We start from the raw sequence: 95,603 nt of genomic DNA, 5'->3' as shown, positions 1-95,603 counted from the left end.
GGGGGGGGGGGGGCGCGCCGCCTGGGCCCCCCCCCGCCCCCCCCCCCGCGCCGGCGCGGCGCGGGGGGGGGGGGGGGTGGCCCCCCCCCCCCCCCCCCCCCCCCCCCCAACACACCCCGTGCGCGTATCGACTAGCGGCCCGCCACGCGCCGCGGCTCCGAGGTGTACGACGCCGACGTGTACCCGTCCGCGGAGACCGTCACCTCGACCGCGAGCTCCGCGCCCCGGTCCCGTCCGGTCACCAGGTAGCGTGGGCCGGTCGCCCAGCGCACCGGCTCGCCGTCACGCAGCCAGCGGTAGGCCACGTCGACGTCGCCCGGCAGGTACGTCCCGGGCGCCGCGGTCAGGTACCGGCCCACCCTGGCCCTGCCCTCGATCGAGGGCCCCGCCACGTCCGCGACCACCGGGTCGTGGAGCTCGACGTCGGCCGCGTCGACGTACACGTGCCGGTGCGCCAGCCACACCTGGTAGTAGACGTCGTCGCCGCGCACGACCGTGCGGTCGCCCGGCCCCGAGCCGTCGAAGGTGGTTGCCCGGTAGTAGTCGGCGGCCACGTGGTCGTCGGACACGGCGTACGTCTGCCCGACGCCGACCGTGTACTCGATCGGGGTGACGTCCTGCACCGGCACGTCCGGGTGCGCCTCGTAGGCCGCCGCCTCCGGGTACGCCCGGCCGAAGACCGGGGCCGGGGCGTCACCCGCGACGGTGATCGTCTGCGCCGTCGCCGGCACGACCACCGGCCGGTCGGCGGGGTTGTGCAGCCAGACCAGCGCGCCGGCCCACCACACGCCGAGCCAGTCGCCCTCGACCCGGTCGACGACGAGCTTGTGCCCCGACTGCACGCGCGCGCTCACGTCGCTCGCGTAGGTGGTGCCGTCGGCGCCGTCCGGCTTCCAGCCCGGGTCCTTCGCCAGCGCGGCGTCCTGGGAGGGTTCCTGGTAGAGGTACCGGAAGTTGGTGCCCGCACCCTCGACGCAGTCGCCCGAGGTCGGCGAGGCCTCCTCGCAGCCGGTCACCGTGTTCGGGTTGTCGGCGTAGCCCGTGCGCACCTCGACGACGTCGCCGGGCACGACGTCCGTCGTCGCCTCCAGGTCGCCACCGATGGGCGCGCCCAGCAGCTCGAAGTAGTGGTCCCAGTCCCAGTAGGGGCCCGGGTCCCAGTGCACGTTCTTGGTGTAGCCCGGCAGGATGCCCGGCACCTGGTCGTGCCCGATGACGTGGGCGCGGTCGAGCGGGATGTCGTGCTCCTCCGCGAGATACCGCACCAGCGCGGCCGAGGACTGATACATCGCCTCCGTGTACCAGGAGCCCGTGCCGGCCCAGCCCTCGTGCTCCAGGCCGATCGAGTGCATGTTCATGAACCAGTTGCCCGCGTGCCAGCCGACGTCGGCCGGGTCGAGGTGGTTGGCCACGTGCCCGTCGGAGGACCGCAGGGTGTAGTTCCAGGCCAGGTAGGTCGGGTCCTGCACCAGGTTGACCGACGGCTGGTAGGCGGTCTCGGTGTCGTGGATGAGGATGTAGTCGATCGACGGTCCGCCCGCACCCGTGCGGTCGGCCTGGTCGTGGTTGCCGTAGTCCCCGGTGCCGTCCGGGTCGTCGGCGGAGGCTTTCTCGTACGGGGCCGGGAGCCACTCGCAGCCCAGGTCGGCAGGACAGTCCGCCCCGGGGTCGCTCGTCGCTCCGGCCTTCGGCACGACGACGTCCGGGTTGCCGGTGAGGATCACCGCACCGTCCGCGGGGGTGGTGGCGCCCGCGCCGCGGCGCAGCGTCGTGAAGACCCCGGCCGCGAAGCCCTCGATGTCGCTCATGCGGGACACCGCGTCCTCCCAGGCGGTCAGGTCGGCCGTGCCGGCGGCGGGCCCCTTGGCGGCGGGCTCGGCCGCGGCGCCGTCGCGCTCCGCCTGGGCCTGGTACGACGCCAGCAGGGCCGCGCCGCCGCAGACGTTCGCCTGCGCGTCGGACTTCAGGGTGGCCTCGTCGAGGCCGGTCAGCGCGGCGGCCCGGGCGAGCTCGGCGGTGCCCTCGCGGGCGGGGCCCGCCTTGTCGGTCACGGCGGCGAGCGGCAGGCCCTCGCCGTGCGCATGGCCGAGCGCCGGGCCGGCCTCCAGGTTGAACACGCCGTAGCCGCCGTCGGCGCTGGCCTGGCCCGCGTGCTGGTCCCAGCGGGACTCCAGGTACGACACCGCCTTGAGCAGGTCCTCGGGTACCCCCGTGGCCTCGGCGGCCGCACCGAACGCCTCGTCGAGCGAGCCGGCGGCAAGCACCGGGGCGCACGCGACGACGTCGTCGGCGCGCGGTGCCGCTACGGGCGAGGCGGGCGCCGCACCGGCGGCGGCCGCGGAGAGCGGGATGAGCGGAAAGAGCACCCCGGCCGCGGTGGCCAGGGCTGTGACACGTCGTCGAGACGTCACGCGGAGTTCCTCTCGTCGGGTCCGTACAACTCCGGACGAGAGCATCACACCTGATGCGGGTACGCATGAGGAAGGGGTCGCGGGTTAAAAATCCGTTACCCCGACGAACCGTTCCCGGCGCGGCCCACCGAGCGGGGCGTGCTGAGGGGAGGCGCCGGACGCGTCAGAGGCGGACGAGCACCTGGGTGCGGCCCAGGACCTTGGCGCCGTCGACCGTGACGACCAGGTCCACCCGGACCGTGCCGGCGTCGGCGTCGACCACGCCGACCGTGCCCACGACGTCGACCTGGGCGGTGCCCGGGTTGGGCACCTCGACGGGCTTGGTGAACCGCGTCTGGTAGTCGACGACGGCGCCCGGGTCGCCCGCCCAGTCCACGACCAGGCCGACGACGCTGCCCATGGTGAGCATCCCGTGCGCGATGACGCCGGGCAGGCCCGCACCCACGGCGAACTTGTCGTTCCAGTGGATCGGGTTGAGGTCACCGCTGGCGCCCGCGTACCGGACGAGGGCCGCGCGGTCGAAGGTGACGGTGCGGCTGCCGATCACGTCGCCGACGGCGAGCGTCGCGATGTCGGGGCGGCTCATGCGTCCTCACCTCGGATGGCCAGCGTGGAGACGACGGTGGCGACGTGCTCGCCGGGGCCCTCGGCCTCGGGCGACGGCACCTCGACGTGCTGGGGCATCGCGTAGATCTCGCAGCGCGTGGTCACCATGCTGATGGCCCCGCGGACGACGACGCGGTCCACGTGCAGCACCGTCGTGAGCTCGTCACCGGCGACGATCGGGCGGTGGTGCGTGAACCGCTCGTCCGCGTGGACCACGCGCGTGAAGTCGATCTGCGCCTCGGGGTCGCTGATGTACTGCGACTCCGCGCGCTGCGCCACGACCACGGCGAACGTGGGCGGGGCGACGAGGTCCGGATAGCCAGAACCCCGCGCCGCCACGAGATCGTGGTGCGCGGGGTGCGTGGCACCGACGGCAACAGCGAACTCGCGGATCTTTTCGCGGCCTACGGAGTAGGGAGCGTTGGCCGGGTAGGACTGGCCCTCGAAATCAGCGTTCGCCACGTCGGTGTGAAGCTACGGAGAGACTCAGCGAGTCTCGCGGTGCGACGTGTGCTTGCCGCAGCGCGGGCAGAACTTCGCCAGCTCCAGGCGGTCCGGGTCGTTCCGCCGGTTCTTCTTCGTGATGTAGTTCCGCTCCTTGCAGTCCACGCACGCCAGCGTGATCTTCGGGCGGACATCCGCGCTCTTGCTTGCCATGGCTCTCACCTCCGCGCCTCGAGAGGGAGGCGCCATGTGTCTTCTCGTCGCCCGGCAAAAGGAAGCCGGGCGGATGTACTTGCTTGGTAGCGAGGGCGGGGCTCGAACCCGCGACCTCACGATTATGAGTCGTGCGCTCTGACCAGCTGAGCTACCCCGCCGCGCGTGACTGAACGCGAGGCCGTCCGCCGTTGCTCCCCACCGGCTAGCCGGTGGGGTGGGCGTACGACCCCGCGTCGATCACAGAGCCCCGAAAGGGAATCGAACCCTTGACCTTCTCCTTACCATGGAGACGCTCTGCCGACTGAGCTATCGGGGCGGCGAGGAAGACTCTACATGCCCTCCGGCCTGGCGTGAAATCGAATCGGGTGTGAGGTGCGCCGCGCGGGTCGCGAGCCCGGTCTTCCGCTCCAGAACCTGTCGGGCAGACGGAGGGCGACGGCGACAGTACGGCCTCAGCCGGCGCGCAGTTCCGGCACGACCCACGCCCCGTCGAGCACCTCGGAGCGCGGGCGGTAGAGGCGGACGAGGAAGTTCCAGCCCTCTGGAACGGGGATCGTGTTGGGCTCGTCGCCGAGGTCGTCCGCCGGGGCGAACCGGACGGTCACCGCGCCGTCGCCGTCCCGGACAGCGGTGACACTGTTGACGCTGTAGCGTCCTTGCGCGTTGGGCACGAAGAACCCCTTGGCGTCGTACACCGAGACGGACCAGAACGCGTCGACCGGGACGTCCCGCAGCGTCAGCGTGTAGCGACCCGGTGCGACCGACGGACTGACCCCGACGTACGCCGCCTCAGTCGTCGGGAGCCCGCCCCATCCGGCCGCGGTCCCGATGAGGTGCCTGACCGGGTCCACCTGTTCCCGTGATCCGAACATGCGGTCGAAGCCGCGGAGGCCGGCGGCGAGCGCGAGGAGCGCGTCACGCGTCGCATCAAGGCTCGCCGTGTCCCACTCCGGGGGGACGAACGGCTCGGCCGACGCGGCCGTCAGCGTCACGGCGTCCTGCACCGCCGCCACGGCGGCGGCATCCGCGGCGTCGTCCGGGTCGACGAGCGTGCGCACGGCCACGAGCGCGTACCGGCTCCCGACACGATCGGCGTCGAGCTGGTGTTCCCCGGCGTCGTGCAGGACGTCGCTCACGAAGTGGTCGTTGTCGAGGATCATCGCGGAGAGGTAGCGCTCGCCTGCGTCCGGGAGCGTGAGCGTGGCGCCCGCCGCGAGGTCGACCACGGCGAAGCTGTAGAGCGTGTCGCGGTTCATGCGGACGACGGTCTGCTCGTCCACCGACGCCGGCTCCCGGTTGTGCCGGAACCGGTTGATCCCGCCGGCGTCACGCTGCAGGTCGGCGAACATCCTGTCGGACTCGGCGCGGGCGAACGTGTCCACATCGACATGCTGGGCCATCTCGACCTCTTCCCCACCGCCTGGGGCCAGGCGGGACGATTCAGCGAAGCACGACGCCTACGATCCGGCGACCCGAGATCGACAACGAAGAAGGGCGTGACCAACGAGATCGTTGGTCACGCCCTGCTTGCTTCACGTGGCTGGTGAGGGATTCGAACCCCCGAAGGCTGAGCCGTCTGATTTACAGTCAGATCCCTTTGGCCGCTCGGGCAACCAGCCGTGAACGGTGCCAACCATAGCCCCCACGAGCCCCCGGCGAGAAATCGAAAACGGGTCCCGCCTGGTGACGAGCCCCACAGCCGATCCGCGCCGCGCTCGGACGCGCGAGTTCTATGGTGACGCGGTGACACAACAACAGGATCGCTGGGGCCTTCCCCTCGGCATCGGCGCCTACCTGCTCTGGGGCGGGATGCCGCTGTTCTTCCCGCTCCTGGAGCCCGCCGGCCCCCTGGAGATCGTGGCGCACCGCATCGTGTGGAGCCTGCTCTTCTGCCTGGTCGCCCTCACAGCCATGCGCCAGCTCGGCGACTTCCGCACGGCCCTGCGGTCGCCGCGCCTCCTGGGCACGTTCGCCGTGGCGGCGGCCCTGATCGTCGTCAACTGGGTGGTGTACGTGTACGCCGTGCTCAGCGACCGCGTGCTCGACGCCGCCCTGGGCTACTTCATCAACCCCATCGTCACCGTGCTGCTCGGCGTGCTGGTGCTGCGGGAGCGCCTGCGACCCGTGCAGTGGATCGCGATCGGCTTCGGCGCGGCGTCCGTCGTCGTGCTGTCCACAGGGCTGGGCGGGCTGCCCTGGATCTCGCTGACCCTCGCGCTCTCCTTCGGCCTCTACGGGCTCGTGAAGAACCGCGTGGGCCGTACCGTCGCCGCGCTGCCCGGCCTGGCCGTGGAGACGGCCGTCGCCACCCCGTTCGCGCTCGCCTACCTGCTCTGGCTCGGCAGCGCGGGCACGTTCACCGGCGAGGGCACCGGGCACGCGCTGCTGCTGATGTCGGCCGGCATCGTGACCGCCCTGCCGCTGCTCCTGTTCGGGGCCGCCGCCCGGCGCCTGCCGCTGTCCGTGGTCGGCATGCTTCAGTACCTGGCGCCGGTGCTGCAGTTCCTGGTGGGGCTGCTGGTCTTCGGGGAGCACATGCCGCCGGCCCGCTGGGCCGGGTTCGCCCTGGTGTGGGTCGCGCTGATCCTGCTCACGATCGACGGCGTCCGCCAGTCCCGGAAGGCCCCGCGCCTCGGTCTGGGCTGAGCCCGAGGAAGGCGCAGCGCCGGGGGGGGGGGGGGGGGGGCCGGGGGGGGGGGGGGGGGGGCCCCCCGGGGGGGGGGGGGGGCGGGGGGCGGCCCCCCCCCCGGGGGGGGGGCGCCCGCCCCCCCCGGCGGTGTCAGGGTCGACCGGCGGCGGGAGTCACCAGGTGCCCGGGACCTGGCGGGTGGTGACGTTGAGGCGGTTGAACAGGTTGGTGACGCCGACGTGCAGCACGAGCGCCGCGAGCGCCTGCTCGTCCCAGTGCTCCGCGGCACGGTTCCAGACGGCGTCGGGCACCCCGTCCGCGCTGTCGGCGAGGCGGGTCATCGCCTCTGCGAGCTCGATGGCCGCGCACTCGGCCTCGCTGAGGTAGGGCGACTCGCGCCAGGCCGCGACGGACGCGAGGCGGTCCTCCGACTCGCCGGCCTTCCGGGCCTGCCGCATCCCGTACTCGATGCACCAGCCGCAGCCGTTGATCTGGCTGACGCGCAGGTGCACCAGCTCGAGGGTCGTGGCGGGGACACCCTGGCCGTGGGCGAGCTTCCCCAGCTCGGGGAGGGCCTTCATGGCGCCCGGCACCAGCAGCGCCGGGCTCTTCGCCCGGGGTGTGACGGTCCGCAGGTGGGGAGTTCCGGATGCCTGGAGGTCGAGGTGCTGGGCCAGTTCCTGAGCGGTGGTCTCGGTGGTCATCGCGGTCCTCTCGTCGTGGCCGGGTGCCGGCCAGTCACATCGGCGCCCTGCGCGCCGTCACACCGATGACGAACCCCCGAACGAGGATGTGACAGATGACCCCCGACGAGCTCGCCCGCACCTTCGAGCAGCACCGCCCCCGCCTGCGGGCGGTGGCCTACCGGATGCTCGGCAACCCCGACGACGCCGACGACGCGCTGCAGGAGGCCTGGCTGCGCCTGAGCCGCACCGGCGACGAGGGCATCGACAACCTCGCCGGCTGGCTGACCACGGTGACGGGCCGGATCTGCCTCGACATGCTCCGCTCCCGCGGCACGCGCCGCGAGGACCCGCTGCCGTCGGGGGCGCCCGACGACGTCGCGCCCGAGATCCTGGACGACGCCTCCCCCGACCCGGTGCGCGAGGCCGAGCTGGCCGACGTCGTGGGGGTGGCGATGCAGGTGGTCCTGGAGAGCCTCGACCCTGCCGAGCGGCTCGCGTTCGTGCTGCACGACCTGTTCGCCGTGCCGTACGAGCAGATCGCGCCCGTGCTGGGCCGGTCGGTCGTGGCGGCACGCCAGCTCGCGAGCCGCGGACGACGCCGGGTGCAGTCCGGCCCCGGGGCGCAGGGCACCGCCGGGGAGGACGCGGTGGACGACGCCGGCTCTCGCGCCGCCGCGCCGGGAAGGACGGACCGGCAGGTGGTGGAGGCGTTCCTCCTGGCCTCCCGCACGGGTGACCTCGCGGGGCTGCTGGCCGTGCTCGCGCCGGACGTGGTGCTGCGCGCCGACCAGGCCGCCCTCGCGGCCGCGGCCGAGGCCGCGGACCGGGGCGCTCCCCTGCTGGCCCGCGAGGTGCGCGGGGCGGCGGCCGTGGCCCAGGCGTTCCGCGGCCGGGCGGGCGGGGCGGTGCCCGCGCTCATCGACGGCTCCGTCGGGTTCGCGTACGCACCGGGCGGCACGCCGCGTGGCCTGTTCGCCGTGGTGGTGCACGACGGGCAGATCGCGGCCGTCGACATGATGGGCGACCCGGCCACGGTCGCCGGGGCGCACGTGCTGCTCCTCGGCCGAGCTGGAGGCGCAGCCGGCACAGGCAGTGCCTGACGCCCGTCCTTCAGCAGATGGGAGGGTGTGCGCATGAACTCTCCTCGCACCGTCGTGGCCGGGCCCGCGACCTGGAACACCATGGTCCGGCTCGACCGCCTGCCCGACCCGCGCCCGCACACCCTGTTCGCGCGCGGGTCGGTACGCACGCTGGGCGGGACGAGCGCCGGCAAGATCCTGAACCTGGCCGACCTGGGCGTGGCGAGCACGCTCGTGGCCGACGTCGGGACGGATCCCGAGGCGGACCTGATCCTGGCCGCGCTGGGGCGCGCGGGGGGCGCGGAGGTGCTCGCGCGGCGGGTGGCCGGGCCGTCGGAGCAGCACCTGAACCTGATGACCGATGCCGGCGAGCGCCTCTCGATCTACCTGGCGGTGCCCGAGGCGTCGCCGGAGCCGGACGCCACGGCGGTCGCGCGCGTGTCTGCCGCGGAGCACGTGGTGCTGGACCTGAGCGCGGTCGGGCAGGCGCTGCTGCCGGCTGCCGTGGCGGGCGGTGCCACGCTCTGGACCGACCTGCACGACTACGACGGCGTGGCCGAGTTCCACCGGCCGTTCGCCGACGCGTGCTCGTTCGTCTTCCTCAACGACGACGGCACGGACGACCACCGCGCGCTCATGACTGCGCTGCTGGAGCAGGGCGCGAGCACGGTGGTGTGCACGCTCGGCGCGCGGGGCGCCGTGGCGCGCACGGCCGACGGCTGGTTCGAGACGGCGGCGGAGCCCACCGAGGTGGTGGACACCAACGGCGCCGGCGACGCGTTCTTCGCCGGGTTCTTCGCGGCCCACCTGGGCGGGGCGGGCACAGCGGAGTGCCTCGGAGCGGGCGCGAAGCAGGCGACGCGCGCCCTGGGCACGCGCCACCTCAGCCCTCTCCTGGACGAGCCGGCCTAGGCGCGGGCGAGGAGGGTCGCGAGCTCCTCGGCGACGCCGTCGGCGTCGTGGTGCCCGACGACGGCGTCCGCGCAGGCCAGCACGTCCGCGTGTGCGTTGGCCACCGCGATGCCGCGGCCCGCCCAGGTGAGCATCGGCAGGTCGTTCGGCATGTCGCCGAACGCCCAGACGTCGGCGGCGTCGACGCCGAGGCGCGCGCACCAGCGGGCCAGCGCGGCGGCCTTGTCGACGCCGGGCGGCATGAGCTCGGCGAGGCCGACGGCGCCGGAGTACGCCAGGTGCGCGTACTCCCCCACGGCGGCGCGGATGGCGGTGAAGAACTCCTCCTGCGCCAGCCGGATGTCCTCCGGCGGGTCCAGGAGGATGCCCGGCGGCGGTATGCGCGCGGGGTCGAGCGCCAGGATCTTGGACACCGGGCCGCGAGCGCCGAGCGCGCCCAGCGTGTCCTCGACCGGTACCGACCACAGACCGGGGTCCAGCGCGGGCTCCCGCTTCGGGTAGGCCGGGTCGAACGCGACGCCGTCGGGGCGCTCGAAGGCGAGGGCTGCGTGGGGCAGCGCGGTGCGGATGCCGGTCACGACGGCGCGCACGGCGTCGTCGTCGAACCCGCAGGTCTCCAGGGTCTCGCCGGAGGCGAGGTCGAGCACGCACGCCCCGCCGATGCAGATGACGCGGCCGTGGCCGCCCACGGTGTCGGCGAGGTGGTCGAGCCAGCGCGGGGGCCGGGCGGTGACGAAGACGACCTCGACGCCCGCGGCGTCCAGGTCGGCGAGGACCTGGCGGGTGCGGTCGGAGACCTTGCCGTCGCTGCGCAGGAGCGTGCCGTCGAGGTCGGTCGCGACGACCCGGGGCAGGCCGGTCACGGCTCGGCCCGGATGCCGGCGGCGGGGAGGATGACCTGGTCGATGTTCGAGATCAGGAAGTCGCGGTCGACGGGCCGGCCCAGCATGAGCACGCTGTAGGCGACGAGTGCGGGGCCGATGATACAGAGCTTCTCGACGTCGATGTCAGCCGGGATCTCGCCGCGTTCGACGGCGCGGCGGAAGAAGATGCGGTTGGCCCGGGCGCGCGGCTCGACGAGCGCCTCCTGCGCGGCGGCGGCCAGCTCGGGACTGCGCGCGATCATCGACACGATCCCGGCCATCACCTTGAGCTTGCGCTCGCCGTCGCGGATGCTCGGCGTCCGGATCATCGCGACGAGGTCGCCACGCAGGGTCCCGGTGTCCGGCAGGTCGTCGAGGTCGATCTCGCCCTGCTTCATGCACGCGACGGCGTCGAGCACGAGCTCGGCCTTGGACGACCACCGGCGGTAGACGGTCGCCTTTCCCGCCTTGGCGCGGGTGGCCACCATGTCGATGGTCATGCCGTCGTAGCCGGACTCGGAGAGCACGTCGAGCGCGGCGTCCAGGATCTCGGGGTCGCGGGTGTGGTCCCTCTTGCGTCCGAGCCGGGGCTTGGCCTCGGCCTGCTGGACATCCGTCATCGCTGTCGCCCTCCTCGCTGCACTGTCCGACCTTACCTTCGGGTTAATACTGAACCAACGGTATCCGGAACTGGTTAGTTCCGTATATGCTGCGAGACATGTCCCAGACTTCAGCCCCCGCGACGGACCGTCGTCGCTGGATCACGCTCGTCGTGGTCGGGCTCGCCCAGCTGATGGTCGTGCTCGACGCGACCGTCGTGAACATCGCCCTCCCCTCCGCCCAGGCCGACCTCGGCTTCTCGGACGGTCAGCGCCAGTGGGTCATCACCGCCTACTCCCTCACGTTCGCGAGCCTGCTCCTGCTCGGCGGGCGCCTCTCCGACCTCATCGGCCGCAAGCGCACCTTCGTCGTCGGGCTCATCGGGTTCGCCCTCGCCTCGGCCCTCGGTGGCGCCGCCGGCTCCTTCGAGCTGCTCGTGGCCGCACGCGCGCTCCAGGGCGCCTTCGGCGCGCTGCTGGCGCCCACGGCCCTCGCCGTGCTGACCACCACCTTCACCGTCCCCCGGGAACGCGCCCGCGCGTTCGGCGTCTTCGGCGCCATCGCCGGGGCCGGCGGCGCCGTCGGGCTGCTGCTGGGCGGCGTGCTGACCGAGTCGCTCGACTGGCGCTGGAACCTCTACATCAACGTGCTCATCGCCGCGGTCGCCCTGGTGGGCGCGTCGATGTTCATCCCGCGCGTCGCCCGCAGCGGCCCGCGTCCCAAGCTGGACGTGCCGGGCACGCTGCTGGTCTCCGGCGCGCTGTTCGGCCTCGTCTACGGCTTCTCCAACGCCGAGACCGGCGGCTGGGACGCGCCCCTGACCTGGGGCCTGCTCACCGCGGCCGGCCTGCTGCTCGTGGCCTTCGCCTTCTGGCAGACGCGCGCGGCGCACCCCCTGCTGCCGCTGAAGATCGTGCTCGACCGGAACCGAGGCGCCGCATACCTCTCGGTGCTGATCGCCGGCGCGGGCATGTTCGGCATCTTCCTGTTCGTCACGTACTACCTACAGCTCACGCTCGGCTACACGCCGATCCGCACGGGCCTGGCGTTCCTGCCCATGATCGGCATGCTGATCCTCGCCGCGCAGCTCGGCACCAACCTGCTCGTGCCGCGGTTCGGACCCAAGCTGCTCGTGCCGATCGGCATGACGCTGGGCGCGATCGGCATGATCGACCTCACGTTCCTGGACGCCTCGAGCACGTACGCCGGGCACGTCATGCCCGGCCTGATGGTCATCGGGTTCGCGATGGGCACGATCATGCCGGCCTCCATGCAGACCGCCACGCTGGGCGTGGACCGGGAGTTCGCCGGCGTCGCGTCGGCCATGGTGAACACGAGCCAGCAGGTCGGTGGCTCCATCGGCACCGCGCTGCTCAACACGCTGGCCGCCACCGCGGCTGCCGACTACCTCGCGGCCCACGCTCCCGTCACCGAGGTGGTCGCGGGCCAGGCCGCGATCGCCAGCTACTCGACCGCGTACTGGTGGGGCGCCGGCTTCTTCGCCGTCGGCGCGGTGCTGTCGGCCCTGCTGTTCCGACGGCGCGGCCAGGGGCTGTCGCTCGCGCACCCGACGCCCGCCGCGTCGTCGGACGCCGAGCGGATCGCGGAGCCGGTGAGCGTCGGCTGACCGACCCGGGTCGCCGTCACGGAGGGACACACCGTGACGGCGGCCCGGAGCACGCTCGACCTCACCCGATTCGGATGACGCGCCCGGTCGGCCGGCGACGCATGCTGGCCCCGAGAGTGAGGTCGAGATGTGTCGTTGGCTCGCGTACTCAGGGTCGCCCGTGCTCCTGGAGGATCTGCTCTACAAGCCGGAGAACTCTCTGGTGGTGCAGAGCAGGCACTCCCGGCTGGGCGCGGAGACCATCAACGGTGACGGCTTCGGCGTCGGCTGGTACGGCGCCCTGGAGGAACCGGGCATCTACCACAGCACCGAGCCGGCCTGGAACGACCGCAACCTGCGGGAGATCTCGGCCCACTCGGCCGCCGGGCGGGTCTTCGCCCACATCCGGGCCTCGACCGGCACGGACGTGCAGCAGGCCAACTGCCACCCGTTCCGGCACGGCCGCTGGCTCTGGATGCACAACGGGTCCATCGCCGAGTTCCGGGCGGTGAAGCGGGACCTGATGCTGGCCGTCGCTCCCGCCCTCTACCCGGAGATCGAGGGATCGACGGACTCCGAGGTGTTCTTCTTCCTGGCCCTCACGTTCGGGCTCGAGGACGATCCACCCGGAGCGGTGGCCCGAGCGGTCGGCCTCATCGAGGAGACAGGGCGGCGCCACGGCGTCGAGCACCCGATCCAGATGACGGTGGCCACCACCGACGGCGCGACCACGTGGGCGTTCCGCTACTCCAGCGTGGGCGAGTCCCGGTCGCTGTTCCACAGCACCGACATCTCGACGCTCCGCCACCAGTACCCCGACAACCCCGTGCTGCACGGGCTGTCCGACGACGCCCGGCTCGTGGTGTCCGAGCCGCTCGGGGACCTGCGTGGAGCCTGGCGCGAGGTGCCGGAGTCCACGTGCCTCGTCGTCCGCGGCGGCCGCGAGGAGCTGCGCGAGTTCGCGCCCACGCCAGCTCTCGGGTGACCGGAGTTGCACCTCTCGTAGCGGCATGTGGTCCGGTGGACCTACGTCCCGCTCCGAGGAAGGCTCCACTCATGCACCTGTCCTTCGTCCCGCCCCGCCAGGTCAAGATCGGTGACGCGGCGGCCTTCGCCGGCACCACGCCGCGCGCGATCCGGCACTACCACGAGATGGGCCTGCTCCCCGAGCCGGAGCGGGGCGGCGACGACCGGCGCCGCTACGGCTACGAGGACATGATCCGGCTGCTGTGGATCCGCAGGATGGCCGACGCCGGGATCTCGCTCGACGACATCCGTGACGCCTTCGGCTCCACTCCTGCCGGTCCCGACGACGACGGCATCGCGGCCGTCCTGGAACGGCTGGACGAGACCCTGGTCGCCCAGGAGGCAGAGCTGCGCCGGCAGCGGGCGGCCGTGCAGCGCATGCGCACCCAGGGCAGCCGGGCGGGCCTGCTCTCCGACGTCGTCACCAGCCGCCTCTCGGACCTGCCGGAAGGGGCGCTGCGCCAGGCGGACCTGGACACCCTGTTGGTCACCGAGCGGATCTTCGGCCCGCTCGGGGCGGCGGTGCAGGCCGGCCGGTTCCTCGTCCTGGCCGCCGATCCGGAGCTGCGGGCGGAGTCCGACCGGGTCGATGCCGCCGAGGAGGCACTGGACGACACGGTCGCCGTCGACGACCCCCGGGTGCCCCGGGTAGCCGCCGAACGGCACGCGTTCGAACGGGTACTGGCGGCCGCCATGGAGGAGGCCGGGCTGGACGAGAGCGACGACGCGCTCTTCGAGTCCTGGGATGCCGGCGAGATCCCTGACGGCGGGCAGAGGTCGATGAGTGCGTTCGAGGCCGTCGGGAAGATGCCCTACGACTTCTCCCCGGCCCGCCTGCGCTGCATGGAGCTGGCGGTGGAGCTCGGGGCGCGCGACTGAGTCCGCGGAGGCCTGGGCACAGGTGGGACGGGCGGTCAGCCGAGAGAACCGGTGACCGCCCGTCCCGGGAGGTGTCAGCGGTAGTTCGTGAACTGCAGCGCGAAGTCCAGGTCCGAGCCCTTGAGCAGGCCCATGACCTCCTGGAGCTGGTCGCGCGACTTGCTGGTCACCCGGACCTCGTCACCGGTGATCTGCGTCTTGACGCCCTTGGGGCCCTCCTCGCGGATGATCTTGGTGACCTTCTTGGCGGACTCCCCCGCCAGACCCTCCTTGAGGGTCGCCGCGAGGCGGTACTCCTTGCCGGACGGCTTCGGCTCGCGCTCGCCCACGTCGATCGACTTGAGCGAGATACCGCGCTTGACCAGCTTGGTCTCGAAGACGTCGAGGGCCGCGAGCACGCGCTCCGACGAGTTGGCGACGAGGACGATGCTCTCGCCGCTCCAGGTGATCGAGGCGCCGACGTTCTTGAAGTCGTACCGCTGCGAGATCTCCTTGGCGGCCTGGTTCAGCGCGTTGTCGACCTCCTGGCGGTCGACCTTGCTGACGATGTCGAACGACGAGTCGGCCATGTGTGGTGCTCCTTCTGCGTAACAACCCGGGCGCCCCTGCACGCCCGGTCGGAATCTGCTCACCGTATCCGCACCCGCCGACCGCGACGAACGCTTTGCGCGGGTGAGGCGAGAACATTCGCGCGGACAGGCGGGCGGGTGGTCTCAGAGCATCCCGGGCGGGGTGCCCCAGTCCGGGCCGGACGTCGGGCCGCCCGGGTTGTAGCCGCCGCCAGGGCCGCCCGCCATGGCCTCGAGCCGGCGGATGCGGTCCGGCATCGGCGGGTGCGTGGCGAAGAGGCGGCCGATGCCGGCGCCGCGGAACGGGTTGGCGATCATCAGGTGCGACACGTTGGTCAGGTCGCGGTCCTGCGGCAGCGGGGCGCGCTGCGTGCCCTGCTCCAGCTTGCGCAGCGCGGACGCGAGCGCCAGCGGGTCGCCCGTCAGCCGGGCGCCGTCCTCGTCGGCGTCGTACTCACGGGTGCGGGAGATCGCCATCTGGATGAGCATGGCCGCGATCGGGGCGAGGAGGGCCATGGCGAGCGCCGCCAGCGGGTTGCCGCCCTCGCGGCGGTCGCCGCCGCCGAAGAAGAGCAGGAACTGCGCCAGGGCCGTGATGACGCCGGCGAGCGCGGAGGCCACCGACGACGTCAGGATGTCGCGGTTGTAGACGTGCATCAGCTCGTGGCCCAGCACTCCGCGCAGCTCGCGCTCGTTGAGCAGCCCGAGGATGCCCTCGGTGCAGCACACGGCGGCATTCTGCGGGTTGCGGCCGGTGGCGAACGCGTTGGGCGCCTTGGTCGGCGAGATGTAGAGCCTCGGCATCGGCTGGCGTGCCGCCGTGGAGAGCTCACGCACGATGCGGTGCATCTCCGGCGCCTGCAGCTCCGTCACCGGGTACGCGTGCATCGCACGGATGGCGAGCTTGTCGGAGTTCCAGTACCCGTAGGCCGTGGTCACCAGCCCGATGGCCACGAAGATCCACAGAAAGCTCGACCTGGCCCCGAAGAGCGCCCAGAGCCCGAGGATCACGGCCCACATGCCACCGAACAGCGCGGCAGTCTTCAGCCCGTTGTAGTGCCTGTGCATCGCACTCCTTTCCTCCCACCCGAACGCGCCAGCCCGGTCCGGGGTTCCCCGGCGGTCCGGCGCCCACCCGCAACTGTGCCCGGAAGACCTGGGTCTTCCGGGCACGGTTGCTGGATGTCCGCGGTGAGCAGCCTACGAGCGGCGGCTGATGCTGACCATCTCGTCGCGGGGGACGACCTTGATCCGCTCGCGGCCCGCGGCCTCGCCGAGCGCCCGCTCGTGGGCGTCCAGGAGCTCCCAGCCGGACCACTCGATGTAGTCGACGCCCTTGCCGGCGAGGAACTCGGTGACGGCCTCCGGCGTGCCCTGCGGGGCGGTGCGCCCGCCCGTCAGGTCGCCGGGCGCCTCGCCGTCCGCCACACCGGTGACGTCCTCGACGAGGTGCCGGATGGTCTCCGACGCGTCGGACTTGGTGTGGCCGATGAGGCCCACCGGGCCGCGCTTGATCCAGCCGGTCGCGTACACGCCCGGGACCTGGTTGCCGTCGATGTCGACGACGCGGCCCTCGCGGTTGGTGATGACGCCCTTGACGTCGTCGTACGGGATCTCCGGCAGGGAGGAGCCGAAGTAGCCGACGGCGCGGTAGACGGCCTGCACGGGCCAGTCGGTGAACTCGCCGGTGCCCTTGACGGTGCCGTCGCCCTGGAGGGCGGTGCGCTCGGTGCGGAACCCGACGACCTTGCCGTCCTCGCCGAGCACCTCGGCCGGGGCGTGCAGGAAGTGCAGGTGCAGCCGGCGCGACGCCGAGTTCTGCGCGGGGTCCTTGAGGGTCCAGTCCACGAGGGTCTTGACGACCTGCTTGGTCTGGTTGGACGAGTTGATCGCCGCCTCGGAGCCCTCGTCGAAGTCGAAGTCCTCCGGGTACACGACGATGTCGACGTCCGGCACGTGGCCCAGCTCGCGCAGCTCCAGCGGCGAGAACTTGACCTGCGCCGGGCCGCGGCGCGCAAACACGTGCACGTCCGTGACCGGGGACTTCTCCAGGAGCTCGTGCACGTTGGCCGGGATCTCGGTGGGCAGCAGGTCCTTCGCGTGCTTGGCGAGGATGCGGGCCACGTCGAGCGCCACGTTGCCGGCGCCGATCACGGCCACCTGCTGCGCCTCCAGCGGCCAGGTGCGCGGCACGTCGGGGTGGCCGTCGTACCAGGACACGAAGTCGGCGGCGCCGTACGAGCCGTCCAGGTCGATACCCGGGATGTTCAGCTCGGCGTCCTTGATCGACCCGGTGGAGAAGATCACCGCGTCGTAGAACTGGCGCAGGTCCTCGAGCTTCAGGTCCACGCCGTAGTCCACGTTGGCCAGCAGGCGGATGTCTCCGCGGCTGAGCACCTTGTGGAGCGCGACGATGATCTGCTTGATGCGCGGGTGGTCCGGGGCCACGCCGTAGCGTACGAGGCCGAACGGCGCCGGCAGGCGCTCGAACAGGTCGATGCTCACGTCGAGGTCGGTCTTGGACAGGATGTCGCTCGCGTAGATGCCGGCGGGGCCGGCGCCGACGACGGCGACGCGCAAGGGTCGGGTGGTGCTCACGAAAGGGGCGCCTTCCGGTCGAGGACAAGGGAAGCGAAGGCCACTTCCGAGTCTACCGACCGGGTAAGGCCCACCTCACCCCAGGTTCAGGGGGTGGACGTGGGGTTCCTGTGAGAATCCTCGCGTCGCGGGCTCAACGACCCTGTTCGCGCTCCCGCTGGACCTTGGCGGCACGACGGCGGAGCTCGGCCCGGCCGAGCGCGTTGTAGACCGCGTCGTAGCCGGCCATGACCAGGGCGATGCCGCCCAGGATGCCCGCGATCACGGCCACCGGAACGAGCGCCAGCACGCTGCCGAGCACCGCGACGACGACGAGCCCCAGGCCGATCCAGAGGCTCCACCGGCCGAGGCCGCTCATGCCGGGACCAGCTCGGAGGGCAGGGCGCGCAGCCCGCGCGAACCGGTCTCCTGGAGCGTGTACGTCACCGGCGCCCCCTGGGCGTCGTGCTCGGTGCCGCGCAGCACGTGCACGCCGTGCGGGCCCGCGTAGACCGAGGCGTTGAGCAGCTTGTCGCTCCCCCGGGCCACGCCGGAGACGATGCTCACGGCCACGGCCTCGTTGAGCTGCGGCAGGGTCGCGGCAGCGGCCGCGAACGCCTCGGCGGAGTACGTCTTGGGGGCGGTACCCAGCAGCGCGGTCTCGGTGGGGTCGAAGAACTTCTCGAAGCGCTCGCCCAGCAGTGCCTGGGGGTACACCGAGAAGACGTGGTGGCCCTCGCCGGAGATCTCCTCCTCCAGCACCGTGGACCGGCCGTCCTCGTGGTGCACGTAGGCGAACAGCCAGTCCTTGCCGTTGGAGCTGGTGCGCTCGACCGACAGGATCTCCTGGGCCGTGCGGCGCAGCACGAGCGGGCCGGTGATGCCGGGGTGCGCCTTGATCGCGGTCACCCGGCCCTCGGCGTCCGTGCCCGCGGGCAGGACCATCTCACGGGACACCAGGGACCGAAGCGCGACCCGGCCCATGAGGGTCCGGTCCGCCGTGCCCTGTGCGTCGATCCACGGGGTGGGCACGAGTTGCTCGTGCTCCAGACCGTCCAGGATCGTGACCTCCTCGTCCGTGAGGATCACGACACCGACGACCTCGCCGTCGCGGGCCTGCGCGAGCGTTGCCCGCGCGGCCGTCACGTCCTCCGGACCGAACTCCATCGCCTTGTTCTCGCTCATCAGAACAAGCCTCCCACAAAGTCGCCCACGGCCCCGGCAGCGTCGCCGATGGCGCCGCCGACATCGCTGGCCACGTCACCGACGGCGTCGGCGGCGTCGCCGACGAACTCGCCGACCTCCTTGACGCCGTCCGCGAGGTACGGCAGGGGGTCGGAGGCGAAGGCGGAGATGGTGTCCCAGTTGTCGATCACGAGGTTGGTCAGCTCGTAGGCACCGACCACCAGGCCCGCGCCCACGGCGATACCGATGCCGACCGGGCCCGTGAACGCGGCTGCGCCCATGAACATGCCGATCGTCGCCACGCCGCCGACCGCACCGACGCCGCCCATGACACGGTCGAGCCCGCCGCGCCAGCCGTCGTACCGCGGGTTGAACATCTGGTCGACGCCGCCGATCACGCCGAGCGCGCCACCGGCCACGCCGGCGAACTTGCCGAAGGTACCCAGGCGCCCGACGATCCCCATGCCGTCGGCGAGCATGCCCTGCCGGACGAACGCCGTCGCCGAGGCGGCGGCGTCGCCGGCCGTGCCCAGGGCGCGGTTGAGGTTGAGGAGGTTGCGACCGTACTTGAAGGCGGCCCACCCCGCGGTGCCCAGGCCGACGACGCCGGCCCCGGTCTCGATGACGTCCCAGACACTGCCGGGCCGGTTGGACGCCCCGGCGACCTCGGTGCCGCCCGGACCGCCACCACCGGGCACGCCGGTGTAGTCGTTCGACGTCTGCTCCTGCGCGTCGGCGTTCGAACGCACCTTGCCGGCCACGTCGCTCAGCGCGACGGCGGTCTCCCGGAGCCGCACCAGGTGGCTGCCGCTCCACTCCTGACGGAAGCCCTCGGCGTCCGGCCCGCTCCAGCCGTTCTCCTGCGGGACCGCCGACTCCACGGTGGTGACGATGGTCTCGAGCGTCTCGCTACCCTCGTCAAACTTGTCCGCAAGCAGACGCAGCGCCTCGATGTCGGCGCCGACCATTCCCCCGCTCACTTGGTTCTCCTCACGTCCCGCCGGTGACGGCGTCGGGCTTCACCTGGGTACTGCTGGCAGTGCTTTAGTTCTTTACGAGTCAAGGGGTGCGGGCCGTAGTCGGTCCCGCACCCCTTGGTACCGGCCCCGTGCCGGGGCCAGGCCTCTGGAAGAGGCTCGAGCTCGATCAGTACGCGCTCGAGGTCTCGTCCTGCATCTGAGCGTTGTTGTCGGCCGTCGTGCCGTACTGCTCGAGCGCCGCGGCGATCTCGTTGAGCTTGGCGGCGTGGGTGCCGTCCCACTCCTCCTGGAACTGCACGGCGTCCTGACCGTTCCACTGGGTCTGGGCCATCTGGCTCGTGATCGTCGTCACGACCTGACGGACGCCCTCGGCCTGGGTACGGAGCGTGTTGGCGAGGCTCCGGACTGCCTCGACATCAAGACCGAAAACGTTGCCACCCTCTGCGACCATGTCAAGCTCCTTTGTCTGTGGCTGCCCCCTCGGACAACCTCCGTCTCTGCGACGTCACGAACTATTCCATGGCCCGTGACGCGGTGGAATGGGGAGGACTCCCCATGCCCCGTCACCCCGGGAGGGCGACGTGGATCTTGGTTGCCCGGCCCGCCGTGACGAGGAACCCGCGCCCCGGCGGGAAGTCCTTGCGGCGGATGCGGCCGAGCGGGGTGTTCATGAGCGTCTCGCCGTCCGAGTCCCCCGGGGTCAGGAGCAGGCCGTTGCGGCCGGACTTGAACGGACCCGCGAGCGTGAACGCCTTGCTCCAGGTGGACGACTCCGACTCACCGATGACGAGCTGGTCCTTGCGGGACGCGAGCTTGACGAAGGCCTCCATCGGCTTCTCCGCGGGCGTGCCCGTGAGCTCGGTGTAGTTCTCGATCATCACGGTGAGCGTACCGGGGGTCGCCCGATCGCTCTCGAGGACCGTGGTGAGCTCCTTGAGCATCTCCACGATCTCCTCGGGGCTCGGTGCCGTCATGTCCCAGAGGTCCAGCGCGGACAGGCTGGACCGGCGCGAGGACAGGTACACCAGGCGGGTGCCGCCGGCCCTGCGCAGGGCGGTCGCCAGCGTCACGAACGCCGTCGTGCGGCCCGATCCGGGCGGGCCCGCCAGCATGAGCGGGCCACGCATCGGCAGGCCGATCGGGGCGATGTCCAGGTCCCGCAGACCGATCGTGGCCAGCTCCGCCGAGCGCTGGGGCAGCTGCTCCAGCGTGAACGACTCGGGCAGCCGCTCGACGCCGGGCGCCTGCGGCACCCCGCCGACCGAGCGCATGGTCTGCTCCAGTCGCGCGAGCTCGCGCGACTGCACCGCGCCGTTGGAGTCGCCACCGAGCACGGCGATCTGCGCCTCCTGGCCGTACATGATGGCCCGCCCCGGCGCGGACGCCGGGGTCAGGACGTCCTTCGGGACGTTCAGCATCACGTAGTCGTCCTCCTTCGCCATGCGGTGCACGATCCGCTTCTGGACCGTGGAGGCCAGCGACGGCGGCACGGAGACGGCGCGGTCGCCGCTCATGACGAGGTGGATGCCGACGGGGCGGCCGTCGGTCGCGAGCTGCGTGAACGTACCGAAGATCGAGAAGCCGCGGGCCGTGATGTTCTCGTAGGCGTCGCGGAACGCGCCGATGCCGTCGACGAGCACGATGATGCGTGGCTCGTCGGGCTTGTTCGCCAGGCGGCGGTACTCCTCGATGGTCGAGGCGCGCACGGCGGCGTAGCGGTCGGCCCGCTGGTCCAGCGTGTCGCGCAGGCGGCGCAGGAGGCGGCCCACGCGCTCCTCGTCGTCGCCCGCGATGATCGCGCCCACGTGCGGCAGGTTCTCCAGCATCGACAGACCGCCGGAGCCGCAGTCGATGCCGTAGACCTGTACGGGGCCACCGCGGTGCGTCAGGCCCGCGGAGACCGCGATGGTGCGCATCGTGGTGCTCTTGCCGGTGCCGCCGGTGCCGTAGATGGCGAGGTTGCCGTCGCTGTCCGGCTCGTAGTGCACGGTCGGCTGGGCCTGGGCCGGCGGATTGTCCAGCACGCCGAGCACGAGCTGGGAGTCGGTGCGCCGGTTGGGCAGCAGCGCCAGGTCGTACGTGGGCGCCAGCTCCGGCAGCCACGGCTTGCGCGGGGTCGGGACGCCCGCGTCGTTCGCCGCGCGGCGGATCGTGCTGACCACGCGCGCGATGTCGTTGGGGCCGGGGTCGCGGTCCTCGATCACCTCGGGCGCGGGCAGCTCCCAGCGGCGGCCGGTGCCGAAGTCCATCTCCTCGATGTCCAGCGAGGAGCGTTCCGGCTCGTCCGTGGTCCAGCCACCGGCGTAGCCGGTCTGGAACGTGGTGAGCCGGCCGGGGCCGGTCTTCGCGGCGCCGCGGCCCGGGATCGACGGCGAGAAGTGCGCCGCCATCTCGTCGCCGAGCACGTCCTTGGAGTCGTGCTCGTCAGCCATGCGCAGCGCGATGCGCAGGTTCGTGTTGGCGCGCAGGTTGTCCTTGATGACACCGGCGGGACGCTGCGTCGCGAGGATCAGGTGCAGGCCGAGCGAGCGGCCACGCTGGGCGACGTCGACGACGCCGTCCACGAACTCCGGGACCTCGCCGACCAGGGCCGCGAACTCGTCGACCACGATGATCAGGCTCGGCGGCGCCTCGGGGTCGCCCGTGCGCTCCAGGGACGCCAGGTCCTTGGCCTTCTTCCGGTTCAGCAGGTGCTCGCGGTAGTGCAGCTCCGCGCGCAGCGAGGACAGCGCCCGCCGCACGAGGTGCGGCGACAGGTCCGTCACCAGGCCGACGGTGTGCGGCAGGTTGACGCAGTCGGCGAACGCGGCGCCACCCTTGTAGTCCACGAACAGGAACGTCACGCGGTCGGGGCTGTGCGCGGCCGCCATGCCGAGCACCCAGGACTGCAGGAACTCCGACTTGCCGGCACCGGTCGTACCGCCCACGAGGGCGTGCGGGCCCTGGGTGCGCAGGTCCAGGTGGAACGGCTCCACGCCGTCGTGCCCGACGAGCGCGCGCAGGTTGGTCGGCGTCTTGCGCCGGACCGGCGGCGAGCCGTCACGCGGGGTGAGGGACAGGTTCTCCCGCCACCGCTCGATCACGCCGTTCGAGTCCTTGCCGAGCTCGGTGCCGGCCAGCGACAGGTAGGAGACCGCCCGCGGCAGGTCCGACTCGTCGTCGGTGGGCGCACCGATGTCGATCACCGGCGACAGGATGCGGGCCACCTCGCGCGCGGTGCCGAGGTCGGCGACGTCGCAGCGCACCGGGTAGGCGAGCTGGCCGTAGTGCACCTCGCCCGTCATGGCGCCGTTGTCGGTGGAGTTCGGGTCCAGGAGCACGAAGGTGCGGCAGGCCGCGGGGAGCTGCTCGACCGTGGGCGCGATCCAGACCACGTGGACGCCGGCGGCGGCGCCGTGCTCGACCAGCCGGACGAGCCGGGCCCGCTCGACCGGGGCGTCGTCCTCGACGAGGACGACGACGGACGGCAGCACGGGCGGGGGCGGCGGGTCCTTGCGGGTCTTCTCGGCGTCGAGCTCGCCCACGAGGGCCGCGTTGCCGTCGAGGCTGACGCCCCGGGCCTCGACGAGCTCCTCGAGCCGGGTGAGCAGGGAGATGCCGGCCGCCGGGTCGTCGGCCAGGTGGTCCGACGCGCCGAGCGGGCTGTGCGGCGAGCCCGTGTGGGGCAGCCACTCGAGCCACTCCCAGTCGGCCCGCGAGCGCGCGGAGGTGAGCGCGGTGACGACGAGCTCGGCCGGCGAGTGGAGGGCGACGAGCTGCAGGAGCACGGAACGGCCCACCGGCTCGACCACACCGCTCGGGCCGGCGATGCCGACGTTGCCGCCGTGCCGGAACCCGGCGCCCATGGGCACGTCGTGGATGGTGAGGCACTGCTCCTGCAGGTCCAGCACCCGCTGCCAGTGCTCGGGGATCGCGTCGTTCTCGCGCGGCTCGTCGAACAGGGTGCGGGCGGGGCCCGAGCCCAGACCGAACCGCACTGAGAGGAAGCCCCGGTGCTCGGGGCGGTGGGTCCACATGAGCCCGCCGAGCCGGCGTACGGCGTCGAGGGACTCCGCGAGGGAGGGCAGCTCCGCGAGCCGGACGGCCCGCTCGACGGCGTGCGTGCGGTCGATCCGCTCCGACGTCGCGACGACGGCCTGCTCGAACTGCTCGGACGCCTCCTTGAACTGCTTCTTGCCGAAGATCTTCCGGTCCATCCACATCCCGAACATCATCACCGGGCTCATGAACATGAAGATCAGCGAGATCGGGTTGCGGGTGACCGAGTACATGACGGCGCCCATCGCCATCGGCGCGAGCATCATCAGCCATGGCAGACGCTGCGGCTGCGGGGGCTTGGGCGGCTTGGGTGCCTTGATCTTGATCTCGCCGAACCGGGTGACCACGCGCGGCGACCGGTTGAACTCGACGACCGGGCTGGTCGGCGCGATGTTCGTCGACCGGTGCAGCGCCACCACCGACAACGTGGTCTCGCCGAGCGTCACGGTGTCGGACGACGTCAGCACGGCGCGCGTCATCCGCTTGCCGCCCATGACGAGGCCGTTGGCCGAGGCGAGGTCGTGCAGCTCGATGGACTCGCCCACGACGACGCGGGCGTGCCGCTTGGAGACCTGGCCGTCCTGGAGGCGGATGTCCATGCCCCGGTCACGGCCGATGTAGGAGGTGCCGACCGGCAGCGGGAAGTCGCGCCCGGCGTCGGGCCCGTCCAGGACGCGCAGCTGCGCGACGGCGGTGCCGCGGTCCTGCCCCGGGTTCACGAACTGGTCGGAGACCCGCACGATCGAGACCACGGACCCGGAGCGCAGGCCCGCCTGGACCAGGTCGCTGGTGGGGGTCAGCACGCGGCCGCTGGTGAAGCTCGTCGACCCGTCGCCGACCACCTGCAGGGACAGGTTCTCGGGCGCCGGGGCGCCGTTGCGGGTGGGGTCGCCCGAGAAGAGGGCCTCGGCCACGTCGCGCACCGTCGCGGTGGCGTCGGCGGTGACCGCGACGTTCACGCCGGACTCGTCGGGTCTGTTCAGCGTCAGCTTGATACGCACGTCAGGCGTCGTCCTTCAGGTCGAGAAGTGGAAGGTCTGCGGGGGTCACCAGGCGGGAGGCGACCGCGTACTCGACGAGCCGGGCACGCCGGTTCGTGGCGAGCACCCCGGGGCCGCCGCGCAGCCCCTTGACGCCGATGCGGTCGAGCTTCTCGCAGACGTTGTCGAGCTTGCGGTTGAACCGGGTGGTGGCCCAGCCCAGCCGGCGAGCCGCGTCCGCGCTGGACGGGATCTCGCTCAGGCCGGTGCCCTCGCGGCGCAGCATGGGCTCGGCGAGCACCACGATGAGCTGCTTCTGGCTGGTGGTGAAGCTGATGGCGCCGATGGTGGTGGCGCCGGTGTCAGGGTCCTCGGACCGGACCTCGTGGTACGGGGCGTCCGTGAGCTGAGCCGTCAGCTCGTAGGTGGTGGGCCCGGCGGTGAAGACGATCGAGGTGGTGGGGAAGACGATGGGCAGGCGGTGGCCGGGCGGGAGCCACGACTGCACCCCGCCGCCGGCGTCGCACACCGTCGCGGAGATCAGGGAGCCCACGTTCGAGAGCCACCAGATCCCGTCCTCCTGCGTCAGGCGCAGGAAGCGACGGTGCAGGTAGGGGTTGTCATCGATCGCGAGGTCGCCCTCGCGGCCCACGTCGAACCCGTCCGCTGCCTGCGCAGGATCGAACCACTCGCCACAGAACTCCAGCGCGAGATCGCCCACGTCGTCCTCTCCCCTGTCCCTGTCAGCCGGCCGCTCGGCCGGAGCACGTCAGTCCAGCTCGACGCACGCCTGCTCCGGCTGCGCCGACGGCTTGCCCGCACGCACCACGACGACCTCGAGGCACGTCCGCTCGCCCTCGAGCCGGGTCACGGTCACGGTGGTGCCGACGGCGGGCTCGTAGCGGCTCTCCTCGGTGGCCGAGAGCACACGGTACCCGTACTCGTCGCCCTCCTCACTGGATTTCGGCGGCTCCCAGGTGAAGACGGCGTTCTTGCCCTCCGCCTTGCCCACCAGGTCACGGACCGGGGGCACGTACCCGACGCCGGGCGCGGGCGGCGGGTCGCCGGCCACGGTCGTGGTCTGCTCCGCCTCGGGCTCCCCGGCGCCCGGCTTCAGCGCGATCCAGCCGACGACGAGGACGGCCACCAGCACGACGGCGCCGGCGATCAGCGCGACGGTGCTCCACGGGGACGACTTCTCGGGCTCGACCGCCAGCGGCTCCTCCGCGGGGGCCTCGGGCCCGCGCGTCCGGTGCACGGTCTCCTCGACGGCCGGGGCGTTCCACCCGACGGCGGCCACCGGCAGGTCGACCGCGGGCACGGTCGTCGACCGGCCCGGCGCGGTGCCGCCCTGGGGCGCCCAGCCGGACGTGCCCTGGGTGCCCTGCGTGGCGGGCGCGAAGCCGACCGACGACGTCCCGCCCACGGCCGACGACTGCGCCGGAGCAGGCCGCTGCCCCGGGTCGATCGCCGTCACGTTCTTCAGCCGCGTACCGTCGTCGTCCTCTTCCTCCTCCGCGACCGCACCGGTCTCGTCGAGGAGGTCGATGGGGGTCATGTCGCGAGCCAGGCCCACCTGGACCTGCTGGAGGGCTCGGGCGAACGCCAGTACCGACGGGTACCGCGAGGAGGGGTGCTTGGCCATCGCGATGCGGAGCACCTGCTCCAGCGACGGCGGCACGTCGTTGCGCCCGATGGGCGGCAGCGGCGCCTGCTCGATCCGCGCGACCAGGTCGGCGGACGTGTTGGAGCCGCCCGGCACCTCGAACGGGGTGCGGCCGGCCAGCAGCGTGTAGCAGGTGGCGGCCAGCGCCCAGACGTCCGTCGTCTTGCCCGCCACGGGCGGGTCGCCGAACGACTCCGGCGGGGACCACGGGATGGACATGCCCTCCGCGGCGGAGGCCTGGTCGACCGTCGACGAGATGCCGAAGTCGGTGAGCGCCGGGTGCCCGAACTGCGTCACCAGGATGTTGGCGGGCTTGAGGTCACGGTGCAGGATGCCGAGCCGGTGGGCGGTCTCGACCGCGCCGGCGATCTGGATCGTGGTGCGCAGCGCCTCGGCCAGCGAGAAGCGCTCGGACCGGTACCGCGCGCCCAGGTTGGGGCGCGAGCAGTACTCCATGGCCAGGTACGGGCGGCCGTCGTCGGCGACGCTCGCCTCGTACATGGTCACGATCGAGGGGTGGTTGCCGAGAACCGCCATCAGGTCGGCCTCGGAGTCGAACGCGACCCGCTGGGCGTCGCTCGCGTGCTCCTTGAGCAGCACCTTGACGGCGACGAGCCGCTTGGGTCGCTGCTGCTCGTAGAGGAACACGTCCGAGAAGCCGCCGGAACCGATCAGCTTCTTGTACTCGAACCCGGCGATCTGGGGCGGCGCGGAAGGCGCACGCTTGCTGCTCACAACACTCCTTCTTCTTCGATGGTGGGGTACTCGTCGGTCGAGGCCCTCACCAGATGCCCTCGAAGGTCAGGGTCGCCCCGTCGCCCAGGTCCACGACGTCGCCCTCGACCACGATCACCTTCTCGTTCGGGTGCAGCCGCCGGGGCTGCTGCCCCGGGCGCAGGAGGGTGGTCCCGTTGGTGGTCGCGAGGTCCGCGACCAGCACGTGCCACTCCTCGAGGGTGATCTCGACGTGCGACCGCGAGATGTCCTGGTCCGGGCTGGCCACGGTGACCAGGCGCGGGGTGCGGTCCGCCGACGCGTTGCTGGTGCGCGGACGCCGGCCCACGATGACCGGGCGGTCCAGCTCGACCACCTGCGGGCCCCCGATTCCGGGCTGCACACCGCCGGTGACGAGCATCTGCCCGAGCGACGGGCGCGGCACCTGCTCGGCGTCGCCGCCGAGCTCGGCGCCGCAGGTGCGGCAGCGGTCGTGCGTGGGCGGGTTGGGGTGCCCGTCGGGGCACAGCAGGCCCAGGATCTGCGGCCCGCCCGGCAGGATCCCCGCCGAGAACTTGGGCACGACGGCGCCCGCGGCCTTGCGGAGCGCGGCGATGTCGGACGACATCATGGTCTGGCCGTCGTGGTCGTCCAGGGGCACGTCGTCGGCCGGGGAGTCCCCGACGGAGGCGGCCCGCTGCGCGGCGCCCGGGGTCACGCCCGGGGGCGGCTCCGCCGGGCTCAGCGTGCTCGGCGGGGTCCAGCCACCCGGGATCCCGGAGATCAGGGAGTCGCCGGCCTGCTCCGGCTGCAGCGGCGGCTCCGGCACGGGCGGCGGCGACGGCACGGGCAGCGGGGCGGGCGCCGGCTCCGCAGCCGCTTCCTCCTCCGCCTCGTCGTCGTCCTCGCCCTGCCGCACCGCGGCGTCCTCGACCCGGCGCATCACGGTGTCGCCGAAGAGGTGGCCGTAGTCGTCGTCGGCGCCGAACTGCGTGGCCTCGTCGACCTCGGTGCGCGGCGCCTCGGGGGCGCTCACGGTGCCCAGGCCCAGCAGCGGGGCGGGCTCGGGGACGGCGTCGGCTTCCGGCTTCGCGTCCGGCCCGGGCGTGGCGGCCGGCTCCGGCTTCGCGTCGGGCTCACCGCCGAGCAGGGGCACGTCGAGCGCGCCGGGCACGATGGTCTCGCCGGACGGCTGGCCACCGAAGCCGAAGATCGGCACGCCGCGCACGGGCGCGGGGGCCGGCTCGGACTTCGCGGCCGGGACCTCGACCGGGGACGCCAGGACCTCGGCCGCCGGGGCGACCTCGACCAGCGTGCGGCGCAGGGCGCTCGCCCGGACCACCGCGGCCTGCACCGGGTACTCCTCGTCGTCGGGCGCCTCGTCGGTGGTGACGGCGAACGACGTCGGGCCGTCGACGACGCGCTCCGACCACGTGACGACGCCGGCGCCGGTCACCTCGACCGGACCGCCGGCGCCCTCGGCGCTCACCACGACCTTGACACCGGTGCCGCGCACGGCGACGTGCGCCGCCGTCGCCGGCTCGCCTCCGGAGAGCGAGACCACCGCGAACGGGGGCGTCTCCGCCAGACCGCCGGCGGCCAGCACACCGAGGGTCGCGGCGACCCCGCCGTCCGGCCGGTCGAGCGCCGTCCAGAGCGCGTCGACGACGCCGGCGGGTGCGGGCCCGGGCAGCACGACCACCGTGTTGTTGCGGACCACCACCCGCGCGGAACCCTCGCTGTAGTGCACCGTCATGTCAGACCCCCTGGGTTCTTGCTTCGTGCTCTTCTCGCGGCAGGGTGTCCTCGTCCATCTCCGCCCCCGCCCGTGGCGCTGTCGACGAGCCTAAGGTCTCGTGGTCCACGCCGGTCACGTCGACCACGACCACCGTGATGTTGTCCCGGCCACCGGCCTGGATCGCGGCGTTGACCAGGTGCCCGGCGGCTCGCTCCGGGTCCGGCTGCTCCAGCAGGATCGTCGTGATCTGCTCGTCGGTCAGCTCGCCGGTGAGGCCGTCGGAGCAGACCAGCACGCGGTCGTGCAGCGTGACCGGGATGTACCGGAAGTCGGCGCGGACGTCGTCCTGGGCGCCGAGGGCGCGCGTGATGACGTTCCGCCGCGGGTGGATGCGGGCCTGTTCCATCGTGATGGTGCCCGCGTCCACGAGCTCCTGCACCTCGGAGTGGTCCACGCTCACCTGTGTGAGCAGACCGCCCGACAGGATGTAGGTGCGCGAGTCGCCGACGTTCACGAACAGCCAGTACGGCACGTCCTCGCGCTCGTCGACCAGCACGCCCGTCAGGGTGGTGCCGGGCGCGTTGCCCGAGTCCGTCTCGATGGCACGGACCCGCTGCTGGGCGATCTCGAGGAACGCCTCCACCAGGGCCGGCTCGACCTTCTCGATGTCGGCGAGACCGCTGAGCGCGGCCAGCGCCTCCGCGCTGGCCACCTCACCCGCCTCGTGGCCACCCATGCCGTCGGCCACGAAGAACACCCGGCCGGTGGCCAGGTATCCGTCCTCGTTGAGGGACCGACGACGACCCTGGTGCGAGGCCGCACCCCAGATCGTCGTCAGCCCCTGCTCCTGCTGGGTCATGCCCTGGACTCGTCGGCGTGCACGACCAGACGGCGGTCCCCGACGTGGATGGTCGAGCCGACCGGCACCCGGACGCGCGCGCCCGGCTCCGCGACCTGCGGCGAGCGGCCCGGCGCCGAGACGACCGTGCCGTTCGTGGACCCACGGTCCGTCAACCACAGCCCCGCGGAGTCCACGCCGAGCTCGGCGTGGTTCTTGGACACCGACCGGGTCGGGTCGTCCACGCGCACGAGGATGTACCCCGTGCCCCCGGACGCCTGCGGGTTGCGGCCCACCAGCGCGGGGCCGTCGATGACACGGCGCTCGCCCGACTCGAGCTCGATCGCCACCGTCACGGTGGCGGCGGGCTCGAGGATCGGCGCCTGCATCCGCGTGGCGTCCGAGAACTCGTCGGACTGCGGCGGCAGGGTCGGCTGGGCCGGCGTCGGCTGGACGGGTGCGGGCTGGACGGGTGCGGGCTGGACCGGCGCCAGCTGGGCCGGGGCCGGCTGCGCGGGCGCACCGGGCTCCTGGCCCGCGGGCCAGGTCTTGGTCGGCCAGGCCGAGCCGGGCTGCTGCGTCGGCTGCTGCTGAACCGGCTGGACCGGCTGCTGCTGCGCGGGCTGCTGGTACGGCTGCTGCTGAGAGGGCTGCTGCTGGACCGGCTGCGCGGGCGGCGCGCTGGGCGCGCTGCCCGGGATGCCGGTGATCAGGCTGTCACCGCCCGCGACCGGGGCGCCCTGGGCGGGCGCCTGCGGGAACGCCCACGGGTCGGGCGCCGCGACGGCCGGCTGCGCCGGGGGCTGCTGGCCCGCGGGAGACAGCGGGGGCAGCTGTGGCGAGCCGTACTGCCCCTGGGCGGGCGCGGCCGGACTGGTGGGTCGCATCGCGGGCTTGCCCGGGGCTCGCGGGCCGGCCGCCACCGGGGTGAGCCCCGTGCCCGGGACCTGGGGGGCGCGGATGTCGATGACGACCGAGCGGGCCGCCTTGTCCTGCCAGCCCTGCATCTTGCCGCCCTTGTCCCAGAGCGGGCTGAGCAGCACCACGATCTGGCCGACGACGAACACCACGGAGCCGGCGGCGAGCACGAGCACGCGCAGCAGCTCGCGGACGAACCCGATGGGCCCGCGGTCCTCGGCCGACACCGTGCGCAGCCCCATCGCCGAGTTGCCGATGGTGCGGCCGGTCCGCGACTCCCAGATCCACATGGACAGCTGGAACAGGAACGCGACGAGGCCACCGAGGAGGTAGACCCGCATCACCTGGGCGGCGATCTCGGCCGCCTGCTCCTGCGACACGACCACGAGGCCCGACGGGATGTCGATCAGCGAGATGCCGATGGCCGCCACGATCCCCAGGAGCACGCCGGCGATGGCGCCGTCGATGAGCCAGGCCACGAACCGCTTGCCGACACCCGCGTAGGGCGCCACCAGTGGCGGCGGCACGGACCCCGCCTTGGGGATCTGCGTCGCCGTGTACACCTCCACCTCGGTGGTGATCGGCGGCCGGCTCTCCACCAGCGGCACCGAGCCCGAGCCGTTCCGGGCGGCGGCGGCCGCGGCCGCCGCCTGCACCTGTCCCTGCGGCACCGGGGCCGCCTCCGCGACCGGCCGCCCCGTGCGCGGGAACTCCCGGCCGCACGCGGCGCAGAACGGCGCACCCGCTCGCTGGGTCGACCCGCAACCAGCGCAGACCACGTCCGTCATCAGCTCTCCTTCTTCCGCCGGGACCCGAGTCCCCCGAGTGCCGCGAGGACTCCGCGACCACCGCCCACACGCGCCCAGACGGACCGCAGCGACAACGCCGCGCGCACCCTCCGTCGCGTACTCAGGTTGGAGCGTAGCCCGCCCACCAGCTCGTCCACCTCGGCCCAGAACGAATCGACGTCCGCCTGGGTCGGCTCACCGCGCCCGAAGACCGACGCGTCCGCCCGGTGGGCGAGCGTGAGGGTCGAGGGGACCTGGTGCGCACCGGCGATCACGCCGGCACCCTCGCGTCGGGTCGCGCCCGGCGGGACGGTCGTGCCGAGGTCGGTGACGACGTCGACCACCTCGTGCCAGCCGCCGCTGATCCGGTCGGCGGGCTGCTCCGCGGTGCGGCGGGCCGTACGGCGCCGGGCCTTGTAGGCCAGGATCGCGATGATCGGGCCCGCGATGACGAGCAGCGGGATACCGACCGCGAGCAGGATCAGACCGAGCAGACCCCAGTCGAAGGGGTCGTTCTCGGCGTCGTCCTTGTTGTCGTCCTCGACGCTGCCGGCCTTCGCCTTGTCCGGCTCCTCCGGCGGCTCCGGGTCCTGGAGCACCGGCGGCTTGGGCACCTGCTCGCTCTTGGGCTCCGGCTGGATCTGCGGCTTCTCGTCCGGGACGGCGTCGATCGGCACCCAGCCGTACTCCTTGTAGGGCACCTCGATCCAGGCGTGCACGTCCTCGCCGCGCACCGTCCAGGGCTCACCCTCCTGGTAGTCGCTGTCCTTGTCGGGGTAGAAGCCCATGACCACGCGGGCCGGGATGCCGGCCTGCCGTGCCATGAGAGCGAGCGCGACGGCGAACTGCTCGTCGTCACCCACCATCTTCTCCTCCTCGACGAGCGTGTCGATCCGCTCCGCCGAGTGGCCCGGACGCGACGGCACCTCGCCGTCGAGCCCGCTGGACAGCACGCCAGACGCCTGCAGGGCGTCCCGGATGTAGAACAGCTTGGTCGCGGGGTCCGTCTCCTCGCCCGTGAACTGCGCCGCCTTGGCGGGCAGGCCCGCGGGCATCGCGGTCGGCTCGGTCTCCGGCAGGTCCGCGTCGCTGATCTCGGCCTTCTTGAGGATGTCCTCGTCCGGCGTCTCGGGCATCACCACGTTCAGGCGGTACTTGTCGCCCTTCTTGATGCCCGCGGTGGTCAGCGCGGTGAGCGTATCCCGGTTGTAATAGGTGCCGTCCGTCTGCGCCTCGGCGTTCGCGCCGCTCCACTCGATGCCGGTGAGCTTGCCGATCTCCGGGACCCAGACGCCGCTGTAGCCCGAGACGGTGATGTCGATCGGCGTCGGCGTGACGTCCGAGCCCGTCGCGATCTCCTCGCCGACGCGCGTGTACACGCCGGTGTCGCCGCCGTCGCCGGCCGCGTCGTAGACCACGCCGTCGTAGCGGTCGAGGGTCGCGAGCCGCACGCGGCCGCCCTCGGGCAGGTCGCTCACCGTGAACAGCTCGTCCTCGCGGGCGTCCTTGGCGTAGTGCCGGAACGCGACCAGGGGGCTGGTGTACTGGTGGATGTCGAAGGGCGGGACGATCTCCTCGCGGAGCACCGTGCGGGGCTGGTCCGGCATGATCATCGGCGCGGTGAAGCCGGCGGCCAGCGCGGCGACGCCCAGGATCGTGGCGCCCGTGCGGACCCGGTGCCAGCGCAGGCGGCGCGTGGCCTCGCGGCTGGCCTCCGTGGAGATCGAGTGGGTGCCGACACGCGCCTCCATGACGCGCACGGCGCCCCACAGGAGCGCGGCGATGGCGATCACGAGACCCTGGACGATCGGCATGGCGGGGTCGACGGTGCCGAGCAGGATCACGCCGACGAGGGCGACGATGATCGGCACCACGGCCCAGACGGCGTGCTTCGCGCGCCAGGCGATGGTGCCCGCGACCAGGGACACGATCAGCATGAGCAGGAACGGGACCACCCCGAGGTCGGGGAACGACCGCATGGGGGGCGTGGTGGTGATGAACTGCTTCCAGCCCTGCACGGAGCCGAGCAGCAGCTCGCGCACCGTGTCCAGCGTGGGCACCACCCCGGCGATGGTCGTGTGCGGCAGGGCCAGCGCGCCGCCGAACAGGACGTAGGCCAGCACGGCGAGTGCGGTCACGACGACGGCCGGGAAGCGGCGCCAGGCGCCTACCCAGGCCACGACCAGGCCGACGACGGCGCCGCCGACCGTGGGCAGCAGGTAGCCGAGCGAGCCCCACACCGGGCCGAAGCCGACGGCGACGGCCCCGAGCATCACGACGAGGGCCGCGACGTCGACCAGGGCGAACCTGGTCAGCGCGCGCGGCTGCTCGGCCTCCCTGCGGCGGGTGGTGCCCCGGCCGGTGCCGGTCCGGTACCCGGTGCCGGTGCCGTAGGGCGGCTGGTTGCCCTGCGCGGCCCCTCCCCTCGGGAGGTTGCCGCGGGTGTTCTCGTCGCTCATGCGTCGCTCATCTTCTTCAGCGCAAGGGGCAGGTCGCCGAGGCGGCCCAGGGTGAGCACGCCCAGCTCCGCGATGGAGTGCCGGCCGAGGGAGGCCCCCGGCACGCACTGGATGGCCATGACCTGCACGCCGGCGGGCACGCGGGCCGACGCCGCACGCAGCTCGGTGGGCGTGACCATGCTGCCGACGATGAAGGAGATCACCGAGAAGTCGGCGGCGGCCATGCTCGCGGCGCGGGCGAGGTCCACCAGCTTGGACTTGCGGGACACCATCTCGATCCGGGAGAGGTCGTCCAGCAGGCGGGTGCGGTGGTCACCGTGCAGCGTGGCCTCGTTGACGAGCACCGTCACGCCGCGGTCCTCCTTGATGGCCTGCAGGCCCAGGGAGCCGCACACGCTGACGGCGAGCTCGAACTCCTCCTCGTTCGCGTAGTCCTCGGCGCGCGTGGACAGCAGCACCGCGAGGTGCGAGCGCCGGGTCTCCTCGAACTGCCGCACCATGATCTGGCCGGTGCGGGCCGTCGTCTTCCAGTGGATGTGCCGGCGGTCGTCGCCGGGCACGTAGTCGCGCAGGGCGTGGAAGTTCACGTCGGCGTTCGTGATGTCGTTGGTGATCCGGCCCTCGAGGTCCTTGAGGAAGCCCGTGGAGGAGCCCGTGAGGTTCTTGACGCGCGGGTGCACGAAGACCTCCTGCTCGTTCGTCCACGTCATCTCGCGGCGCAGCAGGCCCAGGGGGTCGGCGCGCACGGACTTGACCGGACCGACCGTGATCACGCTGCGGCGCCGGGTCGGGATCGTGAAGATCTCCTCGTGTGTGCCGCCGCCCTTGAGCCGGGGCACGGGGAACGCCGCGGTGCCGGTGCCGACGGGGAGCTCCATCACCGACGGCAGCAGCGGGCGGCTCGACGCGTTGCGCACGTCGAGGCGCCCCACGGCGCGGTCGCCGACGGTCACGCGCGCCTGCGCCAGGTCGAGCACGACGTCGTACTTGAACCGGCCGAGCACGAACACGATGGCGCACAGCAGCGTCACGGTGAGCACGATCGCGGCCACCAGCAGCTCGAGCCAGCCGAGCGTCAGCGCGGCGATCCAGGCACCGGCCGCCACGAGGGTCACCGCGATGCCGAACGTGCTGAACGTGCGGCGGACCGGCGCGAGCGTACGACCGGCCGCCGCCGCCCGCGTGCGGGCGCCGGCGGCGAAGGTCACCCAGCCGCGCCGGCCGCGCTGCGCCTGCGCACGGCCCGCGGCGACGACGCCGGCGAGGCCGGTCGGCTTCTCCTGACGTTTCCCGTACCCGGTACCGGACGCCATGCCCGTGGTCGTCATGCCGAGGCCCGCTCCTGCGGCGCGGCGACGTCGGCCATGATCCGGGCCAGCACGACGTCAGGGCGGGCGCCCGCGAACTCGGCCTCCGGGTCCAGCACGAAGCGGTGGGCCCAGACCGGCTGGGCCAGCTCCTTGATGTCGTCGGGCAGCACGTAGTTGCGGCCGTGCGCGGCGGCCCACACCTTGGCGCAGCGCACCAGGGCCAGCGCACCACGGACCGAGACGCCGACGCGCACCTCGTGCGCGTTGCGGGTCTCCTCGGCGAGGCGGGACACGTACTCCAGCACCGCGGTGTCGGTGTGCACGGTCGAGGCGAGGTCAGCCATCTCGGTGACGGCCTTGGTGGTGATGATGGGCTGCAGCGTCTTGCTGCGGTCCTTCACCGAGGCGCCCGACAGGATCTCCACCGTGGAGGCGTGGTCCGGGTAGCCCACCGACGTCTTCATCAGGAAGCGGTCGAGCTGGGCCTCGGGCAGCCGGTAGGTGCCGGCCTGCTCGATCGGGTTCTGGGTCGCGAGCACCATGAACGGGCGGCCGGTCTCGTGGGCGACGCCGTCGACGGTGACCCGGCCCTCCTCCATGACCTCCAGCAGCGCGGACTGGGTCTTCGGCGAGGCACGGTTGATCTCGTCGGCCAGCACGATCGAGGCGAAGATCGGGCCCGGGTGGAAGTCGAACTTCCCGGTCTTCTGGTCGTAGATCGTCACACCCGTGACGTCGGAGGGCAGCAGGTCCGGCGTGAACTGGATGCGGTTGTGCGTGCCCTGCACCGACGCCGCGATCGAGCGGGCGAGCATGGTCTTGCCGGTCCCGGGGGCGTCCTCCAGCAGCAGGTGGCCCTCGGCGAGCATGCACGTGAGCGCCATGCGCACCACCGGCGCCTTGCCCAGGACCGCCTGGCCGACGTTGCCGACGAGCCGGTCGAAGGTCTGGGCGAACCAGGCCGCCTGCTCAGGGGTCATCGTGGTCATCTCGTCTATCCCTACTGCTCGTTACTGCTCGTTCGTCGGGTGAAATCTGTGTCGATCATGGCGTGCCCGGCCACCGCGTGCGCGGCGGCCGGGCAGGGATGGTTCTACCAGGTCCTGGGTTCGTAGAGCTTGCCGTCGATGCGGACGGCCACCTGCGTCCCCGGGTACCCGTAGAAGCAGCTGAGCTGGCGGCTGCCGTTGCCCGAGAAGCTCATGCTGTAGGAGCGGTCGGGCGTCAGGATGTTGTGCCAGCCCGACTCGTCGGGGTTGCTGCCCGAGTAGCACTCCACGCTGTGGTTGCCGCCGGGGAAGTCCTGCCAGTTGACGACGAAGTACGCGCACGAGGAGTGCGTGCAGTCACCGTTGCTCACGCCCGAGCCCTTGGTCACCCAGGCCCGCGGGTCCGGGGCCTTGTCCGAGGTCGCTTCGGCGCACTTGCTCGCCTTCTGCCCCTCGGTGTCCGTGACCTCGACACAGGCCCGCTTCGTCGTGCTGTAGCCCGCCGACACCGACTGGGTGCCGTTCGTCGCGGTGCTGTTGAACGCACCCGAGACCACGACCGAGCGGATCGGCCGGCCGTTCGTGGCCCGGCCGTCCCAGGTGAAGGTGACCTTCTGGTCGCCGCCGTTGGCGCTGATCGTCGGCGTCGGCACCGGGCCGTACGGCGTCACGGCGTTCGACGCCGCGGACCAGCCCGAGCAGGCGTTCGCGTTGCAGGCGCGCACCTGGAACGTGTACGAGGTCCCGTTGTTCAGGGGCGAGTAGGTGTGCGACGTCGCGTTCCCGGCGTTCTGGCCGTTGGCGCCGTTGGCCTGCACCTCGTACCGGGGACCGCTGCCGCGGAAGTCCCCGATCGCACCCCAGCTCACGTTCGCCTGTCCGCTCGTGTTGGACCCGAGTGCAGCGTTCGGCTTACCCGGGACGTCCGGCGTGCCGAACGGCTCCACCGCGTTGGACTGGCCGCTGACCGGCGACTTGCCGGCCTTGTTCTCGGCCTGGACGGTGAACGTGTAGCTCGAGCTGGTGCTCAGGTCCTGCACGGTCTGCGAGGTGGCCGAGGTGGTGATGGTCTTCACCTTCGAGCCGTCCTTGTAGACGTCCAGGTAGTACGTCTTGACCGCGTCACCGTTGTTGGCCGGGGCCGTCCACGAGACGTTGATCTGCCCGCCGACGGCGGTGTCCACCCGGCTGGCGTTGGGCGCCGCCGGCTGGGCCGGGGGCGCGGCCGGCGTCTCCGGCGCGGACGGCTCGGACCAGTCGGACGGGTCCGGGGCCGCGTTCTTGGCCTGGACGCGCACCGTGTAGGCCGTACCGTTCTCCAGCCCGGTCCACGTGGTGTTGCCGCCCTGGACACAGGTCTTCTGGATCACGCCGTCGGCCGGGGCTGGGCTGATCTCCAGGTTCACGCACTCGATCGGGGACCGGTCCGTGTACGCCTTGTTCTTCCAGGACACCTCGAGGCTCTTGTCACCGAACACGAGGGTCGGCGGGGCGGGCTGGTCCGGCTTCTCGTCCGGGCGGGCCTCCTTGGAGGCCGGCGACGGGTCGGACTCGCCCACCTCGTTGGTCGCGGTGACGGTGAACGTGTACTTCACGTTGTTCTTCAGCCCGTCGAACGTGCAGGTGGTCGTGTTGCAGGCGTGCTCCTGACCGTTCTGCGTCCGCAGCGTGTAGCCGGTGATGTCCGCACCGTTGTTGTTGGGCTGGTCCCAGCTCAGCACGACCGTCTCCGAGCGCACCTCCTCGACGCGTGGCGCCCGGGGCGGCTCCGGCTTGCCGAGGACCGTCAGCTTGGCGATGCCGTCGACCTCGCGGTCGGGGTCGCCGGTGGCGTCCTGCACGCGGTAGCGCACCAGCATGGCGCCGGTGAAGTCCGCGTCCGGGGTCACCACGAGCTGGTCGCCCCGGTACTCGGGGGTGCCCGTACCGGTCTCGACCACCGGCACGCCCGTCAGCTTCAGCTCCTCGCCCGGGAACGGGTTGGTGTCGTTGGCCAGGACGGGGATGGTCGTCGACTCACCCTGGTGGGCGTCGAGCACGACGTCCTGCGTGGTCTGCACCAGCGGCCGGGTCGACGCCACGACCTTGACCGTCAGCACGGTGTCGACGGCGGGGTTCTTGCCGTCCGAGACCGTCATCGCCAGCTCCTGCGCGGTGCCCTTCGAGACGGACGGGTCGACCTCGGCGGAGACCGTGTCGCCCGAGACCGACGGCGAGATCCCCTCGACGCCCTTGACCGTGAAGGTCAGCGGGTCCTTGTCGGGGTCCTTCACGTACCGGGAGAGGTCGACCGAGCTCTCCTCGCCGGCCGCGACCTCCAGCACGGGCCGGCCCGTGATCTTGGGCGGCATGTTCTTGGACGGCGTCACGTCGATCGGCAGGGTCAGCACCGCCGTCAGGCCCTCGGGGTCGTCCGGCCCGTCGCCGTCGGTCACCTCGAAGCTGACCGACGCCGCACCGGCGTAGTCCTCGGCCGAGGTGTAGACGAGCGTGTCCTCGTCCTCGACGACGGCCTTGCCCTCCAGGGCCTTGACCGTCTTCTCCTCGGTGATGCGCGGCTCGGTGCCGTCGCGCACCACCACGTACTCGGCGAGATCGATCGTCAGCGGCTCACCGGAGGTGGCCTTGAGCGGCTCCAGGCCCGGCTTGATGTGCGGCCGGGACTGGTCACCCGGCACGCGCACGAAGGCCTTGGCCTCCAGGCCGTCCATGTCGGTCACGGTGTAGGTGATCACCTGGGCGGACTCGGTGAGCTGCACCTCGAGCAGGCCCTCGTCGGTGATCCGCACGCCCTCCAGGTCGGGGTCGATGCTCAGCTCGAGGTCGGCGGCCACGCCGTCGGGGTCGATGTCGTTGGCCTTCACGTCGACGGTCACGGTCGAGGAACCCTCGACGTCGTCCGAGGTGATGACGTCGTCGTGGGCGATCGGCCGCAGCAGCGGCGCGTTCTGGTCCACGTTCACCGAGATGGCGCCGCTGGCCTTGGCCTTGAAGGTGTCCTGGATGCCGTAGTAGAAGGAGTAGGACCCCTCGTCGTCCGGCGCGGTGACGACCACGTCGTCCTTGACCACCTTGGGGTCCATGTCCCCGGTGCCCTCGAAACCGCTCTCCACCAGGCCGATCTCGTCGCCGTCGGGGTCGGTGTCGTTCTCCAGCGCGCGGACCGCGACCGTGCGGCCGGGCCGCACCGTCGTCTCGTCGTCCGCGGCCTGCGGCGGCTGGTTGGTCGCCGGCTTGGGCGTGATGCCCACGCGGACCAGGCCCTCGCCCACCGCGCCACGGGTGTCCGTGACCTGGTAGGTGAAGGTGTCCAGGCCGGTGCCGTCCTCGGCCGCCTTGTAGTCGATGAACCCGTCCACGATCGTTGCGGTGCCCTGCGTCGGGGCGCCGGAGATGGCGCTCAGCGTGACGTAGTCGCCGTCCGGGTCGGTGCCGTCGAGGTTCAGCGGGATCCGAACGGTTCCCTCGGCGAGCACCCGGGCCGTGATGTCGGGCAGCTGGGGCGCCGCGTTCTCCGGGTCGTCCTTGACGACGATGGTGACCTGGGCCGAGTCCTTCTGCCCGTTGGAGTCCATCACCTCGTAGACCGCGTGGTACGTCCCCGCCTCCTGGCCGGCGCGGAACCGCACCGTGTCCTCGGAGACGAAGGCCTCGCCGGCCTCGGCCGGCGGCGACTCCTGCAGCTCGTCCGTCAGGGTCAGCTCCAGGCCGTCCGGGTGCGTGTCGTTCTTCAGCACCGGGATGGTCACCACGTCGCCCACGTGCACGGTGGCCTCGTCCGGGCCTGCCTCCGGCGGGCGCAGCTGGGCCGGCGCCGGGATCGGCACCACGCGCACCTGGCCCGTGGTGGTACCCGCGCCGTTCGCGACGGTGTAGGTGATGGTCACGGGCTCGTCGAGCCGCTTGACCTCGGAGACCTTCAGGATCTGGTGGTTCAGCACCGCGACCTTCACCGGGGCGTCGTCCGGGACGTCCACGCCCTGGACCACGAGCACGCCGCCCGCGGGGTCGGTGTCGTTCGCCAGCACGTCCACCAGCGCCGAGCCGCCGGTCGGCAGCAGCACCTGGTCGGAGACCGCGATGGGCGGCCCGGCCTCGTCCGGCGGCTCGACGACGTCGACGCGCACCAGGCCCATGGTCGGCTCGGGGCCGTCGGTGATCTGGTAGGTCAGGTCGTACGAGCCCGGGGAGTCGCTCACGACGCGGAAGGTGCCCGCGCCGTAGTTCGGCGTGATCTCCAGGCCCGCCTTCTCGCCGACCGCCGTCAGGCGCAGCTTGTCGCCGTTGGGGTCGAAGTCGTTCTGCATGGGCCGCACGGTGGCGGGCTCGCCGGCCAGTACCGTCACGTGGTCCTGCACGGCGACCGGCGGCACGTTGGTCGCGATCACGTCGACGAGCAGCCGGCCCTGGAACGGCAGCCCCAGCGCGTCGGAGACCGTGATGTCGACGATCTTGCGGCCCGTCGTGGTGCCGCCGTCGCGGAACTCGATGGTGCCGTCCGGCCGGAACCGCACCTCGTCCAGCGGGTCGGCCGTGCTCGCGTTCGACAGGAACATGTCGTCACCGTCGGGGTCCTTGAAGTAGGGCAGCACCTTGATGGTGCCCATGCTGTCCTGACCGACCCGCAGCACGGGCTCACCCGACTGGACGGGCGGGTTGTTCTCCTCGAGCGGCACCACCCGGACGTCCACGGACGCCTGGTCGGTGCCGCCGCGGCCGTCGTTGACCTCGTAGGTGAACGTGGTGGTGCCGGCCGCGTCCGCCGGCACGTCGGCCTGCAGGGCCGCGCCGTCGAGCACCCGGTTGACCTTGATGTCGCCCTCGGCCTCGCCCTTGACCGCGGCGACCATCACGTCGCCGTCCTTGTCCACGTCGTTGCCCAGCACGTTCAGCACGGTGGTGCGGCCCGGTCGCACGCCGAAGTTGTCGTCCTTGGCGACGGGCGGCCGGTTGGCCTTGTCCCGCTGCGCCACGAACTGGTCGACCTGCTCGGGCGTGGTCTGCTCCGACTCGGTCTTCTCGCCCTCGGCGTCCTCGGGCATCTTGAGGTCCCAGTCGTCGACCTTCTCGAACTTGTCGGCGGCCATCCACAGGGAACCGTTCGCGACGTCGTTCAGGACGATGACGTTGCGGTTCACGCGGTAGGCGAGGCTCGTGCTGGCGTCGATGCCCTCGAGCCGCTCGTCCACGTCGTTGTCGGAGCCCTCGCAGTCGCGGATGACCTGGCCCGAGGTCCAGGCGCCGTACACGCAGCCGCTCAGCTGGACCGGCGCGGACGGCGTGCCCTCCGCCGAGCGGGTGGTCGCGTCACCGCCGCCCAGCGGCTGGGAGACCAGACCGCTGGGGGTGGCGAGCACCACGTTGTCGGCCTTGTCGGACGGCTGCTGGAGCATGCCCTGCGACGCGTCCTCGATCTCGACCGAGTCGCCGCCCGGCAGTACGACGTTGCCCGTCGACTGGTTCAGCACCACGGGCTTGTCGCCCACGGCCGTGACCTGGATCTTGGCGTCGGCGCTCATGGGCAGCGACGACTCGTCGGCGTCCTGGGCGGTGCCCTGCGCGCCGGTCGGGACCGTGTACAGCTTGCCGTCCGCCGGGACCGCGAGGAACACCGTGCCGTCCTTGCCGACCGCGAGCGTCCCGCCCTTGCCCACCTTGAGCGTCGGCTTGAGCTTCTTCTCGTCGAACGCGACCGCGCCGTCGAACGGGAGCACCCAGGCCTTGCCGGACTCCTCGTCGTACACGGCCGTGGTGGCGCCGCCGGCACCGACCTGCGCGCCCGCGGAGAACTTCATGGTGCCGCGCAGGGTGAGCTGCGCCGGCTCGATGGGGCTCGCGGACGAGTCGCCCACGCTGTCCAGGAGCACGCGCTGCGCGTCCTGCTCCACGTCGAAGCTCGCCGAGTTGGCGAGCAGGGTGCCGTCGAGGGCCTTGGCCTCGTAGTTGAACCGACCGACCTTGCCGGACGCCGTCTGGGTCACCCAGACGCCCGAGTCGTTCAGCTGGACGTCCGCCGTCGCCTCGCCGTCGTACAGGAGCGCAAAGCCCAGGAGGCCCGCGCCGAAGAGAGTCACCACACCGACCGATGCTGCCGATCTGCGGTTCTCGTACACGCGCGAGACCAAGCTCATGCGTCCTCCTCTTCAACAGTCACGCCACCGAAAATTTGCCCGCCCGGACGGCACACACAGGCGCAACGGGAGCACACTACCGGGGGCAAGGGTGAATCGTCGTGGAATTTCAGTGGGCAGGACTACCCATGCCGCCCGTCCAGATTGTAGGAGTCTGTCTGGTAAGCGGCCGGTGTGTCGCAACCGTGTCGAAGCAAATTTCCCGTGGTCACCAGAGCAGGTGGTTCGACTCCCCCAGCTGTTGCGTCTCGATCCATGTGTACTCACCCGTGTAGCCGTGCATGCAGTCGGTCTGGCCCGACCAGTTGCCGTTGCCGTCGGTCCGCAGCGGCACGCCCCAGGCCTGACCCCACCACTGGCCCTGCTCCCACCGCGGGAAGTAGACCTGGCCGGCGGAGTTGTGCTCGGTGGACAGGCACCGCATGGTGAACGCCGTGTTGGGCTCCCAGCCGGTGATGCTCATGTTGATCCAGCGGCACGCCGAACCCTGGCGGCAGCCCGACGACGTCGACGCGTCGGCGCCCTTGGCGATGGTGAACGAGCGGTTGGCCGGGTTGGAGTTGGTCCGCCCGCTGCCCGACGCCGTCGTGCCGCACCCGGCCGCGTTGCAGGCCTGCGCCTCCAGGCTGTAGCTCGTGTTGTAGGCGGGCCCGACGTCGACGTTGCCGCCCGACGCGGACATGTTCTGCCAGCCGCCGCCGTTGACGCGGTACCGGATCGAGTCCACGGCCCGGCCGCCGTTGCTGCCCGGGGGCGACACGGTGAACCGGCCCTCGGAGGACGAGCGCAGCGTCCAGCTCACGCCCGGGGCGCCCGGCGTCGTGTACGGCGTCACGGGGTTGGAGCTCGCCGTCCAGGCCGAGCACGTGTACTGGTTGCAGGCGCGGACCTGGAACCGGTAGGCCGTGCCGTTGGCCAGGTTCTTGAAGGTGTACGACGTCGCGGTACCGGCGTTCCCCGGCGTGCCCCCGCCGTTGGCCAGCACCTCGTACCGGTGCGCCGGCCCACGGAAGTCGCCCGACGCGATGCCGCTCCAGCGCACGTCGGCCTGGCCGCTCGTGGTGGAGCCGAGCGACGCCGTCGGCGTGCCCGGGACCTGGGGCTTTCCGTACGGCACCTGCGCCGCCGACTGGTCGCTGGCCGGCGAGTTGCCCGCCTTGTTCTCGGCCGTGACCGCGAACGTGTAGGACGCCTCTGCCGACAGGCCCGAGACCACGCGGGAGGTGCCCGTCACCGTCTGCGTCTCGACCTTGGACCCGTTCTCGTAGACGTCCAGGTGGTACTGCTCGACCGGGGCGCCGTTGTTGGCGGGCTCGGTCCAGGACACCGTGATCTGCCCGCCGAGCGCGTTGTCGACGCGCTGGGCGGACGGCGCGGCGGGCTTGGCCGGCGGCGCGGCCGGGGTCTCGGGGGCGGAGGCGTCGCTCCAGTCCGAGGGGTCCGGCGCGGCGTTCACGGCCTGCACCGTCACCGTGTAGGCGGTGCCGTTGGCCAGCCCGTCCCAGACGATCGAGCTGCCGGTGACGCAGGACTTCTGGATCACGCCGTCGGCCGGGGCCGGGCTGATCTCCAGGTTCACGCACTCGATCGGCGAACGGTCGGTGTAGGTCCGGTTCTTCCAGGAGACCGTCAGCGCGGAGTCGCCGAACTTCAGCGACGGCGGCTCCGGCTTGTCGGGCTTCTCGTCCGGCCGGGCGTCCTCGGACGGGCCGGACGGCTCCGACTCACCCACCTCGTTGGTGGCCGTGACGGTGAAGTTGTAGACGACGTCGTTCTTGAGCCCGGTGACCGTGCAGGTCGTGGACTTGCACTCGGTGACGTCACCCTTGCCCGACCGCGCGGTGTACCCGGTGATCTCGGCCCCGTTGTCCGCCGGCGGGTCCCACGTCAGCACCACCGTCTCGGACCGCACCTCCTCGACCTGCGGGGCGCGCGGCGCCTCGGGCCGGCCCAGCACCGTCAGGCGCACCGTGCCCTCGACCTCCCGGCTGACGTCGGCCGTCGCGTCGGCCACGCGGTACCGCACCACCATGGCGCCCACGAAGTCGTCCGACGGCGTCACGACCACCGTGGAATCCGTCGTCTCCACGTAGCCCTGGCCCGTCTCGACAGCGGCGCCGACCACCTTCAGCGGCTCCTCGGGGAACGGGTTGGCGTCGTTGGCCAGCACGTCCACCGTGGCGGCTGCGCCCTGGTGCGCGTCGCGCACCTCGTCCGGGTTGGCCCGCGCGAGCGGGCGCGTCGAGGCCACGACCGTGACGGCGAGCTCGCCGGCGACGGGCGGGTGGCCGCCGTCGGACACGGTGAACGGGACGGTGAAGCGCGTGCCCTTCGGGACGGAGGCCTGCGCCTGCGCGGTGACCGTGGCGCCCTGGGTGCCGAAGGTGACGCCCTCGGCCCCGCCGGTGACCTCGACGGTCAGCGGGTCGCCCTCGGGGTCGACCGCGACGCGCGACAGGTCGAGCGCCGACTCCTCGCCGGCGGCGACCTCGAGCAGTGGGCTGCCCTTGATCTCCGGCGGCTGGTTGCGGCTCGCCCGCACGTCGATCGGGAGGGTCAGCACCGCGGTGCGGCCCTCGGGGTCGTCGGGGCCGTCGCCGTCGGTCACCTCGAAGGTGACCGAGGCCGGTCCCACGTAGTCCTCGTCGGAGGTGAACGTCAGCGTGGTCGGGCCCGTGACGTCGCGCGTGCCCTCGACGGCGGTCACCTTCTCCTCGACGGTGAACCGGGGCTCGTGGCCGTCGGCCACCACGACGTGGTCGGCGATGTCGATCTCGAGCGTCTCGCCCGCGAAGGTGCGCAGCGCCTCGACCGGCTGCTTCAGGTGTGGGAGCGAGCCGTCGCGCGGCACCCGCAGGAACGCCTTCGCCGTCAGGTCGTCCATGTCGGTCACGGTGTACGTGAGCACCTGCGGGTCCTCGGTGAGCGCCACGGTGACCTCGCCGCCCTCGCCGAGGGTGACGCCGGCGGGCTGCTCGCCGTCCTCGCCCAGCACAGCGACCGTCAGGTCGGTCGCGACGCCGTCGGGGTCGGAGTCGTTGCGCAGCACGTCCACGGTCACGGTGTCGGACGTGACGTCCGTGGGCGGCACCACGTCGTCGCGCGCGATCGGCCGCAGCAGCGGCGCGTCCTTGGCGGTCTGTACGGTGATCGCGCCGGTGGCGCGGGCCGCGAAGGTGTCCTCGATGCCGTAGTAGAAGGTCTGCGTGCCCTCGTCGCGCGGCGTGGTGACCACCACCAGGTCCTCGACGACCCGGGGGTCCAGGCCCTCGGCGCCCTCGAACGACTTGGGTACCAGGCCCACCTGGTCGCCGTCCGGGTCGGAGTCGTTGGCCAGGGCGTCCACCGCGACGTCGCGGCCGGGACGCACGAGCGTCTCGTCGTCGCCGGCGGTGGGCGGCTGGTTGACCCCTGGCGGCTGGGCGACGCCGACGGCGACCGTGCCCTCGGCCGTCGCGCCGCGCGTGTCCGTCACCGAGTACCGGAACTCGTCCGCCCCGGCGGCATCCTGGGACGCCTCGTACTCGAGGAACCCGTCGACCACGCGGGCCGTGCCCTGCGCGGGTGGTGCGGAGAGGCCGTCGAGCGTGACGTAGTCGCCGTCCGGGTCGCTGCCGTCCAGCGGCAGCGGGATCCGGGTGACCGAGCCCGCGAGCACGCGCGCCGTGGTGTCCGGCGGTTGCGGCGCCGCGTTCTCCAGGGTGTCCGTGATGTTGATCGTGACCTGCGCGGAGTCCTTCTGGCCGTTGCTGTCGCGCACCTCGTAGACCAGGTGCGCCGTGCCGGCCTCGGACCCGGCCCGGAAGCGCACGGTGTCCTCGGACACGAAGGCCTCTCCGGTGTCCGGCTCCTCCACGAGCTCCGGCGTGAGCTTCAGCTCCAGACCGTCCGGGTGGGAGTCGTTCTTCAGCACCGGCACGGTGACGATGTCACCCGTGTGCACGGTCGTCTCGTCCGGCGTCGCCTCGGGCGGGCGCAGCTTGGTGGGCGCCGCGATGGGCACCACCCGCACCTGCCCGACGGCGGTCTCCGTGCCGTTGGAGGCCGTGTACCGCAGGGTCACGGGCCGGTCCAGGCGCTCGGTCTCCGCGACCCGCAGCACGTGGTGGTCCAGCACGACGGCGGTGACCTCCGGCGGCGCCTCGACCGATGACGCGACCAGCACGCCGCCACCCGGGTCGGTGTCGTTGGCCAGCACGTCCACCAGCGCGGAACCGCCGGCGGGGAGCAGCACGGTGTCGGCCACGACCACGGGCGGGCCCGCGGCGTCCGGCGGCGGCAGCACGTCGACGCGTACGAGGCCCATCGTCGAGCCCGGGCCGTCGCTGACCTGGTAGGTGATGTCGTAGCTGCCGGGCTCCTGGCTCACGAACCGGAACGTGCCCGCGGCATAGTTCTCCGTGATCGTGGCCGGCGCCTGCTCCGAGACGCTGACCAGGCGCAGCCGGTCGCCGTTGGGGTCGGAGTCGTTGCGCAGCGGCCGGACCGTGACGGGATCGCCCGCCAGCACGGTGACGTGGTCGGCCACCGCGACGGGCGGCTCCTGGGTGGCGATCACGTCGACGAGCAGCCGGCCCTCGCCCACCTGGTCCAGGCCGTCCGAGACCGTCAGCTCGACGATCTTCCGGCCGGTCGCGGTGCCGCCGTCGCGGAACTCGACGGTGCCGTCCGGGCGGAACCGCACCTCGTCCATGGGGTCCGCGGTGGCGGCGCTGGAGAGGACCAGGTCGTCGCCGTCGGGGTCGCGCCAGAACGGCAGCACCTTGATGGACGCGTCGCCGCCCTGCGCCACGCGCAGCACGGGCTCGCCGGTCGAGACCGGCGCCTCGTTCTCGCTCAGGGGCACCACGCGCACCTTCACGTCGGCGTCGGCGGTACCGCCGCGGCCGTCGTCCACCGTGTAGGTGAAGGTCGTGGTGCCGGTCGCCGTCTCGGGCACGTTCGCCTGCAGCGCCGCGCCGTCGAGCACGCGGTCCACCGAGACGTCGGACGCGCCGGCACCGGCCACCCGGCCCTCGGGGTCGGCGATCGACGCGGTCATCACGTCGCCGTCGGGGTCGAGGTCGTTGCCCAGCACGTTCAGCACGGTCGTGCGCCCCGGCCGGACGCCGATCGAGTCGTCCTCCGGCTCCGGCGGGCGGTTCGGCTTGTCCCGCTGGGCCACGAACTGGTCGACCATCTCAGGCGTGGTGGTCTCGGACTCGGTCTTCTCACCCTCGGCGTCCTCGGGCATCTTCAGGTCCCAGTCGTCGACCTTCTCGAAGTCCTCCGCGGCCATCCACAGCGTGCCCGCCGAGACGTCGTTCAGCACGATCACCTGGCGGTTGACCCGGTAGGCGAGCTCGCCGTCGGCGCCCTCCAGGGTCTCGTCGACGTCGCGGTCGGTGCCGGGGCAGTCCCGGACCACCCGGCCGGTGCCCGACCAGGCGCCGAAGGTGCAGCCGCCGAGCTGCACGGGCGCCGCCGGGGTGCCCTGGCCCACGCGCGTGGTGGAGCTCCCGCCCCGCAGCGGCTGGGTGACCAGGCCCTTCGGTGTGGCCACGACCACGGCGTCCGCCTCGCCCGAGGGCTGCTGCAGCCGCGCCTCGGCCCCGCCGGCCAGGTCCACGACGTCGCCGCCGGGCAGCACGAGCGTGGCCGCGGTGCGGTCCAGGACCACCGGCCGGTCGCCGACGGCGGTCACCTCCAGCTCGGCACCCTTGCCCACCGGGAGCTCCGAGTCGGTCACCTCGTCGACGGTGCCCGAGCCGTTGGTCGTGACGGTCGCGAGGCGGCCCTTGGCGGGCGCGGCCCCGAAGACCGTGCCGTCGGTCGCGACGGCGACCCGGGCGCCCGGCCCGAGCTCCGCCGTCGGGTCCAGGTCGTCGGCGCTGAACTGGACCGCGGCCTCGAACGGGAGCACCCACAGGCGGCCGTCCTCCGGGTCCAGCACCGCGGTGGTGTGCCCGCCCGAAGCGATGACGGCGCCGGCGGGGGCGCTCATGGTGCCGCCGAGGACGAGCTGCGCCGGGTCGACCGGGCTCGCGGTGGCGGTGCCCGGGTCCGTCATCAGTACCCGGTACTCCACCTGCTGCACGTCGAACGTCGACGAGCCCGACAGCAGCGTGCCGTCGAGCGCCTGTGCCTCGTTGTTGAACCGGCCGAGGAGACCCGCGGAGGTCTTGGTGACCCACACGCCGGAGTCGTCCAGGTCGACCCTGGCCGTGGACTCGCCCTGTTGCAGCAGCGTGAGCAGGATCAGGGCCCCGCCGAAGACGGCGACGACGCCTCCGGAGACCGCCGAGCGCGTCGACACCTTCAATCCGGGCACAGGCTTTCCTCAAGTCTCGATCAGCGGCGGCTGCCGCAGCCTAGCCGTTGCCTCCGACAACCGGAACGTTAGAGGGTCTTCCTGGACGGGTGAATTCCTTAGCCTGGAACGAACTACCAGGTCAGAGGCTTGATCACTCCCGTGACTGTTTACGTGGGCGCACACCGCCCTGGGGGCGGAGCGCTTCGCTCAGGCACCGGCCGCATCGACAAGTCCCCGCGTCAGGGCTTCTACGAGCTCGCGCCGCCGCGGCAGCCCGAACGGCCATTGCAGACCACCACCCACATGGAAGGAACGCCCAAGCAACTCGATGTCACCCGGCCAGCGAACCATGAGTTCGCCTGATCGCTTCGGACCGATGATGTCGACGATGTCCGCAGCGAGGAGGCGTGCTGCCGCGCGTTCCACGTCGAGGTCTTCAGCCAGAAGAACCTCGTTTCCAGTCGCGGTGCCGTAGAGCCGCTCCTGAATGTGGAGGGATTCTGCGTACCAGTAGACGACGAGTGCCAGATCGGAGGCATCCTTGAGCTCCCCCCACTCCGACCGATCCAGCCAAGCGCCCAGCTTCGCTGCCGCATACCCGGCGACATCAGGAATTCGGACCTGCAACGACTCCGAGAGCTCAAGCGTGACTGAAGCGGCGAAGATCTCCTCGAACGCCCATAGGCTGACCGGCTCACGACGTGTCGGTGGATCCACCACTCCTTCAGGGTCCTCGACCGCTCCGAACGGAAGAAGATCGACAGCGATTCCAGCGATGTCGTAACGAATGCCGGTATGCCCAGCACTAGGAAACTGCTCAGTGAGTTCCTTGTAGACGTCCCAGCTCGACAGGGCAAGACCGAGGTCCAGGTCGCGGGTCGCCACCGTGTCGAACGTATGGCCGAGCGCGGCGTGCAGGACATCTCTGCATGCGGCTCCAACGACCATGATGGTCGACGGATTCAGTTCCGGCGTACTCCCGCTCACGGCCGAAACGACGTCAAGAACGACGTCGAGCAGCGAATCAGAGACCCTTGAGAGATCCAGCATGGCGGTCCTTCCAATCTCCCGCAGCCGCTCGTACGCGCGGATCGGTTGAGGCGAGAAGGTCCGCATACACAAGCGGCCACGGCGCCGCGACGTTCTCGCTTCCTGCCGCCCGCCTTCCATGCGGTTCTCTCCAGAAGCTGCGGCGAACCCGAATGTTCGGCGGGCCGTCCGCACGCCAACGGTTGACGAGCGCAAGGCGGGGATCGAGGTCGGCAACATACACAACGAGCGTGGACGGCCTGAGCAGGTCGTCCACTGCGACCTCACCAGAGACGTACAGCCGCTGGTCCGCACCGATGGACCGGATCTTGTCCACAGGGCCGTGGAAGGCCCCGAGCTCCAGTCGGCGCGCCAGTCCCGTCGGATAGGCGGCTGCCCACAGGTCCAGCAGATCTCCGTCTGGCCGACCCACCGCGTCCGGTCCAAAGCCTGCCTGTCTCAGGATCTCCACTACGTCGTGTGCCTTGCCCAACGAAACGCCTGCGGTGTGAGCCAGCTCGCGACGCGTGACCCGCCAGAGCTCTGGCCAGGCCAGCAACACGAGCACCACCTGCGCGCTCCCCGGGCTGAACAGATTGCCACGAGTCGCCCGGGGGCCTTCTTTCGATCCCTGGCGCCGACGTCCCCGAATATCGACCAGCACGGCACCGAAGTTGATCCACGCGTTCCCTGCCTCGTCCAGGTATCGGACGCCTGCCCGGCGGAACGACGCGCCCGTGGCATCCGGTACATAGTCCGTGAATACGAACTGATGCAGGCCACTCCGTGGAAGCCGCGCGAGATCGGCCATCCGGACGCCTCGACCGCAGAGCAGTTCGAAACGCTGCGCGCTGCCTGGGCGCGTGACCGTGACCACTGCCCGCCTGATCACACGGTCAGCTGGCAGTTCTTCATGGACCTCCGCCTCGAACCCCAGGTCAGCCAGGCCCGCGACCAGCGCAGCTGGCAACGGTGGCACCTCGTTCAGATCTGCCATGCGTTCAGTTTAAGTGAACACGGGCACATTATGAACACGACGTCGAGGATCGGAGAACTCTGAGCACGGCAGACGTCTCGCTCCCTGTCCAGGCTTACACCGCCCGGTCCGCCAGGGCCTGCGCGAACTGCTCCAGGGACTCCTTGACCGGCCCGTCCGGCAGTGGCGCGAGCTCCGCGGCCGCCTCGCGCGCCCAGCGCACCGCCAGCTCCCGGGTGTCGGCGAGCACGGAGTGCGCCCGCAGGCGCTGCAGGGCGGCCGTCAGCACCTCGTCCGACGACAGGTCGCCGTCGAGCGTCGCGAGCAGGTCCTTGTCGTCGTCGGTGGCGGAGCCCGAGGCGACGTGCTGGCGCAGCAGCAGCACCGGCATGGTCGGCACGTGCTCACGCAGGTCGGTGCCCGGCGTCTTGCCCGACGTCTCGCCCTCCGAGGCGACGTCGAGCACGTCGTCGGCGAGCTGGAAGGCGACGCCGACCTTCTCGCCGAACGCGCCCACTGCCTCGATCTGCTCCTTCGGCGCACCGGCGAGCATGGCGCCCAGCCGGGCCGACGCCGACAGCAGCGACGCCGTCTTGTCGCTCAGCACCTGCAGGTAGTGGGCCACGGCGTCCTCGCCGTCGTCCGGGCCCATGGTCTCGTGCAGCTGCCCCATGCACATCCGCTCGAACGTCCGGGACTGCAGGATCACCGCCTCGGGCCCGAGCTCGGCCACCCGGGACGAGGCCCGGGCGAACAGCATGTCGCCCACCAGGATCGCCACCGAGTTGCCCCACACCATGTGGGCCGCCGGGGCGCCTCGCCGCATCGGCGCCGAGTCCATGACGTCGTCGTGGTACAGCGAGGCGACCTGCGTCAGCTCGACCACCACGGCGGCGTCGACGACGCCCGGGGCCGCACCGTCGCCCAGCTCACCCGTGAGCAGGGTGAGCAGCGGCCGGAACCGCTTGCCGCCCGCGTCGACGAGGTGCCGGGAGGCGCCGTCGGCCAGCTTGTCGGCACTGGAGACGGCGTCCGACAGCACCTCGTCGACCACCGTCAGCCGGTCCGCGAGACGGGACGCCAGCTCCGGGTCCGTGATCGGCAGGCCGAGCGCGGTCGGGTCGGGCAGGTCAGTCGGAGCGGCCGGGGGTGCGGACGCCGACGTACCCGTCGTCGTCTGGGGCGGCAGCGGTACGGAGGTCACGGCACGAACTTACTTGCCTCTGCCACCAGATTAAGAACCAGAGACGGGAAAACGCCAAGAATCACCGTCGCGATCGCGCAGACGGCGATCGCCACGGCGGCCGGACCACGCGACCGCACCACCGTGACGACGACGCGCTGCGCGGCCGTGACCTGCACCTTGGTCGCGGTAGCGACGCCACCGCCCTCGGTCGAGCCCTCGCCGCCGTCGCCGGTCGAGCTCGTCGGGACCCCGGTTTCGACAGGCTCGACCTGCGAGGCCGGCTCGACGGTCCCCGGCTGGAACACCATGACGACCAGCAGCCGCAGGTAGAACGCCACGGCGACCACCGACGCGAGCACGCCGAGCACCGCGAGCCACCACAGGCCGCCCGACGTCGCCCCGGCGAACGCGCCGAACTTGGCGATGAACCCGGCGGTGAGCGGGATACCCGCCATGGACAGCAGGAACAGGGCGAACGCCGCCGTGAGCCACGGGGCCTTGCGCCCCAGGCCCGCCCACTGCGCGATCTCCGTGGCCTCACCGAGCACGACGCCGTCGTCGGCCACGGGACCGTTGTCCTCCTGCGCCCCGGGCGTGACCCGACGTTCCCGGACCAGCGTGACCACGGCGAACGCGCCGATCGTCGCGATGCCGTAGGCGAGCAGGTAGAAGAGGGTGGACGACTGGACCTGCGGGCCGAAGCCCGCGATGCCGACCAGCAGGAAGCCGGCGTGCGCGATCGACGAGTACGCCAGCAGGCGCTTCACGTCGGTCTGCACGGACCCGATCACGGTGCCGACGGCCATGGTCAGGACGGCCACCACGACGACGACCACCTGGAGCTGCCGCATGATCTCCGGGTCGACCGCCTGCACGCCGATCGAGATCCGGTACAGCACCTCGACCAGGGCCGCGACCGCCGCCGCCTTGGTGCACGCGGCCATGAACCCGGTGATGGGCGTGGGCGCGCCGGTGTAGACATCGGGCGTCCAGGCGTGGAACGGCACCGCGCCGACCTTGAACAGCAGGCCGACCGTCACCAGGAGCACGCCCGCCACGAGCAGCGCGCTCATACCCTCCAGGGGCAGTGCGCCCTGCTGCACCCGCTGGGCGATCTCCAGGAGCCGCACCGTGCCCGCGAACCCGTAGATCAGCGCGACGCCGAAGATGAACAGCGCCGAGGCGAAGGCGCCCAGCAGGAAGTACTTGGCCGCGGCCTCCTGCGACAGGAGCCGGCGCCGGCGTGCCGTGGCGCACAGCACGTACAGCGGCAGCGACAGCACCTCGAGCGCGATGAACATGACGATCAGGTCGTCGGTCGAGGCGAAGAGCATCATGCCGCCCGCGGCGAACAGCAGCAGCGGGTAGATCTCCGTCTGCTCCAGCCCGGACTTCCGGGCCAGGTCCTCGTACGAGGTGCCGGGCACGGCCGAGGCCGTGGGCGCGAACGCGTCCTGGCCGGTGGCGGTGCGGTCGGCCACCACGAGCACGCCCAGGAAGGCGAGCAGGGCGATGATGCCCTGCGCGCCGAGCGCGAACGGCGTCAGCGTCACGCTGCCGCCGACCACCTGGACGGGCTGCGCCACGATCTGCGGCCAGAGGTACACCACGAACGCGAGGCCACCGGCCAGCGCGGCCAGGGTGAGCACGATCTGCGTCACGCGGCGGGCCCTGGCCGGGACGAACGCCTCGAGGAGCACGCCGACCACGCCCGCGCCCAGCACCACGATCAGCGGTGCGAGGGCGAGCCAGTCGATCTCGGGTGCCACGAACTCGTTCACTTGTCGCTCCCCATCTGCGCGGCGGCGTCCGCCGGTTCGTCGACCGCGATGGTCGTCGCCGACTGCTGCGCCGGCGCGTCCACGTAGGTCAGGGCGAGGCCCGGCACCAGGCCGAGCACCAGGAGTCCGACCACCAGCGGGGCCGCGACGATGCGCTCACGCGCCTTGAGGTCGGGCAGCGCCTCCAGCCCTTCGGCCGGCGCACCGGTGAAGATCTTCTGGTAGGTCAGCAGCACGTAGATCGCGGCGAGCACCACGCCCGGGATCGCCGCGACGGTCCAGGCGGCCGAGCCGGCGGGGGCACCGCCGAACGCGCCGATCAGCACCATGATCTCGCTGACGAACGTGGCCAGGCCGGGCAGCGACAGCGTCGCGAGGCCCGCCACGAGGAACGTCCCGGCGAGCACCGGCGTGACCGACCGCAGGCCGCGGTAGTCCGTGATCCGCTGGGACCGCTCCGGGTGCCGGGCCACGAGGAACCCGGCCACCAGGAACAGCGCGCCGGTGGCCAGCCCGTGGTTGAGCATCATGAAGCTCGACCCGGCGGTACCCAGCGGCGTGAACGTGAAGATGCCCAGGATGATGAAGCCGAAGTGGCTCACCGACGTCCAGCCGACCAGGCGCAGCAGGTCGGTCTGCATGATGGCCATGATCGCGCCGTACAGCACCGAGATGACGGCGAGCGCGATCACGAACGGAGCGGCCCAGCGCGACGCCTCCGGGAACAGCGGCAGGCACAGGGTCAGCATCCCGAAGGTGCCCACCTTGTCCAGCACGCAGATCAGCAGGGTGGACGTGCCGGGGGTCGCGTTGCCCGCGACGTCGGGCAGCCAGCTGTGCACCGGGATCATCGGGGCCTTGATCGCGAAGGCGACGAAGAACCCGACGAACATGAGGCGCTCGGCGATGGTGCCGAGGTTCACGCCCACCAGCTCGTCCACGAGGAACGCCTTGCTCGGGTCCACGCCCGCGCCGACCGCGAGAAAGTACAGCGCGATCACCGCGGCGAGCATGATGAGCCCGCCGCCCAGGCTGAACATCAGGAACTTCACGGCCGCCTGACGCCGGCCGGCACCCTGCCCGAACCCGCCGATGAGGAAGTAGGCGGGGATCAGCATGGCCTCGAACAGCACGTAGAACAGGAAGACGTCGCGGGCGGCGAACACCGCCACCATGAACGCCTGGAGCAGCAGCACGAGGCCCACGAACCGGCGCAGGCGCACCTCGTCGCGCCCCTGCTCGTTCCAGGCGGCCAGCAGCACCAGCGGCACCAGCACCACGGCCAGCGCCACGAGCAGCAGGCCGACGCCGTCGACGGCCACCGCGTAGGAGGTGCCGATCTGCGGGATCCAGGCGTGGGTCTCGGCGAGCTGGTGCTCGGCGGCGGCGCCGGTGTCGAAGGCGAGGAACGCCCCGACCAGCAGGACCACCTCGACCAGCGAGAACACCAGGGCGATCGGGCGGGCCAGGCCGGTCCCCGCGTTCGCGGAGCCGGTCCGGGAGCGGCCGAGCGCGCCCAGCGCCACCACCGCCGCGCCGACCAGCGGCCACGCGATGAGGGCGGTCAGCCAGGGAAACATCTCTCCTCCGATCACTGGGCACCACCGAGACCCACCACGAGCCACACGACGACGGCGATGACGAGCACGCCGCCCGCCATGCCCGCCGCGTACGAACGGACGTACCCGGTCTGCGCCTTGCGGAACACCCCGCCGAACCACGAGACCGCCTGCGGCAGCACGCTCCAGCCGCGGTCGACGACGTCCCGGTCACCGACCTGCACCACGCGGGCCAGCCCGTAGCCGGGCTTCATCACGAGGGTCTCGTTGGCGGCGTCCTGGTAGAGGTCCCTGCGAGCGGCCCGCGTGAGGACGGAACCGCGCGGAGCCTCCTCGGGGACGAGCTTGACGGCGTACATCCAGAACGCGAGCAGCGCCCCGAGCACGACCACCACGAGGGTCGTGGTGATGATCAGCCAGACCGGCAGCACGGGCTCGTGGTGCTCGGCGTGGCCGACCACCGGCTCCAGCCACGTGGTGAACGTGCCGCCGATGCCGAGCACGAGGCCCAGCGCGGCGGAGCCGACGCCGAGGAAGACCAGCGGCCACCACATCAGGGGCGAGCCCTCGTGCGGGTGCTGGTTCTCGGTCCAGCGCGGACGGCGTCCGCCGAACGTCATGAAGAACAGGCGCGTCATGTAGAACGCGGTGATCGCGGCGCCGAGCACGGCGACCGTGCCGAACACCCAGGCCCGCCACGGCTGGCCCTCGACCGGGATGAACGCGGCCTCGATGATGCCGTCCTTGCTCCAGAAGCCGGAGAACGGCGGGATCCCGAGGATCGCGAGCCAGCCCAGGCCCATGGTGATCCAGGTGATGGGCAGGAACCGCGACAGCCCGCCGAAGCGCCGCATGTCGGTCTGGTCGCCCATCGCGTGCATCACCGAGCCGGCACCGAGGAACAGGCCCGCCTTGAAGAAGCCGTGCGTGAGCAGGTGGAAGATCGCGAACGCGTACCCGGCCGGGCCGAGGCCCGCGGCGAGCATCATGTAGCCGATCTGGGACATCGTGGAGGCGGCGAGCGCCTTCTTGATGTCGTCCTTGGCGCAGCCGACGATCGCCCCGAACAGCAGGGTCACCGCGCCGACCAGCACGACGACGAGCTGCGCCGTGGGTGCCGCCTCGAGGATGGCCCCGGAGCGCACCATGAGGTAGACGCCGGCGGTGACCATGGTGGCGGCGTGGATGAGGGCGGAGACCGGTGTCGGGCCGGCCATCGCGTCGCCGAGCCAGGCCTGGAGCGGGAACTGCGCCGACTTGCCGCACGCGGCCAGGAGCAGGCACAGCCCGACCGCGGTAGCCGTGGCCTGTGACATCGCACCGACGGAGTCGTCCGACAGGACGGTGCCGAAGTCCAGGGCGCCCGCGTGGGCGAACAGCAGCGCCATGGCGGCGATGAGCCCCATGTCGCCGATGCGGTTCATGACGAACGCCTTCTTGGCCGCCACCGCGTTCTCCCGCGCCGAAGGCCGCCCCGTGTCCCAGAAGCCGATGAGCAGGTACGACGCGAGACCCACGCCCTCCCAGCCCACGAAGAGCAGGAGGTAGGAGTCCGCGAGGACCAGCACGAGCATCGCCGCGACGAAGAGGTTCAGGTAGGCGAAGAACCGGCGCCGGTCCGGGTCGTGGTCCATGTAGGCCACGGAGTAGATGTGGATGAGCGTGCCGACGAAGGTCACGAGCACCACGAAGGTCACCGACAGCGGGTCCAGCCGGAGGCCGAGGTCCACGCCCAGGTCGCCCGCGGACAACCATGTCCACAGGTGGTGGTCCACGCTGCGCTCCTCGACCGGCGTGCCGATCATGCGGAACATCAGGATGAAGGCGACCACCATGGAGGCACCCGAGGCCAGCACGCCGAGCCAGTGGCCCCAGCGGTCGGTGGCCCTGCCACCCAGCAGCAGGATCGCCGCGCCGATCAGCGGGAAGCCGACCAGCCAGGGGGCGAGCCCGATCACTTCGTTCACGTCTCAGCCCTTCAGCAGGTTGACGTCGTCGACCGAGGCCGAGCGGCGGGTACGGAAGATCGTCACGATGATGGCGAGGCCGACGACGACCTCGGCGGCGGCGACGACCATGACGAAGAAGGCGAGCACCTGGCCGGTCAGGTCGCCGTGCATCCTGGCGAAGGTGACGAAGGCGAGGTTCGTGGCGTTGAGCATGAGCTCCACACCCATGAAGACGACGATCGCGTTGCGGCGCAGCAGCACGGTCGTGGCTCCGACGGCGAAGAGCACGGCGGCCAGGACCACGTAGTTGGTGATGTCCATCAGGCCTCTCCCTCACGCGTTCCGGTCGAGCGGGACCCGCCGACCTGGGCCTGGGTCTCGACGAGCTCGGTGCCCGGCGCGTGCGGGGCCGCCTTCTCCTGGCCGCGGATGCGCAGCACCCGCGACACCGACTGCGGCACCTGCTCGCCGTCCGGCCCGAGCGCGGGCGTGTCCATCGCGTTGGACGTGGCGTAGACGCCCGGCGACGGCAGCGGGGTGAGCACCACGCCGTCCGGCAGGGCGCGGATCCGCGCGTCGGCGACGGCGCGCTGGTCCTGCTTGGGCGTGAGCCGGCGCCGGTGGGTGAGCACGAGCGCGCCCACGGCGGCCGTCACGAGCAGCACGCCCACGGCCTCCATGGCCAGCACGTAGTCGGCGAACAGCACGCGGGCCAGGCCCTGCGGGTTCGCGACGCCGCCCGGGTCTCCCCCGTTCAGCCCGACCGCGGGCGGGAACGCCGCGCGCCCGACCACGCCGCCCAGGACGATGGCGAGGCCGATGCCGATGAGCAGGCCGATCCAGCGCTGCCCGCGGATGGTCTCGGTGAGCGAGTCCGACGCGTCGACGCCCACGAGCATCAGCACGAACAGGAACAGCATCATCACCGCGCCCGTGTACACGACCACCTGCACGACGCCGAGGAACGGCGCCTCCTGCGCGATGTACAGGATGGCCATGCTGACCATGACGAACACGAGGCACATCGCCGCGTGCACGGCCCGCTTGACGAACAGCAGGCCCAGCGCGGCGAGCACCATGAGCGGCGCGATCACCCAGAACAGGACGGTCTCGCCGCCGGAGATCTCCAGCCCGGCGGGGGTCATGCCGTCACCCCCGGGCGGCCGGAGCCGGCCGCGTCGCTCGCCAGCACGCGCACGGAGCCCACGGCGGCGGCGCCCGCGGACTTCTCGGCGGCCCCCGGACCCTCGTCGGGCCGCAGCTCGTGCTGCCGGGGCGTCGGCGCGGGCGCGCGGCCCGAGGCGACGGCGTCGGCGGCGTCGAGCGTCTCGTCGTCGGGCCGGTGCTCCCGGACCCAGTCGACCTGGGCCGCTGTCGGGCCCAGCACGTCACCGCTGTAGTAGTTGGTGTCCGTGGTGCCCTCGACCATGGGGTGGGGCGCGGCGAGCATGCCTTCCGAGAGCGGGGCCAGCAGGTCCTGCTTCTCGTAGATCATGCCGGCGCGCGTCTTGCCGGCGAGCTCGAAGTCGTTGGTCATGGTCAGCGCGCGCGTGGGGCAGGCCTCGATGCACAGCCCGCAGAAGATGCAGCGCAGGTAGTTGATCTGGTAGACGCCGCCGTACCGCTCGCCGGGGCTCATGTGCGCACCCTGCGAGTCGTCCGCGTTGACCTGGAGGCCCGCGTTCTCGGGCAGGTCCGCGTTGGACGCGCCCTCCACGTAGATCGCGTCCGCCGGGCACGCCCAGGCGCACAGCTCGCAGCCGATGCACTTCTCCAGCCCGTCGGCGTACCGGTTGAGCTGGTGACGGCCGTGGAACCGGCGCTGGGTGGGCACCTTCTCGCGGGGGTACTGCTCCGTGACCGTGGGCCTGAACATCGACGACAGCGTCACGCCGAAGCCCGCGACGGGAGCGAACAGCTCCGCGATGGGTCCCGGCTGGGGCCGCAGGGGCTGGTACTCGCCCGACTCTCGCTCACTCACCGTGGACCTCCTTTCCGAACCGCTTGGACGGGGGCAGCTTCTCGCCGGGCAGCGGCGGCACCGGGAACCCGCCGGCGAACGCGTCGACGGGCTCCTTGTCGGCGCCGTCGCCCGGCGGCGCCGCCTTCTTGTCGGGCCAGAACCACATGACCGCGATGAAGACGACGGCGACCCCGATGATCACCGGGACGAACTGCTGGAAGGACATGCCCTGCACGCGCTGCAGCCACTGCACGACGGCGAGCACGACGACCCAGGCCAGCGCGACCGGGATGAGCACCTTCCAGCCGAAGACCATGAACTGGTCGTAGCGCAGGCGCAGCAGCGTGCCGCGCACCCACACGAAGAAGAACATGACGGCCCAGAGCTTCACGAGGAACCAGATGATGGGCAGCCAGCCCTCGTTGAGGGCACCGCCCAGGAACCCGTCGGGCACCGGCGCCCGCCAGCCGCCGAGGAAGAGCGTGACGCACACCGCGGAGACGTTGAGCATGTTGATGTACTCCGCCAGGAAGAACCAGGCGAACTTCATCGACGAGTACTCGGTCATGTAGCCGGAGACCAGCTCGCCCTCGGCCTCTGGAAGGTCGAACGGCAGGCGGTTGGTCTCGCCGATCATCGAGATCACGTAGATCACGAACGCCGGCGCGAGCGGGATGAACCACCAGATCTGCGTCTGGCTGGAGACGATCTGGGAGGTCGACATCGACCCCGCCATGATGAACACGCTCACCAGCGACAGGCCCATCGCGAGCTCGTAGCTGATCACCTGCGCCGTGGACCGGACCGAGCCGAGCAGCGGGTACGTCGATCCCGACGCCCAGCCGCCCAGCACGATGCCGTAGACGCCGAGCGACGCGGCGGCCAGCACGTACAGCACCGCGACGGGGAAGTCGGTGAGCTGCGCCGGCGTGGTCCAGTCGGTCCACGGGAAGGGCAGGCTTGGCCCGAACGGGATCACGGCGAACACGAGCAGCGAGCAGAACACCGAGATCATCGGCGCCAGCAGGTACACGAACCGGTCGGCCCGCGTGACCGTCATGTCCTCCTTGAGCAGGAGCTTCATGGCGTCCGCGAGCGACTGGAGCAGGCCGGCCGGCCCGTGCCAGTTGGGGCCGGGGCGCACCTGCATGCGCGCCACGACCTTGCGCTCGAACCAGATCGCGAACAGCACGCTGGTCAGCAGGAAGACCACGATCAGCACGGCCTTCACGATCGAGGCCCAGATGGTCTCCTGCGAGAAGTCCGCGGCTACGCCGGGCGCGGCCTCGGCCAGCAGCACCGGGTTCATCGGGCGTCTCCTTCCGGCGTGACGGTGACGAGGTCGCCCGCGACCGCCCCGAGCGTGTCGTGCACGCGGGAGCCGGCGGACGCGAGCGGCAGCCAGACCACGCCATCGACCATCCCGTCGGTGACCGCGGCGGGCACCCGGACGGAGCCGCGCGCCGTGCTGACGGTGACCGGGCTGCCGTCGGCGACCCCGAAACCGGCCGCGGTGGCGGCCGACATCCGGGCGACGGCCTGCTTGGCCGTGCCGGCGAGGAACTGCTCGCCCTCCTGGCCGGAGGCAGCGTCGAGCAGGAGCCGCCACGTGGCGAGCACCGCCTGCCCCGGGCCCACGGTGGGCGGTGCGGAGAGCACGTCGCTCTCGATGGTCACCGCCTCGCCCTCCCACGCGCCCTGGGTCAGGGCGATCGCGAGGTGCGCCTCGGCGGGCGACGCCGCCTGCAGGTCGACCCCGAGCTGCTGCGCCAGCACGTGCAGCACGCGGTGGTCGGGCAGCGCGCTCGACTCGAGCGCCGCGGCGAAGGACCGCACGCGGCCCTCCCAGTTCCAGTACGAGCCGGCACGCTCCACGGGCGGGGCGACCGGGAGCACGACGTCGGCCCGCTCGGTCACCTCCGAGGCACGCACCTCGACGCTCACGACGAACCCGCCCCGGGCCCGCGCCGCGTCCAGCGCTGCGCGGGCGGCAGCCGGGTCGGGCAGGTCCGCGAGCTCGACGCCGCCCACGATCACGCCGCTCAGGGCACCCGAGGCGAGCGCCCCGAGGATGCCCGCGGTGTCGCGGCCGGGCGTGGCCGGCAGCTCGGCGCCCCAGGCCCGGGCCACCTCGGCCCGCGCCGTGGCGTCGGCGACCGGGCGGCCGCCGGGCAGCAGGCCCGGCAGCAGGCCGGCCTCGACGCCTCCGCGCTCGCCCGCACGCCGCGGGACCCACGCGAGCCGAGCGCCCGTGGCCTCGGCGAGCCCGAGGGCCGCGGTGTACGCGCCGGGCGAGCCCGCGAGGCGCTCGCCCACCAGGATCACGGCGCCCGGCCGGGCCAGGGCGCTCGTGTCGATGTCCGTCGTCGGCGCGTCGGCCGGGAGCAGGCCGCCGCCGAGGCTGGTGGTCAGGCTGGTCAGCCACTCGGCCTCGGTGCCGGGGGCCGCCGGGAGCAGTGTGCCGTCCAGCCGGGTCAGGCCGCGGGTGGCGTAGGGGGCGATCGAGAAGACCTTGGTGCCGGCCTTGCCGCGCGCGCCCTTGCGCAGCCGCAGGAACGTGATGCCGGCCTCCTCCTCGGCCTCCAGGCCGACGAGCAGCACCGCGGGCGCCTGCTCCAGGTCGCCGAAGGTGACGCCCACGCCCGAGCCGGCCACGACACGGCCCAGGAACGCGGCCTCCTCGGCGGAGTGCACGCGCACCCGCTGGTCCACGTCGTTGGTGCCGAGCACCGTGCGGGCGAACCGCGACCAGGCGAACGCGTCCTCGACGGTCAGGCGGCCGCCGGGCAGCACACCCACACCGCCGTTGTCGCGAGCCGCGGCCAGGCCGGCCGCCGCGATCTCCAGGGCCTCGACCCAGGACGCCGGGCGCAGCTCGCCGTTCTCGCGCACCAGCGGCGTGGTGATGCGGTCCGGCGCCGTCTGCCACGTGAAGGCGAAGCGGTCCTTGTCGGTGATCCACTCCTCGTTGACCACCGGGTCCTCGCCGGAGAGCCGGCGCAGCACCTGGCCGCGGCGGTGGTCGATGCGGATCGCCGAGCCGCACGAGTCGTGCTCGGCGATGCTCTCGCTGCTGACCAGGTCGAACGGGCGCGACCGGAACCGGTAGCCCGCGCCCGTCAGGGCACCCACCGGGCAGATCTGCACGGTGTTGCCCGAGTAGTAGGACGAGAACGGCCGCCCGGACGTGTCCGTCGTGGCCTCCCCGACCGGACGGTCCACGGGACCGGTGGACGACTCCGCGCCGGCGAACCCGAGCACGTCCTCGTCGAACCGGCCGATCTGCTGGTGCGCGCCACGGTCCTGCAGCGCGATGAACGCGTCGCCCGCGATCTCCTCGCTGAACCGGGTGCAGCGCTGGCACAGCACGCAGCGCTCACGGTCCAGCAGGATCTGCGTGGACAGCGCGATCGGCTTGGGGAACGTGCGCTTGACGTCGGTGAACCGGGAGTCGGCACGGCCGTTGCTCATCGCCTGGTTCTGCAGGGGGCACTCGCCGCCCTTGTCGCAGACCGGGCAGTCCAGCGGGTGGTTCATGAGCAGCAGCTCCATGACCCCCTGCTGCGCCTTGTCGGCCACGGCGGAGGTGTGCTGCGTCTTGACCACCATGCCGGGCGCGACCGTCATGGTGCACGAGGCCTGCGGCTTCGGCATGGGCCGCACGTTGCCCTCGCGGTCCGGCATGGCGACCTCGACGAGGCACTGCCGGCACGCGCCGGCAGGGGCCAGGAGCGGGTGGTCGCAGAACCGCGGGATCTGGATGCCGGCCTGCTCGGCGGCGCGGATGATCAGCGTGCCCTTGGGGACGCTCACCTCCGTGCCGTCGATCGTGAAGGTGACCAGCTCGACCGGGGCCGCCTCGGCCTTCGGGTTGTTCGTCGTGACGGTCATCGGTGACCTCCCGCGCCGGCGCCCGTGAGGGCACCCGGTGTCCGTGTCTTGGGGGTGTACGGGAACAGCGCCGACGCGCTCGGGTCGAACGGGCAGCCGTGCCCGTCGATGTGCGCCTGGTACTCGTCCCGGAAGTGCTCGATGCTCGACGTGACCGGCGAGACCGCGCCGTCACCCAGGGCGCAGAACGCCTTGCCCAGGATGTTGTCGCACAGGTCGACCAGCAGCTCGAGGTCGCCGTCCTGACCCTCGCCCGACTCGATGCGGTGCAGCACCTGCTTGAGCCAGTAGGTGCCCTCGCGGCACGGCGTGCACTTGCCGCAGGACTCGTGCGCGTAGAAGTCGGTCCACCGGGACACGGCCCGCACCACGCAGACCGTCTCGTCGAAGATCTGCAGCGCGCGCGTGCCGAGCATCGAGCCCGCCGCGCCCACCGACTCGTAGTCGAGCGGGGTGTCGAGGTGGTCCTGCGTGAAGATCGGCGTCGACGAGCCGCCCGGGGTCCAGAACTTCAGCTCGTGCCCGGCCCGGATGCCGCCCGAGAGCTCGAGCAGCTCGCGCAGCGTGATACCGAGCGGCGCCTCGTACTGGCCGGGCGTGGTGACGTGCCCCGACAGGGAGAACAGGCCGTGGCCCTGCGACTTCTCGGTGCCCATCGAGGAGAACCAGTCGGCGCCCCGGGCCACGATGGCCGGGACGGAGGCGATGGACTCCACGTTGTTGACCACCGTGGGCCGCGCGTACAGGCCGGCCACCGCGGGGAACGGCGGCTTGAGCCGCGGCTGGCCGCGCAGGCCCTCCAGCGAGTCGAGCAGCGCCGTCTCCTCGCCGCAGATGTAGGCGCCCGCGCCGGCGTGCACCGTGACGTCGAGGTCGAAGCCCGAGCCCTGGATGTTCTTGCCCAGGTAGCCCGCCTTGTACGCCTCGTCGACGGCGTTCAGCAGCCGCCGGTAGACGTGCAGCACCTCGCCGCGCACGTAGATGAACGCGTGGTCGCAGCCGATCGCGAAGCTCGTGATCGCCACACCCTCGATCAGGTGCTGCGGGCTGGCGAGCATGAGCGGGATGTCCTTGCAGGTGCCCGGCTCGGACTCGTCCGCGTTGACGACCAGGTACCGCGGGCCGCCGTCGGGCGGGGGCAGGAAGCCCCACTTCATGCCCGTGGGGAAGCCCGCGCCGCCGCGGCCGCGCAGGCCGGAGTCCTTGACGGCCTGGACCAGGGCGGCCGGCTCCATCGTCAGGGCCTTCTTCAGGCCGGCGTAGCCGCCGTTGCGCTCGTACGTGGCCAGCCGCCAGGAGCGGTCCTTGTCCCACGTGTCGGTGAGCACCGGTGTGAGGTTCACTTCGCGTCCTCCCCGGGCTTCTTGTCCTTGCCGGTCTCGGTGTCGGACGACGTCGCCGGCTTGCGCTCGGCGCTCGACCCCGGCGTGCCCACGGGTGGGCTCGTCTCGCCGGCGGCACCGCCGCCGGTCTCGGCGGGCTCGGCCCGCGAGGGCGACTCCGGCGCCGTCCAGCCGCGCTCGCGGGCGACCTTGAGCCCGGCCAGCGTGGGCTCGCCGGCGCCCGTGCCCTCGTCGGCGCGGCCGTCGGGGAACCCGGCCAGGACCCGGCTCATCTGCTTGAACGAGCAGACGGACGCGGCGCCGCGGGTCGGCACGACGTCCTCGCCCAGGATCAGCTTGTCCGCGAGCGCCGTCGCCGTCTCGGGGGTCTGGTTGTCGAAGAACTCCCAGTTGACCATCACGACGGGCGCGTAGTCGCAGGCGGCGTTGCACTCGATGCGCTCCAGCGTGATGGCGCCGTCGTCGGTGGTCTCGTCGTGGCCCACGCCGAGGTGGTCGCTGAGCTCGTCGAAGATGGCGTCGCCGCCCATGACGGCGCACAGGGTGTTGGTGCACACGCCCACGGTGTAGGTGCCGTTGGGGTGCCGCTTGTACTGGGTGTAGAAGGTGGCGACGGCGGAGACCTCGGCGGCCGTGATGCCGAGCATCTCGGCGCAGAACAGGATGCCGTCGCGGCTGACGTACCCGTCGACCGACTGCACGAGGTGCAGCATGGGCAGCAGCCCGGACCGGGGGTCCGGGTAGCGCGCCATGATCGCCGTGGCGTCGGCGGTCAGGGACGCCACGGTGTCGGCGTCGTAACCGGTCTTCGTGGCCGCCTGCGGATCTGCGGTCATCGGTCCACACCTCCCAGCACGGGGTCCAGGGACGCGACGGCGACGACGACGTCGGCCACCTGGCCGCCCTCGCACATCACCGACGTGGCCTGGAGGTTGTTGAACGAGGGGTCGCGGAAGTGCGCGCGGTAGGGGCGGGTGCCGCCGTCGGAGACGACGTGCACGCCGAGCTCGCCGCGCGGGTGCTCCACGGTCTGCCAGGCCTGGCCCACGGGGACGCGGAAGCCCTCGGTGACCAGCTTGAAGTGGTGGATCAGGGCCTCCATGGAGGTGCCCATGATCTTCTTGATGTGCTCCAGGGAGTTGCCCTGGCCGTCGCCGCCGACGGCGAGCTGGGCGGGCCAGGCGATCTTCTTGTCGGCGACCATGACGGGCTCGCCCTCGGTGCGGTCGAGCCGCTCCAGGGCCTGCTCGATGATCTTCAGCGACTGGTAGCACTCCTCGATGCGGAGCACGACCCTGTCGTAGCAGTCGGCGCCCTTCGAGGTGGGCACGTCGAAGTCGTAGGTCTCGTAGCCGCAGTACGGGTTGTCCTTGCGGACGTCGTACGGCAGGCCGGTGGAGCGCAGCACGGGCCCGGTGATGGCGAGCGCCATGCAGCCGGAGAGGTTCAGCACGCCGACGTTGGTCAGGCGGGCCTTGAAGATCGGGTTGGCGAGCATGAGGTCGCCGAGCTGCTTGAGGTAGCCGCGCACCTTCTTGAGGGCCTCGCGGGCCTGGGTGGTGAAGCCCTCCGGTGTGTCCACGGCCACGCCGCCGGGGCGGATGTAGGCGTGGTTCATGCGCAGGCCCGTGACGGCCTCGAAGAGCCGCAGGATCTCCTCGCGGGCGGTGAACCCGATGGTCATGACGGTGGTGGCGCCCATCTCGTTGCCGCCGGTGCCGACGCAGACCAGGTGGGAGGCGATGCGGTTGAGCTCCATCATCAGGACGCGGATCACGCTGGCGCGCTCGGGCACGTCGTCGGTGATGCCCAGCAGCTTCTCGACGGCGAGGCAGTAGGCGGCCTCCTGGAACAGGGGCGCCACGTAGTCCATGCGGGTGCAGAACGTGGTGCCCTGCGTCCAGGTGCGGAACTCCATGTTCTTCTCGATGCCCGTGTGCAGGTAGCCGATACCGGCGCGGGCCTCGGTGACGGTCTCGCCGTCGATCTCCAGCATCAGGCGCAGCACGCCGTGCGTGGACGGGTGCTGGGGGCCCATGTTGACGACGATCCGCTCCTCGCCGATCGCCTCGCGCGCGATGTCGTCCCAGTCGCCGTCGCCGTAGGCCTCGAAGGCCCGCACGGTGGACGACATGTCCTCGTTCCCGGCGGCCCGGGTGGCGTGGGGTGCAGTGGTGGGAGCGCTCATCAGTAGCTCCTCCTCGTGTCCGGCGGGGGCACCGTGGCGCCCTTGTACTCGACGGGGATGCCGCCGAGCGGGTAGTCCTTGCGCTGCGGGTGGCCCACCCAGTCGTCCGGCATCTCGATGCGTGTCAGGGCGGGGTGGCCGTCGAACACGATCCCGAAGAAGTCGAAGGTCTCGCGCTCGTGCCAGTCGTTGGCCGGGTACACGGACGTGGTGGACGGGATGTGCGGGTCCGCGTCGGGCGCGGCGACCTCGAGCCGCAGCCGGCGCGAGTGCGTGACCGACGTCAGGTGGTAGACGGCGTGGAGCTCCTTGCCCGCGTCGTGCGGGTAGTGGACGCCGCTGACGCCGAGGGACAGCTCGAACCGCAGGTCCTGGTCGTCGCGCAGCGCCTGGCAGACGGCCACGAGGTGCTCGCGGGCCACGTGCAGGGTGAGCTCCACCTGGCGCGCGTCGGGGCTGTCCGCGCCGTGCAGGTCCACGACCACCTTCTCGACCGCCTGGTCATAGGTGGGCCCGCCGACGCGGGCGCCGTCCGCCAGCACCTCGGCCAGGACGTCGACCACCTGGTCGAACCAGCTCCCGTAGGGGCGGGGCGACGCCGCGGGCATCGCCACGGGCGTGACCAGGCCGCCGTAGCCGGACGTGTCGCCCGAGCCCTGGACCCCGAACATGCCCTTCTTCACCTCGACCACCTCGAAGGTGGCCGCGCCCTCCGGGGGCGTCAGGGCCGAGCCCTGGTCGCCGCCCGGCGTGACGTCGCTCATCGCAGCAGGCCCTTCATCTCGAAGGTGGGGGTGGCCTCCATCGCGGCCGCCTCGGCGGCGCGCGCCGCCTCGATCCGGTTCACGCCGAGCGGCGCGTTCTGGATGTGGTCGTGCAGCCCGAGGATCGCGTTGATCAGCATCTCCGGGCGCGGCGGGCAGCCAGGCAGGTAGATGTCGACCGGGACCACGTGGTCCACGCCCTGCACGATCGCGTAGTTGTTGAACATCCCGCCCGACGACGCGCACACGCCCATGGAGAGCACCCACTTGGGCTCGCTCATCTGGTCGTACACCTGGCGCACCACCGGGGCCATCTTCTGGCTCACCCGGCCCGCGACGATCATCAGGTCCGCCTGGCGCGGCGAGGCGCGGAACACCTCCATGCCGAACCGCGACAGGTCGAACCGCGACGCGCCCGCCGCCATCATCTCGATGGCGCAGCAGGCCAGGCCGAACGTCACCGGCCACACCGAGGCCTTGCGCAGGTACCCCGCGAGGTCCTCGATCGTCGTCAGCAGGAAACCTGACGGCGCTTCCTCGACACCCATGTCCCCTCCTTGCTGCCGGGCCCCGCCCGGCGTCGCTGCCCGACGCCGGGAGGCGCCGCGCGTGAAGTCGCTGTCAGACCCAGTCGAAGCCGCCGCGGCGCCACTCGTAGACGAACGGGACGGTGATCAGCGCCAGGAACGCCAGCATCGCCACCAGCCCGAACGTCGCGAGCGTCGTGAAGTCCACGGCCCACGGGTAGAGAAAGACGACCTCGATGTCGAAGACGATGAATGTCATCGCCACCAGGTAGTACTTGATGGGCAGGCGCCCGCCACCCACCGCGTGCGGCGTCGGCTCGATGCCGCACTCGTACGAGTCGAGCTTGGCGCGGTTGTACCGCTTGGGGCCGATGATCGCGCTCGCGGCGACCCCGCCGAGCGCCAGGACCGCCCCGATCGCCATCAGGATCAGGATGGGTACGTAGGGATTCATGCTGTGCCCTTCGTGGACGACGTGCCCTTCATGGACGTGATGCTCATGCGCTCGGGACCACCCTGGTCAGCCCCGCGATGACGCGGTCGACCCAGTCGCCGCCGTGCGGCTCGTAGCAGTCGGACAGGAGCTTGAGCGTGAACTGCATGACGACCTTGCGCGGCAGCCCGTACCGGACGCAGACACGCATGATCTCGGGGTGCTCGATGAGCCGCACGAACCAGCGGCCCAGGGTGTAGTAGCCGCCCAGGTCGGCCCGCATACGGTCCGCGTAGGTGGCGAGCGTGGCCTCGCGCGCCTCGTCGCTCGCGCGGTGCCGGGCCTGGCTGATCGCCTCGGCGGCGACCCGTCCGGCCTGCAGGCCGTACGCGATGCCCTCGCCGTTGAACGGGCTCACCATGCCGGCGGAGTCGCCGGCCAGCAGCACGCCGTCCGCGTACAGCGGGCCGCGGTTGTAGCCCATGGGCAGGGCCGCGCCGCGGATCGGGCCGCGCTCGGGCTCGTGGACCAGGTCCCAGCCCTCGGGCGCGCTCTTCTCCAGCCACGTCTCCATGAGCCGCCGGTAGTCGATGCCGGCCGCCGACTGCCGCGCCGGGGTCGAGGACACGCTGCCGAGACCCACGTTCACGGTGCCGTCACCGAGCGGGAAGATCCAGCCGTAGCCCGGCAGCAGGTTGCTCCTGCCCGGCTCGCCGTCCCACAGCTCGAGGTGCGACTCCATGAACGGGTCGTCGTGGCGCGGGGTGCGGTAGTAGGCGCGCACCGCGGTGCCCATCGGGCGGTCGTCGCGGCGCTCGCGGCCCACGGACAGCGCGAAGCGCGAGCTGACGCCGTCGGCGGCCACCACGACGGGGGCGCGCAGCTCCTTGACCGGGCCCTCGGCGCGGCCGCGGGCGTCCAGCGGCTGGGCGGTGACGCCGACGACGCGGCCGTCGTCGTCCCGCAGCGGGCCGGTGACCTTGGTGCGCTGCAGGAGCTTGGCGCCGCTCGCCTGGGCGTGCTGCGCGAGGGTGTGGTCCAGGCCCATCCGGGTCCGGGCCATGCCGTAGCCCGGGTAGGTCGTCAGGGCGGGCCAGTCCAGCTCGTAGGAGCGGCCGCCGCCGTGGACGCGCAGGCCGCGGTTGCGGATCCAGCCGTCCTCCTGGCGGGTCGGCACGCCCATGCGGACCAGCTCCGCGACGGCGCGCGGCGTGAGGCCGTCGCCGCAGATCTTGTCGCGGGGGAACTCGCCCTTCTCGAGCAGCAGCACGTCGAGCCCCGCGGCCGCGCACCAGTGCGCGGTGGACGAGCCGGCCGGACCGGCGCCCACCACGATGACATCCGCGTCGTCGCGTATCGCTCTTCGCACGTTCACCCCCGTTGGGAACCCGCTGCCTGGTCGTTGCTGACCTGCTGTGCGGGGTTCGGCAAGGGCTTCATGACAAGCCCTTGTGAACCCTGTCACAACACCGACACCCTAGCCACACTTAGGGGGGATTGTGTAGGAAGGTTCCCCTTACTTGGGGAGGCCACCGGCGCGCAGGACCGCGAGGTCGTGACTTTGCATCGAGATCGGTCCAGCGTTGGACCGATCTCGATGCAAAGTCACGACCTCGCGGAAGGACTACGGGAGGGTCAGGCCGCGCGGACCGCCCGGTGCAGCGCCACGATGCCACCCGACACGTTGCGGTAGGCGGCGTGCTCCCACCCGGCCTCCAGCATCAGCTTCGCGAGATCGACCTGGTCGTGCCACCCCCGGATGGACTCCGCCAGGTAGTCGTAGGACCCCTTGTCCCGGGTCACGGCGTTCGCCACCACGGGCAGCGCGCGCATCAGGTACTCCTGGTAGACCTTCCGGAACGGGGCCCAGGTCGGGGTGGAGAACTCGCAGATCACGATCCGGCCGCCCGGCCGCACCACGCGCCGCATCTCCTTCAGCGCCGCGCTCGTGTCCACGACGTTGCGCAGGCCGAAGCTGATCGTCACGGCGTCGAACGACTCGTCCGCGAACGGCAGCCTGGTGGCGTCGCCCGCGACGAACGGCAGGTCCGGACGACGCCGCTTGCCCACCTGCAGCATGCCGATCGAGAAGTCGGACGGGACCACGAAGGCGCCGTCGGCCGCGAAGGGCTCACTGCTGGTGCCGGTGCCCGCGGCGAGGTCGAGCACGCGCTCGCCCGGCATCGCGGCGACCGCCTCGACCGTGAGGCGACGCCAGCGGCGGTCCTGCCCCATCGAGATGAGGTCGTTCGTCAGGTCGTAGCGGGCAGCGATGCCGTCGAACATCGACGCGACCTCGGCCGGCTTCTTCTCCAGGCTTGCACGGGACATAGCCGCCATCGTTTCACGCCGCAGGGTCGCCCGGGCGTTACGGACCACCCGCTGTGACCTCCCTTACCGACGGCAGGCGCCCGGGGCCCGCGCGCTTATGCTGAAAGCGATGATCGCTTCACCTTCCGGCGGCACCCCCGGCACACCCACCGGCTCCCCCTCCGGCATCAGCGTGTACGACTCCTGGCCGGCCGAGGCGCCGACCACGTCCGACGAGGCGCCGCCCGGCGCTCCGAACGGCCCGCTGCTCGTGGTGCGGACCGTGGCGACGGACGACCTGCCCGGCACGCCGACGGCGCTCGTCGACCGGCTGCCCGACACCAACGCGCTCGCCTGGGTACGGCACGGCGACGGGCTCGTGGGCTGGGGCGAGGCGCTGCGGTTCGAGACCTTCGGCCCCGGCCGGTTCGCCGACGCCGACGAGGCGTGGCGCCAGGTGCTCGACAACGCCGTGGTGCACGACGACGTGAACCTGCCCGGCAGCGGCCTGGTCGCGTTCGGCAGCTTCGCGTTCGACGACGTCTCCCCCGGGGACGAGGCCGAGGACCCCGCGCGGGCGAGCGGCGTGCTGATCGTGCCGCGCGTCGTCGTCGGACGGCGGGGCGAGCGGACCTGGATGACCACGATCTCCCTCGTGGGCGACCGGTCCGCGCCCGTGGGCGAGGACCTGCTGTCCGCCTACCCGCGGCAGCCGGTCACCGAGCCGGGCCGCGTGACGCTGGCCGACGGCGCCGTCGGCGCGGCGGACTGGCCCGCCGTGGTGGCCGAGGGCATCGCCCGGATCCAGACCGGCGAGCTGGAGAAGGTGGTGCTCGCCCGCGACGTCGTGGCGACCGCCGAGCACCCGCTGGACACCCGGCACCTGCTGGGCCGCCTGGCGTCCGCGTACGACGCCTGCTGGGCCTTCAGCGTGGACGGCATGGTGGGCGCGACGCCGGAGCTGCTGGTGCGCAGCGAGAAGGGACTGGTGGCCTCCCGCGTGCTGGCCGGCACGATCCGGCGCGAGCACGGCATGGCGGACGCCGACGACGCCGACCTGCTGCGCGCGGCCCAGCTCGCCAGGTCCTCCAAGGACCTGGAGGAGCACGAGTTCGCGGTGCGCTCCGTGGCCGCCGCCCTGGAGCCCTACTGCTCCTCGATGAACGTGCCCGAGGCGCCGTTCGTGCTGCACCTGCCGAATGTCATGCACCTCGCCACCGACGTGACCGGCGTCCTGACCGACCAGCGGGGCGGGCGCGCCCCGTCGTCCCTGTCGCTGGCCGCGGCGCTGCATCCGAGCGCGGCCGTGTGCGGCACGCCGACGACCGCCGCGCGCAGCCTGATCCGCGAGATCGAGGGGCTGGACCGCGCCCGGTACGCGGGTCCGGTGGGCTGGGTCGGCGCGGACGGTGACGGCGAGTGGGGCATCGCCCTGCGGTCGGCGGAGATCTCCGCGACCGACCCACGGCACATCAGGCTGTTCGCGGGCTGCGGCATCGTCGCGGCGTCGGACCCGCAGGCCGAGCTGGCCGAGTCCGAGGCCAAGCTGGAGCCCATGCGCTACGCCCTGGGCACGGTGTCCTGACCGCCAGTTGAGTCACCCACACCCGTTGAGTGCTGGATATTTGTTGGTCGGAGGGGGTTCCGGCGACAAATAGCCAGCACTCAACGAGTGGCGGCGGTCAGGGGGTGCCCGCCGTCGGGCCCTTGCCGATCGGGCGGGCCGGGTCGCCCCAGACCTGCTCGCGGAAGTGGTCCCACACCTGCCGGTCGGACGTCGCGCCGATGAAGCCCATCCGCGCGTCCGTGGCCGTCAGCAGGATCTCGATCAGCGAGGCGCCCTCGAGCACCTTGGTCGCGACCTCCAGGAGGTCCTGGCCGTCGGGCAGGTTCGCGTGGATCGACGACACGTACATGTGTGCGTCGCCCTCGAGCGACACGGAGTCCGCCCGGGTGTCCGTGCCCGCGACCGTGCCCTTGTCGTAGGCGTACGACTTGAGCCAGAAGCCGTCGACGACCACCTTGTCGGCCGAGATCTTGATGGCGTCGCGCCGTGTGCCGTCATTCTTGACCGGCACGTTCGCCAGGCCGATCCCGTTGATGCCGGTGAGCGGGATGGTCAGGTCGCGGCTCTCCAGGTCGGCGGGGAGCGAGAAGACGGAGCCGTCCTCCTTGGCGCCGCACTGGCCGGGCAGGTCGACGTTGAGGTCGTACTTGCCGCCGAAGCTCACCTTCACGCAGGTGCCCAGCTCGGTGTGCAGGGCCTCCTCGATCGTCGCCTGCGGGTCGATCTCGCCGCAGGGGTCGCTCGGGGCCTCGTCGGCGGCGTCCGCGGGGACCTCGCCGTCCTGCGTGGGCTCCTGGCACTCGGGCTCGTCGCCCTCGTCCGCCGCGCCCTTGCCGCCATTCTCGTCCTTGCCGCCGGAGCCGGAGCCTGCATCGTCGGCCGGGTCGGTCCCGCCGCCGGTGACGTCGTCGACCGCGTCGCCGACCGGGTCCTCGTCCTCCCCCGCGGTCTCGGACGCGCTGGGCGACGGCGTGGGCGACGCGGACGGCTCGGCGTCCCCCTCGTCGCACGCCCCGAAGACCACGCACCAGAACGAGTCGTCCTGCCCGGCCTCGGCGCCCGACGTCGAGGCCGGCAGGCTCATGCCACCGACCGCCATCGCGCCCGCCACGACCACGGCCGCGGACTTCTGCGAGAGGGCGCGTAGCGCGCCGCTGAGCGACTCCGCCCCTGGGGTCGCCCCGGTGTCGGTCCCGGATCCGGGGGCGGACGACGGGGCGGCGTCCGGCTCCGGGGCGGCGTCCGGCTGCGGGGCGCCGGTGGCGGGCGTCGCGGACCTCGTGTCCGGGGCCGCGTCGTCCGGCTGCGCCTGCTCGTCCGCCGCCCCAGCCGCGGCCGGGGAGGCCTCGGCCTCAGGATCCTCAGCGGCGTCGGGCTCCTCCGCCGGAGCGGTCGCGTCCGCCGTGCCGGACTCCTCCTCGGGTGCCCAGGACACGACGATGATGCCGCCGACCACGCCGAGCAGGAACCCCACGACCCAGCCGCCGAGGTTCACGCCGGCGATCGAGTAGACGGAGATCGCCAGCGAGATCACGCCGTAGAAGATCCGGTGCACCGGCTGGGCGATCACCAGGACCCCGAGCAGCACGAGCGCGAGCGGCAGGATCGTGGCCTGCGCGCCCTCGACCCCGAACTGCAGCACGATGTTCATGCCGAGCTGGTCCAGCTTGATGGGGCCGGACAGGAGCATCTCCAGGCCCGCGAGAACTACCAGCACGCCCCCGGCGAACGGCCGCTGCCGGCGCCAGGGGCCGAAGTCCCTGCGCCAGTCGGCGAACCTCGCGCGAAGTCCGGGGCGGCCGGCGTCCGCCGGGCCGTCACCCGGACTCAGAAGCACTCGGTGCCGTCCGTGATCTTGAGGCTGAGGTCCGTCAGCTGGAAGACGGCGGCCTGCGTGCTCCACGACACCTGCTGGAGACCGTCGATGTCGATCGAGTCGGAGTCCATGGCGAAGTCGCCGGCGTCGCCCTTCTTGGTCGTGTTGACCGTCGATGCGTCCACGCCGATGCGGATGTTCTTGAAGATCGCGGTGCCCGACAGGTCGTTCATACCGATCTGCAGGTCGGTGGCCTTCGCGGGCTCGTCACCGGTGCCCGCGGAGATCAGCAGGCCGACCTTGCCGAGCGGGGTGTCCTGCACGACCGACTGGCAGAGGTTGAAGAGCTTCGCGTCCTTGATGTTGGCGATGGCGGCCGGGTGCTGCGTGCCGTCCGAGGCGGTCGCGACGCCCGCGTACTGCGAGAAGCCCACACCCTCGAGCTTGTCGGCGCCGATCTTGAACTGGCTGCCGGAGATGGCGAACGAGACGGGCACGGCGCCCTGCGCGACCCCGCCCAGCAGGATGCTGGCGGCAACGGTGACCGGGATGACGGCAAGGGCCACGCGACCCTTACGCGTCCCCGTGAGCTTGCTGAGCTTCATTGGTTTTCCCCTTGTGCCAATGTGAGGGCGACGGCATCGTCGTCCCGCCGCGACGTTAGCGCGACTACTGACTCACCGTCAATTGACTCGCTGACGGCGGCGCAAAGCTTGCCGGATATGCTCGACGCATGGCAACAGCCCGACGCACGCGACTCCGTCCGGAGGAACGCCGCAACCAGCTCGTCGCACTGGGTGTCGCAACTCTTGCGGACCGCCCGTTGGCCGAGGTGACCGTCGAGGAGATCGCCGCCGAGGCCGGTGTCTCGACGGGGCTCGTGTACTACTACTTCGGCTCCAAGAACGGCCTGCACCACGAGATCGTGCGCCGCGCGCGCGACTCCATGCTCCACGCCTCGGAACCCAAGCCGGAGCTCCCGCCCGCCGAGCGCCTGGCCAACACGCTGAGCCAGCTCGTCGCGTACGTCCGGGAGCACGGACCCACCTTCTACTCGCTCGTGCGCGGCGCGGCCAGCGGCGACGAGGAGGTGCGGGCCGTGATCGAGGACGCGCGGCGCCAGCAGACCGAGCGCGCGATGGCCGTGCTGCTGGAGCTGGGCGTGGAGGAGACCGAGCTCCTGCGAATCGCGGTCCGGTCCTGGGTGGCCCTCGCGGAGCAGGCCCTGGTCGACGGCGGCATCAACTCCGACCTGGCCGACGACGAGCTGGTCGGCTACCTCGAGCGCAGCCTGGGCGGCGTCGTCGCCGCCGTGGTGCCGGGTGCCGCGGAGGCCCTGTTCGGGGCACCTGCCAAGGCCTGAGCCCGTCGGGGCTCAGAGGGCCTTGACCATCAGCAGGCAGGGGTCGTCGGCCCACAGGTCGGGGAACTCCTCGACCGGGTGGAAGCCGCAGGCGCGGTAGAAGGCCCGGGTCTGGTCGAACCCCGGGTCGTACGCCGACGGCCCCAGCGTCTTCACGCTCAGGAGCCGCACCCCCTGGGCGCGGAGGTCTTCCTCGACGCGCGCCATGAGAGTGCGCCCGATGCCGGCCCGGTGGTGCTTGCGGCGCACCGCGAGCAGGTGCACCTCGGCCGACGTCGGATAACGCTGGTCCAGGAGCAGCACACCCAGCACGTCGTCGGCCGGGATGGCGCCGCCGTCGACCCCGGGATCCTCGGTCGCGACCGCCACGTAGTTGGGGAACCTGGCCGCGGCGTCGACGTACTCGTGCGTGAACCTGTCGATGCCGAACCATTCCGGCAGCTCCTCGAGGATGTCGTGCGCGGCATCCGACCGGCCGAGGGTCCTGACCACGGTGTATGTCCCAGACACGCGGATCAAAATAGTCCGGACGGGCGAAGTTCACCCGTCGAACGCGAATATGGCGGCGGCACGGACCCGCAGGACGCGAACGAGGCGGGGCAGGACGCCGTTCCGCGTCCTGCCCCGCCCCGCTGCTCTCCCGCCAGGGCACTCCCCCGAGGGAATGGAGAGGGTCAGCCCTGGTTGTCGAAGAACTGCTGCAGCCAGTCCGGGATGTTGTTCGGGTTGGTCTGGTCCGAACCCGAGCCCGAGCCGTCCTGCTGGCCCTGGTCCTGGCCCGGCAGCTGGCCCTGCTGGTCCTGCGAGGAGGTGGCCGCCTCGTCCTTGACCGCGAGCGTGACCGTGATCTCCTGCGTCTTGCCGTCGCGGACCACGGTCAGCACCGACTTGGCACCGGCCTCCTTCTCCCGGACGAACGCCGTGAGCGACTCCGGGCTGTTGACCGCCGACCCGTCGATCGCGACGATCACGTCGCCCTGCTTGATGCCGGCCTTGCCGGCCGGCGAGTCGGCGACGACGTCCTCGACACCCGCGCCGCGTCGGGTGACACCGTCCGCCGTCGCGGTGGCGTCCGACATCGAGACGCCGAGGAAGGCGTGCTGAGCGGTGCCGTTCTCCTTGAGCTGGTCGCCGATCTGCGACGCCAGGTTGCCCGGGATCGCGAAGCCCAGGCCGATCGAGCCGGAGCTGCTGGACGCCCCGCCACCACCGCTCGACAGCGTCGCGATCGAGGACGTGATGCCGATGACCTCGCCCGACGCGTTGAACAGCGGACCACCCGAGTTGCCCGGGTTGACCGCGGCGTCGATCTGGATCGCGTTGGTGACCACCTGGTCGGACCCGTCCTCGGCGCTGGCCGTGACCGGGCGGTCCAGGGCGGACACGATGCCGGTCGTGGCGGTGTTCGCCAGGCCCAGCGGGTTGCCGAGCGCCATCACGGGCTCGCCCACCACCACGTTGTCCGAGTCGGCGAACTTGGCCGGCTTGAGGTCCGACGGCGGGTCGGTGAGCTGGACGACGGCGAGGTCGGTGGTCGGGTCGGTGCCGACGATCTTGGCCTCGTACACGCTGCCGTCGCTGAGCGTGACCTGCACGGTCTGCGCCCCGGAGACCACGTGGTTGTTGGTCAGGATGCGGCCCTGGCTGTCGAGCACGACGCCGGAACCCTCAGCGCCACCCGCCTGGGTCTGCACCTGGATGGACACCACGGACTGCTCGACGGCAGAGGTGACCGCCGTCCAGTCCGGGTTCTCCACCGTGGAGCTCTTCACCGGGACGGTCTGGCTGTTCGACTGACCGACGTCCGCGAGGGAGGCGCCGTTGTCCGCACCTCCGGTCAGCGTGATCAGGCCCGCCGTACCCGCGCTGGCCAGCACCGCGGCGGCCGCGGCCGCGGCGACCACGGGAACCCAGGTGCGGTTCCTGGTCCGGGGCTCGGCCGCGACCGTCGCGGGGGCCGAGTACGGGTTGACGTAGGCCGGGGACGGGCCTGGGCCGGCGCCGGGGGCCACGGTCTGCAGCGGGGTGGTGTGGTGCTGCTGGGGCTGGGCCGGGAGCTGCGCGGCCGGGAGCTGCGCGGGCTGGTGCTGCTGCGCGGGCTGGTGCTGCTGCGCAGGCTGGTGCTGCTGCGCGGGCTGGTGCTGCTGCGCGGGCTGGTGCTGCTGGGCGGGCTGGTGCTGCGGCGCGTGGTGCTGCGCCGCGGGGTCCTGCGGAGCGTGCTGCGCACGGGCGGCCTGGGCGGGCGTGACACCCGGCGCGGGAGCCGGAGCCGGGCTCGGTACCGGCGCCGCGGCCGGGGCGGGCGTGGCCCCCTGCGGCTGCGCGGCGTCGGGCTGCGCTCCCTGCGGCGTCGCGCCGTGGTCCGGCGTCGGTACGGGAGCCGTCGACTGCGCGGGGGTCGCGGACTGCTCGGCGCCCGCGCTCGGGACGGGAGCCGAACCGGCGACCGGCAGCTGCTCGGTGGGCTGCGTACCGGACGGCTGCTGCTCCGGCTGCGGCGTGGTGCTGTTCTGGTCGGTCATCGTGACCCTCCTTGAAGTCAGAACTAGTTGACACCCCGTTCCTTGTCCCACGCTTAAACGAGTCTGTGAGTTCCCTGCATATCCCGAGACCGCGCTGAGCGCCGGGTCTCCGCCCTGCCGAGCCGCCCGGAAGGCTGCCCGGCAGGGCGGAGGACCGCCACTCAGCCGAGGCCGGTGCGGATCCGATCAGCCAGGGTGTGTACCTCCGCCAGGCGGTCGACGCGCGGGACGCGCACCTCGATCACCTGGACGCCGTGGCTCGGCGCCTGCAGCGCGTGCCGCAGCGTCGGCACGTCCTTGACGAGCTGGTGGTCCACCCCGTAGCCCGCGCACAGCTGCGCCAGGTTCGCGCCGTGCGGCGTACCGAACACCCGCTCGAAGGTGGCGCTCGCGGCGTCGCCGGTCGCCGCCAGCGCGCCGTGCTCCAGCGTCGCGAAGATCGACCCGCCGTCGTCGTTCACCACCACGATCTCCAGGTCGACCGGCGGTTCGTCGGGCCCGCGGAGCAGGCCGCCGACGTCGTGCAGGAACGTGAGGTCGCCCAGCAGGGCGCGCGTGCGCAGCCCGCGCCGCGCGGCGGCGAGCGCCACGCCGACGGCGGTCGACACGGTGCCGTCGATGCCCGCCAGGCCGCGGTTGGCGAGGACGGCGGGGCCGGGGCCGTCGAGGCCCAGCACGAGCTCGAGGTCGCGCACCGGGTTGGACGAGCCAACGACGAGCAGGTCGGCGGGGCCGAGCACGCGGGCCACGGCACGAGCCACCGACAGCGCGGTCGGGCCGCCGAGCACGGCGTCGTCGCTGGTCGCCTCGTCGAGCACGATCGCGGCCGACGCCCCGGCGGCCTGCCATCGCTCCAGGAACGGCGTGGTCGGCCGCTCGGCAGGCTCGAACCAGACGGGCGCGAGGCCCGGGAGCACGACGGCGGCGTTGCGGGCGGCGTCGGGCCACGGGCCCGCGCCGGGAGTGACCACGGTCACCGCGACGGACGGGCGGCCCAGCAGCCGCTGCACCGGGCGCGAGAGCGTGGGGCGTCCGAGCACCACCACGTGCTCGATGCCGCCGGCGAGCTCGTCGGCGCCGAGCAGCATCCGGTAGCCGGCGATCGCGTTGGGCCCGCCCGTCGCGCCCGACGACGGCTCGGCGAACAGCGGCCAGCCCTGCGCCTCTGCGAGCTGCCTGGCCTCGGGTCCGGCGTCGTCGCCCGCGACCACGACCGTACGCTCCGGGTCGCCGGGCAGCGCGGGCGAGCCGAGGTGCTGGTGCACGGCGGGCACGACCAGCGGCGCGTCGGGCTTCGGGTGCCCCTCGTCGGCGTCGCGCGCGGGCAGCCCGGGCAGCGGGGCCGACGGCGCCAGCGGGTCGCGGAACGCGAGGTTGAGGTGCACCGGGCCCGGGTGCCCGGACCGGAACCCGAGTGCGGCGGCGACCGCGCGACCGGCGACGCTCCGCAGGTCGCGCAGCGCCGCCGCGGCGTCGTCCTCGCCGGCCGGGGCGACGGGCGCGGGGACGTCCACGGCGTAGCGCACCGCGGAGCCGAAGATGCCGACCTGGTCGGTGGTCTGCGACGCGCCGGTCCCGCGCAGCTCGTGCGGCCGGTCGGCGGTGAGCAGGATCAGCGGCAGACCCGCGTGGTTCGCCTCCAGCACCGCGGGGTGCAGATTCGCGACGGCCGTCCCCGAGGTGGTGACGACGGCGACCGGCGCACCCTCCGCGCCCTTGGACAGGCCGAGCGCGAGGAACCCCGCGTCGCGCTCGTCGATCCGGACGTGCAGGGTGAGGTGCCCGGCGTCGGCGGCCTCGGCGAGCGCGTACGCGAGCGGGGCGCTGCGCGAGCCGGGCGCGAGCACGGCGTCGCGCACACCCCGGCTGACCAGGTCGGCGATCAGGGCGCGGGCGGTGGCCACGGCGGGCGGGATGGTCATGCGTCCTCCAGGATCCGGATCAGGCGGTGGTACCGGTCGAGCCAGCGCCGCGTGGTCGCCTCGTCGGCGGCCGCGGCCGCGAGCGCCTCGGGCGACGGGGCGGGGCGGCGCACGGGGAGCGCGCCGCCCGTGGGCAGCAGCGGCTGGGCGACGACGTCGTGCGTCAGGAGCTGCGACGTCGCGAGGCCGCACGCGTACGGGAGCTCGGGCAGCGCGGCGGCCAGCGCCACGCCGGCGGCCAGCCCCACGGAGCTCTCCAGCGCGGACGAGACCACGACGGGCAGGCCGACCTGCTCCGCGAGGTCGAGGCAGGCGCGGACGCCGCCGAGGGGCTGGACCTTGAGGACCACGATGTCGGCGGCCTCCTGGCGCACCACCCGCATGGGGTCGGAGGCGCGACGGATGGACTCGTCGGCGGCGACGGGCACGTCCTGCTTGCGGCGCACCAGGGCCAGCTCGTCGACGTCGGCGCAGGGCTGCTCGACGTACTCCAGCCCGCCGGCGGCGCGGTCGATCTCGGCGAGGTGGGCCAGGGCCTCGTCGGGGGTCCAGGCGGCGTTGGCGTCGACGCGGATGGCGCCGTCGGGCCCGAGGGCGTCGCGGACGGCGGCGACGCGCTCCGCCTCGGCGGCCACGGGTTCGAGGGTGCCGTCGGGGCCGCGCTGGGCGACCTTGACCTTGGCGGTGCGGCAGCCGCCGGAGGCCAGCACGATCTCACGTGCCCGTTCGGGGCCGACGGCGGGGACGGTCACGTTCACGGGGACGCTGTCGCGGACGGCCTCGGGCCAGCCGGTGAAGGCTGCCTCGTGCGCGGCGCGCAGCCAGGTGGCCGACTCCTCGTCGTCGTAGTCCCAGAACGGGGACAGCTCGCCCCAGCCGGCGGGGCCGCGGAGCAGGACGCCGTCGCGCACGTCGATCCCGCGAAAGCGGGTCCGCAGGGGCGTGGACCAGACAAGAGGTTCACCGATCAGCAGCACGGGTCCAGGCTATCGACCCGCCCGCCCCACGGCCGGGGCCGGTCTCCTGAGGTGACGCCAGCAGGCCCCGGAGGCCGTCCCGGTGCTCCCGACGGTCAGATCCGGCCTGCCGAACGGGAGTCAGTCCGACGTTCGCACGGCTTCGTCGTCGCGGTGCGCGCCGTAGAAGTCCGACTGGCGGCGCATGAGCTCGCGCATCGTCACGTCCCGGCCCACCCCGTAGACCGTGCCCGGGAAGTCGAGCTCGCGCTGGATCGCCCAGATCTCCTCGTGGCGGTCCGGGGACAGGACCGTCGCCGGGTCGCCCACGGCCACCCAGCCGATCGGGACGACCTGCCCCGGGGCGATCCTCGTGTTGACCTGCACCACCCCGTTGATGCGCACCTCCGCGCCGGCACCGATGACGCTGCCGGGGAACAGGGAGGCACCGGTCGCGACGAAGACCTCGTCCTCGACGGTGCTGCCGTTGATGTGAGCGTGCGGGCCCACCAGCACCGCGGAGCCGATCCGGGCGGGGTGATCCGCACGGCCCCGGACCAGGGCGTTCTCCATCACCACCGTGTCCTCGCCGATGACGACGGCGCCGTCCTCGGCGGTGAGGACCGCGCCGTGCAGGATCCTGGCCCCGGCGGCGATGCGGACGTCGCCCACGACGGTCGCCGACGGGGCGACGTACGCGGACGGGTCGACCGACGGTTCGAGACCGCGATGACGAACGAGCATGTGGGGCTCCTCTCTTCGCGATCACCCTAGGGCCGCGCGCAACCACGAGCAGCATGCTTCGCCCTTCGCCCTTCGCCCCTGAGGTTCTGTTCGGACCGCGAGCCTCTGCCCGTAGGCAAGGGCTTGAAACGTCGCAACATCGTGGCTCGAACAGAACCTCGGGAAGTCGGCCGGCGGCAACGGCAGCGACACCGACGTCGCGCCGCGCACCGGACACCTGGCCGCGGCAACCACTGAGCGCTCGGCGCCGTCTCGCCGAACTAGGCTGGGCCGCGTGAGCACGAGCACCGAACTCCCCCGTCAGGTCTCCGAGACGTTCGACCCGCAGCGCTGGCGCACGGTCGCCGGGTTCGAGGACCTGACCGACCTCACCTACCACCGCGGCGTCGACCGCAGCGGCCCCGAACCGCGCGACCTGCCGGTGGTGCGCATCGCGTTCGACCGCCCGGAGGTGCGCAACGCGTTCCGCCCGCACACGGTGGACGAGCTGTACCGGGTCATGGACCACGCCCGCATGACGTCCGACGTCGGCACGGTGCTGCTGACCGGCAACGGCCCCTCCCCCAAGGACGGCGGCTGGGCGTTCTGCAGCGGCGGCGACCAGCGCATCCGCGGCCGCGACGGCTACCGCTACGCCGAGGGGGAGAACGCGGACTCGATCGACCCCGCCAAGGCCGGGCGCCTGCACATCCTGGAGGTGCAGCGCCTGATGCGGACCATGCCCAAGGTCGTGGTCGCGGTCGTGGACGGCTGGGCCGCCGGCGGCGGGCACTCGCTGCACGTCGTGGCCGACCTCACGGTCGCCTGCCGCGAGCACGGCAAGTTCAAGCAGACCGATGCCGACGTCGGCTCGTTCGACGCCGGGTACGGCTCCGCCTACTTCGCCCGCCAGCTCGGGCAGAAGCGCGCCCGCGAGGTCTTCTTCCTCGCCCGCGAGTACTCCGCCGACGACGCCGAGCGCTGGGGCTCCGTCAACGAGGTGGCCGAGCACGAGGACCTGGAGGGGCTGGCGCTGGAGTACGCGCGGATCATCGCCGGCAAGTCGCCGCAGGCCATCCGGATGCTCAAGTTCGCGTTCAACGCCGCCGACGACGGCATCGCCGGCCAGCAGGTGTTCGCGGGTGAGGCGACGCGGCTGGCGTACATGACGGACGAGGCGGTCGAGGGCAAGGAGGCGTTCCTGGAGCGCCGCGACCCGGACTGGTCGGCGTTCCCCTACTACTACTGACGCGGCGCACCCCCGCGGGTCGGGTTGTCCGCCGGACCACCCGCACCGGTAGCCCTCGCTCGCTACTCGCCGTCGTCGTCGGCCGCCCGGCCGTCAGGGGTGACCGGGACCGGCTCCGCGGTCAGCCGGAACTCCCGGGCGCCCAGCGCCTCCGCGAGCTCGTCGGGCCCCGCGAACAGCACCACACCCGGGTACGCCGCGAGGACTCCCGCGAGCCGGCCGCGGCCCTCCTCGTCCAGGTCACGGTCGAGGTCCGCGACCAGGAGCAGCGGCGGCTCGCCGTAGATCGCGCGGGCCAGGGCGAGCCGCGCGCGCTCGTCGACGGTCAGCGGCTCCCCGCCGGCCCGCAGCACGGTCCGCGGCCCGTCCGCGAACCGGTCCACGCCGAGGCCCACATCGGCGAACGCCTCGTCGGCCGTGGCGTCGTCCAGGTCTGGACGGCGGTAGCGGAGCGCGCGCCGCAGCGTGCCGCGCTCGAACACGGTGCCGCGGGTCGCCAGGCCCACGAGCTTGCGCCCGTCCGCGGGCGCCACACCCCGCAGGTTGCGCCCGGCCACCCAGATCTCGTCGGTCGTGCCGGACGGTGCGAGGTCGAGCCCGACGATCCGCCGCATCAGGCGCAGCGGGGCGTCCGGGTCGTCGCCGGTCAGGCGGATGCGGGCGCCCGCACCGGCGCTCAGCGGAGCATCGCCCGGCACCAGCCCGGGCACCACCACGTGCACCCGGCCGGGCTCGTCCGCGCCGTCGGGCCGGTCGGCCGACGCCGCCGCGCTGCTCGCGCGCTCGTGCTCGACCCGCCGGCGGGCGGCGTCGGCCAGCGCGGGGACGAGCACCGCACGGGCGGCCAGGAAGGTCTGCCGGTACTCGACGATGCGCCCGAGATCGACGATCGGCGTCGAGGCGAGGCCCGCCATGGCCATCGCCGCGACCGTGATCGCGGGGTCGAGCCCGCGCACCACACCGACGGCGGCAACGGCGAGCGTCGCCAGCAGTGCGGCGACCGTGCCCCCGGCCCGGAGCGCGCCGACGGTCGCCGACCGGTCGACGGCGCGGTCCACGACGTCGGCGGACGCCGAGTCGATGTGGTCGAGCTCCCGGCCCGCCCCGCGCGCCGCGATGATGCCCTCCGACGCCCCGACGGTGTCGGCGATCCGCGTGGCCATGCGCCCGCGGGCACGCCGCAGCCGCCGCGACTTGAGATACGCGGTGCGCGCCCACGGCACCATCACGGCGGCGAGCAGGCCGAGCGGGAGCAGGAATCCGATCCCGAGGTACGGGTCGAGCACCGTGAGCCCCACGGCCGACCCGGCGATCAGCGGGATCCCGGCCGCCAGCGGGCCCACGCCCTGCGACACCCAGTTGCGCACGCTCGCGAGGTCGTTGGTGGTCCGGGCCACGGTGATGCCCAGGTGGGTGCTGCTGCCCGGCGTGAGCTCGGACTCCACGAGCTCGCGCCGCAGCTCGCGCACGTAGTCCTGGCCGAGCCGCTCGGCGACGACCCGCTCCTCGATGCGCAGCCCGCCGATCGCCACCGCGGTGGCCACGATGCTCAGGATCGCGACGACGATCGGCCAGGTGCCGCCCGGGCGCAGCTGGGTCAGCGCCCAGGCGCCCACGGCACCGAGCGCGCCCTGGCCGACGCCGAGCGCGGCGAGGCCGACCACCCAGCGCCGTCGGGCGCCGACGTAGACCCGCGGCAGGACGCCCGGCTCGGCCGGTTCTGCCGGCCGCCCGGTCCCGGCCGACCTCGCCGGCTCAGGCGACCGCATGGCCCTCGCCGACCTGGGTGTCCCCGACCGGCCCGAGCGACACCTCGCCGAGGGAGCCGGGCTGCACCTGGTCGACGGGCAGGATCGACCCGACGGGCGCCGCGCCGGTGAGCCCCGCGGCGGCCCACGCGACGGCGGGCAGGCACAGGTCGTAGGTCGGCACCACGCTCACGTCGAGAGCTCGACGGGCCTCGGCGGTGGCGATCGGCGAGGCCGTGAGCACGCCCGAGACGACCGACGGCTCGCAGCCCAGGGCCCGCAGCGCCGCGACGCCGCCGCTCGCGCCGAGCGCGTCCCCCGCGGCGAACACCACGCGGTCCACCACGGACCGGAAGGCGTCGTCGACGAGCAGGCGGCCGGTCTCGCCCTGGTAGACACCGTCGGCGATCTCGATCAGCACCACGTCGGGCGCGGGCGCCCCCGGCCGGGCCGGGGCGGCGAGCACGTCGGCCATCGTGGCGAAGACGTCGCGCACGTCCTCGAAGGGAAGCCCGAACGTGCTCGGGAAGCCGAAGTCGGTGAAGTCGACCACGTGGTCAGCGCCCGCGTCGACGAAGTGGTGGGCGTCGTTGCCCGCGCCCGTGCCCGTCGCCTTGCCCGCGTGCACCGTGAGGCCGGCGGCGGCCAGGCCGTGGGCGAGGCAGGCCAGCGTGGTGGACTTGCCGGAGTTCATCGACGTGCCGATGACGGCGACCACCCGGACACGCGTGGCGTTCCCGGCCGCGCTGCCCGCCGCGCGCACCTGGTGCGGCGCGTGGGTCGCGAGGTTCACCACCGCTCCCCCGGCCGTCAGCAGGCCGACGGGCTCGATCACCGTGGCGTCCTTGATCGCGGCGTGCCGGTCCACGACCCGCGAGGCGAGCCCGCCGGCGGCGGCGAGGTGGCACGGCCCGAGGTCCTCCGGGAGCACGGCGAGGAACTGGTCGGCGGCGTACCGCGACCCGTACGCCACGACGATCTCGTCGCCCTCGAACAGGATCTGTCGGCGGGAGTCCGGCGACTCCAGCCGACGGTGCTGGCCGATCGTCACGACCCGCGCGAGCACCACGTCACCGGGGCGCGGTGCGCCGGACAGGTCCGTGACCAGCCCGAACGCGGCGGGGTCCCGCTCGATCGCCGCGGCGACGAACCGGGTGGAGTAGGCCTTCTTGGCCCGCAGCAGACGGCGCGTGGCCGGGTCCGGCGTCAGCGCGGGTACGGCGCCGCCGACCCGCAGCGGGGTGGCGACGGGATGCGGGTCGAGCCCGCGCAGCTCCGATGACGTGTCGAGGATGCTCATGACGGCCACGCTTTCTTGTCGAGGGACGCGAGGGTGCGACGTCGCTATTCGACAAGCCCGCCATGAACTCGTGATGAGACCCGGATGAAAGCTCTCTCATCAGCCACGACGGCCGTACGCCGTCGCCGTGCGGGAAGAATACCCGCGCCGGCGACGTCGGCCGGTCAGCCCAGCTCCCAGCTCCCCTTGCCCCGCGGCACGAGCTCGACCCAGGTGTTGCCAGGGTCGAGCTCGGCGGTCCTGCCACCGGGTACCTTCAGCACGATCGGGGCGTTCAGGCTCTTCTTGGACCAGCGCACCGAGATGGCGTGCCCCATGGAGAGGAGCACGCCCTTGCCGTCCCTCTTCGCGAGCTTGTGCTCGGGCACCGGCGCCCCGGCGGGGTCCACGAACTTGGTGTTGACCACCTCGGTGGACAGCACCAGCACGTTGCGCGCGCCGTGCCGGCGGCCGTCGGCGGAGACAGACTTCGTGGTGCCCTCGCTGCGCAGGTAGCGCTTGCTCTCCCGGTCCCAGAGCCAGACGGTGCGCTGGAGCGACGACAGCCGCACGTCGACCGACCGCACGTACCGGCCGGCCTGCGGCGCCGAGCCCTGGCCCGGCTTGGCCGCGTACTCGAACTGGGCCGGCGGCGGGGTGGTCCGCTCGCCGTCTGCCTGCTCCAGGAACGTGGACATGGTGCCGATCACGTTGTGCGGCGCCTCGCGGGCGGGGTCGCGCCGGAAGCCGGGGTCGCCGTCGTCCATGATGATCGTCTGGGTACCGACCCGCTTGGTGGCCTTGATGAACGGGCCCTGCCCGCCGGAGAACACCAGGATGCCGTCGAGCGGCGCGACGATCGCGGGGTCCATCGGCCGCACGGAGCGCACCGGCTCCACGGCCTCCGGGAGCTTCGAGTGGTAGGTCGCGACGAACCGGGTGATCCCGCCCTCGACGACCTCCTCCCACACGATGTCAGCCTCGTTCAGCCCGCGCTGCGGCCGGGCCGCGGTCGCGTTCTCGATCTTGACCGACACTGCCGGACGCGCCGCGATCTTCTCGGTGCGCACCCCCGTGAGCGGCCACACCAGCGGGACGTCGGGGTCGGGCGGGGCGCTCCGGTCCGTCCGGACCTCGGCCGCGACCGTCGTGGTGGGGGCGGGCATGGCCTCCGCCCGGGTGCCGCCGCCGCAGCCGGTCAGCACGAGTGCCGTCGCCATGGCCGCACCTGTGGCACGAACCGCCGTCGTCCAACGCGTCATCGGTTCTCCTCCGCGAGCGATCGATGCCGAGCCCCCGAGGGGTCCGTGTGGCGCACACGTTACAGATCCGCCCGCCGCCCGGCCCGTCGGACGCGCTTACGCTCAGGAGGTGACGCTGACCGACCCGACGAGCGCCGTGGTGCGCGCCGTCCGGGACGCCCTCGACGGCGGCCCCGCCTACGCCCCGCAGCCCCGCCTGTCCGACGCCGTCGCCCCGCCCGGGACCGCGCTCGTGCTCCGGACCTCCGGTTCCACGGGAAACCCCCGTGAGGTCGCGCTGAGCGCTGCCGCCCTCCGGGCCTCGGCCGAGGCGACCCACGAGCGCCTCGGCGGGCCCGGCCGGTGGCTGCTGGTGCTGCCGCCGACGCACGTGGCCGGTGTCCAGGTGGTCAACCGGACCGTCGTGGCGGGCACCGAGGTGCGCGTCGGTGACCTGACCCCGTTCACCCCGGCGGCGTTCGCGGCCCTGGCTCGCGACTTCCTGGCCGGCCACGAGGGCGAGCGCGCCTACGTCTCGATCGTGCCCACCCAGCTGCACCGGCTCGTCGCGGCGGCGGACGGCGAGGACGACGGGACCGGCGGCGGCGACGGCCTGGCGGAGCTCGCGCGGTTCGACGCCGTGCTGGTCGGCAGCGCCGCGACGCCCGCCGCGCTCCTGGGCCGCGCGCGGGCCGCGGGCGTGCGCGCCGTGACCACCTACGGCATGTCCGAGACCAGCGGCGGCTGCGTGTACGACGGCGTCCCGCTGGCGGGGGTACGGGTGCGGCTGGCCGGCCCCGGCACCGGTGCGGACGACGCTCCCCGCCCCGACCCCGACGACGCCCCGCGCACCGGTGTCGTCGAGCTGTCCGGACCCGTGCTCGCGGAGGGCTACGTGGGCGACGCCGCGGCGACGGCCGCCGCGTTCCGCACCGACCCCGACGGCACACGCTGGTTCCGCACCTCCGACCTGGGCCGCCTCGACGCGGGCCGCCTGACGATCCTCGGGCGGGCGGACGACGTGATCCTCACCGGCGGCGTCAACGTCGCCCCGGCCGCCGTCGAGGCCGCGATCGCCGAGCACCTCGCCGGGCTGGGCACGCCGGGCGAGGCGTGCGTCGTCGGCGTGCCCGACGACGAGTGGGGCCAGGCCGTGGTCGCCGTCCTCGCTCTGCCGGGCCACGCGGACGCCGGCCCCGCGCACACGGCCGCCGGCCCGGTCCTCACCGACGGGACCCCCGAGCTGCTCGCCGGGCTCCGTTCCGCCGTCGGGCACGCGCTCGGGGCACCCGCCGCGCCCCGGCGGGTCTACCTCGCCGCGGCCCTGCCGACCCGGGGCCCGGGCAAGGTGGACCGCCGGGCGGTACGCGACGCCGTCGTGCGGGCGGGGCGGGAACCCGTGCGACCATGACTTCGTTCCTCCGCCAGGACCGCGCGCAGGCCCGGTCCTGGTGTCTCGAGAACCCAGGCACACCCCACGAACGAAGGACGCACTGATGGCCACTGCCGCCGAGTGGATCTCCGGGGCCCGGCCCCGCACGCTGCCGGCGGCGGCGGCACCGGTCATGGTCGGTACGGGCGCGGCCGCCCAGGTCGGTTCCTCCGCGGCGCTGCCCGCGCTGCTGGCGCTCGGCGTCGCCCTCGCGCTGCAGGTGGGCGTCAACTTCGCCAACGACTACTCGGACGGCGTGCGCGGCACCGACCTGGACCGCGTGGGCCCCATGCGGCTGACCGCCTCGGGTGCCGCGGCGCCCCGTGCGGTCAAGACCGCCGCCTTCGTCGCGTTCGGCGTCGCCGCGGTCCTGGGCCTGGTGCTGTGCGCGGTCTCGGGGCACTGGTGGCTGCTCGCCGTCGGCGCGGTGAGCGTGGTCGCCGCCTGGTACTACACGGGCGGCAGGACGCCGTACGGGTACCGGGGCCTGGGCGAGATCGCGGTGTTCGTGTTCTTCGGCCTCGTCGCGGTGCTCGGCACCACCTACACGCAGGCCGACACCATCACCTGGCCCGCGGTGCTCGGTGCGGTGGGCGTGGGCCTGATCGCCTGCGCGCTGCTCATGGTCAACAACCTGCGCGACATCCCCACCGACGTGCTCGCCGGCAAGCGCACGCTGGCCGTGCGGCTGGGCGACTACCGCGCGCGCCGCGTGTACATCGCGATGATCTGGGTGCCGGTGCTGCTCGGCGCGGTGTGCGCGTTCTGGGCGCCGTGGTCCCTCGTGGTCCTGCTGCTGCTCGGCCCGGCGGCGCTGCTGTCGATCCCGATCCTCGCCGGGGCGCGCGGCAAGCTGCTCGTCCCGGTGCTGGCCGGCACGGGCCTGTACGAGCTGGGCTACGGCCTGCTGCTCTGGTTCGGCCTGTCGCTCTGAAACCCCGTGAACGTGTCGGACGCCCAGGTCACCAGAGTGGCCTGGGCGTCTGACACGTGCGCGAGGTTCAGTCCGTGCGGAGCTTCTCGTCGACCTGCGCGTCCTCGTGGGCGGCGTCGGCGTCGACCTTCGGGGTGGCGGCGCGCTGCGCGGCGCGGCGCTCGGCCCGGTCGGCCATCCACCGCGTCGCGGCGTCCCGCGGCCTGCCCAGGGTCAGGTACGACACGGCCAGCGCGACCACGACGGCGACCACCGGGAGCAGCCAGCCCCGCAGGCCGACCAGGTACAGCACGCCGAGTGCCGCGGCGACGAGCGCGATGCGGAGCAGGGAGTAGATCACGAGGGGCACCCACCCATGGTAGGCCGGGCGGGCGTCACAACGGCACGACGGCGGCCCCGCGGGCAACATCGGGGCGAACGTCACGTCAGAGGCTGCCCTGCCCGCGCCAACCCACCGTAGGCTGGGGGTATGCCTCGCGTACTCCTGATCTTGGTGATCGTCGGACTCATGGCCTACGCCCTGACCGATGTCTGGGGCGCGGACGAGGACGAACGCGCAGGTCTGCCCCGTTGGCTCTGGGTACTCCTCATCGTCCTCCTGCCGCTGCTCGGCGCGATCTCGTGGATCGTGGTGCGGGTCAGCCGGCGGTCCGGCGCCGGCCCCGCCACGGGCCCCGGTTCCGGCGGCAGCCGCCCGACGCCGCCCCCGCGTCCCGGCCCGCGCCGCCCCTCCGGCCCCGTGGCCCCGGACGACGACCCGGAGTTCCTGTGGCTGCTGGAGCAGGAGAAGCGCAAGCGCGAGCGAGAGGCCCGCGGCCGCCAGGAGGCCAAGGACGACGACACCGAGTCCAGCTGACCGGCTCCCGCCGCCGCTGACGCAAGAGGGTCCGCCCCGAGAAGAGTTTCTCAGGGCGGACCCTCTTGCGTCAGCGGCTCCGGGTCAGCGGACCGTCACAGGCCCGAGTACGAGTGCTTCCCGTTGAAGATCAGGTTCACGCCGGTGAAGTTGAACAGCACGCACGCGTAGCCCGCCACGACGAACCAGGCGGCCCGGCTCCCGGACCAGCCGCGCGTGGTGCGCGCGTGCAGGTAGGCCGCGTAGACCACCCACACGATGAAGCTCCAGACCTCCTTGGGGTCCCAGCCCCAGTAACGGCCCCAGGCGTCCTCGGCCCAGATGGCGCCACCGATGAGCGTGAAGGTCCACAGCACGAACGCGACCGAGTTCAGGCGGAACGAGAGCGACTCCAGAGCGCCCGGCGTCGCGGTGTGGTCGAGCCAGCCCCAGCGCCGGCTGCCGAGCATCGCCGAGCCGTTGTCACGGGCGTCGCGCAGGAGCTGCAGCACCGACGTCACGAACGCGACCGTGAAGATACCGGTCGCCACGATGGCGACGCCCACGTGGAGCACGAGCCAGTACTTCTGCAGCGCGGGCTGCACGCCCATCGCCGCGACGAAGAACTTCTCCTGGGCCAGCACCAGGAACAGCACGCCCAGACCGGCCACGAACGCGCCGAGGAACCGCACGTCGCGGCGCGTGTTCACGCCGACGAACACGGCGACGGCCACGAAGGTGCCGACCAGCGCGAACTCGTACATGTTGGCCCACGGCGTGCGGCCGGCCGCGATGCCACGCAGCACGATGGCGATCAGCAGCAGCGCCGCCGCCAGCCAGGTCACGGACATCCCGATCCCGGCGAGCTTGCGGCTGACCGGCGCGGCCGGGCCGGCGTCGTCCACCGGGGCGTCGACGGGCGCGTCCTCCACGCCCGCGCCGACGGCGACCTTCGCCCGGCTGCGGGCCGCGTCCCGCGCGTCCACCTTGGCGCCGGACAGGCGCGACAGGTCCACCGCGAACGCGATGAATCCGATGGCGAGCGCGGTCGCCGCCCCCCAGACCAGCAGCACGCTGAGGTTTGCCAGCTCCATGTTCAGTCCTTTTCCGATCTGGTCGCGATGCGCGGTTGCTGAGGTTCTCGACGAGTGGCCCCGGGTTCGGGCTCGGTCCCGGTGACGGCCGCCAGCGCCCGGTCGACCTCGGCCTGGAGGCCGGCGTCGTCGCCCCGGGCGAGTCCCGCGACCTCGACCACCGTAGCGCCGTCCGGCCCGGGGTACGCCCGGGCCCAGACGCGGCGGCGCGGCGTGAAGAGCGAGACGCTGAGCCCCGCGAGCGCGAGGAGCGCGAAGACCAGCACGAACGCGAGCGAGGGGTCGTGCCGCAGGTCGAGGGCGACGTAGCGCGGCAGCTCCTCACCGAGGGTCAGGGTGCCGAGCCCGTCCGGGAGCTCGACGGTCTCGCCGGGGCGCGCGAGCACCTTGATGCGCTGCCCCTGGTCGTCGACGGCGGCCGTGAGGTTCGCCGTGTCCAGCTCGTACACGTTCTGGGGCGAGCCGTCGTCGAGGCCGAGGTCGCCCGTGTACACCTCGAGCACGAGCAGCGGGTCCACGGGCTGCGGGAACGCCGAGCGGGCGGACCCGTCCTCGTTCACCTCGGCCGTGGGCAGGAAGTAGCCCACGAGCCCGATCTGGTCGAGCCCGGACGACACGTCCGGCACCTTCACGACGCCGCGGGACGTGTACATCGTGTCCTCGGGGATGAAGGTGACCCGCCCGGAGAAGGCGACCGCGCCGTCGGCGTCGTGCACGGTGATCTCGGGCGCGAAGCCGTTGCCCTGGAGGTAGATCTTGGCGCCGTCGACGACGATCGGGTGGTTCACCTTGATCTGCTCGCTCCGCTCCGCGCCCGACGGCTCGGCGACGGTCACGTGCGCCGTGAAGTCGCGGGCCTGGGCGAAGGCGACGGTGTCGCTCGCGAACTCGGACTCGAACTCGTCGAGCGTCATGGAGAACGGCACCAGGGACTCGGGGCGGAACCACGAGCCCTTCTCGAACGTGTCGTAGTCCACCACCGCGTTGGCGAAGCCGCGGCCCTCGGTGACGATGGCCTGGCCGCGGTAGTGCAGCATCTGACCGGTCGCGACGGACACGAGCAGGCCCACCAGGGCCAGGTGGAAGACGAGGTTGCCGGTCTCGCGCAGGTAGCCTCGCTCGGCGCTCACGGTGGCTGCCGCGGGACGCGTGCCCCGCGCGGCCTCCTCACCCCGGTCCACACGGAACAGGGGCAGCCAGGAGAGCTTGCCGCGCAGGCGGGCGGCGACGGCGTCCGCCGCCTCCTCGGGCGTGGCGTCCGTGGTCGCGGTGGCCTTGGCCGGGAACCGGTTGAACCGGGACGGGACGCGCGGCGGGCGGCCGCGCAGGGCGCGGTAGTGCGCCGCCGACCGCGGCAGGATGCAGCCGACGAGCGAGACGAACAGCAGGATGTAGATCGCGGAGAACCAGACCGACGAGTAGACGTCGAAGAAGCCGGCCCTGTCGAGCCACTCCCCCGCGGTCGGGTGGTCGGCGAGGTACTCGATGACGCCGGCGGCGTCCTGGTTGCGCTGCGGCAGCACCGACCCGGGCACGGCCGCGACGGCGAGCAGCATGAGCAGCATGAGCGCCACGCGCATCGAGGTGAGCTGGCGCCACATCCAGCGCAGCGTGCCCACCAGGCCCAGCGCGGGCGCGTTGGGCCGCTGCGGCTTCTCGCCCGGCGACGGCGCCTCCGCGGGCTCGCCCTGCGTGAACTCGTCCGCGATGCCCTCGGGGACGTACGTGCCTTCCCTGCTGTCGCTGCTGCGGGTACGGCCGGCCATCAGATCACCGTCTCGAATCCACCGATCCAGAGCTGCATGGCCCCGGTGAGCTGCGTCCACAGCCCGGTGACCAGCAGCAGCCCGACCAGGACCAGCATTCCGCCGCCGATGCGCAGCGCCGCCAGGCGGTGCTTGCGCAGGAAGTCCAGCATGCGCTCCGAGCTCTGCAGCCCGAGGGCCACGAGCAGGAACGGCACGCCCAGACCGATGCAGTAGGCGACGCCCAGCAGTGCGCCGCGACCCGCGGACGCCTCGTCGATCGCAAGCGCCTGCACCGCGCCCAGGGTCGGTCCGATGCAGGGGGTCCAGCCCAGCCCGAAGACGACGCCGAGCAGCGGCGCGCCCCACAGGCCCGCGCGCGGCGTCAGGTGGAACCGGGCCTCGCGCTGCAGGAACGGGACTGCCCCGAGGAACCCGAGGCCGAGCAGGATCACCACGGCGCCGAGCACACGGATGATCACGTCCTCCCAGCGCACCAGGTAGGCGCCCAGGCCGCCGAACGCGGCGCCGAACGAGACGAACACGACGGTGAAGCCCAGCACGAACAGCGCGACCCCGCCGACCACGCGGCCGCGGGCGGGCTTGGTGCGGGTGCTCACGATGCCGGGGGTGGTCCCGGCCGACGCGGCGGCCATGCTGCTCACGTACCCGACGTAGCCGGGCACGAGCGGCAGCACGCACGGCGAGGCGAACGAGACGAGGCCTGCGAGCAGCGCCACGGGCACCGCCAGCAGCAGCGACCCGCTGAACGCGGTGCTCGCGAAGCCGCCGCCGACGGCGGTCGCGATCGAGCCGGCGAGCATCAGGCGGCCTCCGCCAGGACCTCGTCGATGAGCGCTTCCAGGGTGGACCCCTCGACCTGTCCGATCACCCGGGCGGCCACGCCGCCCTCCTGGTCGAGCACCACGGTGGACGGGACGGCCTGCAGCGGCACGACGCCGGACAGGCCCGCGATGACCTTGCCGGTGCGGTCCTCGATGCTCGGGTACGGCACCTCGAAGGTGCGCTCGAACGCCTGGGCGGCGCCGGCGTCGTCCTCGGTGTTGATGCCGAGGAACTGCACGCCGTCCTTCGACCCGGCGAGGCTCACGAGCTCGGGGGCCTCCGCACGGCACGGTGCGCACGAGGCGTACCAGGTGTTGACGACCACGACGTCGCCCGCCCAGCCGGAGGTGTCGACGTCGTTGCCCTCGAAGTCGGTGCCCGTGATGGTGACGGGACCCTTGCGCTCGCCGAGGTCGTACGTCTGGACGGAGCCGTCACCGGAGACGTACCCCTGTCCGACGACGTCGCCGGCGCCCGAGTCCTCGGGGCTGCACGCCGCGAGCGAGACGACCAGGCCGAGCACGATGCCGACGACCACTACCCATTGGACCGCCTTGACGGTCTTGCCTCGCATCACGCGCCGGCGACCTTGCTCGCGCCGTCGTAGAGCTCCGCGGCGGGCTCCGTGTAGTGCAGGCCGACGAACCGGTCGTCCTCGAAGTGCAGGGACGTCAGGGACGCGAGGTTGCACTGCCGGTTGCGCGGGTCGTGCCAGAGCGTGCCGCCCTCCAGGGCCCGGCGGGTGAGCCAGATGGGCAGCTGGTGGCTGACCAGCACGATCTCGTGGCCCTCCGCGGCTCGGCGGGCGTCCTGCACGGCCAGGCGCATGCGCTCGACCTGCTCCGTGTAGGGCTCACCCCACGACGGGCGGAACGGGTTCCACATGTGCGGCCAGTTGCGAGGGTTCTTCAGCGCACCGCCGCCGGGTCCGGACACGGCCAGGCCCTCGAACCGGTTGTCGGCCTCGATGATGCGGTCGTCGGTCGCGAGCTCCAGGCCGAAGCCCTGCGCGACGGGGGCGGCAGTCTCCTGCGCCCGCTGCAGCGGGGACGCCACCACGTGGGTCACGTCCCGGCCGGTGCTGGTCAGGTGGTCGGCGACGATCTTGGCCATCGCCTGGCCACGGTCGGACAGCCGGTATCCGGGCAGGCGCCCGTACAGCAGGCCGTCGGGGTTGTACACCTCGCCGTGACGCAGCAGGTGAACCGTCGTGGAAACCATGACCCACAGTCTCCCATCCGACCCTGGGTGCCCGTGACCTCCGGCGAGTGTGCATTACGTCATCTCGCGCCGATCCGGTGTCGCCGACCTACATTCGGCGGAAAGGTTTCGCCACGAAACCGTCAGATGCAAGCAAGGGGGCTCCACATGAGTGAGACAGCATCGCCTGCCATGTATGCGCGCCTGGGTGCCGAGGCACTCGGCACCTTCGTGCTCGTGCTGGGTGGTTGCGGTACCGCGGTGTTCGCCGCCAACTTTCCCGACGCCGAGACCAACACCGTGGGGGTGGGCTTCCTCGGCGTCGCCCTGGCCTTCGGCCTCACCGTGGTGGTCGGCGCGTTCGCGCTCGGTCCCATCTCCGGCGGGCACTTCAACCCGGCCGTGACGCTGGGCCTGGCGGCGTCGGGCCGGTTCTCGTGGAGCGACGTGGGCGGCTATGTCGTCGCGCAGGTCATCGGCGGTGTGCTCGGGTCCAGCGTGCTCGCGCTGATCGCACTGGGTGGGCCCGACGGCTACTTCGACGCCGCGCGCGAGTCGGGCTTCGCGGCGAACGGGTTCGGCGAGCACTCACCGGACGGGTTCGGGCTCGGTTCCGCGATCCTCACCGAGACCGTCCTGACCGCCGTCTTCCTGTTCGTCATCCTCGGCGCGACGGCGCGGATCGCCTCCCCCGGCTTCGCACCGCTGGCGATCGGCCTGTCGCTGACACTGATCCACCTGGTGTCGATCCCGATCACGAACACCTCGGTGAACCCCGCCCGGTCTCTCGCGACCGCGATCTACGCCGGCGGCTGGGCGTGGGGCCAGCTCTGGGTCTTCATCGTGTTCCCGATCCTGGGCGGACTGCTCGCCGGGTTCGCGTACCGGCCGATGTTCAGCCGCGTCCTGACGGAGTAGGGCCAACCCATCCCCACCACCCGCGTGTCAGACGCACGGATCCCTCGGGTGACCTGTGCGTCTGACACGTGCCGCGGGACCTGGTCAGTCGCAGAAGGCAGTGAGGCCCTGCTCCGTGCCGCCCGAGACCTTGGAGGACGCCGCGACCTTGGCCATGATCCTGCCGAGCGCCGCGAACTCCTCGG

General features: G+C 72.4%; 75 protein-coding genes and 3 tRNA genes (1 of these 78 running past the window's edge). 13 read left to right on the top strand and 65 right to left on the bottom strand.

The genetic code is table 11. The features are described from left to right. Positions 1–131: 131 nt before the first annotated feature. The 8 genes from ACH47X_RS22790 to ACH47X_RS22755 form a co-directional block, all read right to left on the bottom strand. Complete coding sequence (locus tag ACH47X_RS22790; protein ID WP_397407190.1) at positions 132–2,411, bottom strand: N-acetylmuramoyl-L-alanine amidase; 2,280 nt, start codon at positions 2,409–2,411, stop codon at positions 132–134. Between the two features lie 163 nt (positions 2,412–2,574). Continuing rightward, complete coding sequence (locus ACH47X_RS22785) at positions 2,575–2,997, bottom strand: MaoC/PaaZ C-terminal domain-containing protein (protein ID WP_142032717.1); 423 nt, start codon at positions 2,995–2,997, stop codon at positions 2,575–2,577. After that, positions 2,994–3,479: an FAS1-like dehydratase domain-containing protein gene (locus ACH47X_RS22780; RefSeq protein ID WP_397407188.1), complete on the bottom strand. Its 486-nt coding sequence runs from the start codon at positions 3,477–3,479 to the stop codon at positions 2,994–2,996. Before ACH47X_RS22780 ends, ACH47X_RS22785 begins: the two co-directional genes overlap by 4 nt. Positions 3,480–3,503: 24 nt before the next feature. Further along, positions 3,504–3,674 carry a 50S ribosomal protein L33 gene (rpmG, locus tag ACH47X_RS22775; protein WP_013837798.1) on the bottom strand — a complete coding sequence of 57 codons (171 nt, stop codon included), beginning with the start codon at positions 3,672–3,674 and terminating at the stop codon, positions 3,504–3,506. Positions 3,675–3,758: 84 nt separating this feature from the next. Next, a tRNA-Met gene (locus ACH47X_RS22770) sits at positions 3,759–3,835 on the bottom strand. An 85-nt stretch (positions 3,836–3,920) separates the two neighbouring features. After that, positions 3,921–3,993, bottom strand: a tRNA-Thr gene (locus tag ACH47X_RS22765). A 136-nt stretch (positions 3,994–4,129) separates the two neighbouring features. Next, entirely contained in the window at positions 4,130–5,077 is a 948-nt protein-coding gene (locus tag ACH47X_RS22760) for a DUF1214 domain-containing protein (protein WP_397407186.1), read from the bottom strand. A gap of 137 nt (positions 5,078–5,214) precedes the next feature. After that, positions 5,215–5,296, bottom strand: a tRNA-Tyr gene (locus tag ACH47X_RS22755). 124 nt (positions 5,297–5,420) lie between these two features. On the opposite strand from ACH47X_RS22755, the gene rarD reads away from it, so the two are divergent. Next, entirely contained in the window at positions 5,421–6,323 is a 903-nt protein-coding gene (gene rarD / locus ACH47X_RS22750) for an EamA family transporter RarD (RefSeq protein ID WP_397407184.1), read from the top strand. A gap of 156 nt (positions 6,324–6,479) precedes the next feature. On the opposite strand, the gene ACH47X_RS22745 is transcribed toward rarD, so the two are convergent. Then, entirely contained in the window at positions 6,480–7,010 is a 531-nt protein-coding gene (locus ACH47X_RS22745) for a carboxymuconolactone decarboxylase family protein (RefSeq protein WP_200835914.1), read from the bottom strand. Positions 7,011–7,105: 95 nt separating this feature from the next. On the opposite strand from ACH47X_RS22745, the gene ACH47X_RS22740 reads away from it, so the two are divergent. Together ACH47X_RS22740 and ACH47X_RS22735 are read left to right on the top strand one after the other, a co-directional pair. Next, positions 7,106–8,092 carry a sigma-70 family RNA polymerase sigma factor gene (locus ACH47X_RS22740; protein ID WP_397407181.1) on the top strand — a complete coding sequence of 329 codons (987 nt, stop codon included), beginning with the start codon at positions 7,106–7,108 and terminating at the stop codon, positions 8,090–8,092. A gap of 33 nt (positions 8,093–8,125) precedes the next feature. After that, positions 8,126–8,983: a carbohydrate kinase family protein gene (locus ACH47X_RS22735; RefSeq protein ID WP_397407179.1), complete on the top strand. Its 858-nt coding sequence runs from the start codon at positions 8,126–8,128 to the stop codon at positions 8,981–8,983. Here the strand turns inward: ACH47X_RS22735 and ACH47X_RS22730 are convergent. Beyond that, on the bottom strand, positions 8,980–9,846 hold the full coding sequence (locus ACH47X_RS22730) for an HAD family hydrolase (protein ID WP_397407177.1): 867 nt from the start codon (positions 9,844–9,846) through the stop codon (positions 8,980–8,982). The two genes, ACH47X_RS22735 and ACH47X_RS22730, sit on opposite strands and share 4 nt — an antisense overlap. After that, on the bottom strand, positions 9,843–10,466 hold the full coding sequence (locus tag ACH47X_RS22725) for a TetR/AcrR family transcriptional regulator (RefSeq protein WP_397407175.1): 624 nt from the start codon (positions 10,464–10,466) through the stop codon (positions 9,843–9,845). The genes ACH47X_RS22730 and ACH47X_RS22725 overlap by 4 nt, the downstream gene beginning before the upstream one ends. Before the next feature lie 98 nt (positions 10,467–10,564). Here ACH47X_RS22725 and ACH47X_RS22720 point away from each other — a divergent pair, with 98 nt between their 5' ends. The 3 genes from ACH47X_RS22720 to ACH47X_RS22710 all read left to right on the top strand — a co-directional run bounded on the left by ACH47X_RS22720 (position 10,565) and on the right by ACH47X_RS22710 (position 13,957). Continuing rightward, positions 10,565–12,073, top strand: a complete 1,509-nt coding sequence (locus ACH47X_RS22720) for an MFS transporter (protein ID WP_397407173.1) — start codon at positions 10,565–10,567, stop codon at positions 12,071–12,073. 127 nt (positions 12,074–12,200) lie between these two features. Beyond that, complete coding sequence (locus ACH47X_RS22715; RefSeq protein WP_397407171.1) at positions 12,201–13,037, top strand: class II glutamine amidotransferase; 837 nt, start codon at positions 12,201–12,203, stop codon at positions 13,035–13,037. A gap of 71 nt (positions 13,038–13,108) precedes the next feature. Continuing rightward, positions 13,109–13,957 carry a MerR family transcriptional regulator gene (locus ACH47X_RS22710; RefSeq protein ID WP_397407169.1) on the top strand — a complete coding sequence of 283 codons (849 nt, stop codon included), beginning with the start codon at positions 13,109–13,111 and terminating at the stop codon, positions 13,955–13,957. Positions 13,958–14,031: 74 nt separating this feature from the next. Here ACH47X_RS22710 and ACH47X_RS22705 read toward each other — a convergent pair whose 3' ends face one another. The 37 genes from ACH47X_RS22705 to ACH47X_RS22525 all read right to left on the bottom strand — a co-directional run bounded on the left by ACH47X_RS22705 (position 14,032) and on the right by ACH47X_RS22525 (position 70,049). Further along, positions 14,032–14,526, bottom strand: coding sequence for a YajQ family cyclic di-GMP-binding protein (locus ACH47X_RS22705; protein WP_036964559.1), 495 nt, complete (start codon positions 14,524–14,526; stop codon positions 14,032–14,034). Positions 14,527–14,670: 144 nt separating this feature from the next. Continuing rightward, positions 14,671–15,594: a zinc metalloprotease HtpX gene (gene htpX, locus ACH47X_RS22700; protein WP_036964558.1), complete on the bottom strand. Its 924-nt coding sequence runs from the start codon at positions 15,592–15,594 to the stop codon at positions 14,671–14,673. Between the two features lie 132 nt (positions 15,595–15,726). After that, positions 15,727–17,124: an FAD-dependent oxidoreductase gene (locus ACH47X_RS22695; RefSeq protein ID WP_397407166.1), complete on the bottom strand. Its 1,398-nt coding sequence runs from the start codon at positions 17,122–17,124 to the stop codon at positions 15,727–15,729. A gap of 133 nt (positions 17,125–17,257) precedes the next feature. Next, complete coding sequence (locus ACH47X_RS22690) at positions 17,258–17,482, bottom strand: hypothetical protein (RefSeq protein WP_397407165.1); 225 nt, start codon at positions 17,480–17,482, stop codon at positions 17,258–17,260. After that, positions 17,479–18,288, bottom strand: coding sequence for a hypothetical protein (locus ACH47X_RS22685; protein ID WP_397407163.1), 810 nt, complete (start codon positions 18,286–18,288; stop codon positions 17,479–17,481). Before ACH47X_RS22685 ends, ACH47X_RS22690 begins: the two co-directional genes overlap by 4 nt. Then, positions 18,288–19,268, bottom strand: a complete 981-nt coding sequence (locus tag ACH47X_RS22680; RefSeq protein ID WP_397407161.1) for a hypothetical protein — start codon at positions 19,266–19,268, stop codon at positions 18,288–18,290. Before ACH47X_RS22680 ends, ACH47X_RS22685 begins: the two co-directional genes overlap by 1 nt. Positions 19,269–19,434: 166 nt before the next feature. After that, the gene (locus tag ACH47X_RS22675) at positions 19,435–19,719 is read right to left on the bottom strand and encodes a WXG100 family type VII secretion target (protein ID WP_020016062.1); all 285 of its coding nucleotides are present in this window, start codon (positions 19,717–19,719) and stop codon (positions 19,435–19,437) included. A 112-nt stretch (positions 19,720–19,831) separates the two neighbouring features. Beyond that, a complete protein-coding gene (locus ACH47X_RS22670) occupies positions 19,832–24,307 on the bottom strand; it encodes an FtsK/SpoIIIE domain-containing protein (protein ID WP_397407160.1) in 4,476 nt (1,491 codons plus the stop codon). A gap of 1 nt (position 24,308) precedes the next feature. After that, positions 24,309–25,007, bottom strand: a complete 699-nt coding sequence (locus tag ACH47X_RS22665) for a hypothetical protein (RefSeq protein ID WP_020016060.1) — start codon at positions 25,005–25,007, stop codon at positions 24,309–24,311. Between the two features lie 48 nt (positions 25,008–25,055). After that, the gene (locus ACH47X_RS22660) at positions 25,056–26,687 is read right to left on the bottom strand and encodes a serine/threonine-protein kinase (protein WP_397407158.1); all 1,632 of its coding nucleotides are present in this window, start codon (positions 26,685–26,687) and stop codon (positions 25,056–25,058) included. A gap of 46 nt (positions 26,688–26,733) precedes the next feature. Continuing rightward, a complete protein-coding gene (locus tag ACH47X_RS22655; RefSeq protein ID WP_397407157.1) occupies positions 26,734–28,422 on the bottom strand; it encodes an FHA domain-containing protein in 1,689 nt (562 codons plus the stop codon). A gap of 1 nt (position 28,423) precedes the next feature. After that, positions 28,424–29,263 (bottom strand): PP2C family protein-serine/threonine phosphatase, encoded by an 840-nt coding sequence (locus ACH47X_RS22650; RefSeq protein WP_036964544.1) that lies wholly within the window; start codon positions 29,261–29,263, stop codon positions 28,424–28,426. Beyond that, positions 29,260–30,948, bottom strand: coding sequence for an RDD family protein (locus tag ACH47X_RS22645; protein WP_397407155.1), 1,689 nt, complete (start codon positions 30,946–30,948; stop codon positions 29,260–29,262). The genes ACH47X_RS22650 and ACH47X_RS22645 overlap by 4 nt, the downstream gene beginning before the upstream one ends. Then, a complete protein-coding gene (locus ACH47X_RS22640; protein WP_397407153.1) occupies positions 30,948–33,407 on the bottom strand; it encodes a DUF3488 and transglutaminase-like domain-containing protein in 2,460 nt (819 codons plus the stop codon). The genes ACH47X_RS22645 and ACH47X_RS22640 overlap by 1 nt, the downstream gene beginning before the upstream one ends. After that, positions 33,404–34,735, bottom strand: coding sequence for a DUF58 domain-containing protein (locus ACH47X_RS22635; RefSeq protein ID WP_397407151.1), 1,332 nt, complete (start codon positions 34,733–34,735; stop codon positions 33,404–33,406). Before ACH47X_RS22635 ends, ACH47X_RS22640 begins: the two co-directional genes overlap by 4 nt. Continuing rightward, positions 34,732–35,706, bottom strand: coding sequence for an AAA family ATPase (locus tag ACH47X_RS22630; RefSeq protein WP_036964541.1), 975 nt, complete (start codon positions 35,704–35,706; stop codon positions 34,732–34,734). The genes ACH47X_RS22635 and ACH47X_RS22630 overlap by 4 nt, the downstream gene beginning before the upstream one ends. A gap of 104 nt (positions 35,707–35,810) precedes the next feature. After that, complete coding sequence (locus ACH47X_RS22625) at positions 35,811–41,837, bottom strand: Ig-like domain-containing protein (RefSeq protein WP_397407149.1); 6,027 nt, start codon at positions 41,835–41,837, stop codon at positions 35,811–35,813. A 208-nt stretch (positions 41,838–42,045) separates the two neighbouring features. Beyond that, positions 42,046–48,147, bottom strand: a complete 6,102-nt coding sequence (locus ACH47X_RS22620) for an Ig-like domain-containing protein (protein WP_397407147.1) — start codon at positions 48,145–48,147, stop codon at positions 42,046–42,048. A 189-nt stretch (positions 48,148–48,336) separates the two neighbouring features. After that, positions 48,337–49,179, bottom strand: a complete 843-nt coding sequence (locus ACH47X_RS22615) for a hypothetical protein (RefSeq protein ID WP_397407145.1) — start codon at positions 49,177–49,179, stop codon at positions 48,337–48,339. Continuing rightward, positions 49,154–50,155, bottom strand: coding sequence for a type IV toxin-antitoxin system AbiEi family antitoxin (locus tag ACH47X_RS22610; protein WP_397407143.1), 1,002 nt, complete (start codon positions 50,153–50,155; stop codon positions 49,154–49,156). The genes ACH47X_RS22615 and ACH47X_RS22610 overlap by 26 nt, the downstream gene beginning before the upstream one ends. 94 nt (positions 50,156–50,249) lie before the next feature. Continuing rightward, the gene (locus ACH47X_RS22605; RefSeq protein WP_397407141.1) at positions 50,250–51,338 is read right to left on the bottom strand and encodes a polyprenyl synthetase family protein; all 1,089 of its coding nucleotides are present in this window, start codon (positions 51,336–51,338) and stop codon (positions 50,250–50,252) included. Further along, a complete protein-coding gene (nuoN, locus tag ACH47X_RS22600; RefSeq protein WP_397407139.1) occupies positions 51,335–53,101 on the bottom strand; it encodes an NADH-quinone oxidoreductase subunit NuoN in 1,767 nt (588 codons plus the stop codon). The genes ACH47X_RS22605 and nuoN overlap by 4 nt, the downstream gene beginning before the upstream one ends. Then, on the bottom strand, positions 53,098–54,681 hold the full coding sequence (locus tag ACH47X_RS22595; RefSeq protein ID WP_397407137.1) for an NADH-quinone oxidoreductase subunit M: 1,584 nt from the start codon (positions 54,679–54,681) through the stop codon (positions 53,098–53,100). Before ACH47X_RS22595 ends, nuoN begins: the two co-directional genes overlap by 4 nt. Before the next feature lie 11 nt (positions 54,682–54,692). Next, positions 54,693–56,618 carry an NADH-quinone oxidoreductase subunit L gene (nuoL, locus tag ACH47X_RS22590; protein ID WP_397407196.1) on the bottom strand — a complete coding sequence of 642 codons (1,926 nt, stop codon included), beginning with the start codon at positions 56,616–56,618 and terminating at the stop codon, positions 54,693–54,695. A 12-nt stretch (positions 56,619–56,630) separates the two neighbouring features. Continuing rightward, positions 56,631–56,930 carry an NADH-quinone oxidoreductase subunit NuoK gene (nuoK, locus tag ACH47X_RS22585; RefSeq protein WP_036964528.1) on the bottom strand — a complete coding sequence of 100 codons (300 nt, stop codon included), beginning with the start codon at positions 56,928–56,930 and terminating at the stop codon, positions 56,631–56,633. Beyond that, positions 56,930–57,754, bottom strand: a complete 825-nt coding sequence (locus ACH47X_RS22580; protein ID WP_036964527.1) for an NADH-quinone oxidoreductase subunit J — start codon at positions 57,752–57,754, stop codon at positions 56,930–56,932. The genes nuoK and ACH47X_RS22580 overlap by 1 nt, the downstream gene beginning before the upstream one ends. Beyond that, on the bottom strand, positions 57,751–58,590 hold the full coding sequence (nuoI, locus tag ACH47X_RS22575; protein WP_397407135.1) for an NADH-quinone oxidoreductase subunit NuoI: 840 nt from the start codon (positions 58,588–58,590) through the stop codon (positions 57,751–57,753). The genes ACH47X_RS22580 and nuoI overlap by 4 nt, the downstream gene beginning before the upstream one ends. Beyond that, on the bottom strand, positions 58,583–59,881 hold the full coding sequence (gene nuoH, locus ACH47X_RS22570; RefSeq protein WP_036971211.1) for an NADH-quinone oxidoreductase subunit NuoH: 1,299 nt from the start codon (positions 59,879–59,881) through the stop codon (positions 58,583–58,585). Before nuoH ends, nuoI begins: the two co-directional genes overlap by 8 nt. Beyond that, a complete protein-coding gene (locus ACH47X_RS22565; RefSeq protein ID WP_397407132.1) occupies positions 59,878–62,463 on the bottom strand; it encodes an NADH-quinone oxidoreductase subunit G in 2,586 nt (861 codons plus the stop codon). The genes nuoH and ACH47X_RS22565 overlap by 4 nt, the downstream gene beginning before the upstream one ends. Next, positions 62,460–63,806 carry an NADH-quinone oxidoreductase subunit NuoF gene (gene nuoF, locus ACH47X_RS22560; RefSeq protein ID WP_036964526.1) on the bottom strand — a complete coding sequence of 449 codons (1,347 nt, stop codon included), beginning with the start codon at positions 63,804–63,806 and terminating at the stop codon, positions 62,460–62,462. Before nuoF ends, ACH47X_RS22565 begins: the two co-directional genes overlap by 4 nt. Next, a complete protein-coding gene (gene nuoE / locus ACH47X_RS22555) occupies positions 63,803–64,642 on the bottom strand; it encodes an NADH-quinone oxidoreductase subunit NuoE (protein WP_397407130.1) in 840 nt (279 codons plus the stop codon). Before nuoE ends, nuoF begins: the two co-directional genes overlap by 4 nt. Continuing rightward, complete coding sequence (locus ACH47X_RS22550) at positions 64,639–65,994, bottom strand: NADH-quinone oxidoreductase subunit D (protein WP_397407128.1); 1,356 nt, start codon at positions 65,992–65,994, stop codon at positions 64,639–64,641. Before ACH47X_RS22550 ends, nuoE begins: the two co-directional genes overlap by 4 nt. After that, positions 65,994–66,758, bottom strand: a complete 765-nt coding sequence (locus tag ACH47X_RS22545; protein WP_397407126.1) for an NADH-quinone oxidoreductase subunit C — start codon at positions 66,756–66,758, stop codon at positions 65,994–65,996. The genes ACH47X_RS22550 and ACH47X_RS22545 overlap by 1 nt, the downstream gene beginning before the upstream one ends. Next, positions 66,755–67,306 (bottom strand): NuoB/complex I 20 kDa subunit family protein, encoded by a 552-nt coding sequence (locus ACH47X_RS22540; RefSeq protein WP_036971201.1) that lies wholly within the window; start codon positions 67,304–67,306, stop codon positions 66,755–66,757. Before ACH47X_RS22540 ends, ACH47X_RS22545 begins: the two co-directional genes overlap by 4 nt. Positions 67,307–67,379: 73 nt before the next feature. Then, positions 67,380–67,739 (bottom strand): NADH-quinone oxidoreductase subunit A, encoded by a 360-nt coding sequence (locus ACH47X_RS22535; RefSeq protein WP_020016036.1) that lies wholly within the window; start codon positions 67,737–67,739, stop codon positions 67,380–67,382. Between the two features lie 43 nt (positions 67,740–67,782). Beyond that, on the bottom strand, positions 67,783–69,087 hold the full coding sequence (locus ACH47X_RS22530; protein ID WP_142032650.1) for a geranylgeranyl reductase family protein: 1,305 nt from the start codon (positions 69,085–69,087) through the stop codon (positions 67,783–67,785). 266 nt (positions 69,088–69,353) lie between these two features. Then, positions 69,354–70,049 (bottom strand): demethylmenaquinone methyltransferase, encoded by a 696-nt coding sequence (locus ACH47X_RS22525; RefSeq protein WP_142032648.1) that lies wholly within the window; start codon positions 70,047–70,049, stop codon positions 69,354–69,356. Positions 70,050–70,158: 109 nt separating this feature from the next. Here ACH47X_RS22525 and ACH47X_RS22520 point away from each other — a divergent pair, with 109 nt between their 5' ends. Next, complete coding sequence (locus ACH47X_RS22520) at positions 70,159–71,613, top strand: isochorismate synthase MenF (RefSeq protein ID WP_397407123.1); 1,455 nt, start codon at positions 70,159–70,161, stop codon at positions 71,611–71,613. Positions 71,614–71,710: 97 nt separating this feature from the next. Here the strand turns inward: ACH47X_RS22520 and ACH47X_RS22515 are convergent, their stop codons facing one another. Together ACH47X_RS22515 and ACH47X_RS22510 are read right to left on the bottom strand one after the other, a co-directional pair. Beyond that, positions 71,711–73,432, bottom strand: a complete 1,722-nt coding sequence (locus ACH47X_RS22515; protein ID WP_397407121.1) for a DUF6114 domain-containing protein — start codon at positions 73,430–73,432, stop codon at positions 71,711–71,713. Next, a complete protein-coding gene (locus ACH47X_RS22510; RefSeq protein WP_020016031.1) occupies positions 73,423–74,016 on the bottom strand; it encodes a DUF6230 family protein in 594 nt (197 codons plus the stop codon). Before ACH47X_RS22510 ends, ACH47X_RS22515 begins: the two co-directional genes overlap by 10 nt. Before the next feature lie 128 nt (positions 74,017–74,144). Here ACH47X_RS22510 and ACH47X_RS22505 point away from each other — a divergent pair, with 128 nt between their 5' ends. Then, a complete protein-coding gene (locus ACH47X_RS22505; protein WP_036971196.1) occupies positions 74,145–74,774 on the top strand; it encodes a TetR/AcrR family transcriptional regulator in 630 nt (209 codons plus the stop codon). Between the two features lie 12 nt (positions 74,775–74,786). Here the strand turns inward: ACH47X_RS22505 and ACH47X_RS22500 are convergent, their stop codons facing one another. The 5 genes from ACH47X_RS22500 to ACH47X_RS22480 all read right to left on the bottom strand — a co-directional run bounded on the left by ACH47X_RS22500 (position 74,787) and on the right by ACH47X_RS22480 (position 80,918). After that, complete coding sequence (locus ACH47X_RS22500; protein WP_160158963.1) at positions 74,787–75,284, bottom strand: GNAT family N-acetyltransferase; 498 nt, start codon at positions 75,282–75,284, stop codon at positions 74,787–74,789. A 164-nt stretch (positions 75,285–75,448) separates the two neighbouring features. After that, complete coding sequence (locus ACH47X_RS22495) at positions 75,449–77,296, bottom strand: trypsin-like peptidase domain-containing protein (RefSeq protein WP_397407118.1); 1,848 nt, start codon at positions 77,294–77,296, stop codon at positions 75,449–75,451. 161 nt (positions 77,297–77,457) lie between these two features. Then, positions 77,458–79,218, bottom strand: a complete 1,761-nt coding sequence (gene menD, locus ACH47X_RS22490; RefSeq protein ID WP_397407116.1) for a 2-succinyl-5-enolpyruvyl-6-hydroxy-3-cyclohexene-1-carboxylic-acid synthase — start codon at positions 79,216–79,218, stop codon at positions 77,458–77,460. Next, a complete protein-coding gene (locus tag ACH47X_RS22485; RefSeq protein ID WP_397407114.1) occupies positions 79,215–80,195 on the bottom strand; it encodes an o-succinylbenzoate synthase in 981 nt (326 codons plus the stop codon). The genes menD and ACH47X_RS22485 overlap by 4 nt, the downstream gene beginning before the upstream one ends. A 120-nt stretch (positions 80,196–80,315) precedes the next feature. Continuing rightward, positions 80,316–80,918 carry a gamma carbonic anhydrase family protein gene (locus ACH47X_RS22480; RefSeq protein WP_397407112.1) on the bottom strand — a complete coding sequence of 201 codons (603 nt, stop codon included), beginning with the start codon at positions 80,916–80,918 and terminating at the stop codon, positions 80,316–80,318. 274 nt (positions 80,919–81,192) lie between these two features. On the opposite strand from ACH47X_RS22480, the gene ACH47X_RS22475 reads away from it, so the two are divergent. Then, positions 81,193–82,146, top strand: coding sequence for a 1,4-dihydroxy-2-naphthoyl-CoA synthase (locus ACH47X_RS22475; protein ID WP_397407110.1), 954 nt, complete (start codon positions 81,193–81,195; stop codon positions 82,144–82,146). A gap of 62 nt (positions 82,147–82,208) precedes the next feature. Here ACH47X_RS22475 and ACH47X_RS22470 read toward each other — a convergent pair whose 3' ends face one another. The 3 genes from ACH47X_RS22470 to ACH47X_RS22460 form a co-directional block, all read right to left on the bottom strand. Continuing rightward, positions 82,209–83,915 carry an ABC transporter ATP-binding protein gene (locus ACH47X_RS22470; protein WP_397407108.1) on the bottom strand — a complete coding sequence of 569 codons (1,707 nt, stop codon included), beginning with the start codon at positions 83,913–83,915 and terminating at the stop codon, positions 82,209–82,211. Then, on the bottom strand, positions 83,902–85,194 hold the full coding sequence (locus ACH47X_RS22465; protein ID WP_397407106.1) for a DUF1611 domain-containing protein: 1,293 nt from the start codon (positions 85,192–85,194) through the stop codon (positions 83,902–83,904). The genes ACH47X_RS22470 and ACH47X_RS22465 overlap by 14 nt, the downstream gene beginning before the upstream one ends. 164 nt (positions 85,195–85,358) lie before the next feature. Further along, positions 85,359–86,435, bottom strand: a complete 1,077-nt coding sequence (locus tag ACH47X_RS22460) for a DUF3048 domain-containing protein (protein WP_397407105.1) — start codon at positions 86,433–86,435, stop codon at positions 85,359–85,361. Positions 86,436–86,544: 109 nt separating this feature from the next. Here ACH47X_RS22460 and ACH47X_RS22455 point away from each other — a divergent pair, with 109 nt between their 5' ends. Both ACH47X_RS22455 and ACH47X_RS22450 read left to right on the top strand, forming a co-directional pair. Beyond that, positions 86,545–87,825: an AMP-binding protein gene (locus tag ACH47X_RS22455; RefSeq protein ID WP_397407103.1), complete on the top strand. Its 1,281-nt coding sequence runs from the start codon at positions 86,545–86,547 to the stop codon at positions 87,823–87,825. 85 nt (positions 87,826–87,910) lie between these two features. Further along, positions 87,911–88,780 carry a 1,4-dihydroxy-2-naphthoate polyprenyltransferase gene (locus tag ACH47X_RS22450; RefSeq protein WP_397407101.1) on the top strand — a complete coding sequence of 290 codons (870 nt, stop codon included), beginning with the start codon at positions 87,911–87,913 and terminating at the stop codon, positions 88,778–88,780. Between the two features lie 67 nt (positions 88,781–88,847). On the opposite strand, the gene ACH47X_RS22445 is transcribed toward ACH47X_RS22450, so the two are convergent. Next, positions 88,848–89,129, bottom strand: coding sequence for a DUF4229 domain-containing protein (locus ACH47X_RS22445; RefSeq protein WP_397407099.1), 282 nt, complete (start codon positions 89,127–89,129; stop codon positions 88,848–88,850). A gap of 120 nt (positions 89,130–89,249) precedes the next feature. On the opposite strand from ACH47X_RS22445, the gene ACH47X_RS22440 reads away from it, so the two are divergent. Further along, complete coding sequence (locus ACH47X_RS22440) at positions 89,250–89,636, top strand: PLDc N-terminal domain-containing protein (RefSeq protein WP_377251078.1); 387 nt, start codon at positions 89,250–89,252, stop codon at positions 89,634–89,636. Positions 89,637–89,731: 95 nt separating this feature from the next. Here the strand turns inward: ACH47X_RS22440 and ccsB are convergent, their stop codons facing one another. From ccsB to ACH47X_RS22415, 5 genes are read right to left on the bottom strand one after another with little or no spacing between them, the layout of a single operon-like run. Beyond that, entirely contained in the window at positions 89,732–90,709 is a 978-nt protein-coding gene (gene ccsB / locus ACH47X_RS22435) for a c-type cytochrome biogenesis protein CcsB (RefSeq protein WP_142032619.1), read from the bottom strand. 2 nt (positions 90,710–90,711) lie between these two features. Next, positions 90,712–92,475 carry a cytochrome c biogenesis protein ResB gene (resB, locus tag ACH47X_RS22430; RefSeq protein ID WP_397407096.1) on the bottom strand — a complete coding sequence of 588 codons (1,764 nt, stop codon included), beginning with the start codon at positions 92,473–92,475 and terminating at the stop codon, positions 90,712–90,714. Further along, entirely contained in the window at positions 92,475–93,278 is an 804-nt protein-coding gene (locus tag ACH47X_RS22425) for a cytochrome c biogenesis CcdA family protein (RefSeq protein WP_020016015.1), read from the bottom strand. Before ACH47X_RS22425 ends, resB begins: the two co-directional genes overlap by 1 nt. Next, positions 93,278–93,874 carry a TlpA family protein disulfide reductase gene (locus ACH47X_RS22420; RefSeq protein WP_036964511.1) on the bottom strand — a complete coding sequence of 199 codons (597 nt, stop codon included), beginning with the start codon at positions 93,872–93,874 and terminating at the stop codon, positions 93,278–93,280. The genes ACH47X_RS22425 and ACH47X_RS22420 overlap by 1 nt, the downstream gene beginning before the upstream one ends. Beyond that, positions 93,874–94,521, bottom strand: a complete 648-nt coding sequence (locus ACH47X_RS22415; protein WP_036964510.1) for a histidine phosphatase family protein — start codon at positions 94,519–94,521, stop codon at positions 93,874–93,876. Before ACH47X_RS22415 ends, ACH47X_RS22420 begins: the two co-directional genes overlap by 1 nt. Before the next feature lie 147 nt (positions 94,522–94,668). Here ACH47X_RS22415 and aqpZ point away from each other — a divergent pair, with 147 nt between their 5' ends. Next, positions 94,669–95,418 (top strand): aquaporin Z, encoded by a 750-nt coding sequence (aqpZ, locus tag ACH47X_RS22410; protein WP_198012512.1) that lies wholly within the window; start codon positions 94,669–94,671, stop codon positions 95,416–95,418. An 84-nt stretch (positions 95,419–95,502) separates the two neighbouring features. On the opposite strand, the gene ACH47X_RS22405 is transcribed toward aqpZ, so the two are convergent. After that, positions 95,503–95,603, bottom strand: partial view of a MarR family winged helix-turn-helix transcriptional regulator gene (locus ACH47X_RS22405; RefSeq protein WP_397407093.1) — the end only. The gene runs 412 nt beyond the window's last position; the window shows 101 of its 513 coding nt (coding positions 413–513); its start codon lies beyond the right edge, outside the window — the gene reads right to left on this strand; the stop codon is at positions 95,503–95,505.

This window comes from Promicromonospora kroppenstedtii, from assembly GCF_044389675.1.
GTDB classification, from domain to species: Bacteria; Actinomycetota; Actinomycetes; order Actinomycetales; family Cellulomonadaceae; genus Promicromonospora; species Promicromonospora kroppenstedtii.
This window is presented reverse-complemented; position numbering and strand designations above follow the sequence as displayed.

Coding starts and splice junctions, on each gene's coding strand:
- ACH47X_RS22785 (WP_142032717.1), bottom strand. CDS start 2,997: ATGAGCCGCCCCGACATCGCGACGCTCGCCGTCGGCGACGTGATCGGC.
- rpmG (WP_013837798.1), bottom strand. CDS start 3,674: ATGGCAAGCAAGAGCGCGGATGTCCGCCCGAAGATCACGCTGGCGTGC.
- ACH47X_RS22760 (WP_397407186.1), bottom strand. CDS start 5,077: ATGGCCCAGCATGTCGATGTGGACACGTTCGCCCGCGCCGAGTCCGAC.
- ACH47X_RS22745 (WP_200835914.1), bottom strand. CDS start 7,010: ATGACCACCGAGACCACCGCTCAGGAACTGGCCCAGCACCTCGACCTC.
- ACH47X_RS22740 (WP_397407181.1), top strand. CDS start 7,106: ATGACCCCCGACGAGCTCGCCCGCACCTTCGAGCAGCACCGCCCCCGC.
- ACH47X_RS22735 (WP_397407179.1), top strand. CDS start 8,126: ATGAACTCTCCTCGCACCGTCGTGGCCGGGCCCGCGACCTGGAACACC.
- ACH47X_RS22725 (WP_397407175.1), bottom strand. CDS start 10,466: ATGACGGATGTCCAGCAGGCCGAGGCCAAGCCCCGGCTCGGACGCAAG.
- ACH47X_RS22720 (WP_397407173.1), top strand. CDS start 10,565: ATGTCCCAGACTTCAGCCCCCGCGACGGACCGTCGTCGCTGGATCACG.
- ACH47X_RS22715 (WP_397407171.1), top strand. CDS start 12,201: ATGTGTCGTTGGCTCGCGTACTCAGGGTCGCCCGTGCTCCTGGAGGAT.
- ACH47X_RS22710 (WP_397407169.1), top strand. CDS start 13,109: ATGCACCTGTCCTTCGTCCCGCCCCGCCAGGTCAAGATCGGTGACGCG.
- ACH47X_RS22705 (WP_036964559.1), bottom strand. CDS start 14,526: ATGGCCGACTCGTCGTTCGACATCGTCAGCAAGGTCGACCGCCAGGAG.
- htpX (WP_036964558.1), bottom strand. CDS start 15,594: ATGCACAGGCACTACAACGGGCTGAAGACTGCCGCGCTGTTCGGTGGC.
- ACH47X_RS22690 (WP_397407165.1), bottom strand. CDS start 17,482: ATGAGCGGCCTCGGCCGGTGGAGCCTCTGGATCGGCCTGGGGCTCGTC.
- ACH47X_RS22685 (WP_397407163.1), bottom strand. CDS start 18,288: ATGAGCGAGAACAAGGCGATGGAGTTCGGTCCGGAGGACGTGACGGCC.
- ACH47X_RS22675 (WP_020016062.1), bottom strand. CDS start 19,719: ATGGTCGCAGAGGGTGGCAACGTTTTCGGTCTTGATGTCGAGGCAGTC.
- ACH47X_RS22655 (WP_397407157.1), bottom strand. CDS start 28,422: ATGACGGTGCACTACAGCGAGGGTTCCGCGCGGGTGGTGGTCCGCAAC.
- ACH47X_RS22650 (WP_036964544.1), bottom strand. CDS start 29,263: ATGACCCAGCAGGAGCAGGGGCTGACGACGATCTGGGGTGCGGCCTCG.
- ACH47X_RS22645 (WP_397407155.1), bottom strand. CDS start 30,948: ATGACGGACGTGGTCTGCGCTGGTTGCGGGTCGACCCAGCGAGCGGGT.
- ACH47X_RS22640 (WP_397407153.1), bottom strand. CDS start 33,407: ATGAGCGACGAGAACACCCGCGGCAACCTCCCGAGGGGAGGGGCCGCG.
- ACH47X_RS22635 (WP_397407151.1), bottom strand. CDS start 34,735: ATGACGACCACGGGCATGGCGTCCGGTACCGGGTACGGGAAACGTCAG.
- ACH47X_RS22630 (WP_036964541.1), bottom strand. CDS start 35,706: ATGACCACGATGACCCCTGAGCAGGCGGCCTGGTTCGCCCAGACCTTC.
- ACH47X_RS22625 (WP_397407149.1), bottom strand. CDS start 41,837: ATGAGCTTGGTCTCGCGCGTGTACGAGAACCGCAGATCGGCAGCATCG.
- ACH47X_RS22615 (WP_397407145.1), bottom strand. CDS start 49,179: ATGCTGGATCTCTCAAGGGTCTCTGATTCGCTGCTCGACGTCGTTCTT.
- ACH47X_RS22610 (WP_397407143.1), bottom strand. CDS start 50,155: ATGGCAGATCTGAACGAGGTGCCACCGTTGCCAGCTGCGCTGGTCGCG.
- ACH47X_RS22595 (WP_397407137.1), bottom strand. CDS start 54,681: ATGTTTCCCTGGCTGACCGCCCTCATCGCGTGGCCGCTGGTCGGCGCG.
- nuoK (WP_036964528.1), bottom strand. CDS start 56,930: ATGGACATCACCAACTACGTGGTCCTGGCCGCCGTGCTCTTCGCCGTC.
- ACH47X_RS22580 (WP_036964527.1), bottom strand. CDS start 57,754: ATGACCCCCGCCGGGCTGGAGATCTCCGGCGGCGAGACCGTCCTGTTC.
- nuoH (WP_036971211.1), bottom strand. CDS start 59,881: ATGAACCCGGTGCTGCTGGCCGAGGCCGCGCCCGGCGTAGCCGCGGAC.
- ACH47X_RS22565 (WP_397407132.1), bottom strand. CDS start 62,463: ATGACCGTCACGACGAACAACCCGAAGGCCGAGGCGGCCCCGGTCGAG.
- nuoE (WP_397407130.1), bottom strand. CDS start 64,642: ATGACCGCAGATCCGCAGGCGGCCACGAAGACCGGTTACGACGCCGAC.
- ACH47X_RS22550 (WP_397407128.1), bottom strand. CDS start 65,994: ATGAGCGCTCCCACCACTGCACCCCACGCCACCCGGGCCGCCGGGAAC.
- ACH47X_RS22545 (WP_397407126.1), bottom strand. CDS start 66,758: ATGAGCGACGTCACGCCGGGCGGCGACCAGGGCTCGGCCCTGACGCCC.
- ACH47X_RS22540 (WP_036971201.1), bottom strand. CDS start 67,306: ATGGGTGTCGAGGAAGCGCCGTCAGGTTTCCTGCTGACGACGATCGAG.
- ACH47X_RS22535 (WP_020016036.1), bottom strand. CDS start 67,739: ATGAATCCCTACGTACCCATCCTGATCCTGATGGCGATCGGGGCGGTC.
- ACH47X_RS22525 (WP_142032648.1), bottom strand. CDS start 70,049: ATGTCCCGTGCAAGCCTGGAGAAGAAGCCGGCCGAGGTCGCGTCGATG.
- ACH47X_RS22520 (WP_397407123.1), top strand. CDS start 70,159: ATGATCGCTTCACCTTCCGGCGGCACCCCCGGCACACCCACCGGCTCC.
- ACH47X_RS22510 (WP_020016031.1), bottom strand. CDS start 74,016: ATGAAGCTCAGCAAGCTCACGGGGACGCGTAAGGGTCGCGTGGCCCTT.
- ACH47X_RS22505 (WP_036971196.1), top strand. CDS start 74,145: ATGGCAACAGCCCGACGCACGCGACTCCGTCCGGAGGAACGCCGCAAC.
- ACH47X_RS22495 (WP_397407118.1), bottom strand. CDS start 77,296: ATGACCGACCAGAACAGCACCACGCCGCAGCCGGAGCAGCAGCCGTCC.
- menD (WP_397407116.1), bottom strand. CDS start 79,218: ATGACCATCCCGCCCGCCGTGGCCACCGCCCGCGCCCTGATCGCCGAC.
- ACH47X_RS22480 (WP_397407112.1), bottom strand. CDS start 80,918: ATGCTCGTTCGTCATCGCGGTCTCGAACCGTCGGTCGACCCGTCCGCG.
- ACH47X_RS22470 (WP_397407108.1), bottom strand. CDS start 83,915: ATGCGGTCGCCTGAGCCGGCGAGGTCGGCCGGGACCGGGCGGCCGGCA.
- ACH47X_RS22465 (WP_397407106.1), bottom strand. CDS start 85,194: ATGAGCATCCTCGACACGTCATCGGAGCTGCGCGGGCTCGACCCGCAT.
- ACH47X_RS22460 (WP_397407105.1), bottom strand. CDS start 86,435: ATGACGCGTTGGACGACGGCGGTTCGTGCCACAGGTGCGGCCATGGCG.
- ACH47X_RS22450 (WP_397407101.1), top strand. CDS start 87,911: ATGGCCACTGCCGCCGAGTGGATCTCCGGGGCCCGGCCCCGCACGCTG.
- ACH47X_RS22440 (WP_377251078.1), top strand. CDS start 89,250: ATGCCTCGCGTACTCCTGATCTTGGTGATCGTCGGACTCATGGCCTAC.
- ccsB (WP_142032619.1), bottom strand. CDS start 90,709: ATGGAGCTGGCAAACCTCAGCGTGCTGCTGGTCTGGGGGGCGGCGACC.
- resB (WP_397407096.1), bottom strand. CDS start 92,475: ATGGCCGGCCGTACCCGCAGCAGCGACAGCAGGGAAGGCACGTACGTC.
- ACH47X_RS22425 (WP_020016015.1), bottom strand. CDS start 93,278: ATGCTCGCCGGCTCGATCGCGACCGCCGTCGGCGGCGGCTTCGCGAGC.
- ACH47X_RS22420 (WP_036964511.1), bottom strand. CDS start 93,874: ATGCGAGGCAAGACCGTCAAGGCGGTCCAATGGGTAGTGGTCGTCGGC.
- ACH47X_RS22415 (WP_036964510.1), bottom strand. CDS start 94,521: ATGGTTTCCACGACGGTTCACCTGCTGCGTCACGGCGAGGTGTACAAC.
- aqpZ (WP_198012512.1), top strand. CDS start 94,669: ATGAGTGAGACAGCATCGCCTGCCATGTATGCGCGCCTGGGTGCCGAG.